This is a genomic window from Streptomyces sp. NPDC111802 (assembly GCF_055634335.1).
In genome coordinates, this window is sequence record NZ_JBVKCZ010000004.1 from 57,672 (window position 1) to 170,269 (window position 112,598).

The window sequence follows — 112,598 nt, forward strand, 5'->3', positions numbered from 1 at the left end:
CGTTGATGTTGTACGCGTCCGGCGCGAGCGTCACCTCGCCCGGTGCCGTCAGCTTCAGCTTGCCCTTCATGTCGGACAGCTTCATGTCGGTGTTCTTCGGGATCGGCGGGTTCTCCCGGGGCCCCTGCATGGCGATGTCCGCCGTCTGCGCGCCGGCCGCCTTCAGAGTTCCGGTCGGCTGGACCGTGTTCGCCTCCAGGTCGAGGATGTTCGGGTTCTTGGACGCCGCCTGGACGAACTTCCAGACGATCTCCACCTCGTCGCCGACCTTCGCCTCGGCGGGCGCGGTGATCTCCACCTTCGTGGTGCCCTGGACCGGCGGCAGCCCGGAGATGGCGGGCGGGATGCACTCGGTCGCGTACGACACCTCGGCCGCCTGCGCGGGCGCCGCGGCCACGCCGAGCAGCACGCCCGCGCCGCCGAGCATCAGGGCGGCGCCCGCCGCGGTCGCTCTCCGGGGGCGTACCGGTATGACTCTCCTTGGCTTGCTCACGGGGGTCCCTTCCTCGTGGGGGTCGTAGGACTCGTCGTGCTGTCGTCGTGCGGTGCGGAGAGCCGACCGGCCGTGCCCGGATCGCTGTCCGGGGCGAACCACGGCAGGGTCGAGGAGGGCGAGGCGGCGTGCCTCGCCTCTTCCCGGGGCCTCAACCCCGGAAGACGTAGGGCGGCTTCGGGCAGCCGGAAGCCTCGGCGGCGGGCCGTCCGCCGCGGCCGTACCCGGTCCACCACCGCCATCCCGACGCGGAACACCGCCGCCGGTACGACCAGGCAGACCAGGATCCAGAACAGCGTCACGCCCCAGGGCCGGCCCACGCCCCAGGGCTGTTCGGCCAGCACCTTGCCGCCGTACTTCAGGGAGACGGTGTAGTCGCCGTGCGCCGCGGCGGCGAGCTCCACGGGCAGCTCGATCCGCGCCTTCTTCCCCGGCCGGATCGTGCCGCGCCACTGCTGTTCCTCCCACTGCGGGGCGAACACGCCGTGGGAGGTGCCGACTTGGAAGACGGGGTTACGGACGGCGGAGGTGCCGACGTTGCCGACGGTGAAGACGAGCGTCCGTGCCGGCGGCGCGCCGAACCAGGTGAGCAGGCCGCTGGAGCCGTCCAGCCGTGTATCCGTGAGGACCGACAGACGTCCGCCGGTCGGCTCCGCGGGCAGCGGCTCGACTGCGTGCCCGGCGACCTGGAAGATCGCGTCGGCCTCGGCCTTCGCACCGGTCACCGTCGCCACATGCACCACGCACGGGCACGGCACGGGCGGCTCGGCCACCGGCAGTTTCCGGCTGAAGCGGCCCTCGGCGTCCGTCGTCACGGCCCTGCCGTCCGCGTTGGCACAGGAGTTGGTGCCTCCCGTCACACCGGTCGAGGGCACGGACTGGCCGCAGACCAGGATCATCAGCAGGGCGCGCGGCCGCCAGCCACCGCCGGTCACGGTGATCGAACCGCCCGTACCCGCCTGGGACTTGGACAGCTTCACGGTGGGCGGCCCGTCCGCCGCCGAAGCGCTCCCGGCCGCCGTCGGCGACAGCAGCGCCAGCACGGCCAGCAACGCCGCGATCCGCACCCTGGCGCTCACGTCCCCGCTCCCGTCAACTCGGCCTCGCGCAACGGCCGTTCGGCTTCGACCGGCCCGCCGCCGTACGGCTTACGGCGCCTTCGACGGCGTACGGCGAACAAGGCGCCCGCGGCCGCCAGTGCCCCCGCGACACCCGCCGCCCCACTCCACGGCACAAACCTCACCGAGGTCTCCGCCGTGTCGCTCGCGCCGCCCGCCGCCGTCACCGTCAGCCGCACGTCGACCGCGTCGAGTGCGGGCCGGTCGGGCCATGGCTCGGTGAGCTCGGTGCGGCTGCCCGGAGACAGGTCGACGGGGAGGGTGCGCGGGGCGCGGTCCAGGAGGCGGCCGAGGACGCCGTCGGCGCGTACCGCGAGAGTCGGGGCGAGGGGGGTCGTACCGCGGTTGACCAGCTCGTATGTGATGCCCTCGGCGCGCACCGCGACATGCTCGACGGTCAGCGCGGACAGTTCGGGACCGGTGACACGCAGGCGGAGCGGGACGGTCTTGGTGCGGCCGTCGGTGTCACGGGCGACGATCTGGGCGGAGCGGTCACCGGGGGCCGTGCCCGTCGGGACGGTCACCGTGAACGGGACCTCGGCGCGGGTGCGGGCCGGGATCCGCACCCGGCTCTCGGCGAGGGCGATCGGGACGCCGGTGCCGTGCAGGCGTACGGTGACCGGCTCGTCGCCCGGGTTCGTGACGGACACCGTGTCCCGCTGGACCGTCCCGGGCTCGCCCTCGGTGTAGAAGGACGGCCGCCCGCCGCCGGAGGGCGCGACGGACCAGGCCTCGGCGGCGGTCGCCGTGGGGACGATCGCCGACAGCAACAGCAGGGACAGGCACAGGACACGGGCGGCTGACGACATCGGCGGCTCCAGCGGATCGGTGCGTAACGGTCAGCGGCGTACCGTCTGCCCTCGGCGCGTCAGCCACAGCGCGCCCGCCGCGCCCGCGAGCAGGACCGTGCCGCCGAGGGTGCCGAGGGCGACGGCCGAGTCCTCGGGGCCGGTCTGCGGAAGCTCGGCGCCGGAGTCGGAGCCGCTCTGGCCGGTGCCGCCGGCGCCGGACGCCGCCGTCACATCGAGGGTCAGCGACGGTCCGGGGCTGTTGGTGGGCGTGCAGGTGGTGGTCGTGCCCAGGGCCTTGATGGTGAGGACGCCCGCGGTGAAGGTGACCTTGCCGGTCTTCTTCGGGGTGTACGTACCCGTCAAGTCATTGATCTTGATGGGGGTGTTGGCGGGGATCGCCTCCTGGTTGGCCGGGCCGGTCACGCTCAGGGTGCCGCTGTCGGCGCCGCCCAGCTTGATGGTGGCGCTCGGTTTCATCGCGCCCTTGCCCAGTTCGACCGGGCTGGACGAGACGCCCTTCTGCCACGACATGGTGATCTTGTAGTTGCCGCCGCTCTCGACGCCCTTGATGTCGATGGGCGAGACGGCACTCTTGTCGCCGATCGGCGTCTTGCAGGCGTAGTTGACGTCGACGACCTCGGCCCGGGCCGCTGGGGCGGCCACCAGCACCGCCGATCCGGCCAGGGCCGCGACGGTCGCGAGCGCGGCGGTTCGCTTCTGCTTCGACACGGTCCCCTCATTCCTGACGGCACATCAGATCGGCCGTCAAGGTACGCCCGGGGCCTTGAGGAGGGAAGACACAGCGCACGCCGGAGTTGTGACGATCCGGCGTGCGCATGGAGGGATTCGAGTGGAGAGCAGAGCCCTCAGGGTGACCCTGGGTAACACCGGGTCAGACCGGGCGCAGCACCTCGGGAAGCCCCCACCGCCGCAGCACCTCCGGCACGGCGACCGTCCCGTCCGCCCGCTGGTGCTGCTCCAGGATCGCGGGCAGCAGCCGGCTGGTGGCGAGACCCGAGGCGTTGAGGGTGTGGACGTAGGCCGCTCTGCCGCCGGCGGCCGGGCGGTACCGGATGCCGCCGCGCCGCGCCTGGTAGGCGCGGGCGTTCGACACCGAGCTGACCTCGGCGTACCCGCCCAGGCTGGGCAGCCAGACCTCCACGTCGTAGGTCCTGGCCTGCGCCGGGCTGGTGTCCCCGGCGGCGAGCTTGGTGACGCGATAGTGGAGGCCGAGCCCGGCGACCAACTCCTCCGCGCGGGCGAGCAGTTCGAGGTGCGCGGCGTCCGAGTCCTCCGGCCGGGCGAACTGGAACAGCTCCACCTTGTTGAACTGGTGCCCGCGCAGCGTCCCGCGCTCCGCCGTGCGGTGGCTGCCGCTCTCCCTGCGGTAACAGGGCGTGTAGGCGACGTACCGGCGCGGCAGCTCCCGCTCGTCGAGCGTCTCGCCGCGATGGAGGTTGACCAGGGCGGTCTCGGCGGTCGGCAGCAGGAAGTGTTCGTCCACCCGGAAGACCTCGTCGGCGAACTTGGGGAACTGCCCCGCCGTGTACCCGGCCTCGTACGTCAGCAGGTGCGGCGGCAGCACGAACTCGTAGCCCGCGCGCCGGTGTGCGTCCAGGAAGTGGTTGAGCAGCGCCCACTCCAGGGCGGCGCCCTCGCCGCGGTAGATCCAGTAGCCGTTGCCGGCGAGGGCGGTGCCTCGCTCGTAGTCGATCAGTCCCAGGTCCCGGGCGAGCCCGACATGGTCGCGGGCCGGGAAGGCGAAGGCGGGCGGGTCCCCGACGGCCCGTACGACCTCGTTGTTCTCCTTGCCGCCGGCCACCACGTCGTCGTCCGGGAGGTTGGGCAGCGCGTCGAGGAACTCCTGATGCCGGGCGGCGAGCCGGGCCAGGTCCTCCTCCGCCTCGGTGAGCCGGTCGGTCAGGTCCCTGGCCTCGGCCCGCAGCTCGTCCGCGGGGGCGTCCGTACGACGTCGTACGGCGATCTCGGCCGAAATCCGCCGCCGCTCGCCGCGCAGCCGCTCCACGGCCGTGCGAGCCTCGCGGAAGGCGGCGTCCAGCGCGAGGAAGCCCGGGATGTCGGGGTCGACGGCGCGCTTGCGCAGAGCGTCGCGGACCTGGTCGGGATGGTTTCGGATGAGGGTGACGTCGAGCATGATGCGCGTGCTCCGTCCGGTCGGCCGAAGCGGCGGGCGCCGCCCCGGGGTGATCCCTCGGGGCGTGGGCGAGAGGGTGCTCGCGGTGCCACCACGCCTTCATCGGCGTACGACGGCTGTGCGGCCGTACGACGATCTCGTTCTGGCCCGATGACGGGGGCCGGCCGGCGGGGCATTGCCTCCCCGCACTCGGGAGGGGATTCACGTCGGGGCGCGAGGCCGCCTTCACAGCGGGTGGCGGCTCTCTCGGCTCGCGGGGCCCGGGCTACTCGTCTCCGTCAGCGCGTTGCGACGAGCGTAGAGCGCGTCTTCGACCGGCGGAAACGATTTACGCCGGGGCGCCCAGCTCCGCCCACACCGTCTTGCCCGCGAGCCCCGGCTGCCGCACGACCCCCCAGTCCAGGCAGAGCCGCTGCACGATGAACATGCCGTGGCCACCGGGGCGCCCCGCGCGGTGCGGGGTGCGGGGGGCCGGCTGGCCGTTGCCCTTGTCGGAGACCTCGATACGGATCACCTTGTTGTCGCAGGCGATCCACATCTCGTCCGGTCCCTCGGCGTGCAGACAGGCATTGGTGACCAGCTCGGAGACGACCAGCAGCACATCCTCGGCGGCGGCCCGCTGGTCGGCGGTGGCGGCGGGCAGCCAGCCCCACGCGTACAGCGCCTGACGGGCGAAGTCACGGGCGAGCGGGACGACCCCGCTCTGGCCCTCGAAGTCCAGGCGGCGGACCTGGCGCGCCGCCGCCGCGGCGGCGGTCGCCGCCGCGGTGGGCTGCTCGGGCCTGAGGGACGGCACGGCGCCCCCGGCGGACGTTCCCGCCGCCGACGCGCCCCGTCCGGCGGCCCCCGCCCCTGGCACGCCCCCCTCGGACGCCCCGGAAGCGCCGCTGGGCTCAGGGCCGCGGTCGCCCGGCGAGTAAGGCCGGGTGGTGCTCATCAGCGCTTCACCTCACCGATTCACCAGTTCAACATTCACACGATTCACAAGTCAGTACGCAGAGTCAGTACGCCTGTACACGTCCTTGCCTGATAGGTCGGTCACAGTCCCCCACCCCCGGTGGCCGACATCACAGCCGACAGTTCCAGGATGTCTCCTGCCCGACCGGGCCGAGGGAACACCCCCGTATTCGGGCCGAATGATGTGACGTCCGATGCAGGACCGGACGCGAGGGGTCAGCCGGAGCCGTCGGGCTCGTCGGCGAGGGCTGCTTCGAGGGAGTCATGGACCGTGAAGACGGCCTCGGCCCCCGTGATCTCGAACACCCGCGCGACGACGGGCAGCATGCCCGCGAGATGCACCCCGCCACCGGCCGCCTCCGCCTTCAACCGCGCCCCGAGCAGCACATTCAGCCCCGTGGAGTCACAGAACTCGAGCCGCGAGCAGTCGACGACCAGTCGACTGAAGCCTTTGCCGAGGCAGTCCTCCAGTGGCTCACGCAACAAATCGGCGGTGTGGTGATCCAACTCACCCGCCGGGGTCACGACGGCACTGGAGCCCTCTTCCCGCACCTCGACCAGAAGTCGGCCAGACTGTGCGCTGCCGACCGTCCCGCGGTCCATGCCGTCTCTCACTCCCGACGTCGTGGCTGCTGACTGACGTTCTCGAACATTACGCCTTCCCTACGCCCTCCAACACCCGAACATCTACACAGAATCGGACATTTCGGACCGGAGCGCACTTGCGGTGGGCTCAGGAAAGCAGGTAGGGCTAGTAGAGACACGTAACCGACTCGGCTGGCTTGGAGGCGCCGCACACCGCAGTGCACGACAGGCTTCGGCAGCCATATGCCGAGAACGATGGAGGACATCATGTCACCCCGGCTCGACGCATCGCATACCCAGAAAGCGACGTCGGCATCCCACCCGGAACATCTGGATCCCATCGAGCGCAGCAGCGACGTAGGTCCCGAACACGCCTTCGAGCATGGCTTGGGACAGGACGACGCACTCGCCGGGCTTCCGGACATCCCGCCGTACGACGAGGTGGGGCCGGTGGACGCACGGGCCCTGTCCAAGACCCTCTTCGAGCGGCTGGAGTCGCTGGAGGAAGGGACCCACGAGTACTCGTACGTCCGCAACACGCTCGTCGAACTCAACCTCGCGCTGGTCAAGTTCGCCGCCTCCCGCTTCCGCTCGCGCAGCGAGCCGATGGAGGACATCATCCAGGTCGGCACCATCGGCCTGATCAAGGCGATCGACCGCTTCGAGCTCAGCCGTGGCGTGGAGTTCCCCACCTTCGCGATGCCCACCATCATCGGTGAGATCAAGCGCTTCTTCCGCGACACCTCGTGGTCGGTGCGGGTACCGCGCCGGCTTCAGGAACTCCGGCTCGACCTGGCCAAGGCCGGTGACGAGCTGGCCCAGAGGCTCGACCGCGCCCCGACGGTGGCGGAACTGGCCGAGCGCCTGGGCCTGACCAAGGACGAGGTCGTCGAGGGCATGGCGGCGTCGAACGCCTACACCGCCTCCTCGCTGGACGCCCAGCCCGAGGAGGACGACGCCGAGGGCGCGCTGGCCGACCGGATCGGCTACGAGGACCACGGCATCGAGGGCATCGAGTACGTCGAGTCCCTGAAGCCGCTCATCGCCGAACTCCCGCCCCGGGACCGGAAGATCCTCTCCCTGAGGTTCGTCGCGGGCCTGACGCAGTCGGAGATCGGCGAGGAACTCGGCATCTCCCAGATGCATGTCTCGCGACTGCTGTCGCGAACCTTGATCAAGCTCAGAAAGGGGCTGACGATCGAGGAATGACCGGCCGAGGAGCCCCGTCTCCTCCGTGCCGACCTGCACTGTGCCCGGTGCCCCGCCGAATTGGTCGGCCGGGCACCGGGCACAGTGCTTTCGGATCTTTCACCGGTCGCCCATGGGTTACCCACAGAAACCCTTTCCCCATGGCTCCCCTTCCTCCACTATGAGCCGTCATACCCGCCGGTAGGTCAGGACTACGAGCGGGTCGCACGGCTGCAAGGAGGCAGGCGGATGGCTCGGGCCTACGACGGTGGGGCGGGCGGCGGGGAACGCGACCTCGGGATCCACGCGGGCGCGTCCGACGCACGGCTCACCGAACTGCTGCGCGCCGACACGGCCACCGCCTATCCGGCACTCCAGGAACTGCGCGCCCGCCACCACCCGCACGTCCTCGCCTACGCCCGGCTGTGCACCCCGAACGACTCCATGGCACGGCAGTTGGCGGCCCAGGCCTTCACCCTGGCGGCCCGTCAGACGGCGCGCGGTATCGACCCCGGCGTCCCCTGGCGGCACCAACTCCTGCTGCTGACCGCCCGGCTGGCCGGCACCTGGGCGATGGACGAGCGGGCGGCGGGCCTCGACCCGGCACTGCTGCTCGTGCTGAACACGGCCGGCCCCTCCGACCCGGTCCCGCCCATGCTCACGGCGTTCCAGTCCCTGCCGCCGCGCACCCAGGGCCTGATCTGGTACGGGGTCGTGGAGCGGGAGCCGGGGGAACGCACGGCCGCCTTCCTCGGCCTCACCCGCGAGGACGTCACCTACGGCACGGACCCGGCGCTCCAGCAGCTGGCCCGGTCCTGTCTGCGCGCCCGTCTCGCCGCCTCCGACGACCCCGACTGCCTCGACTTCGGCCGCCTCATCGAGGAGTCCGTACGGCCGGACAGCCCCCGCGACAGCGCCGATCTGCACGCCCACATGGCGCGCTGCCCGCACTGCACCACCGCGCACGAGGAGCTGTCCGCGCTGCGCGACACACCGCGCGCCGCGCTGGCGGAGGGGCTGCTCCCGTGGGGCGGTACGGCGTATGCGGCGCGCGGTGCGGAAGAGCGGGAGGCCGGCGGCCGTACCGCGGTGGGCAGTTGGACGCGGGGGCGCGGGCCGCGGGATGGCCGACGGTTGGTGCTGGTGTCGGCGGCGCTCGCAGTGGCGTTGCTGCCGCTGGTGGCGTTCCTGGTGGCGCAGGGCGGCTCGCCGGCGCAGGATCCGGTGGGGGCGGCGAGCACACCGGTGAGCGTGCCGCCGGTGGCGGTGACCGTGACGGCCGCGGTGCCGGCGACGCCGTCGTCGTCCCCCTCGCCATCACCGTCGCCGTCGCCGTCGCGGAGCTCCAAGTCCCCCTCCCCCACGAGGAGTCCGACGCCGACGAGGACGGCAAGGCCGAAGCCGCCGCCCTCCCCCACTCACCCGCCGACCGGCACGTTCGCCCAGGTCGTGAACGTCGACTCGGGCCTGTGCCTGGACGTGGGCGGCGCCTTCTTCAAGGGGACGGATGTCGTCACCGCCCCCTGCGGCTCGTCCAGCACCCAGCGCTGGCGGGTCGACACGGCACGTGGCGTGCTCCAGTCGGCCGCCGATCCCGACTTCTGCCTGGACAGCCGGGGTTCGACGGACCGGGGCGTCGGGATCTGGACCTGCGACTCGGTGGAGGGCCGCAACGGACAGAACCTGAAGTTCGTGGTGGACGGCGACGGGGCGATCCGCCCCGCCATCGATGTCGGGACGGCGGTGACTCCGGACGGTGGGGCCGGGGACGGCTTGTCGCTCCAGCCGTTGGGCGGGGGCTCCGGGCAGCGGTGGCGGGCGGGGGCCTCGTGACCGAGGTGCCCCGCCGTCGCGCCGGGCTCAGACCTCGCGTACGCCGCGCCGCCAGACCTGGCTGACCAGCGGCACACCCGGCCGGTACGCCAGGTGCACATGGCTCGGCGCGTCGAGCACGAGCAGGTCCGCGCGGGCACCCGCAGTGAGACGGCCGATGTCGTCACGGCGCAGTGCCGCCGCGCCGCCGGCCGTGGCCGACCAGAGCGCCTCGTCCGGGGTCATCCCCATGTCCCGTACCGCCAGGGCGATGCAGAACGGGACGGAGGAGGTGAAGGACGAGCCCGGGTTGCAGTCGGTGGACAGCGCCACGGTGGCGCCCGCGTCGAGGAGGCGGCGGGCGTCCGGCCACTCGGCGCGGGTGGAGAACTCGGCGCCGGGGAGGAGGGTGGCGACCGTACGGCTGCCGGCCAGGGCGTCGACGTCCGCGTCCGTGAGGTGGGTGCAGTGGTCGGCGCTGGCCGCGTCGAGTTCGACGGCGAGCTGGACGCCGGGGCCGTAGGAGAGCTGGTTGGCGTGGATGCGGGGGTGCAGCCCCTTCGCCTTGCCCGCCGTCAGGATCGCGCGGGCCTGGTCGCCGTCGAAGGCGCCCTTCTCGCAGAAGACGTCGATCCAACGGGCGTACGGGGCACAGGCGTCGAGCATCTCGCCGGTGACCAGGGCGACGTACGCCGCCGGGTCGTCGGCGTGGTCCGGGGAGACGATGTGGGCGCCGAGGTAGGTGACCTCGTCGGTGTGGGCGGCCGCGATGCGCAGGGCGCGGGATTCGTCGTGGGTGGTCAGTCCGTAGCCGGACTTGGTCTCGAAGGTCGTCGTGCCCTGGCGGAGGGCCTCGGTGAGGTAACGGGTGAGGTTGGCCTCGAGTTCCTCGTCGCTCGCCGCCCGGGTGGCCGCGACGGTCGTACGGATGCCGCCCGCGCTGTACTGGCGCCCCGACATCCGGGCGTTGAACTCCTGCGTCCGGTCGCCCGCGAAGACGAGGTGGGAGTGGGAGTCGACGAAGCCGGGGATGACGGCCCGGCCGCCGGCGTCGACCCGATTGTCAGTGGCGGGTGCTTTGCTTTGATCACCGGTCCACACGACGCGGTCGCCCTCGATGACGACGGCCGCGTCCTGGACCAGTCCGATGGGGGAATTGTCACCGAGGGAGGGGTCGTTGGTGACCAGGGCGGCGATGTTGGTGATGAGCGTGCTTGCGGTGCTCGCGGAGTGGGCGGGGCTGACGGTCGTCGCGTTGCTCATGGCGTCCTCGGTTGCCTGGTCGGCGGTGGGGTCGGGTTCGGGGGCGGAGCCGGGCCGCGCGGGTGGGCGGCCCGGGGTCATCCGCGCAGGGCTTCGACGGCGTCCGCGAGGGCTTTCGGCACATCCGGTACGAGGGTGTGGGCCCCGTCCCGTACGACGTGCCGACCTCCCACGACCGTATGCGACACGTCTGCTGCCGACGCGGCGAATACGGCCGTCTCGGCCCCGAGCCGCGGAAGCGGCCCTGCCGTCCTGACCGAGTCGAGCGCGATCGTCGTGAAGTCGGCGAGCGCACCGGCCTCCAGGGTGCCCGCGCCGTCCCAGCCGAGGGCCGCGTGGCCGTCGGCCGAGGCCGCCCGCAGGAGGGCCGCCGCCGTCCAGTGACCGCGCGTACGGGTGCGCAGGCGCTCGTTGAGCTCCATCGCGCGCGCCTCTTCGAGCAGGTCGATCACGGCGTGGCTGTCGGAGCCGAGGGAGAGCGGGGAGCCCTCGTTCTGCAGGGCGACGGCCGGCCCGATGCCGTCCGCGAGGTCCCGCTCGGTGGTCGGGCACATGCAGGTGCCGGTGCCGCTGCCGCCGATCAGGGAGACGTCCTCGGCGGTGAGGTGGGTGTTGTGGACACCGGTGGTGCGCGGCCCCAGCACTCCGTGCAGGGCGAGGAGCTGCGTCGGGGTGCACCCGTGGATCTCGCGGCAGGCCTCGTTCTCGGCGGTCTGCTCGGACAGGTGCACATGGAGCGGGGCCCGCCGCTCCTCGGCCCATCGCGCCACGGTCTCCAACTGGTCGGCGGGCACCGCTCGTACGGAGTGGATCGCCGCCCCGATCCGCGCGTGATCCTGTTCCTTGAGAACTGAACAGCGTTCGGCCCAGGCCTCCGCGTCCCCGTCGGAGAAGCGGAGCTGATGGGTGTCGGGCGCCTGTCCGAAGCCGGAGGAGAGATAGGCGGTGTCGAGGAGGGTGATCCGGATCCCGGCTTCGGCGGCGGCCGCGATCAGCGCCTCCCCCATCGCGTTCGGGTCGGCGTAGGGGGTGCCGCCCGGCGCGTGGTGGACGTAGTGGAACTCGCCGACCGAGGTGATGCCCGCCAGCGCCATCTCGGCGTACACGGCGCGGGCGAGGGCGTGATAGGTCTCCGGGGTGAGCCGGTCGGCCGTGCTGTACATGACCTCACGCCAGGTCCAGAAGGTGCCCGAGCCGACCTGGACGGTGCCGCGCAGGGCACGGTGGAAGGCGTGGCTGTGCGCGTTGGCCAGGCCGGGGAGCGTCAGTCCGCGGAGGATCTCGGCGCCGGGAGGCGGGGCGGGGACCTCGGTGCGGACGGCGGCGATACGGCCGTCGCGGACGTCCAGGGCGACGCCCGGCTCGACGTGGGTGTCGAGCCAGGCGTGCTCCAGCCAGTACGTACGGGTCCGCTGGGTCGGCGTCACGTGCAGGCCAGTCCTTCCAGTACGTCGGCGAGGGCGATCACTCCGGCCACACAGTCGTCCTCGGCGGCGGACTCGGCCGGGGAGTGCGAGACGCCCGTGGGGTTGCGTACGAACAGCATGGCGGTCGGGATGCTCCCGGACAGGATTCCGGCGTCGTGTCCGGCACCGGTACCCAGGACGGGGACGGTGATGTCGGTGTCCTTGCCGAGGATGCGGCCCAGTTCGTCGCGCAGGGCGTGGTCGAACTCGACGACGGGGGTGAAGGACTCACGGACGACGTCGAGGTCGATGCCGTGCTCCTGCGCGTACTGCCGGGCCGCCTTCTCGATGCCGCCGACGACGGCATCGAGGCTCGCCTGGTCCTCGGCGCGGGAGTCCAGCCAGCCCCGCACCAGGGACGGGATCGCGTTGACGCCGTTGGGCTCGACGGCGATCTTGCCGAAGGTGGCGACGGCACCGGCGAGTTCGGCCTCCCGGCGGGCGGCGAGCACGGTCTCGGCGTACGACAGCATGGGGTCGCGGCGGTCCACGAGCCGGGTGGTGCCGGCGTGGTTGGCCTCGCCCCGGAAGTCGAACCGCCAGCGGCCGTGCGGCCAGATGGCGCTGGCGATGCCGACCCGGTCGCCGGACAGGTCCAGCGCCCGGCCCTGCTCGACATGCAACTCCACGAAGGCACCGATGCGGGCCAGCCGCTCGGGGTCGGCACCGATGGTGTCGGGGTCGTACCCGGCGGCCTCCATGGCCCGGGGCAGGCTGACCCCGTCGCCGTCGGTCAGCCGGTGGGCGTTCTCGACGGTGAGCTGCCCGGCGGTGAGCCGCGACCCGACACAGGCGAGCCCGAACCGGGCGCCCTCCTCGTCGCCGAAGTTGACGATGGCGAGGGGCTTGGCGAAGTCCACGCCCCGGCCGCGCAGTTCGTCGAGCGCGGCGAAGGACGACACGACGCCCAGGGGCCCGTCGAAGGCGCCCCCGTCGGGAACGGAGTCGAGATGGGACCCGGTGACGACGGCGTTCCCGGCGGCGGGGTCCCCGAGCCAGGCCCACTGGTTGCCGTTCCGGTCGACCTCGTAGGCCAGCCCACGAGAGACCGCCTGCTCCTTGAACCAGGCCCGGCAGTCGGAGTCGGCACCGGTCCAGGCGAAGCGGCGATAACCGCGGGACTCGGGGTGCCGGCCGATGGGGAGCAGGTCGCGCCACATCTGGTGGAAGGAGCCACCAGGCTGTGGGCGGTCGTTCCGCGGGGCGGAACCGGTGGGCGCGGCCGAACCAGCACCCGGCGACGAGACCTCGGTCCCCGCCGGAGAGTTGCCGCTGCGCCCACTGCCGTTCTGCGTCACGCGTCGTCACCTTCACGCATCGGAACGCGCACGCCCCGCTCGTCGGCGACCGACTCCGCGATGTCGTAGCCCGCGTCCACGTGCCGGATGACACCCATCCCGGGGTCGTTCGTCAGCACCCGGCGGATCTTCTCCCCGCCCAGCTTCGTACCGTCGGCCACCGTGACCTGACCGGCGTGGATGGACCGTCCCATGCCGACGCCACCGCCGTGGTGGATGGACACCCAGGAGGCACCGGAAGCGACGTTCACCATGGCGTTCAGCAGCGGCCAGTCGGCGATCGCGTCGGACCCGTCGAGCATGGCCTCGGTCTCGCGGTACGGAGAGGCCACCGAACCGCAGTCGAGGTGGTCACGCCCGATGGCCAGCGGCGCGGCGAGCTCTCCGGAGGCCACCATGTCGTTGAAGCGCTCGCCGGCCTTGTCCCGCTCCCCGTAGCCGAGCCAGCAGATGCGCGCGGGCAGGCCCTGGAAGTGCACCCGCTCGCCGGCCATCTTGATCCAGCGGGCGAGGGACTCGTTCTCCGGGAACAGGTCCAGGATCGCCTTGTCGGTCTTGGCGATGTCGGCCGGGTCGCCGGAGAGGGCCGCCCAGCGGAAGGGGCCCTTGCCCTCGCAGAAGAGCGGCCGGATGTACGCCGGCACGAACCCGGGGAAGGCGAACGCCCGCTCGTATCCGGCGAGTTGGGCCTCGCCGCGGATCGAGTTGCCGTAGTCGAAGACCTCGGCGCCGGCGTCCATGAAGCCGACCATGGCCTCGACGTGCTTGGCCATCGCCTCGCGGGCCCTGGTCGTGAAGCCCGCCGGGTCCTTGGCGGCGGCATCGGCCATGTCCTCGAAGGCGACGCCCAGCGGCAGGTAGGCCAGCGGGTCGTGGGCCGAGGTCTGGTCGGTGACGATGTCGATGGGGGCGCCCATGGCGAGGAGCTGCGGGACCAGCTCGGCGGCGTTGCCGAGGACGCCGATGGACAGCGGACGGCGGGCGTCACGGGCCTCGGTGGCCAGCTGGAGGGCGTGGTCGAGCGAGTCGGCCTTCACGTCCAGGTAGCGGTGCTCGATGCGGCGCTCGATCGCGCGCGGGTCGCAGTCGATACAGATCGCGACGCCGTCGTTCATGGTCACCGCGAGCGGCTGGGCGCCGCCCATGCCGCCGAGGCCGGCGGTGAGGGTGATCGTCCCGGCGAGGGTGCCGTTGAACTTCTTAGCGGCGACGGCGGCGAAGGTCTCGTAGGTGCCCTGGAGGATGCCCTGGGTGCCGATGTAGATCCAGGAGCCGGCGGTCATCTGGCCGTACATGGTGAGGCCGAGGGCCTCCAGGCGGCGGAACTCCTCCCAGTTGGCCCAGTCGCCGACGAGGTTGGAGTTGGCGATGAGGACGCGCGGGGCCCACTCGTGGGTCTGCATGACGCCGACGGGGCGGCCGGACTGGACGAGCATCGTCTCGTCCTGCTTCAGGCCCTTGAGCGTGCGCACCATCGCGTCGAAGGAGCGCCAGTCGCGTGCGGCCTTGCCGGTGCCGCCGTAGACGACGAGCTTGTCGGGGTGCTCGGCGACCTCGGGGTCGAGGTTGTTCTGGAGCATCCGCAGGGCGGCTTCCTGCTGCCATCCCAGGGCACTCAGTTCCGTACCGCGCGGCGCTCGGACGGGGCGGGGTCCTGACATGGTCTGCCTCCCAGCGGACTGTGACTGCGAACTGTTGAGGTGGATATTCACATCCTGGACTTCTGAATAGAACTAGTCAATACATCTGCGCGCCCGCATGGTCGCGTCCGGGGTGTTTGGCTGGATGCATGGGCTCGTACAACGACATGACGGGGGACGTTGTGGACAACGGAAGCGAGATTCCGGCGTGGGACGCCGAGCGGGCCGCCCGGCGGGACGATGCGGTGCGGGCCGCCGTGGAGCAGGGGCTGCTCGGGCCCGCCGCCCCCATCGTCGGGCTGCTCGACGTCACCGGCATCCGGGAGTCGGCGGTGGCGCTGCGGGCGGCGTTCGACGCGGTGGTGGCGCCGGGCACGCCCGTGCTGCACGCCTTCGCGGTGAAGGCGACCCCGCTGGTGCCGGTGCTGCGGCTGCTGCGCGAGGAGGGCATCGGCGCGGAGGTGGCGAGCCCGGGCGAGCTGGCGTTGGCCCGGGCGGCGGGGCTCGGCCCGGAGACGACGGTTCTGGACTCGCCCGCCAAGACGCCGGCCGAGCTGCGCGAGGCGCTGGCACTGGGTATCGCCGTGAACGTCGACAACCCGCAGGAGCTGGACCGCATCGACGCTCTGATGCGGTCCGCCGCCAGCCGCTCACCGCTCGGGATCCGGGTGAATCCGCAGGTCGGCGGGGGTTCCATCGAGGCGACGTCCACGGCCACGGCGACGTCGAAGTTCGGGGTGGCGCTGCTCGACGAGGGGGCCCGGGAGTGGGTCGTCCGGGCCTACCAGGACCGCCCGTGGCTGACCCGGCTGCACGCGCACACCGGTTCGCAGGGCATTCCGCTGTCGCTGATGGCCCGGGGGGTCGCGGAGGCGTACGCGCTCGCCGAGGAGATCAACCGGCGGATCGGGCGGCGGCAGATCGACACGCTCGACATCGGCGGCGGGCTGCCGGTGAACTTCGCCTCGGACGCCACCACGCCGACGTACGCACAGTACGCACGGCTGCTGAGCCAGGCGGTGCCCGGACTGTTCGACGGGCGCTACGGCCTGGTCACGGAGTTCGGCCGCTCGCTCCTCGCCAAGCACGGGACGGTCGTGGCGCGGGTCGAGTACGCCAAGAGCGCGGGCGGCCGGCCGGTGGCGGTCACACACGCGGGCGTGCAGGTGGCCACGCGGACGGTGTACGCGCCGGGCAGCTGGCCGCTGAGGATCGCCGCGTACGACGGCAAGGGGTGCCCCAAGGAGGGCCCGGCCGTGCTGCAGGACGTGGCCGGGCCGGCCTGTTTCTCGGGCGACCTGCTGGCCGAGGGGTGTGCGCTGCCCTTGCTGGAGCAGGGGGACTTCGCGGCGGCGCTGGACACCGGCGCGTACTACTTCGCGCACCACTACGCGTACAACTCCCTGGCCCGGCCCGGCATTTACGGCTTCGCGCCGGACGACGCCGGGGGCATCGCCTTCGCGACCGTGCGCGAGCCGCAGTCGCTCGACGAGATCGTGGCCGAATCCGGAGGGGCGCACGTCACCGCGCTCACCACCCTTCCCGCGCCGAAGCGCCGTTGACGTACACAGATGCGGAGCCGTAAGCCATACGCGATCAAGTCACGCGAAAACGAGGTCAGTTGACCCACCCTAGTCACTCGGCGCATGTTCCACTGGAAAATGCCCGAACGCTCACTCGCCGCACACACGTTGCGTAGTTTGGCCGTCACTCAGCCGAACCCCAGGCGGGAGGGGAGCGACGGTGCCCGGAATCGACGAGTGCTTGCTGGAGACGATGCGACTGCCCGGTGCCCGGGGCGCCGCGCTGGTCGACTGGACCAGCGGGCTGGCCCTGGGCACCGTGGGCGATCCACCAGGTGGCGATCATGAGACGGCGGCGGCCGAGGCGGCCGAGCTGGCCCGGCTGGCCGCCGAGCAGCAGGCGTTCGGGCCGGAGGACGGCACGGACGCTGTGGATCCGCCCGTGGAGGACGTGATCCTCAGCAACCGGGACAGCTACCACGTGCTGCGGTTCGTGCCGACGTCCTTCGACAGCAGTGTGTTTCTGTACCTGTGGCTGTCCCGCGCGGACGGCAATCTCGCGCTGGCCCGCATCCGGCTCGGTGAGATGGCCGAACGGCTGGTGCTGGGATGACCGTGGTCGGAACCACCCCGCCGCCGCGTCTGCCGGTACGGGACCGCGCGGGCACCCTTGAGCGGTCCGGGAGCGGCGTCTCGCCGATGCTGACCCGGCTCGCGGACGAGAAGGCCACCGGCGTCCTGGACCGCGAGCACGGCACGCTCCACCTGGCCGAGGGCCGGGTGGTGCACGCCGAGAGCCCGCTCGCGCCCGGCCTCGGCATGCTCCTCACGGCTCACGGCACCCTGGACGCCGAGACCTGGCGGGACGTCGAGGAAAGCGCCGACGAGGGGCGGCTGGCGCGGTACGGCGTGACACCGGGGGTGCTGGAGCTGGCCCAGGTGAGCGTGCTGTACGACGCCGCGTACTTCGCGCTCGGCCCCAGCAGCACACCCGGCCGGTTCCGCTACGGCGTAGCGCACTGGCTCGCCGCGGTGCATCCGGTGCCGGTGGCCGAGCTGGAGCGGGAGACGCTGCGCCGCCGCGCCCTGCTGCGGCGCATCTGGCCCGATCCGGCGACCGACGGCGCGCCCCTGATCCGGGCCGACCCGGTCGCGGCGCCCTCGGTGCCGTCCCGGCAGGCCGCGGTGCTGGAGCAGGTGGACGGCGTGCGCAGGGCCGTGGACATCGCGCGGGAGCTGGGCCGACCGGCGTTCCACACGCTGGTGCACATACGGCGGCTGGCCGCTGCGGGGCTCGTGTCCCCGCAGCCGCCGCCCGCTCCGGATCCCCCGCCCGACGTTGCCGTCGATCCCTACGTCGCGCTGCTGAAGAGGGTCAGGGATGCGTTGGAGGCCCTTTGACCGCAAACCGTTCGAGGACCGCGAGCCGGCCGGGTTGCCGCGCCCGTCGCAGCGGTCCCGGGCCGAGAGGAGAAACCTGATGGCGGCCGAGGCCCCGCTACTCGACGAGTTCCGTCGGCTCAGAGCCCGAGTGCCCCAGCTGACCGGGGCGCTCGCGGCCGGCGTGGACGGCCTCGTCCTCGCCCACGACACCCCCGGTGTCGAACCGGACGGCCTCGCCGCCCTGACCGCCGCCGCACTGGGCGTCGCGGTGCGGGTGGCGGACGCGACCGGACGGGGCGACTTCCGCGAACTGCTCGTGCGCGGCACGGACGGCTATGTCGCGACGTACGCGGCGGGCCGTACGGCCGTGCTGACGCTGCTCGCCACCGACGGCGTCAACGTCGGCCGGCTGCACCTGGAAGGGCGCCGCGCCGGAGCCCGGATCGGCGAGCTCGTCGACGCGGAGGCGACCGCGCCTCCCCGGAGGAGCCCTGCCAAGAGCTCCGCCAAGGAGCCCGCCAAACCCATGCCCACCCGCACGAAGAACGCGCGTGCCGCACGCACCACCGCCAACGCGCGCACCACTACCGAGAGTTGAGAGGAACACACATCATGGCCAACACCGAGACCACGCTGAAGGAATGCCTCGCCTCGATCGAGGGCGCGACCGGGGCCGCGCTCGTCGACTACACCAGCGGGATGGCGCTGGGCACGCTGGGCGGCGGCAAGAGCTTCGACCTCAATGTCGCCGCCGCCGGCAACACCGACGTCGTCCGCGCCAAGATGCGCACCATGGAGCACCTCGGCCTCAAGGGCGGCATCGAGGACATCCTGATCACCCTCACCGACCAGTACCACCTGATCCGGCTGATCACCGGGCGCGGGGGCAACGGCCTCTTCCTGTACCTGGTCCTCGACGCGAAGCGGGCCAATCTGGCGATGGCCCGGCACCAGTTGAAGAAGATCGAGGAGGATCTGGAAGTCTGACCTAGACCAGCGCCGCGGTGCGGCGGCGGGCCCCACCCGGGGCCGCGTCGCCCGCCGCGATGCCCGTACTGCGGTAGGCCTTCACGGCCTTGCCCGCGGGACGGCCGCCGCGGCTGTCGAGCCAGTCGACCCGCACCCACAGCAGGGCGTTCCCGGCCCGCTCCCGCCGGCCGAGCCACGCCGCCTTGAGCCGGAGCCCCGCCCCGCACCCCGCGAGCAGCATCCCGCCCGCCGCGGGCACGGCGAACGCGCTGCCCAGCGCGGCGGCGAAGGCGAGCACCAGCCACCAGCGGTGACCCTGGCGCCAGTTGCGCACGGCCACCGCACGGTCCTGGAGCACATCGTGCTTGCCTGCGCGGGCCGCCGAGCGGATCAGGCCGGCGTAACGCTTGCGGCGGGCGTACGCGACCACGGCCGTCGCCACGATGAACAGCGCGGCACCGGCCAGGACGCCGATCCTGCGGCCCGTGACACCCGGAACCAGTACGCCGATGCCCGCCGCGAACACCCCGAGCCACCACAACGGCGCCGACCCGGCCCGTACGACGACGGCCACCCGAGCCAGCCCCTGTCCTCCTGCGCGCGCCACGTCCGGCCTCCCGTCCCATGTCTGCCAGCTGCTGTGCGCGCACGCTAGCCAGCCAACGTGAGACGAGTCTTAAGAAGTCACCCGCCCGGCAGAACTCACTCGACGAACAACCCCCGGGACGCCGCCCGCGCGTCGAACTCCTCCAGCCGCGCCTGCGCGTCCGGCAGGTCGTCGCACATCGCCTCCAGCAGGACCCGGCCGAGCAGCATCGGCGCGCAGGCCGTGTCGAAGGCGAGGCCCGTGCCGACGGCCGCCGGCAGCAGCAGGTCGGAGACCTTGGCGACCGGCGCGAACGCGGAGTCGGCCACGGTCACCACCGTCAGCCCGGCCTCCTTGGCGTAGGCCAGGGTGTCCACGACCTCGCGCGGATGCCGGGGCAGCGCGAAGCAGAGCAGGGCGCTCGCGCCGGCCCGTACGGCGGCGTCGATCCGGTCGTGGATCATCGTGCCGCCCTCGTTCAGCAGCCGTACGTCCGGGTGGACCTTGGCGGCGAAGTACGAGAAGCCGTACGCCTGGGAGGCGGCGGCGCGCAGGCCGAGCACGGGCAGCGGGCGCGAGGCCGAGAGCAGGCGCCCCGCCTTCTGCACCGGGCGCGGGTCGGCGAGCACCTCGGCCAGGTGCCGGAGGTTCTCGATCTCGGCCTCCACGGCCTGCTGGTACTCGTTGTACGAGCCGGCGTCCGGGGCCTGTTCCACGGGCGCGACCTCGCGCAGGTGCCGGCGCAGCGCCGGGTAGCCGTCGAAGCCGAGGGCGACGGCGAAGCGGGTCACGGAGGGCTGGCTGACCCCGGCCAGCTCGGCCAGCTCCACGCTGGACAGGAACGGCACGTCGGCGGCCCGCCGCACCATGCTGTGCGCGATGCGCCGCTGGGTCGGGGTGAGCCGGTGCCCCTCGAAGAGCGCCTGAAGTCGCGCGGCGGGGCTGTCCGACCCGTTGGTGTTCCTGTCCGCGCTCATGCCGCGCTCCCCCTCCAGATCTCCGTGAACCGGTCCAGCAGTGCGGCCGCCGCCGTCACATCATCGGTGAGCGGACGATCAACCAGGTCGTCGTCGAGCACCGACTCGGCCAGCGCCATCGCCCGGCCGACCGGAAGCTCAGGGTCGGGCCTCAGACCGCGCTGGCGCAACGCCCGCACGGCGGCGACCAGTTCACAGCCGACGACGAGACGGTACGCGCCGCACGCGCGCAAGGTCTGCCGCGCGGCGAGCGAGGCGAAGCTGGCCTGCTCCTCCACGCCCCGGGAGAGTACAGCGTGGCCGAGCGAGGCGGGAGCGGAGAAGGCGCGCAGGTCGCCCAGGGCGGCCGCGGCGGCGTACTCCAGGATCATCACGCCGGACGAGGCGGGCTCCTGGTCGGCGAGGAAGGGCTTCAGACGGGTGTAGGCGGGCTCGTTCAGGGTGGACAGCCGGGAGGTCGACAGCCGCGCCACCTGGGTCAGCGCAAGCCTGAAGTGGTCGAGGGCGAGGGCGAGTTGGGCCTGATAGAAGCCGCCGTGGTGGTAGGCGGCCATGTCCTCGGGGGAGATGAGGGGGTTCTCGGCGGCGGCGTTGATCTCGACCGCGAGCACCTCCTCCAGGGCGTCGGCGGCGTCGTTCGCGGGGCCGTGGATCTGGGGCAGGCAGCGGAAGCCGTACGGGTCCTGGATCCGGCCCAGCGGCGGGGTGGGCCGGTCCTCGGCGCCGATCAACTCCCGCATCCGGCGGGCGACTTCGGTGCTGCCCCGGTGCGGTCGGGCGGTGTGCACGGGGGCGGCGTACGCCTCGTGGGAGCCGTCGACGGCGAGCAGTGACAGGGCGGCGACGACCTGGGTGGCGGCGACGAGCCCGCGCAGTTCGTGCAGGGCCAGGGCCGCCTGGCCGAGGGTGAGGGCGTTGCTGCTGATGAACGCGAGGGCGTCGTTGTTGTCGAGCGGCTGCGGTTCGGGGGATCCGGAGCCGCGCCAGGGATGCTCGCCGGCCAGCGCGAGGCCGGTCTGGGCCAGCGCGGCGAGGTCTCCGGTGCCGACCGAGCCGAACTCGTTCACGACCGGGTGGGCGCCGCTCTCCAGCGCCTCGCACAGCGCGGTGATGACGGTGGGCCTGAGGCCCGCGCCCCCGGCCAGCAGCTGGTTGGCGCGTACGGCGAGCATGGCCCGCACCTGCCGGGCGGGCAGCTCCTCACCGATCGCGCCGGCGTGGCTGCGCAGCAGGCGCAGGCCGTGCTCGGCGGCGGCCTCGGTGGGTACGTCCTCGTTCCGGTTGGCGCCCACACCGGTGGAGCGGCCGTAGACACGCCCGGTCGCGGCGATGAGGCGGGCCGCGTCCCAGGACTCCTCGGCACGCTTCATCGCGTCGGTCGCGGGCACCGGCCGCGCGGCCCCCTCGGCAAGACGCACGACGTCCTCGACGCCGATCCCGATCCCGTCGAGGACGACCAAGGCGGTATGCCCGGACGACACAGCATCCGGCGTGTCCACGATCCGAGACGACATAAAGCTCAAACACCCCTCAATCCGGACACTCGATCTTGCACTTCAGTCATCCGTTACTTCGGATTTACACCAACCCGTTGACAACTTATTCACCTACCGAGAACTCTGCATGACGTTATACAGCCGGGCAAGGGACATCTCATGATCCAGTTCGACGCGGTCCACAAGCGCTTCCCCAACGGCACGACAGCAGTCCACGATCTCTCCCTGGAGGTGCCGGAGGGCGGCGTGACCGTCCTGGTCGGATCCTCCGGTTGTGGCAAGACGACCACCCTGCGGATGATCAACCGGATGGTCGAGCCGACCTCCGGCACCATCCGGGTCGGTGGCAAGGACGTCACCCGGCAGGACGCCGCCGAGCTGCGCCGCTCCATCGGGTACGTCATCCAGCAGGCGGGCCTCTTCCCGCACCGCACGGTGCTCGACAACGTCGCCACCGTGCCGCTGCTGCTGGGCTGGAGCCGCCGCAAGGCACGCTCCCGCGCGGCCGAGCTCCTGGAGACCGTCGGTCTCGCGGCCGACGCCGGCGGGCGCTACCCGCACCAGCTCTCCGGCGGCCAGCAGCAGCGCGTCGGTGTCGCCCGCGCGCTCGCGGCCGACCCGCCGGTGCTGCTGATGGACGAGCCGTTCGGCGCGGTCGACCCCGTCGTGCGCGCCCAGCTCCAGGACGAACTGCTCAGACTCCAGAAGGAGTTGAGCAAGACCATCGTCTTCGTCACGCACGACGTCGACGAGGCCGTACGCCTCGGCGACCAGATCGCGATCTTCCGCACCGGCGGCCACCTCGTCCAGTGCGCCTCCCCCACCGAACTCCTCGCCCGCCCCGCCGACGACTTCGTGGCCGACTTCCTCGGCGCCGAGCGCGGCCTGAAGCTGCTGTCCCTGAAGACCCTCGCGAAGGTCCCGCAGGGCCCGGCGCCGGAGGGCGGCGACTGGAGCCTGGTGCTCGACGCGGCGAACAAGCCCCTGCACTGGGCGTCGAAGGACGCCGAACTCCCCGTACGACCGCTGAAGGACGACGACTCCCTCCTGTCGGCCCTCGACGAGTCCCTCGCCTCGCCCACCGGCCTGATAGCCCGCGTCGACGCGGACGGCGCCCTCACCGGCGTCTCCTCCCGCGACGACATCCACCAGCACGCGGGCCAGGCGCACTCGGATGCCCGGGTGGCGGCATGACCATCGACTGGTCGTGGATAGGCGACCACACCGACGACCTCACCACCCTGACGATCTCCCACCTCCAGGCCGCGCTGACCGCCGTCTTCCTCGGCGTACTGATCTCGCTGCCCCTCGCGGTGGTCGCGCACCGGATCCGCCCGCTGCGCGGCTTCCTGCTCGGCCTCTCGAACGTCCTGTTCACGATCCCGTCGATCGCGATCTTCGTGCTTCTGCTCCCGGTGTCGGGCCTCACCCGCACCACGACCGTGATCGGCCTGACCGTCTACACCCTGGTCGTCCTGCTGCGGAACACTGTCGAGGGCCTCGACTCGGTCCCCGTGAAGGTGAAGGAGGCCGCGAAGGCGATGGGCACGCGCCCCCTGCGCACGCTCCTGACGGTCGAGTTCCCGCTCGCGCTCCCCGTGATCATGGCCGGCGTCCGGATCGCGACCGTCATGTCCATCTCCCTGGTCTCGGTCGCGACCTATATCGGCGACGGCGGCCTCGGCCAGCTCTTCACCGACGGCTTCCAGCGCAACTTCCCCACCCCGGTGATCGTCGGAGTGGTCCTCACCCTCCTGCTGGCGGTGGTCGCGGACGCGCTGCTGGTCGCTGTCCAGTACGTCCTGACCCCGTGGCGGAGGCGGCGAGCCTGACATGTACGAACTCTTCAAGAACCTCGGCGAATGGCTGGTCAGCGGCGAGCAGTGGTCCGGCCCTGACGGCATCGGACACCGCCTGGCCGAGCACCTCCAGTACTCCCTCCTCGCCACGCTCATCGCGGCCGCGATCGGCCTCCCCGTCGGCCTGCTGATCGGCCACACCGGCAGGGGCGCCTTCCTCGCGATCAACCTCGCGTCCTTCGGCCGCGCCCTGCCGACCGTCGGCCTGGTCGTGCTGGTCTTCCTGGCCGGCGGACTGTCCATGCTGCCGGTCTACGTCGCCCTGGTCGCCCTCGCGGTCCCGGCGATCGTCACCAACACCTACGCGGGGATGACGGCCGTCGACCCGGACGTGAAGGACGCGGCGCGCGGGCAGGGGATGCGCGGCCACCAGGTCCTCTTCCAGGTGGAGCTCCCCCTAGCCCTCCCGCTGATCATGACGGGCCTGCGTCTGGCACTGATCCAGGTCGTGGCCACGGCGACGATCGCCGCCTACGTCTCCTTCGGCGGCCTGGGCCGCTACGTCTTCGACGGCCTCGCCCAGCGCGACCTCGTGCAGGTGCTCGGCGGCGCGGTGCTGGTCGCCGTGGTCGCCGTAGCCCTCGACCTGGCCCTGTCCGGCCTCCAGCGCTTCCTCTTCCGCCACCGCACTGCCTAGGGACCCTTCCGATGAACCGACGTACTCTCCTCGGCGGCCTCTTCGCAGCCGCCTCCGTCCCCGCCCTCGCCGCCTGCTCCAGCGGCATCACCTCCCTGGAAAGCCAGGGCGGCTCCGGCGCCGGCGGCGGCTCCAGCAAGGGCGGCATCACCATCGGCACCGCCAACTTCACCGAGAACCAGGTGCTCGGCTACCTCTACGCCGCCGTACTCGACGCGGCCGGCGTGCAGGTGAGCGTCCGCCCCAACCTCGGCACCCGCGAAATCGTCTTCCCCGCCCTGAAGAGCGGCGACATCGACCTCCTGCCCGAGTACCAGGGCGCGCTCCTGACCTACCTCGACACCAAGGCCACGGCGACGGAGGAGGGCGCGATGCAGAACGACATCACCATCGCCCTGCCCACCGGACTTCAGGTACTGCCGTACGGCGCGGCCGAGGACGCCGACGCCTTCGCCGTCACCAAGGAGACGGCACAGAAGTACGGCCTGACCTCCCTCGCCGACCTGAAGAAGCTGAACGGCAAGCTCGTCATCGGCGCCGCCCCCGAGGTGAAGACGCGTCGGGTCGGCGTCGTCGGCCTCAAGGAGGTGTACGGCGTGGAATTCAAGGAGTTCAAGTCGCTCGACTCCTCCGGACCGCTCGTCAAGGGCGCCCTGAAAAAGGGGGACGTGGACGTGGCGAACCTGTTCACCACCGACACCGACATCCTGGACAACGGCTGGGTGGTCCTGACCGACCCCAAGAACCTCATCCCCGGCCAGCACGTCGTCCCCCTCATCGCCGACCGCAAAGCGGACTCCACGGTCCGCAAGGCCCTCGCGCGCCTCGGCAGCACCCTGACCACCGCCCAGCTCACCGAGCTGAACCGGCAGGTCGACAAGGACAAGAAGGACCCGGAGGACGTGGCGAACGCGTACGCCAAGGAGCACGGGCTGGTGAAGTGACGGCACAGTGCCGTACACCCCCATCCGAACAGGGGGGCTAACCCCAGTGCGGCCCCCTGTCCCGCTGCCTACCGTGGCTGCATGACCGGAATGGATGCGCGGGACACCGAGCTCAAGAAGGAACTCAACGCCACCCTGCAGGCACGCAGGGAACTGGGCGACGACTACGAGTCCGCGCTGGTCGACTCGTTCATGGAGAAGGTCGACCAGCGCATCGACGGAGCTGTCGAGCGCCGGCTGCGGCGGCAGCTGGCCGAGCAGCAGATGGTGGTGGCCCGGGGGGCGCGGTCGCCGAAGACCACGGACACCTTCGGCGAGCGCTTCGGCTTCGGCATCGTCTCGCTGGTACTGGCGATCCCCCTGTCGGCGATCGGCGGCGGCGTGGCCCACCTCCCCGGCCTGCTGGTCGCCTGGGTCGGCATCGTGGGGGTCAACGTCGTCCAGGCGGCCCGCACCAACCCCGGCCTCTTCCGCAGCTGGCGCCGCAAGCCGGCCAAGGACGAGGACCGCTGGGAGGACTGAGCCTCCCCGAGCGTCCCCGCCGGCGTCGTGGCGCTCATGCCTGCCGGGTCGGCATCGCCATGATCTGCCGCAGGTTCACATGCCGGGGCCGGCTCGCCGCGTACGCCACCACGTCGGCGAGCTCCTCGGCCGCCAGCGCGCCCACGACCTCCAGCATGCCGTCGACCTGCCCCGACACCTCGTCGTTGTCGGTGTGCAGCCGCAGCTCGCTCTCCACGAACCCGGGCTCGATGTTGGTGACCCGCACGTCCCGCGGCCCGAACTCGGTGCGCAGGCACTGGGAGAGATGGGTGATCGCGGCCTTGGTCGCCCCGTACACCCCGTAGTTGGGGAAGGCGAGGTGCGCGCCGATGGACGAGATGTTCACCAGGTCGGCCGTGCGGCCGTCCGCGGCCGCCGCCACCAGATCACCGGTGAACTCCCGGACGATACGCAGCACCCCGGTCACATTGGTGTCGATCATCCGCTGCCACTCGTCGAGCCGCCCCGCCTCCACCGGGTTGCCCAGCATGACACCGGCGTTGTTGACGACGAGGTCGACGGCCCCGTACGCCTCGTGGACGCACTCCGCCGCGGCGGCCACGGACGCGTCGTCGGTGACGTCCGCGACGACGGCCAGCGCGGCACCGCCGCCCGCCGTGATCTTCGCGGCGAGCTCGTCCAGCCGCTGCGCGCGCCGGGCCAGCAGGGCGACCCGCGCTCCCCGCTCGGCGAGCAGCACGGCGATGGCCTCGCCGATCCCGCTCGCCGCTCCGGTCACGACGGCGGTACGGCCGGTCAGGTTCTCGTACGACATGGGACTCCTCCAGGTGAGGGAGCCACCGGGGCGTCTCCCCGGCGACTGGCGAACACCCCCCACCCTCGGCCGCCGCGCCCGCCCTACCCAGGGATGTGTTGTTCCTGTGTCTGGCAGTACCAGGCTCAGGGTCCACCGCGCGGCTACGCTCGAACCCATGGACGGGGACCTGGGAGACTTCCTGCGCTCGCGCCGCGGCCGGATCCAGCCGGAGGAGGTGGGGCTGTCCTCGTACGGGCGGCGCCGCGTTCCGGGCCTGCGCCGCGAGGAGGTGGCGCAGCTGGCGGGGGTGAGCGTCGACTACTACGTCCGGCTGGAGCAGGGGCGGGGGCAGCATGTCTCCGACGCCGTCCTGGACGCCGTCGCACGGGTCCTGCGGCTGGACGAGACCGAGCACGCCTACCTGCGTACGGTGGCCCGGCCACGCCGAGGCGCACCTCGCGCGCAGTCGGCTCGCGTCCGCCCCGGCGTCCAGGCGCTGCTGGACAGCATGGACCGCACGCCGGCCTTCGTCATCGGCCCGCGCATGGACGTCCTGGCGTGGAACTCCCTCGCCGACGCGATCAGCGCTTACAGCCGGGCGGCACCCGCCGACCGCAACATCCCCCGGCATGTCTTCCTGGACCCAGCCGCCCACGACCTCTACCCGGACTGGCCCGCGATCGCCGCCCAGGCGGTGGCCCACCTCCGCCTGAACGCGGGCCACCGTCCCGACGACCAGGAGCTGAGCGCCCTCGTGGGCGAACTGTCCGTCAAGAGCGAGGACTTCCGCCGTCTGTGGGTGTACCACCAGGTCAAGGCCTGCATGTCCGGCACGAAACGCCTCCGCCACCCGCTCACGGGCCCGCTGACCCTGCCGTACGAGACCATGACCATCCAGACGGATCCGGACCAGACGCTGGTGGTGTACACGCCGGAGCGGGGCTCGGAGACGGCGGAGAGGCTCGCGCTGCTGGCCAGTTGGACGACGGCCAACGCGTAGGGCCTGTCGAAAGAGCTGTGCGCGGGGACCGCCGCACCCCCGTTTCCGGGGGGCGGGACGACGGCGGTCCCCGCGAGGGACGCGGGCCGGGTCAGGGCCGGGCTTGCGCGTCCTAGGCGTCGGTGGAGGTCCGGGAGCCGCTCCGGAGGTCCGTGACGCCGTTTTGGTGCCGGCGGGGGCGGGGAGCCGCTCCCGCCCTGCCGACACCCACTAATGTGCCGGACCCGTGTTAAGCGGGTGCTGCGCGGACGTGACGCGCTCGTACCAGTTCCGCGACGGTCCGATCGGCCCAGGTCACCGCAAGTTCGCCGCCGACACGGCCCGTTCACCGCAGGTTCGCCGCTACTTCCCGCCCTTGGCCAGGAAGGCCAGCAGGTCCTGCCGGCTGACCACACCGGTCGGCTTGCCCTCGACCAGCACGATCGCCGCGTCCGCCGCGCCCAGCACCGACATCAGGTCCCCGACCGGCTCACCGGAGCCGACCTGCGGCAGCGGCGCCGACATGTGCTTCTCCAGCGGGTCCTCCAGCGAGGCCCGCTTGGTGAACAGCGCGTCCAGCAGCTCCCGTTCGACGACCGACCCGACGACCTCGGCGGCCATGACGTCGGGGTGGCCGGCGCCCGGCTTCACGATCGGCATCTGCGAGACGCCGTACTCGCGCAGCACCTCGATGGCCTGGCCGACCGTCTCGTCCGGGTGCATATGGACGAGGGACGGGATGGCGCCGTGCTCCTTGTCGTTGAGGACGTCGGCGACGCGCGCGCTCGGGCCCTCGTCCTCCAGGAAGCCGTAGTCGGCCATCCACTCGTCGTTGAAGATCTTGGAGAGGTAACCCCGGCCGCTGTCGGGCAGCAGCACGACCACCACGTCGTCCGGGCCCAGCCGCTCGGCGACCCGCAGCGCGCCCACGACAGCCATGCCGCACGACCCGCCCACCAGCAGGCCCTCCTCCTTCGCCAGCCGCCGGGTCATCTGGAAGGAGTCCTTGTCGGACACGGCGACGATCTCGTCGGCGACGGTCCGGTCGTACGCGGTCGGCCAGAAGTCCTCACCGACGCCCTCGACGAGATACGGCCGCCCGGAGCCGCCGGAGTACACCGAGCCCTCGGGGTCGGCGCCGATGACCTTGACCTTGCCGTCGCTGACGTCCTTCAGATACCGCCCGGTCCCCGAGATGGTCCCGCCGGTGCCCACGCCCGCCACGAAGTGGGTGATCTTCCCCTCGGTCTGCTCCCACAGCTCGGGGCCGGTGGAGTGGTAGTGGGAGAGCGGGTTGTTGGGGTTGGAGTACTGGTCGGGCTTCCAGGCGCCGGGCGTCTCGCGCACGAGGCGGTCGGAGACGTTGTAGTACGAGTCCGGGTGCTCGGGATCGACGGCGGTGGGGCAGACGACCACCTCGGCCCCGTACGCCCGCAGCACATTGATCTTGTCCGTGCTCACCTTGTCGGGGCACACGAAGATGCACTTGTACCCCTTCTGCTGGGCCACGATGGCGAGCCCGACACCGGTGTTGCCGCTGGTGGGCTCGACGATGGTGCCGCCGGGCTTGAGCGCGCCGCTCTCCTCCGCCGCCTCGATCATGCGCAGCGCGATGCGGTCCTTCACGGAGCCGCCCGGGTTGAAGTACTCGACCTTGGCCAGGACGGTGGCCTGGATGCCCTTGGTCACGTTGTTGAGCCTCACCAGCGGGGTGTTGCCGACGAGACTGATCATCGAGTCGTGAAAATGCACCGTTGTCTCCGGATGCTGCAAAAGGGGTGGTCGTAGTGGTTCCGCCAGCCTACGGCCCGGTGGCCCGCGGGGCCGGTGAAGGTCGTTCACTCGCCGTTGGGATTGGGCCACGGTCCGTGCGGGGCAAGCAGTTGATGTACGGCTATGAGGAGGTGGCGGCGACGCATGACGAGCATGTCGAGGGCGAGGGTGGCCCGACGGATCGCGGCGGGCGCCGCGTACGGCGGAGGCGGCGTCGGTCTGGCCGGCGCGGCGGCCGTGGGTCTGGTGCTCGCCGAGGTGCGGATGGCCAGGCGCCATGTGGGCAACGGCACCAGCAACCACGTACCGAACGCCGACGGCCGGTACGGCCACCTCTACGACACCCCCGGTGAGCCGCCGCTGCGCCTGACGATGCTGGGTGACTCCACGGCCGCGGGCCAGGGCGTGCACCGGGCGGCCCAGACGCCGGGCGCGCTGCTCGCCTCGGGGCTGGCGGCGGTGGCGGAGCGTCCGGTGGTCCTGCGCAATGCGGCCCTGCCGGGCGCCCGCTCGGACGACCTGGACCGCCAGGTGGCCCTGGTGCTCGCCGATCCCGCCCTGACACCCGACGTCTGCGTGATCATGATCGGCGCCAACGACGTCACGAACCGTATGCCGCCGACCCGCTCGGTCCGCCATCTGTCCTCGGCGGTACGCCGGCTGCGCACGGCCGGTGCGGAGGTGGTCGTCGGCACCTGCCCCGACCTGGGCACGATCGAACCGGTGCAGCAGCCGCTGCGCTGGCTGGCCCGCCGGGCGTCTCGGCAATTGGCGGCGGCCCAGACGATCGGTGTGGTGGAACAGGGCGGCCGTACGGTCTCCCTCGGCGACCTGCTGGGCCCGGAGTTCGAGGCGAACCCACGGGAGCTCTTCGGCCCCGACAACTACCACCCCTCCGCGGAGGGGTACGCCACCGCGGCGATGGCGGTCCTGCCGACGGTCTGCGCGACGCTCGGCCTGTGGCCGGCGGAGGAGGAGCGCCCCGACGTCACCCGCCGCGAGGGCTTCCTCCCGGTCGCCCGAGCCGCGGCCGAGGCCGCGTCGGAGGCCGGCACCGAGGTCACCGCAGCGATGCCGACCGGCCCGAAGGGCCCCTGGGCCCTGCTGAAACGCCGCCGCCGGCGCCGCGTCCCGGAGCCGGACCGTGCGCCGGTGACGCCGTCGTCGTGAATGCGGCGGGCGCGAGGAAAGCAAGCGCTTAGAAAATTGCGGTCAGGGTCACACCGCCACACCCGTGACCCTGTGCGTACGTACGGGTAACTTCCCTCACAGCCCTGCCCGACCCCCTGGTATGCCACTGGAGCCGTGATGCCCGAAGCCGTCATCGTCTCGACCGCCCGCTCCCCGATCGGCCGCGCCGTCAAGGGCTCCCTCAAGGACCTGCGCCCGGACGACCTCACCGCCACCATCATCCAGGCCGCCCTGTCCAAGGTCCCCGAGCTGGACCCGAGGGACATCGACGACCTGATGCTCGGCTGCGGTCTCCCCGGCGGCGAGCAGGGCTACAACCTGGGCCGCATCGTCGCCGTGCAGATGGGCATGGACCACCTCCCCGGCTGCACGATCACCCGCTACTGCTCCTCCTCCCTCCAGACCAGCCGGATGGCCCTGCACGCCATCAAGGCCGGCGAGGGCGACGTCTTCATCTCGGCGGGCGTCGAGACGGTCTCCCGCTACGCCAAGGGCAGCTCCGACGGCCTGCCGGACACCACCAACCCGCTCTTCGACGAGGCGCAGGCCCGCACCGCCGCCACCGCCGCGTCCGAGGGCTCCACCTGGCACGACCCGCGCGAGGACGGCCTGCTCCCCGACCCCTACATCGCGATGGGGCAGACCGCGGAGAACCTGGCCCGCGCCAAGGGCATCACCCGCCAGGACATGGACGAGTTCGGCGTCCGCTCGCAGAACCTCGCCGAGGAAGCCATCAAGAACGGCTTCTGGGAGCGCGAGATCACCCCGGTGGCCCTCCCCGACGGCACCGTCATCAGCAAGGACGACGGCCCCCGCGCCGGCGTCACGCTGGAGGGCGTCGCGGGCCTGAAGCCGGTCTTCCGCCCCGACGGCCTCGTCACCGCCGCCAACTGCTGCCCCCTCAACGACGGCGCCGCCGCGGTCGTCATCATGTCCGACACCAAGGCCCGCGAGCTCGGCCTCACCCCGCTCGCCCGCATCGTCTCCACCGGCGTCTCGGGCCTGTCCCCCGAGATCATGGGCCTCGGCCCGGTGGAGGCCAGCAAGCAGGCCCTCCAGCGCGCCGGCCTCACCATCGACGACATCGACCTGGTCGAGATCAACGAGGCGTTCGCCGCCCAGGTGATCCCGTCCTACCGCGAGCTGGGCATCGACATCGACAGGCTGAACGTCAACGGCGGCGCCATCGCCGTCGGCCACCCCTTCGGCATGACCGGCGCCCGCATCACCACCACGCTCATCAACTCCCTCCAGTTCCACGACAAGCAGTTCGGCCTGGAGACGATGTGCGTCGGCGGCGGCCAGGGCATGGCGATGGTCATCGAGCGCCTCAGCTGAAGTCCCTAGGTAGTCAACTCACGACCCAGCGTGAGGCTTCGGCCCAGAACCCGGGAAACTCCACGGTTCTGGGCCGTTTTGTGATCCAATCTCCCCCAGGATGTGACCTATCTCCCTTCGCGGAGGGATTTACGCAGGTCAGAGCTGTTTCACCACCAAACCCCAGGCCCAAAACCCTGTCCGTTTCGTGACGTTACGCACTGACAGCTGGATAGTCCGCCCTTCAAGCTGATGTAGGAAGTCGGGGGTCGACTTTGAACCGGGAGTACGTCAGTGAGCGCCATGCCGATCGCCTTGCTGCTCACCACGGCCGCCACCGGCGCCGTGGGCGTCGCCGTCCTGCGCACCCTCAGGGTGCTGCGCCGACAGGTCGCGGCCCTGCACACCGAGCTGGCACAGAGCAACGCCAACGCGGCCCGCGGTCTCGTCCCGCCGGCCCGCCTCTCCGCCGACGCCGATGAGATACGCGCGGCCGTCGCCGAGGCGCTCGCCGAGGAACGCGAGCGGGAGCTGGCCGAGGCGCGCGCCTTCTGGGCCGCCCAGGAGTCCCGTGACGCCTCCGACGGGCCGACGCTGCTGGGTCTGTCCGACAGTGAGCTGTTCCTGCCCCGGCAGTCCGATTTCGCGGGCCTGGAGCACCTGGAGCCGGTGACGGAGCCGGCCGCGGACGCCGATGAATTCCCCGGCGGCGCCCCCACCGGGGGAGACTCGCCGGAGCTGGCCGCGGCCCGCCGCCGCCACCCCTCCCACCCGGACTTCGTCCCCGTCCAGTCACCGGTGGTCAACGACCACGAACGCACGGTGTCCACCCTTGAGGAACTGGCCGCATCCGCCGTCGAACTGACCGACGTCCGCCCCGGCCCGCTGGGCACCCTGGACGTCTACGTCTTCGCCGACGGCACCACGCTGTGCATGACCCCGGGCCACCGGGAGACGGCGGAACGCCTTGCGGCGGCCCTGCGCGCCGGCGAGACGCCGGTACTGCTGGGCGGTTCGGGTGTCTCTGGCGCGTACACGCTGACCTTCGCGTGCGGCGAGGAGAGCGTCTACATCCTGGCCGACCGGGTCATAGCGTCCCTCTAGGGCCTGTCGTTTGGATCATGCCGGCGTCGCGGGGTGTGGCACGCACTCCCCCAGAGGGGGGACCCCCAGCCGCGTTGTCGTCAGTCGCCGACGCTCCGCGTCGACTCCCTCCTCCGCCTTGCAGCTGCACGCACCACACCCCGCTCGGGTTGGTTGAAAGGCGCAGTCTCTCTCAGCCGACCTGATCCAAACGACAGACCCTAGCGTTCACACCCCGGCGCGCTTCTGCGCCTCCTCCACCAGCATCACCGCCTCCTCGACCTCCCCCTCGTTCGTGAGTACGAGGGCCAAGTCATGGACGGCGACGGTGACTTGGTCGGCCGCCGCGAACATCCCGGCGTCGGGCATCTCCCTGGGCTCCGCCCCGGGCGCCTCCAGAAGCTGGGCCCGACGGGACAATTCCCTGGCCAGCGCCAGTGCCTCCGCGGCGGCGCTGCGCTGCAGCCGGCTCTGCGGCGCCGCCCGCAAGCGGTCGGCGAAGTGATCTACGGCTCGGGTCAAACGCGTCGTATCAACCACGCCGTGAGCGTACGCGACTGTTGCCAACGGGCGAACGCTCAGGCACGGTGACCTGAAGGACCGGCTTACATCCCCTTTGCGTCCGGAGGCGCCGATGTCCCACGTCCTCTCCGAGGAGACCCACCGCAACATGCTCGCCCGCATCCCCCACTGCACCGGTCGTGAAGTCTCCGACTGGTTGCGCGCCGTAGAAGAAGGCCCGGCTCTCTTCAACTTCGAGGAGAAGGTCAGCTGGCTCCGCCATGAGCACAACCTCGCGTACGGCCACGCGAAGGCGATCGTCCACGAGTACGACCTGAGGAGGGCCGCGCGCAAACTGCTCTAGGCGCGCACAGGGACAGGACATGCCGAAGGGCCCCGGGTGACGACCCGGGGCCCTTCGCTCACGACCGTCTCAGATCAGTCGCTGCTGCTGAGGATCGAGATGAGCCTCAGGAACTCCATGTAGATCCACACCAGCGTCATCGTGAGACCGAAGGCCGCCAGCCAGGCCTCCTCGCGCGGAGCGCCGTAGGCGATGCCGTCCTCGACCTGCTTGAAGTCCAGGGCGAGGAAGCAGGCGCCGAGCAGGATGCCGATGACACCGAACAGGATGCCGAGCGGGCCGCTGCGGAAGCCGAGGCCGTCACCGCCGCCGAAGACCGCGAACAGCAGGTTGATCGCCATCAGGACGATGAAGCCGAGCGCGGCCGCCATCACGAAGCCGACGAAGCGGCGGTTGACGCGGATCCAGCCCGCCTTGTACGCCACCAGCACCGCGGCGAAGACCGCGAGTGTGCCGAGCACCGCCTGCATGGCCGCACCGCTGGCGATGCGGTTGTCGACGACGCTGGAGACCACGCCGAGGAACACGCCCTCGAACGCGGCGTACGTCAGGATCAGCGCGGGCGAGGCCTTGCGCTTGAAGGACTGGACGAGCGCCAGCACCATGCCGATCAGGCCGGCGCCGATCGCGATGCCGTAGGACCGGCTGATGTTCGCGTCGTCGACCGGCAGCGTCGCCCAGGCGAGCGCGGCCGTGACGATCAGGACGCCGAGCGTGGTGCCGGTGCGCATGAGGACGTCGTCCATCGTCATGCGGCCGGTGGTGACCGGCGCCTGCGGCGGCGCGCCGTACTGCAGGTCCTGCTGGGCGTAAGGGTTCTGCGCGTACGGGTTGCCGGCCTGCGGCTGGGCATACGGGTTGCCCTGCGTGCCGACAGCGGCGCCCCCGGCCTGCGGCGCGGTGTTGAAGCCCGCGTAGCCGTTGTCGCGGCTGAACCCCCGTCGCGAGAAGACCGGGTTGCTGCTCCTCATTTCACTCCTCCATGATCGCCGTGCGCGACCTTGGCTCAAGAGTAATAGGTGGGCAAAGGATTGACCCTACTGCTTGGGGAGGATCTTTCCCTCGTCGTGCGGGCCAACACGCTACGCGGCCGGGTGATTCCCGGCCACGGAGGGGCTCATTCATGACCAACCTGCGACGTGGCCGGAACCTGTCGGAGATCACCCGCCCGGCCCGGGCCGCCGGGTCACCCGAACGGAAACCCCGTGTACGCCTCGGCGAGATCCGTCTCGGCCGCCCTCGATCCCGCGATCCGCTCCAGCCGCGCGAGCTGGAGCCGGTCCTCGAACGGCGTGGCCTCGGGGGCGCGGTGCAGCAGCGTCGTCATGTCGTAGGAGAACCGCTCGGCCTGCCAGACGCGGCGCAGACAGGTCTCGGAGTAGGCGTCGAGGAGTTCCGCCGAACCCGTCCCCTTCTCGTACGCCAGCGCCCGCGCGAAGGTGACGACGTCACCAACGGCCAGATTCAGTCCCTTCGCGCCCGTCGGAGGCACGATGTGCGCCGCGTCACCGGCCAGGAAGAGACGGCCGTGGCGCATCGGCTCGTGGACGTAGGACCGCATGGGGGTGACCGACTTCTGGGTGATGGGGCCGCGCTCGAGGCGCCAGTCGTCGGCCGTCTCGAAGCGGCGCTCCAGCTCCGCCCAGATCTCGTCGTCGCTCCACGCCTCGGCGTCCGTGCCCTCGGGCACCTGGAGGTAGAGGCGGGAGACGGACGGGGAGCGCATGGAGAGCAGGGCGAAGCCGCGGTCGTGGCGGGCGTAGACGAGTTCGTCGTGCGAGGGGGCCACGTCGGCGAGGATGCCGAGCCAGCCGAAGGGGTACGTCCGCTCGAAGACCCGGACCAACTCCTCGGGGATCGCCTTGCGGGAGACGCCCCAGAAGCCGTCGCAGCCGACGACGTAGTCGCATTCGAGGACGCCCTCGACGCCCTCGTGCCGGAAGCGCACGCGCGGGCGGTCGGTGTCCGCGCCCTCCACCGCCAGCGCCTCCGCCTCGAACAGCAGCGGGCCGCCCTCCTTGAGCTGGAGGGCGATGAGGTCCTTGCAGACCTCGGTCTGGGCGTAGACCATCACCGAGCGGCCGCCGGTGCGGGCGGGGAAGTCGACGCGGTGGCGTTTACGGTCGTAGCGCAGCTCGATGCCGTCGTGTCGCAGGCCCTCGCGGTCCATCCGCTCCGCGGCGCCGGCCGCGCGCAGCACGTCCACCGTGCCCTGCTCCAGGATTCCGGCGCGCTGGCGGTGCTCGACGTAGGCGCGGTCGCGGCTCTCCAGGACGACCGAGTCGATGCCGGCGCCGTGCAGCAGCCGCGCGAGGAGGAGGCCGGCGGGGCCCGCTCCGATGATGCCGACGGTGGTGCGCATCGGGCGCTTCCCTTCTCGCTGTTCGCGTGGTGAAGTTTTATTCACCAACTCTGGATGCGAGTGTCCGGCCGCACGCGCCCGCTGTCAACGGTTGCGGTGAACTCTTGAAGGAAGGGAGTGCATCGGAAGTGCCCAGAGCCGGACTTGAACCGGCACGCCCGCGAAGGGGCAGCGAGGTTTAAGCTCGCCGTGTCTGCATTCCACCATCTGGGCAGGCCATGGGCTCCGCATCGAGATCCCGAGCCTATCGGGATACATCCCCCGAACAGCGGACGGGCGGACCGATGTTGTCTTATTTTATTGACGTCTGAGGGTGCATCAGCCCACGGAACACGCCATCCGCACTTGCCAATAGCCTTACGTGCGGCGGTCGGCGGCGCATACGGAATGACGGAATTTCACCGTCCAAACGAGGACGCTCCACCTGTTCCGAAGCGAACAACTGTCAGGGGCCCCCGTCATCCTCAGGTATGACACAGCCGCCCCCGGTCCATCCGGAGTCTGCCTTCGGAACCGGAACAGGGACGGACTACACGGCGATCCCCGGCCGGGACGATGGATACGTCCTTCGAACACACCGCCGTCCCTTCAGGAGCGTTCTTCTCGTGACCACCGCACCCATCGCCGACCGGGCCACCACCGTGGCCGCACGGGCCACGGATCTGTCGAAGATCTACGGACAGGGCGAGACCCAGGTGGTCGCCCTGGACCGGGTCTCCGTCGAATTCCGGCAGGCCGAGTTCACCGCGATCATGGGCCCCTCCGGCTCCGGGAAGTCCACGCTGATGCACTGCGTGGCCGGCCTGGACACGTTCTCCTCCGGTTCGGTGCGCATCGGCGACACCGAGCTCGGCTCCCTGAAGGACAAGCAGCTCACCAAGTTGCGCCGGGACAAGATCGGCTTCATCTTCCAGGCGTTCAACCTGCTGCCCACGCTGACCGCCCTGGAGAACATCACCCTCCCGATGGACATCGCGGGCCGCAAGGCGGACAAGCAGTGGCTGGACTCGGTGATCGGGATGGTCGGCCTCGCCGACCGGCTCAGCCACCGCCCCGCCCAGCTCTCCGGCGGCCAGCAGCAGCGCGTCGCCGTCGCCCGCGCACTCGCCTCCAAGCCCGAGATCATCTTCGGCGACGAGCCGACCGGAAACCTCGACTCGCGCTCCGGCGCCGAGGTGCTGGGCTTTCTGCGCAACTCCGTACGGGAGTTGGGGCAGACGGTGGTGATGGTGACCCACGATCCGGTGGCCGCCGCGTACGCGGACCGCGTGGTGTTCCTCGCGGACGGACGGATCGTCGACGAGATGTACCGGCCGACCGCGGACAACGTGCTCGACTTCATGAAGCAGTTCGACGCGAAGGGCCGCACCAGCTGATGTTCCGCACTGCCCTGCGCAACGTACTCGCGCACAAGGCCCGGCTGTTGATGACCGTGCTCGCCGTGATGCTCGGCGTCGCGTTCGTCTCCGGCACCCTGGTCTTCGCCGACACCCTCTCCAACGCCTTCCGCAACCAGTCGGCGAAGAGCTACGACGACGTCGCCGTCTCCGTCACCTCGCACGCCGACCCGGACAACCCCGAGGAAGAGCCCGGCCTCTCCCGGAAGACCCTCGACAAGATCTCCGCCGTGGACGGCGTCGCCGGCGCCTACGGCCGCGTCGAGGGCTTCGCCGGGGTCGCCGACCCCGACGGAAAGCTGATCGGCGTCGGCTGGTCCAACAAGGGCTCCAACTTCGCCCCCGGCAAGGACGGCAAGGACACCGCCTACACGTTCACCGACGGCTCGGGCCCGGTGAAGGACGATCAGATCGCCCTGGACAAGGAGTCCGCGACCAAGGGCGAGTACCGGGTCGGCGACCGGGTGCGGGTCGCGACCAACGGGCCGGTGAAGGAGTTCACCCTCAGCGGTGTCTTCACCACCGAGGACGGCGCCGTGAACGCCGGCGGCAGCCTCGTCCTCTTCGACACCGCGGTCGCCCAGAAGCAGTACCTCAAGCCGGGCTACTTCGAGAGCGTCACCGTCACCGCCGCCCCCGGCGCGGACGACGCGAAGATCCTGGACGCGGTCAAGCCGCTGCTGCCGGACACCGCCGAGGCCCAGACCGGCCAGGCGCTCGCGGACGAGCAGGCCAAGCAGATCGAAGAGGGCATGAGCTCGCTCAAGCAGATCCTGCTCGGGTTCGCGGGCATCGCGCTCTTCGTCGGGATCTTCCTGATCTCCAACACCTTCACGATGCTGGTCGCCCAGCGCACGAAGGAGATCGCCCTGATGCGCGCCGTCGGTGCGTCACGCAAGCAGATCACCCGCTCGGTGCTCGCCGAGGCCGCGGTGGTGGGCCTGGTCGCGTCGGTGATCGGCTTCGTCCTCGGCATTGGCCTCGCGGTCGGTCTGCGGTCCGGAATGGCCGCGTTCGAGATGAAGATCCCGGACGGCCCGCTGGTCCTGTCCGCCACGCCGGTGATCGCCGCGATCGCGGTCGGTGTGCTGATCACGATGTTCGCCGCCTGGCTGCCCGGCCGCCGGGCCGCGAAGATCCCGCCGGTGGCGGCCATGAACAGCGTCCACGCGGTGGCCACCACCAAGTCGCTGGTGCTGCGCAACTCCATCGGTACCGCCGTCACCGCCCTCGGCGCGGCCGGCATCGTGCTGGGTGCCTCGACCGGCGGCAGCGACGGCCGGATGTACATCGGTGCGGGCGCGTTCTTCGCGCTGATCGGTGTGATCATCCTGATCCCGCTGCTGTCCCGGCCCGTGATCGCGCTCGTCCGTCCGCTGCTCGTCGGCCCCTTCGGGGTGGCCGGCAAGCTGGCCGGCCAGAACGCCGTCCGCAATCCGCGCCGTACCGGCGCCACCGCCTCGGCGCTGGCGATCGGGCTGACGCTGGTGACCGGCCTGTCGGTGCTCGGCATCACGGTCGGCACGGCCATCGACAAGATGACCACGGACAACATCAAGGCCGACTACATGGTCTCGATGGCGAACGGCGGTGACCTCGACCAGTCCGCACTGACGGCGCTGGAGAAGGCCAAGGGCGTCTCCGCGGTCTCGCCGCAGCAGGACGCCTACTTCCTGGTCGGTGCCGACGACTACGTGTCCGCTTCCGCGGTCACTCCGGGCGACATCGAAAAGGTCCTGAACGTCGATGTCGTCAGCGGCAGCGTCGACTCGCTCGCCAAGGGCCGGATCGCGGTCGCCGAGAAGACGGCCAAGAGCAAGGGCTGGAAGACCGGCGACACCGTCCCCGTCACCTTCGGCGACGAGAAGAAGGACACGCTGACGGTCGGCGCCGTCTTCAAGGACAGCGAGTTCCTCTCCTCCGTCCTCATCGACACCAAGGTCGTGAACCAGCACGAGACGAAGCCGTACATCCGGCAGATCTTCGTGAAGGTGGACGGCGGCCAGTCCTCGGCGAACGAGAAGGTCCTCATCGACGCGCTGGGCGACAACCCCGCGATCACGGTCATGGACCGGCAGGACATCCGCAACGAGTTCGGCGGCGCCATCAACACCCTGCTGAACATCATGTACGGCCTGCTGGCGATGGCCCTGATCATCGCGGTGCTGGGCGTCGTCAACACCCTGGCGATGTCGGTCTTCGAACGGCAGCAGGAGATCGGCATGCTGCGCGCGATCGGTCTCGACCGGCGCCGGGTGAAGCGGATGGTCCGGCTGGAGGCCGTGGTCATCTCGGTGTTCGGCGCGGTCGTCGGCATCGGTCTCGGCTCGTTCCTCGGCTGGGCGATCGGCGAGACCATCGCGGAGCAGATCCCGGGCTACGCGCTGGTCCTGCCGTGGGACCGGATCGGGATCTTCCTGGTGCTGGCCGGTCTGGTGGGCGTCCTGGCCGCGCTGTGGCCGGCCCGCAACGCCGCCAGGCTGAACATGCTGAACGCCATCAAGGCCGAGTGACCAAGCTCCGCCACACCGAAGGGCCGGGCTTCCCCATGACGGGGGAGCCCGGCCCTTGCGCTTGTGTCCGGATCAACGGCGTTCGCGCTCACTCCACTTGCGGGCCCGCAGCGGCATCCCGGAAACCCCCTCTTCCGGCGTCTTCACCGCCAGCACCTGGTTGACGCCGATGCGGTTGCGCTCGAAGGACACCGCGGAGGCGGCCATGTACAGCCGCCAGACGCGGGCGCGCCCGATGCTGGTGAGCCTGACCGCGCGGGCCCAGTCGGCCTCCAGATTGGCGACCCAGCGCCGCAGGGTCAGGGCGTAGTGCTCCCGGATCGACTCCACGTCGCGCACCTCGAAGCCGGCGCGTTCGAGCTGGGTGACGGTGGCCCCGATGGGCTGGAGCTCGCCGTCGGGGAACACATAGGCGTCGATGAACTCGTCGACCTCGTACGTCGATTCGTCGCGCTGCGGCCGGCGCCCGATCTGGTGGTTGAGCAGCCGCCCGCCCGGCTTCAGCAGCCGGTGCAGCACATCGGCGTACTCCAGGTACCGCTCCCCGCCGACGTGTTCGGCCATGCCGATGGAGGAGATGGCGTCGTAGGGCGCGTCGTCGACGTCCCGGTAGTCCTGGACGCGGATCTCCACCTTGTCGGTGAGCCCCTGGTCGGCGACGCGCTTGCGGGCGTACGCCGCCTGCTCCTGGGAGAGGGTGATGCCGACGACGCTCACGCCGTAGTCGCGGGCCGCGTGGATGGCCATGGAGCCCCAGCCGCAGCCGACGTCGAGCAGCCGCTGACCGGGGCTCAGGTCGAGCTTGCGGCAGATGAGGTCCAGCTTGTCGCGCTGGGCGGCTTCGAGGGTGCCGTCCGGCGGCGGGGCCGGCCAGTAGGCGCAGGAGTACACCATGGACGGCCCGAGGACGATCTCGTAGAAGTCGTTGCCGACGTCGTAGTGGTGGCTGATGGCGCGTCTGTCGGTGCGCTTGGTGTGCAGATGGCCGGGCCGGCGCACCTCCTCGGGCGGCGGCGCGGGCGGCAGCGGCACCCCGCTGATCTTGACGAGGCCGCGCACGGCGGCGCGCACCTCGGGGTCCCGGAGCGCCTGAGCCAGGCTCCGGGCGTCCTCGCCCCGCTCCCACACGAGCCCCGCGAGCAGATCGAGGGCGGTGTAGAGATCCCCCTCGATGTCGATGTCCCCGGCGACCCAGGCGCGGGCCAGCCCCAGCTCACCGGGCTTCCACAACAGCCGCCGTACGGCACGGCGGTTGCGTACGACAAGGGTCGGGGCGCCGGGCGGACCCGCCTGCGAACCGTCCCAGGCGCGGATGCGCACCGGGAGCGGGACCCCCAGCAACTGTTCGACGAGGCTTTTCAGCCGCAGAGCGGCGTCGGCCATGGCGCACACCTCCGTGACAACGATCCCGGAATGTCCAACACCACGTAAACACCTGCGGACCCCCGACGCAGTCCCCCACGCGCGTTACGGCCAGGCAAAATACCTGCGGCGGGCACACAGTTGGTCCGTCCAGCGGCTCGGGAAAACGCCGAAGGACCTCCCGCACCACGGATGGCGGGAGGTCCTTCGGTTCGTTCAGCGACCGGAGCCGGTCAGGAGGCCTTCGCCTCGGTCTTCTCCGCCTTGGGCGCCGCGGGCATCGGCTTGGCGGCCTCGTAGAACTCCTCGCGCGGGTGCTCCATCGCGCCGAGGGAGACGACCTCGCGCTTGAGGAACATGCCGAGGGTCCAGTCGGCGAAGACGCGGACCTTGCGGTTCCAGGTCGGCATCGCCATGCCGTGGTAGCCACGGTGCATGTACCAGGCGAGACGGCCCTTGAGCTTGATCTTCATCTTGCCCATGACGATCATCGCCACGCCCTTGTGGAGGCCGAGGCCCGCCACCGCGCCCTTGTTGGCGTGCGAGTAGTCCTTCTGCGGGAAGCCCCGCATACCGGAGATCACGTTGTCGCCGAGGACGCGCGCCTGCCGCAGCGCGTGCTGCGCGTTCGGCGGGCACCAGGCGTTCTCGTTGCCCGCCTTGCGGCCGACGAGGTCCGGGACCTGGGCGTTGTCACCGGCGGCCCAGATGTAGTCGGTGCCCTTGACCTGGAGCGTGGGCTCGCAGTCGACGTGACCGCGGGGGCCGAGCGGCAGGCCGTAGCGGGCCAGGGCCGGGTTCGGCTTGACGCCGGCCGTCCACACGATGGTGTTGGAGTCGACCTCGAGGCCGTTCTTCAGCACGACGTGGCCGTCGACGCAGGAGTCCATGGAGGTGGAGAGGTAGACCTCGACCCCGCGGGCCTCCAGGTGCTCCTTGCCGTACTGGCCGAGCTTGGGGCCGACCTCGGGCAGGATCTTGTCGGCGGCGTCGACGAGGATGAACCGCATGTCCTCGCGGGAGACGTTGGTGTAGTACTTGGCCGCGTCGCGGGCCATGTCCTCGACCTCACCGATGGTCTCGGCACCGGCGAAGCCGCCGCCGATGAAGACGAAGGTGAGCGCCTTGCGGCGGATCTCGTCGTCGGTGGTGGAGTCGGCCTTGTCGAGCTGCTCAAGGACGTGGTTGCGCAGGCCGATGGCCTCCTCGATGCCCTTCATGCCGATGCCCTGCTCGGCGAGGCCGGGGATCGGGAAGGTGCGGGAGACCGCGCCGAGCGCGATCACCAGGTAGTCGAAGGGCAGCTCGTACGCCTCGCCGACCAGCGGGGCGATCGTGGCGACCTTGCGGTCCTGGTCGATGGTGGTGACCCGGCCGGTGAGGACCTCCGCCTTGGGCAGCACGCGTCGCAGCGGGACGACGACGTGGCGCGGGGAGATGCTGCCGGCGGCGGTTTCGGGAAGGAAGGGCTGGTAGGTCATGTACGACCGGGGGTCGACGACCGTGACGGTCGCCTCGCCGTAGCGCATCTTCTTGAGAATGCGCCGAGCTGCGTACAGGCCTACGTACCCACCGCCTACTACGAGGATCCTGGGACGCTCCGTGGTGCTCATGCCATCGAGTATCCACCCGCCTCAGGGGGGTCGCTCGTGCGCCCCTTCACAAGCTCTTGCAGGCACTGTGCTACCATCCCCGGCCCGCGTTACGCACCTCATGGTCACGTCGGGGAACCGGTGGGCGGTACGACCCGTTGTCAATGCCGCGTGAGCTGCCTCTCCGGGCTCCAGGGCCCCCTGTGAGCGGGCCGGGACACCCTCCGTCGCGAGGCTCTCGAAGCTCCCTTACATCGACCATCTGAACATGTTCAAGACCCTGTTCACCCCTCGGAAGGGTCAACCGACAGCGATCTGTGCTCCGACAGGGCCGAATTCCTTGTGAAGAACTTCACGAACTTTCTTGAGCGCGTCACTTCGAGTGGGCTCCGAGGGGCCCGAAAGGCCCCCCGAGGAGTGCTCATACGCTAACCGCACCGCTCAGCCGATGGCTACCGATCGGTAGCAAACGAGACACGAACCACCCCTCCGAGGCGATCTGAGTCACCGTCACCCGGTCGGTCACATTCCGCGCGAAAATGATCGAGAGGCCACATAGCGTGCAGCCATGATCACCTCACGGAAGGCCCCCAAGCGGGCCGGCAAGCGAATAGTCTCGGTCGGCGTTGCCCTGGGCATCGCCCTGGCGGCGGGGGCGGCCACGGCCGCGTCCGCCGCGGCCACATCCGACCACGAGCCCTCCAAGGCCACGGTCGCCCAGACGAGTCCGAGCCACGACGATGACGACGACGGGTGCAACGGCCTCATCGTCCTCATCTGCAACTGACCCACCGCCCGCACGGGCTCGCACGACGGCCCCGGTCCCTCCCCACGAGGCACCGGGGCCGTTCCGCGTCGCCGCGCGTGTCAGTGACCGCGCTTGGCGGCCTCCGCGTCCTCCGCCACCTTGAAGGCGATGCCGTCGAGGATGTCGTGCTCGCTGACGACGACCTCCTCGGCACCGATCCGCTCCATGATCGCCAGCAGCACCAGCGCGCCGGCCGCGATGACGTCGACCCGCCCCGGGTGCATGGAGGGCACGGCGGCGCGCTCGGCGTGGGTGGAGCGCAGCAGCCAGTGGGTGATCTCGCGCACCCGGTCGGCGGTGATCCGGGAGTGGTGGATGCGGGTCGAGTCGTACTCGGGCAGATCCAGGGCGATGGCCGACACCGTGGTGACCGAACCGGCCAGCCCCACCAGCGTCCTGGCCTCGCGCAGCGGCACGGTCTCCTCGGCGAGGTCGAGAGCCGCCTCGATGTCGGCCCGTATCGCCGCGACCTGCTCCTCGGACGGGGGGTCGGAGACCACGCCGTCCCGCACCAGATGCCGCTCGGTCATCCGCACACAGCCGACGTCGACGGAGCGCGCCGCGCGCACATGCTCCTCGCCGACGACGAACTCGGTCGACCCACCGCCGATGTCCACGACGAGGTAGGGCCGGTGCAGGTCCGCACGCCCGGTCAGCTCCTTCGTCGCGCCCGTGAAGGAGAACTCGGCCTCCTGGTCCCCGGTGATGACCTCGGGCTCGACGCCCAGGATGTCCATCACCCCGCGCACGAACTCGTCCCGGTTCTCGGCGTCCCGGGAGGCGGACGTGGCCACGAAGCGAAGCCGCTCGGCGCCGTGCTCCTTGATGATCGCCGCGTAGTCACGGCAGGCGGCGAAGGTCCGCTCCAGCGCCTCCGGGGCGAGCCGCCCCGTACGGTCGACGCCCTGGCCGAGCCGCACGATGGTCATACGGCGGTCCAGGTCGACGAGTTCACCAGCGCCTGGGTCGACATCTGCGACGAGGAGCCGGATGGAGTTCGTACCGCAGTCGATGGCTGCGACGCGGGTCATGGGGTGCCTTCCGATGTACGGGACAGTACGGGACATTTCAGCGCCGTGGGCGCAGCCCACGGGATGGGACGGGTAGGGGCGGCGGGGCGAGGATCACTCGGCCGGAACCACACACGGCCCCTTCATCCACCACTCGGGCAGCATCGCGATGGCCTCGTCCCCGAGCGGATTGACCCCGGGCCCGGCCGCCAGCGAGTGCGCGACCAGCACATGCAGACACTTCACCCGATCCGGCATGCCACCCGCGCTCGGAAACCCGGTCAGCTCCTCGATCTCGTCCCGCCGCCGGATGTAGTCCTCATGCGCGGCCCGATACGCCGCCGCCAGCTCCGGATCGCTCTCCAGCCGGGCCGTCATCTCCTTCATCACGCCCTCGGCCTCCAGCGTCCCGATCGCCGACGCCGCCTTCGGGCACGTCAGGTAGTACAGCGTCGGGAAGGGCGTGCCGTCGGGCAGCCGAGGGGCCGTCTCGACGACGTCCGGCTGCCCGCACGGGCACCGGTGCGCGATCGCGCGCAGCCCGCGCGGGGGCCGCCCGAGCTGCTGCTTGAAGGCCTCGACGTCCGCGTCGGTGGGCTCGGTGCGCGGAGTGGGCGGCGGGGGCGTTTCCATGCCTGTCTTTCTATCGGTTCTCGCCGGCGATCTCAGGATCGGTCCGGGCGATCGGTTCTCACTGGGCGGCGGCGTCGGCCTTGTCGACCCCGTCCCAGAGTTTCGCGTACCAGGGGCTGTCGGCCGCGCTCCGGTCGGTCCGGGACGCCTTGCCCGCGTCCGGGTCGACCACGATGTAACCGGTCTCCCCGGGCATCACATAGTGCAGCCGCTGCCGGATCTGCTGCTCGGCGTACGCGTCGTCCTGCCAGCGTGCCTTGAGGTCGCGCAGCTGCTCGACGCGCTGGGCGGCCTCCTCCTGCTGCCGCTGCGTGTCGGCGATCTCGGCGCGCTGGGAGACGTACTGCCTTATCGGGTAGGCCAGTGCCACGACGAGGGAGCAGAGCACCAGCGCGAGCAGCGCGGCGCGCCCGGTGAGCCTGGAGCGCCGGGCCTGCCGCTTGGTCTGGGAGCGGTAGACGCGGGCCGCCGTCTGCTCGCCGAGCAACCGGATCCTGGTCGCGGTGGAGAAACGGTCCCGGTCCTTCACGGCCATCGGCTCTCCGCCTCCCCTTTCACGTGCGTACGTCCCCGCACACGGTACGGGACCGAGTACGGGGACGTACGTACGACTGGCTAAGGCTTACCCGGCCGGGCGTCAGCCCTTGAAGCGCGGGAAGGCCGAGCGACCCGCGTACACCGCCGCGTCGTCGAGGATCTCCTCGATGCGCAGCAGCTGGTTGTACTTGGCGACGCGCTCGGAGCGGGCCGGGGCGCCGGTCTTGATCTGGCCGCAGTTGGTGGCGACGGCCAGGTCGGCGATGGTGACGTCCTCGGTCTCGCCGGAGCGGTGGGACATCATGCACTTGAAGCCGCTGCGCTGGGCCAGCTCGACGGCGTCCAGGGTCTCGGTCAGCGAGCCGATCTGGTTGACCTTGACCAGCAGGGCGTTGGCGGCGCCGTCGTCGATGCCGCGGGCCAGGCGCTCCGGGTTGGTGACGAACAGGTCGTCGCCGACGATCTGGACCTTGTCGCCGAGCTTGTCGGTGAGGACCTTCCAGCCGGCCCAGTCGTCCTCGAACAGCGGGTCCTCGATGGAGACGAGCGGGTAGGCCGCCACGAGCTCCTCGTAGTACTCCGTCATCTCGGCGGCGGAGCGCTCCTTGCCCTCGAAGAGGTACTTGCCGTCCTTGTAGAACTCGGAGGCGGCGACGTCGAGCGCGAGGGCGATCTGCTCGCCGGGGGCGTAGCCGGCTTCCTTGATGGCCTCGAGGATGAGGTCGAGGGCCTCGCGGTTGGAGCCGAGGTTCGGGGCGAAGCCGCCCTCGTCGCCGAGGCCGGTGGACAGGCCGCGGCCCTTCAGGACCTTCTTGAGGGTGTGGTAGACCTCGGTGCCCCAGCGCAGGGCCTCGGAGAAGGACTCCGCGCCGATCGGGGCGATCATGAACTCCTGGATGTCCACGTTGGAGTCGGCGTGCGAGCCGCCGTTCAGGATGTTCATCATCGGCACCGGCAGCAGGTGCGCGTTCGGGCCGCCCAGGTAGCGGAAGAGCGGGAGGTCGGACGCCTCGGAGGCGGCGTGCGCGACGGCGAGCGAGACGCCGAGGATGGCGTTGGCGCCGAGCGAGCCCTTGTTGTCGGTGGCGTCCAGGTCGAACATCGCCTGGTCGATCAGGCGCTGCTCGGTGGCGTCGTAGCCGACGAGCTCCGGGCCGATCTGCTCGATGACGGCGAGGACGGCCTTCTCGACACCCTTGCCCTGGTAGCGGTTGGGGTCACCGTCACGGAGCTCGATGGCCTCGAAGGCACCGGTCGAGGCGCCGGACGGGACGGCGGCACGACCCGTGCTGCCGTCGTCGAGGCCGACCTCGACCTCGACCGTGGGGTTGCCTCGGGAGTCCAGGATTTCCCGGGCTACGACGACGTCGATGGACGGCACGAGCATCTCCTTCTTCGGATGTGACGCGGGTACGCAGACCGCGGTGGGTACTGCGAGACGAGCCTAACCGGCTCCGGGCGTTCGGCCAGCGGTCGACCGCCCCGTGGACAGAACCGAGAGTAAATTGTTTCCGAACGGAACAAAAATGGTCCGCGTGCGGGCCCGCAGAAGAACCCGCGTGCAAGCCCGCACAAGAAAGAGCCCCGCCCCGGTGCGTACGGGGGAAAACGCACCGAGGCGGGGAGTTCGTGGGGACGGGGGTGGCCCTCACGACGCCTTCACTATGAGGTCCACGGATGTGAAGGCGCTGTGGTTCAACTGTCGGCCGCGTGATGCCGCGGGCCGCCGGTTCGCGGCCCGCCGCGCCGGCTTACTTCAGGTGCAGCTGCTGACCCGGGTAGATCAGGTTCGCGTCCTCGACGATGCCCTTGTTCAGCTGGAAGAGCTTCTCCCAGCCGCCCTTGACGTCGTGGTCCGCGGCGATCGAGCTGAGGGTGTCACCCTTGACGACCTTGTACTCGCCGTCGCCCTTCTTGACCTTCTTGCCGGTCGGGGTGGTGACGGTCTTGGTGCTCTTCTTGGCGGCCGGGCGGTCGGTGGAGCGGGAGGCCGACTGCTGCTCGCTGGAGCGAGTGGTGGTCTCGCCGCTCTGCGAGGAGCCGGCGGAGGAGCCGTTGTAGGCGGCGCTCGACAGGCCGGTGCCGCAGTTCGGCCAGGCGCCCTTGCCCTGGGCCGCGAGGACCTTCTCGGCTATCTCGATCTGCTGGGCCTTGCTGGCCTGGTCGGCGGTGGAGGCGTACGCCGTGCCGCCGTACGCGGCCCAGGTGGAGGCGGAGAACTGCAGACCGCCGTAGTAGCCGTTGCCGGTGTTGATCGACCAGTTGCCGCCGGACTCGCACTGGGCGACGGTGTCCCACTCGGAGGCGGTGGCGGCCGAGGCACTGCCGGCCGCCATCAGCGGGGCGGCGACGGCGGCGGCGCCGGTGACGCCGACGACGGCGATGGCGCGAGCGGCCTTGGACGGACGGCGGTGCTTGCCCTTGCTGGAAAACAGCATGGAAGGATCCCCTCACCGACGCCTACGAGGTGAGCTGTCGGGTTCGGGCCGGTTGAGTTGCCCGGCCGCGCACCGCTGACGCTGGTGCGCGACTTAACCCCAAGCCGAACTCCGGCCGTGCGGCCCCGAAGGGCCTCAACTGCCGGACCCGGCGCTTACCTTGGGTCCCCCGCTCCTGCCTACGGCGCTTGACGCGACGACTGTTCCCGTACGGCCGCCGGCAGGATTCGGCGTGACGGCTGTCGGGGCTCGCTCTGGTGGCGAGCGGTCATGACCGTAGACACGCGATTCGCGGAATTACAAAGACGATCAGGGCATCTGAGATCTATCTCTCACTACCTTTAAAGCGGACATTCCAGGGCGAAACATGACGCGAACTCCCGCTGTTTTTCGCCCTGTTCGACCGTTATTCGACAGGGACGTCCAGGGTCTGACCGGCGAAGATGTGGTTCGCGTCGGCGCCGATGGCCTTCTTGTTCGCGTTGTACAGCGCGCGCCACCCGCCCTGAAGCTCAAGGGAGTCGGCGATGGAGGCGAGAGTGTCGCCGGGGCGGACGCTGTACGAGGCGTGGCGACCGGAGGACTTGACGGCACTGTCGACGGCATCGTCCTCGTCGGCACTGGGACCGCGATGACGCCCGGAGCCGGCCGTCGCGTCGTCGATCGACCCGGTGTCGACGAGACTCCAGGAGCCCGCATCCTGCTCCGAGTTGTCCTGATTGTCACCCTTGGGGGTCTCTATGGGAGAGCTGTCCGGCGACTGTGGAGTCCTTGAGTCGGGTGACGTATCGGACTTCGCGGACTTGTCGACTGAAGAGGACGACGAGGGCGAGGATGATGAATTATCGGGTGATTCGGACGAAGCGCCGGAGGAGCCGCTCAGCAGGTTCGAGGCATCGTCGGACGGGGTCGACGCACCGGAGGAGTCGGATTCGCTCGATGAGTCAGACGAACTCGATGAGCCGGACGAGCCGGACGACTTGGGTGAATCGAGCAAACCGGAGGATCCGGACACCTCGGAGGGTGAGTCCTCCTCCACCCCGGTGTCGAGGTCGACCGAGCCGGACGCCTTGGTGAGTCCGTTGAGCACCGCGCAGGTGCCCCAGGGACTGGTTCCCCGGGCCGCCAGGACGTCCTGCGCCACGGCGATCTGCTGGGAGCGGCTGGCCAGATCGGGAGTGGAGGCGTAGTCGAGACCGCCGTACTTCTCCCAGTCGGCCTGGGTCAACTGGAGTCCGCCATAACGCCCGTTGCCGGTGTCGGCGCTCCAGGAGCCGCCACTCTCACAGTCGGCCACCTTGTCCCACACATTGCCGTCGGCCGCGCTCGCGCCGGTGGCGCCGAGGAGCGGGATGGCGATGGCGGAGCCGGTCACCCCGGCCGCGACAAGGAGAGCCGGAGCCTGACGGGGGCGACGGTGACGACCGTTCCCGGAGAGCATGCGGGTGCCTTTCACGAGACAGCAGTGACTGTGGCGCGTGAAACCTGGGCGCCTCGTTGATCCGTGAACGTATAGGCAGACGATCACTTGTCACAAGTTAATGCCGCGTAGATCACGTGAAGATCACAGACTTGAGCGCGTATCACGTTTGCCGGGGCGGACAGAATCACCCAACTGGGCTGAACTCCACCGGAAGGGTGCGCAGTCCGCGCATGATCAGTCCACCGCGCCATCTCAACTCCCCCGGATCCACCGCGAGTCGGAGGTCCGGGAGTCGGGTGAGGAGCGTGGCCAGGGCGGTCTGGCCCTCCAGGCGGGCGAGCGGGGCGCCGAGGCAGTAGTGGATGCCGTGGCCGTAACCGAGGTGCTGGTTGTCACGGCGGCCGAGGTCCAGGACGTCCGGGTCGCCGAACCGCTCCGGGTCGCGGTCGGCGGCGGCCAGGACGACGAGGACGGGGTCGCCGGGGGCGATGTGCTGTCCGCCGATGGTGAGCGGCTCGGTGGCGAAGCGCCAGGTGGCGAGCTCGACGGGGCCGTCGTAGCGCAGGAGTTCCTCGACGCCGGTTTCGAGCAGGGCGGTGTCGCGGTCGGCCAGGGAGGACTGGAGGCGGGCGCGCTGCTCGGGGTGGGTGAGCAGGGCGTAGGTGCCGTTGCCGATGAGGTTGACGGTTGTCTCGAAACCGGCGAACAGCAGGATGAAGGCCATGGCCGCGGCCTCGTTCTCGGTGAGGTGCTCACCGTGGTCGGAGGCGCGGATGAGGCCCGAGATGAGGTCCTCGCCGGGGTCGGGGGTGGCGGGAAGCGCCTCGCGCTTGCGGTGGATGAGGTCGGCGAGATAGCCGCGCATCTTCTTCACCGACCGCGCGACCCCGCCCCTCGGGCCGCCCTGGTGCCGGATCATCATGCCCGCCCAGTCCCGGAAGTCGTCCTGGTCCTCGCGGGGGACGCCCAGCAGATCGCAGATGGCGTAGATGGGGAGCGGGAAGGCGAACTCGTGGATCAGGTCGGCACTCCCCTTCCGCGCGAACTGGTCGATGAGGTGGTCCGTGAGCTCCTGCACCCTGGGGGTGAACTCGGCGACCCTGCGGGGCGTGAAGGCCTTGGAGACGAGCCGGCGGAGCCTGGTGTGGTCCGGCGGGTCGATGTTGAGCAGATGCGTCATCAGCTCGGCCTTGCGCTCCCCGGGGATACCGGTCTTGCCCTTGGCGTGCGCGGGCTCGTCGTGGTGGGCCGGGTTCTTGGAGAGCCGGGGGTCGGCGAGGGTCTGCTTGGCGTCGGCGTACCGGGTGACCAGCCATGCCTCCACCCCGCTGGGCAGCCGCGTCCTGTGCACCGGGGCGTGCTCACGGAGCCAGGCGTAGGCGGGGTAGGGGTCGGTGGCGAACTCCCAGGTGAAGAGGTCGGGGGCCGCGGGAGTGGGAGTCGGGGGGTGGGGCTGGTTGGTCACTCCTTGACGGTAGCTGGCGGGTCGGGGGGTTCGCCCACGGCCCGGGAAGCTCGGGAAGCTACTGGGCGCCGAGCCCTTCGGCGGCTCGCACCGCGTCCCGGTAGGCCCGTGCCGCCACCCGCAGGGCCGCCTCCGGGTCCACCCCGGCCGCCTCCGCTCTGACCGCCATCGCCAGCAGCTCGTACCCAAGGCCCTCCCCGGCCGGCAGCGGCACCTCCAGGCCCGCCGTCCGCACCCGGGACGCCAGCTTCGCCGCGAGGGCGAGGCCCGGCTGGCCGAGGGGGATGCCCTCCGTCACCGACTCGCGCTGCTTCTCCACCGCCTTGGTGCGCAGCCAGTGCTCCTTGACCTCCTCGGGGGTCGTCGCCGTCTCGTCGCCGAAGACATGGGGGTGGCGGTGGATGAGCTTGGTGACGATGCCGCCGGCCACGTCGTCGATGGAGAAGGGGGAGTCCGGGTCCTCCTCCGCTATACGGGCGTGGAAGACGACCTGGAGGAGGACATCGCCCAGTTCCTCGCGGAGTTCGTCGCGGTCGCCGTCCTCGATCGCCTCGACGAGTTCGTATGCCTCCTCGATGCCGTACTTCGCCAGGCCCTTGTGGGTCTGCTGGGAGGACCAGGGGCACTCGGCGCGGATGCGGTCCATGACCTGGACGAGGTCGAGGAGACGGGCGCCGGGCAGGTCGTAGGAGGCGGGGAGCAGTTCCAGATCGGGCATCTGGACGCGGCCGGTGCCGGCGAGGCGGGCGAGGCCGTCGGTGAGCGCGGGCTCGCCCTCGCCGGTCGCCACGACGACGGCCGTGCGACCGCCGGCGCACGCCTCGATCAGGTCCTGGGCGGTCGGGGCGGCCTCGTCGACGGTGATCCCGGCCTCGCGCAGATACGGCAGCTGCGGATGCGCGCCGTCCGCGCACAGCACACGGTCGGCGGAGTGCAGCGCCTGCCAGGCGGGCCAGGACAACAGGCCGGGGGCGACGCGGTGGCTGGTGGTGAGCAGGACGATGCGGCCGGGGGCGGCGGCTTCGGGACTGGTTGCGTTCACGATCCGAACGTAACCCAAGCGACCGACGACGCCTTGAGTTATCCACAGGCGGGGCGGGGTCTCTGTGGTTGTCCACAGGCTGGGCGAGGTTCCTGTGGTTGTCCACAGGGGGCGGAGCCGGGTCGGTCCGCCGTCACATCGTCTGCTGCGTCCCCGCCGCCGTGACCTCGCGCACCCACGGCGTCTTCGCGTCGGCGCGGCTGCTCTTCTGGACGTCCCAGGTGCCGTAGCGCGGGTTGAGGTCGATGTCGAGCTTCTTGGACGCCCCGGCCAGGGCGTTCCAGAAGGCGGGCTTGCCGGTGTCGGTGCCGAGGCTGGTGGCGAGTTTCTGGGCCTCGAGCTGGAGGCGGAGGTTCTCGTCGAGGCGCTGCGGCGGGATGCCGTACTGCTGGAGCCAGGCGGCTTCCAGGGCCTTGGGGCCGCCGACCTGGTCCTCCAGTTCGCCGCGCATCCCCTGGATCTCCTTGCGGGTGACGGTCACGCCCGCGTCCTGAGCGGCCTTGTGCAGCACCTCGTCGAGGACCATGTTGTGCAGGACGTCGCGCGGAAGGCTGCCGGACTTCGCGATGACCTGCGCATACGCGGCCTCGTCCGGCACGGCCGCGCGCTGTGCCGCGCGGACCTCGCTCACCCTGTTCTCCAGCTGCGAGACGGTGATCCGCTGGCCGCCGACGACGGCGGCCGCACCGGGGTGCGCGTCGGATCCGCAGGCGGTGAGCAGGGGCGCCGCGACGATCGCGGCGGAGAGCAGGAGCGCGGTACGACGACGGCGGTGCAAGGAGACCTCCTGAGGAGTTTGTGCGGCGGTGCACAAAGTCTTGCGGTGATCGATGGTAGGCAGTGGGCAAGCTCTGGCCAACCCATTCGACCAACGATTCGCCAGGACTTCGGGCACCGAAGCACCCCCGCCCGGCCCACTCGCCGCTCTCGGCCGCTCAGCCGGTGATCGCCACCGGTCCGCCCCAGGCGTCGCGGTCCACGGTGATCGTGCAGCCGTCCCGTGTCTGCTTGCCGTTGACCAGAAAAGCTAGCCGCGCACCTGCCCCAGCCACTGCAGGGTCCGCCGCACCTCCGCCGCGACCGGGTGGCCGGGGCCGTGCCGGCGCTCCACGTCGATCAGGAGGCGGGCCAGAGTGTCGTGGGCGGCGGGCCGGTCGCCCACGGCGAGCAGGAGGTGGCCGATGCGGCGGCGGACGTCGTGGGCGAGTTCGGGGTCGCCGGAGACGTACTGGTTCTCGTAGTACGGCAGCAGCGCGCGGTACTGGGCGAGCGCGGCGGCCGGATCGCCGAGCTGTTCCAGGCACTGGGCCACGTCGAAGCGGAAGCGCAGGGCCTGCGGGTCGGCCTGGCCGGCCTCGGCGGCGCGTTCGTCGGCGAGGCGGCGCAGTTCGGGTAGCGCGCGCCGGTACTGGCCGTCGTCCATGAGGGTGGCCGCGTACTGCTTGCGCAGAGTGCGCACGACCGGGGAGTGCTCGCCGTGCTGTTCGGCGGCGGTGGGCAGGATCGCGCCGAGGATGTCGACGGCCTGGGTGATCCGGCCCTCGCCGAGGAGGCGCTTGACCTCGTCCACGGCACGCACGACGTCGGTCTTCTCGATGTCGGGCGTGACGGGGGCGGCGGGGGCGGGCTGGGGCGCGGGGGTGCGGGCGCGGTCCGGCCAGGGGGCGTGCGGGCGCAGGAAGGGGCGGGTGGGGTCGCGAGGCTCTCCGGTGGGCGTGCCGCGCGCGGGCAGCAGCGGCGCCAGGTCCTCGTACACCTCCTGCGCGGAAGCCGGGCGGTGCTGCGCGTCCTTCGCCAGCAGGCGGAGCACCAGGGCTTCGAGCGCCTCCGGGACCTCGGGGCGGACACGGCGCACTGGCAGCGGCGGCTCGTACAGGTGCCGGTGCAGCACACCGAGGGCCGTGGAACCCGAGAACGGCACGTCCCCGCTGAGGAGTTCGTGCAGCAGTACGCCGAGTGCGTACAGGTCGGTGTACGGGCCGACCGCGCCGCCCATCGCCTGCTCGGGGGCCATGTAGGCGGGCGAGCCGATGGGAGTGCCGGTGTGGGTGAGGCGGGTGGTGTCGGCGTCCATGACGGAGGCGACGCCGAGGTCGAGGACGGTGACCGTGCCGTCCTGCTTCACCATCAGGTTGCGTGGCTTGAGGTCGCGGTGGACGATCGGCACGGCGTGCACGGCGCTCAGCACGGCGCACAGTTGCGCGGCGACCGCGACCGCCCACTGCCAGGGGTACGGGTCGTGCTCGGTGAGATGAGCGGAGAGGTCGACGCCGTCGACGTACTGCATGACGAGGAACAGCTCCTCGCCCTCGCTGCCCGCGTCGTGCACCGTGACGAGCCCGGGGTGGTCGACCTGCGCGGTCACCCGGCACTCGCGCTCGAACCGGCGGCGCAGCTCGCCCGCCTCCTGCCCGGCCACCTTGTCGGGGCGCAGCAGCTTCACCGCCACGCGCCGGTCGAGCCGCCGGTCGTAGGCCGTCCAGACCTGTCCCATGCCGCCCTGTCCGATGAGCGTGGACAGTTCATAGCGGCCGGCGACGACGCGTCCTGTCGCCACGGTCACCTTCCGCCCTCGTGGTTGCCGTCCTGCCGGCCGTCGTGCTTGCGCAGGTAGTCACTGAGCTCGTCGAGCTCGGCACGCACCTGGTCGATGCGCGCGGGGGCGGGGCGCTGCGGGGGCGGCGGCACCGGCGTGCGGGGCACCGGCGTGTGGGGTACGGGCGTCTGAGGTATCGGTGTCTGGGGTATCGACGGCGACTGTGGCACCGTCGTGGTGGAGTACGGCGACCGGGACTGCGGATAGCCGTAGGACTGGGGCGGGGGCCGTTGCGCGGAGTAGCCGGTGAAGCGGAGCTGGTGGAAGTGGCGTATGTCCGCGGACAGGTAGTACGCGATCGAGGCCACGAGGCCGCCCAGGACCAGGGCGAGGCCCGTCCAGCCGCCCGCGGTGTGGATCTCGTCGCCCGACTCGGAACCCATCAGATACAGACCGAGGAACTCCACCACGATCGACGCCGCGAACAGACACCAGTCGAGCGCCTTGCGGGTCACGATGGCCAGGCGCAGCATCATCGTCCACATCAGCAGACCGAAGCTCAGCACCGAGATCACGACGAAGACCACGCGCAGGAAGACCAGCCAACCGGTCGGCGGCGGCTGGTTCACCGGCTGCGTGTGGCCGTGGCCTTGCATGGCTGCTCCTGATGCCTGAAGTGGACCTGCGGGGCCGACCGACCCTGCCCGGTGCGGGGCAACCTCGGTCGTGCGATTGTCGCTTCGAGCGTATAGGCCGACACCGACATACGGTCACCGGTTGTACCGAACCCTTGTCGTGCTGATCACTTCGTAAGACGGCGCAGGTCGCGCGGAGGCTCGGCTTCCGGGCCGATCGCGCGCGCCCGCTCCGATTCCGCCCGCCCCGGGCGGCTCAGAGCGGGTGCCGCATCCACACATTGGGCTCGACGTACACGGCATGGTCCCGCTCCGGCTCGCACCGCACCGGCACCAGCGCGCCGGGCACCTCGATCTCACCCGGGGTGTCGAAGGGCAGGCCGGTCCAGCCGCGCCACTGCTCCAGGGAACCGGCGACGGTCATGGAGGCCGGGGCGATGGAGTCGATGGTGGCCCCGGCCCGGGCGTGGACGCGCAGCCACGGGTCGTGGGGCAGACCGTCGGGGCGTACACGACGGGCGTACTCCTCGATGGGGGTGTGCGGTTCGAGGTGCTTGGCGTTGGGGCGGACCGGCGCGACGACCTCGTGGAAGCCGTGCGCGCGGGCGTTGTCGCGCATCGCGGAGAGCATCCGGGCGGACAGGCCGCCGCCCAGTGCGTGCGGGGCGATGACCACGGAGATGGCGCTGACCGTGTCGGGGCGGACGCCGGCGCGCAGGTCGGCGAAGGCCCACACCAGCACCTCGTCCCAGCCCCGGGCGGGCAGCCGGCCGCGGCCCTCCGAGTGCAGGGCGAACGGAACGCTGAAGGCATGGGCCACGACCTCGCCCCGCTCGTCCTCCGCGAACAGCGCGTACTCCGGGAACTCGCGCGGGATCCGGCCGTAGTGGGCGTTGCCCACGGGGTCGTGAAGGACGAACTCCGGCCAGGTGTCCGGCATTTCCAGGACCGGCCCGAGCATCTCCGGGCGTTCGGCGAGGCTCGCCACCTTCAGTTCCATGCCGGCAACCGTAGGCTCGGGCCGACCTCGCCGGAAAGCCTTTTTCGGCCCACGGCTCGGCTCCCGCCCGCGGGGCGGGTCACCTCGCGCACTGGCGCAGCATCATCTCCTTGTCGGCGGTGGTCACGGGCAGTTCGTACTTCAGCGACACCTGGGCGAAGCGCACCGCGTACGAGCAGCGGATCCGCTTGTTCGGGGGCAGCCAGGACGCGGGGCCGGAGTCGCCCTTGGAGCCGTTGGTCGGGCCGTCGACCGGGATGAGGTTGAGGGGATCGTTGGCGATGTCCTGGCGCTTGCCCTTCGGCCAGCGGGAGGCGCCCATCTGCCAGTCGTACGACAGCGGCATGACGTGGTCGATCTGTACCGTCGTGGCGCGGGACTTGGCCCACTCGATCGTCCGGGCGGTGTACGGGTCGTCCAGGGTCATGGACGTCACGACGCAGTCGGAGCCGGAGCGGAAGCGGACGTCCTCGCCGTCGCGCTTGAGTAGGTCGTTGCGGGTGTCGCAGCCGTTGCGGGCGAACGGGATGCCGCCCGGGGCCGAGTCCATCCACGCGTAGCCGAACTCGTCCCGGTCGTAACCCGTCCTGGGGCCACGGCCCTTCGTCTTCACCTTCTCGATGAGCGCCCGTGCCTCTGCCCGGTCGGCGTCCGAGGTGAGGGGCGCGAGCCCCGGTTTCGTGCCGTCGGGGTTGTCCAGTGGGCTCACGGCGCGACCGGATCCGCCGGCCGGGACCGAGCCCGAGGGTTCGTCGTCCACCGGCAGATCGACGTTCTCGCAGCCCGCCAGTACCAGCACCATGCCGAGCATCGCCGCGGCGCTCGCCGCCCCGCCCCTCAGACGCATCACGATGCGTCCCTCCCCTTGCTGCCCGTTCCGCCCCGACATCGGCGGTCTTCCCTGGTACACCGTCGCGCACACGGTAGCGACCCGGCGCACGGCGGCATTCGGGAGGTCCGGGGTGGAGGTCCGGGCAAGGAAGTCCGGGCAAGGAGGTCCAGACAACAACGGGATCAATCGCGCATACTTCGTAACCCGGGCGTATCGTCGGTGGTGAATCACCTCCGGAAGGAGCTCTTGGATGGGCATCTTCGACAGGTTCAAGAACCGCCACGCGCAGGAAAAGGCGCGGGACATGTCCGACACCGCGGAGCGGAAGGTCAACGAGCGGACTGGCAACAAGCACGAGAGCCAGGTCGACGAAGCGCAGCGGCGGATGGAGCGCGAAGCAGGCATGGACCGGGACAGGCCCGAGCAGCCGTAAGGCCGCGGCCCACGCAGGACCACTAGACCACGAGACCCGTCGGGCACGGCGCCGACGCCGGGGTGCGCTTCAACCACCTGAAGAACAGGGGCCGTCCGCGGAGCTGCACCTCCTGCGGGCGGCTTCGCGCTGGCCGGACCGCAGCACGGACCCTCAGAACTTGCTGGCCACAACGCGAAGTTCAATGCACGCCGTCCCCGTGCGCCCGCTCCTCAGACCTTCCCGATCCCCAACGTCGTCTCCGAAGGCAGCAGACCGGAGGACAGCACCGCGACCCAGAACTCGCCGAGCAGTTCCACCAGCCGGTCGGCCTCCTCCACCGTGAGGGACTGCCAGGGCCCGGCGGCGAGTTGGTCGGTGTGGTCCTCGACGCTGCGGCGCAGTTCGCGGCCCGCCTCCGTGGCCGTGCCGTCGGCGTCGACCAGGCCTCGGGCGGCCAGACGGTCGCGCGCGGACGCCCACTCCTCGGGGCTCCAGCCACGGCTTTCGAAGCGCTCGGCGGATGCGGCGCCTATCGCGGCGAACGACACGAGCGACTCGACGGGGTCGAGGCCGGCCACCAGCAGGGCGGCTATGTGACCGTCGCCTCGGTGTTCCCGCAGCAGGGTCGCCGCGTGCCAGAGCTGGAGATGCGGGGCCTGCGGCCAGTCCAGGGTGGCGTTGGCCGCGGCGAGCGGGCGACCCGCGGTGTTCGCCGCCTCGGCCGCGCGGCGTGCGAGGGCCGCCGCCTCCGCCAGCTCGGGACTGTCGATCCGGTCGCCGAATATCACGCGGTAGGCCCGGTCGACCCCGTGCATCCGCGCCTCCAACAGGGCCTCGGGAGTCGCGATTTTCCAAGCGGGGTGGATGTGTTCGGCGACCATTCGTGGGCTGAAGCTGTAGAAGGCGGACGCGACCTGTTCCGCACTCAGCGCCCCCAATGGCGCCGCCCGGTAAGGGAAGTAGCTCGGCCAGCGCTCCTCGGTGGCGTAACCGAGCGCGGCCGCCTCCTCGAAGACCTCCGGCGCGTAATACAGCACCGCATGCAGTGGCTCCAGCAGGTGCCAGAGCTGACGTACCCGACTCGACTCCAGACCGCCGTCTTGCTTCACCATGCCGCTCCCCCTGATTCGAGGTGTCGGAATCTCCCACACCCCCACGCCCACAACTTGACACTGACAAGATTGCCCCACCCCCAAGAACTTGTCAACGCCTAGATGTCAGAAACTTGTCGCCGCCAAGATGGGGCGTACGCTGCTGCCCATGACAGCCGCACAACCGCCGTCCACCCGCCGCCCCTACCACCACGGCGACCTGCGCAGAGCCATCCTCACCGCGGCGCTGGACGTCATCGCCGCCGACGGCCCGTCAGCGCTGAGCCTGCGCGACCTCGCCCGCCGCGCCGGTGTCTCGCACGCGGCGCCGGCCCATCACTTCAAGGACCGCACCGGACTGCTGACGGCGATCGCCGCCGAGGGTTTCGGGCTGCTGGCGACCGCGCTCATCGAGGCCGCGGACCTGAAGGACGCGGGCGTGCGCTACGTCCGCTTCGCACGCGAGCACCCCGCGCACTTCCAGGTGATGTTCACGCCCGAACTGCTGCGCGCCGGCGACCTGGAACTGACCACGGCTCGCGCCCTCGCCGCCGACACCCTGCGCGGGGCCGTCGCCGCCGTACGGCCCGAGGAACTCGGCATCGACAGCCGCCTGGCCGGCGTGGCCGCCTGGTCTCTGGCCCACGGCTTCGCCACGCTGCTCCTCGGCCACAACCTTGACGGCCCGGTCGGCGACGAGGACCCCGAGGAGGTGTTCCGGACACTGGCGGCGATGCTGTTCCGAAGCGAGCCGCCGAGCACGCCGTCGATCTAGGCTCACGCTTGACCTCAAGCCAACTTGAGGTCCCAGAGTGACCCGCATGACCACCGAACCAGCAACAGCCGACGCAGGCGCCGACCTCAAGGCCATCACCGAGCTCGTCGCCACCGTCGAACGCACCCAGCGCGCCAAGGACCCCGACGGCTTCCTCGCCCTCTTCCACCCCGACGCCCTGTGGACCACGGCGCACGGCAAGGTCCTCATCGGTCTCGACGCCATCGCCGAGTTCACCCGTGCCGTGCTGCCGACCGCGACCTGGGACGGCGAGGTCACCTACGAGGTGGCGCACACGAGGTTCCTGCGGCCCGATGTCGCGGCCGTGAAGGTCCGGCAGGTCTACCACTCACCGCAGGGCGACACGGAGGGCGCCCCGCTCTACGTCATGACCAAGCAGGACGACGGAAGGTGGCTCCTGCACGCCTGCCAGAACACCGAGGTGCAGGCCGGCTGACGCCCCCAGGGTGCGCCCAAGGAGCCCAAAAACCCCAAGGCACCCGGGGAACCCAGGAACCCACGAACCCCACGAACTCCAAGGCACCCCGGGACGGAACGCCCAGCTCACGACCCCAGAATCGACGCCAGGAACTCCCCGACCCACCCGAGCAACTCCCGCCCGACCAGCGGCTTTCCGCCCACCTTCGCGGTCTTCGGGCGGGGCACCAGCACCTGGTGCGCCGCGGGCTTGATGACGCTGCCCGGGTACAGGCGCTTGACCCTCAGCTCCTGCGACTCGCGCAACTCCACCGGCGCGAACCGGATGTTGTTGCCCTGCAGGACGATCTCGCCGACGCCGCACGCGCGGGCCAGCATGCGCAGGCCCGCCACCAGGAGGAGGTTCTCCACCGGCTCGGGCAACTTGCCGTAGCGGTCGACGAGTTCCTCGCGTACGGACTTGACGTCCTCCTCCGTGTTGGCGGAGGCGATGGCGCGGTAGGCCTGCAACCTGAGCCGCTCGCCGGGCGCGTAGTCGTGCGGGACGTGGGCGTCGACCGGGAGCTCGATCTTGACCTCCAGCGGCGGCTCCTCCTCGACACCGCCCTCCAGCGAGGCGCGGTAGTCCGCGACCGCCTCGCCGACCATGCGGACGTACAGGTCGAAGCCGACGCCCGCGATATGGCCGGACTGCTCGCCGCCCAGCAGATTGCCGGCGCCTCGGATCTCCAGGTCCTTCATGGCCACGTACATGCCCGCGCCCATCTCCGTGTGCTGGGCGATGGTGGCGAGGCGCTCGTGGGCGGTCTCGGTGAGCGGCTTCTCCGGGGGGTACAGGAAGTAGGCGTAGCCGCGCTCCCTTCCCCGGCCCACCCGGCCGCGCAACTGGTGGAGCTGGGACAGGCCGAAGTTGTCGCCGCGCTCCACGATCAGGGTGTTGGCGTTGGAGATGTCGATGCCGGACTCGACGATCGTGGTCGACACCAGGACGTCGAACTTCTTCTCCCAGAAGTCGACGACGACCTGCTCCAGCGCCCCCTCCGACATCTGGCCGTGCGCCGTCGCGATACGCGCCTCGGGGACGATCTCGCGCAGGCGCGCGGCCGCGCGGTCGATCGACTCCACCCGGTTGTGGATGTAGAAGACCTGGCCCTCACGCAGCAGTTCGCGGCGGATCGCGGCGCCGATCTGCTTCTCCTCGTACGGGCCGACGAAGGTCAGGACCGGGTGGCGCTCCTCGGGCGGGGTCGTGATCGTCGACATCTCCCGGATGCCCGTGACCGCCATCTCCAGGGTCCTCGGGATCGGGGTCGCGGACATCGTCAGGACGTCGACGTTCGCGCGCAGCTTCTTCAGCTGTTCCTTGTGCTCGACGCCGAAGCGCTGTTCCTCGTCGACGATGACCAGGCCCAGGTCCTTGAACTTGGTCTCCGACGAGAACAGCCGGTGCGTGCCGATCACGATGTCCACCGAGCCCTCGCGCAGGCCCTCCAGGACCGCCTTCGCCTCGGTGTCGGTCTGGAAGCGGGACAGGGCCCGGGTGTTCACCGGGAACTGCGAGTAGCGCTCGGAGAACGTCCCGAAGTGCTGCTGCACCAGCAGGGTCGTGGGGACGAGTACGGCCACCTGCTTGCCGTCCTGCACCGCCTTGAACGCGGCTCGCACCGCGATCTCCGTCTTGCCGTAGCCGACGTCGCCGCAGATCAGCCGGTCCATCGGGATCGACTTCTCCATGTCCTCCTTGACCTCGGCGATGGTCGTCAGCTGGTCGGGCGTCTCGGCGTACGGGAAGGCGTCCTCCAGCTCGCGCTGCCAGGGGGTGTCCGCGCCGAAGGCGTGGCCGGGGGCCGCCATACGCGCGCTGTACAGCTTGATCAGGTCGGCCGCGATCTCCTTGACCGCCTTCTTGGCCCGTGCCTTCGTCTTCGTCCAGTCGGCGCCGCCCAGGCGATGCAGCGTGGGCGCCTCGCCACCGACGTACTTGGTGATCTGCTCCAGCTGGTCGGTGGGGATGTACAGCCGGTCGCCGGGCTGGCCGCGCTTGGCGGGGGCGTACTCGACGACGAGGTACTCGCGGGTGGCGCCCTGGACGGTGCGCTGCACCATCTCGATGTAGCGGCCGACGCCGTGCTGCTCGTGGACGATGTAGTCGCCCGTCTCCAGGGTGAGCGGGTCGATGGTCTTGCGGCGGCGGGCCGGCATCCGGGCGCCGTCCTTGCCGGCCGCCTTCTGCCCGGACAGGTCGGTCTCGGTCAGGACGGCCAGCTTGAGCGCCGGGTCGACGAAGCCGTAGTCGATCGAGCCGCAGGCGACATGGACGACGGACGGGGAGATCTCCCCCAGGTCGGCCTCCAGGCGCGCCGCGACGCCCTCGCTGCCGAGCACCTCGACCGTGCGGGCCGCCGGGCCGTGGGCCTCGGTCACGAAGACCGTGCGCCAGCCGTCGGCGAGCCAGCCCTTGGTGTCGGCCAGGGCCTTCGCGGTGTCGCCGCGGTACGACTCGGGCGCGTGCATGCCGAGCTTGAGGGTGTCGGCGTCGAGTTCGTCGTCGGCCGCGAAGGGCGAGACCGACCACCACATCATGTCCAGCTCGCGCGCGCGGTCGCGGACGTCGGCGATGGACCACAGGGAGGCCGCGCCGACGTCGATGGGCGCGTCGCCGCCGCCGGCCGTGGCGGCCCAGGACGCCTGGAGGAACTCCTGCGAGGTCGCCACGAGGTCGGCGGCACGCGTGCGGACCCGTTCCGGATCGCATACGACCGTCATGGCGCCCTTGGGCAGGACGTCGAGCAGCAGCTCCATGTCGTCGACGAGGACCGGCGCCAGGGACTCCATGCCCTCGACCGCGATGCCCTCGGCGATCTTGCCGAGCAGTTCGCCGAGCTCGGGGTGCTCCTCGGCGAGGGCACGCGCGCGTGCCCGTACGTCGTCGGTGAGCAGCAGCTCTCGGCACGGAGCGGCCCACAGGCCGTGCTCGGCGACTTCCAGGGAGCGCTGGTCGGCGACCTTGAAGTAGCGGATCTCCTCGACGTCGTCGCCCCAGAACTCGATGCGCAGAGGGTGTTCCTCGGTGGGCGGGAAGACGTCCAGGATGCCGCCTCGTACGGCGAACTCGCCGCGCTTCTCGACGAGCTCCACGCGCGCGTACGCGGCGGCCGCGAGGGCCTCCACGATCGCGTTCAGGTCGGCGGTCTGGCCGGTCCTCAGTGCCACCGGTTCCAGGTCGCCGAGGCCCTTGACCTGCGGCTGGAGCACGGAGCGCACCGGTGCCACCACCACGGAGACGGGGCCCGTCTCGGGGTCGTCGCCGCTGGGGTGGGCGAGGCGGCGGAGCACGGCGAGGCGGCGGCCCACGGTGTCGCTGCGGGGGCTGAGGCGCTCGTGCGGGAGGGTCTCCCAGGACGGGTACTCCACGACGCCCTGCGAGGGGAGGAGGGAGCGCAGGGCCGCCGCCAGGTCCTCGGCCTCGCGGCCCGTCGCCGTCACCGCGAGGAGCGGGCGGTCGGCCTCGCGGGCGAGGGCGGCGATGGCGAACGGGCGGGCCGCCGGGGGGCCGACCAGGTCGACGTGCATGCGGTTGCCGTCCGCGGCCGCCGTGATCGCTTCCGCGAGGGCGGTGTCCTTGACTACGGCGTCGAGCAGACCGTGCAGACTCATGGAGGGCGCTTTCCGTCCAGGGGTGGGCAACACGAACGGCCCGACACGTGTGACGAACCGGGTGTTCCAGCGTACGTCGCCGGGCGGGCGGGCGCCGGGGGCTGTGGATAACGTGCGTTCTCCGGTACCGGGCGCAGCACAACGCCGGCGAGTGAAGGCCAGGGGTGTACACCGCGTAAGGTCCCCTCATGTCCACCCCCGCCGCGTCCACCCCCACGGACACTTCCCCGGACCCCCACATACCGGCGCCCACACCGAGCGACCCGGATCGCACCCACCCCGACCCGGCCCCGCGAGACCCCTGGCTCCTCGCTGTCGCACTCTTCGTGGGCTATGCCATCGTCTCCGTGGGCCGTTACCGGCATCTGGGCCAGCGTTCGTGGGATCTCGGCATCTTCGAGCAGGTCATCCGGTCGTACGCGCATCTGCAGGCGCCGATCGCGGACCTGAAGGGGCCCGGGTTCAACATCCTCGGCGATCACTTCAGTCCGGTGACCGCCCTCCTCGCGCCGCTCTACCGGGTCTTCCCCTCGCCGGTCACCCTGCTCGTCGCGCAGGCCGCGCTCTTCGCGCTCTCCGCGGTCCCCGTCGCACGCGCCGCGGCCCGGCTGCTCGGGCGGCAGCGGGGGCTGGCGATCGGCGTCGCGTACGGGCTGTCGTGGGGGCTCCAGCAGGCCGTCGACTTCGACTTCCACGAGATCTGCTTCGCCGTGCCGCTGATCGCCTTCTCCCTTGAGGCGCTTCTCGCGCGGCGGTGGCGGGCCGCGCTGCTGTGGGCCGTGCCGCTCGTCCTCGTCAAGGAGGACCTGGGGTTCACCCTCACCGGCGTCGCGCTGGTCGTCGCCTGGCGGGCCCGCCAGGACTCGCCGCGCGCGTCCCGGTACGCGATCGCCGTCGCCGTCCTCGGTGTGGTGGCCCTGGCGGTGACGCTCCTGGTGGTCATACCGGGCTTCAACTCCGCGGGCACCTACGACTACTGGAACAAGGTGAACGAGTCGGGCGGCGGCGGGCCCCTCGACGGCCTCGACACCAAGCTCCGTACGCTCGCCTGGCTTCTGATACCCACCACCGGACTGCTCGCCCTGCGGTCCCCGATCCTGCTCGTCGCCCTGCCCACCATCGGCTGGCGTTTCGTCTCCTCCTATCCGCAGTACTGGGGGACGGACTGGCACTACAACGCCGTCCTGATGCCGGTCGTCACCCTCGCGCTCGTCGACGCCCTCGCGATCAGCCGGCACAGCACGCGCGCGTGGCTGCGGTCGTACGTCCATCACCTGCCCGCCGCCGTCGCGGCCGCCTCGCTCGCGCTGACCACCTCGCTGCCGCTGTCCGCGCTGGCCGAGAGCGAGATCTACCGCAAGCCCGCGCGCGTGAGCGCGATAGAGCGCCTCCTCGCCGAGGTTCCCGACGGTGCCTCCGTCGAGGCGAACATCGCCCCGATCAGCCGGCTGACCGCACGCTGCCGGGTCTTCTGGGTCAGCAACACCCGTGGCGTCGACCCGGACTTCATCGCCCTCGACAACTCCCGCAAGCGCTACCGCGACGTCGAGGCCTATGCCCGGACCCTGCACCCCGACGCCCGGTACGGCGTCAAGGGCACCGCCTACGGAGTCGTACTGCTGGAACGCCGTACGGGATAGCGACGGCCGCCGCCGAAAAGACAGCGGGCCCGGTCCGGAAGGCGGCACCTTCCGGACCGGGCCCGTCCCCCGCAACCCCCGTCTGCGGTGGTCATTGGGTCGGCCGACCGCTCGGCTACTCGGTCGCGATCGCGTTCAGTACGTTCATCCGGCCCGCCCGGAACGCCGGGATCAGTGCCGCGAACAGCCCCACGAACGCCGAGCCGATGAAGACCCCGATGATCGTCGGCCACGGGATCTCCAGGACGTTCAGGCCCTCCAGAGCAAGCAGCTTCTGGGCCGTCGCGCCCCAGCCCATGCCGAGCCCCAGGCCGAGCAGGGCACCGAACAGGGCGATCACCACCGACTCCATGCGGATCATGCGGCGCAGCTGACGGCGGGAGAGACCGATCGCGCGCAGCAGGCCGATCTCCCTCGTCCGCTCGACCACCGACAGCGCCAGGGTGTTCACCACGCCCAGGACCGCCACGATGATCGCCAGGGCCAGCAGGCCGTAGACCATGTTCAGGAGCTGGCCGACCTGGTCCTTCAGCTCCTCCTTGTAGTCGGTCTGGTCGCGGACCTGGTACTGCGGATAGTCGTCGAGCGACTTCTTCAGGGCCGCGTACGCCGCCTCCTCCTGGCCGTCCTTGGCCTTGCCGAACATGATCACGTTCTGCGGGATCCGGTCGGCGGGAAGGTACTTCTGCAGGGTCTCGATGCTCGTGTAGCGGGCGCCCTGGTCGATGGAGGTGTCGTCGTCCATGATGGCGGCGACCTTCAGCTTCGCCGTCTCGCCGCCCTTGAAGGCGACGGAGATGGTGTCGCCGACGCGCACCCCGTGCTTCTTGGCGTAGTCCGAGCCGACCGACATGGCGTCCTTGCCGTAGGCGGCGGACAGGGTGCCCTGCGTGGTCGTACGGCGCAGGTCCTCGGCGTACGTCGGGTCGGCGGCCGTGATCCCGCTGTCGTCGGTCTTGCCGTCCGGCGAGGTCAGGGTGGCGTCGACGTCCTTGTAGCGGGTGACGTGGGCCAGCCCCGGCGTCCGCTGCATGGCCTTCTCGGCCTGCGGCACGATCTCCTGCTGCTGGCTCATGACGATGAAGTCCGCGCCCACCGACTTGTCCAGCTCGCTCGTCGCCGAGGCGACCATTGAGGAGCCGACCACCGACAGACAGGCCACCAGCGCGAGGCCGATCATCAGGGCGGCGCCCGTGGCGCCGGTACGGCGCGGGTTGCGCAGGGCGTTGCGCTCGGCCATGCGGCCCACGGGTCCGAAGGCCCGCAGCAGCACCGCGCTGATCACCCGGACCACCCCGCCCGCGAGGAGCGGGCCGATGATCACGAAGCCGATCAGGGACAGCACCACGCCGCCGCCCAGCATCACCGCCCCGTCGCTCGCCTTGTCGGCGGTGGCGGCCGCGTACAGGGCGTAGACGCCACCGCCGGTCAGCAGCAGCCCGATCAGGCCGCGTACCCAGCCCGCCTTGCCGTCGGCCGGGGTGCCGGCGTCGCGCAGGGCGGCCATCGGGGAGACCTTGCCGGCCCGGCGGGCCGGGAGGTAGGCGGCCAGCACCGTCACCACCACGCCGAGGATCAGGCCGACGACCGGGGTCGTCACCTTCACCGTCAGGTCGTCGGTGGAGAGGTTCATGCCGGCCATCGACATGAGCTTCATCAGGCCGATCGCGATACCGACACCGGCACCCACGCCCAGCACGGATCCGACGAAGCCGAGCAGCAGCGCCTCCACCAGCACCGACCGGTTGACCTGCCGGCGCGAGGAGCCGATCGCCCGCATCAGGCCGATCTCGCGGGTGCGCTGGGCGACCAGCATCGAGAAGGTGTTGATGATCAGGAAGATGCCGACCAGGAACGCGATCCCGGCGAAGCCGAGCATGGCGTACTTGATGACGTTCATGAACGCGCCGACGTCCTTGCGGTTCTCGTCGGTGCTCTCCTTGGCCGTCTGGATCTTGTACGTGCCGTCCAGTGCCTGTGTGATGTCCTGCTTGAGCGTCGCGTCCGTGACGCCGGCCGCCGCCGTGACGGAGACCTGCGTGAAGCGGCCGGTGGCGCCGAGCAGGGCGCGCTGCGCGGTCTCGGTGTCGAAGTAGACGGCGGCCGCGCCCGGGTTGGTCACCTTCCAGGAGGCGATGCCGACGATGCGCGCGCGGATGTCGCCGGTGGCGGCGATGGTGCGAAGTTCGTCGCCGAGCTTCAGGTCGTGCTTGTCGGCGGTGTCCGCGTCGACCATGACCTCGGTGGGCCCGCGCGGGGCGTGCCCGGAGGTGATCTCCATGGACTTCTTGTCGCTCTCGGTCCAGTTGCCGGCGAAGGTGGGCGCGCCGGTGGAGGAACCCATGTTCTTGTTCTCGGAGTTGACGACGGTCACGCTCGTCGAGGCGACCGCGCCCTCCGCCTTCTCGACGCCGTCCACGGCCGCGACCTGCTCGACGGTCGAGGCGGGCAGCGAGGCCGGCCGGCCCGTACCGCCGCCGTCGTCCTCGTCCTTGGCGTCCTTGGGGCTGACGGTGACGTCGGACGAGGTGACGGCGAAGAGCTTGTCGAAGGTGGTGTTCATCGTGTCGGTGAAGACAAGAGTCCCTGAGACAAAGGCCACCGACAGCAGGACGGCCACGGCCGACAGGGCCATACGCCCCTTGTGCGCGAAGAAGTTGCGCATGGAGGTCTTCAGGACGGTCATGACGTACGTCCCCGGGCGTCGAAGTCCTTCATGCGGTCCAGGACGGCGTCGGCGGTCGGCTTGTACATCTCGTCGACGATGCGGCCGTCGGCGAGGTACAGCACCCGGTCCGCGTACGAGGCGGCGACCGGGTCGTGCGTGACCATCACGATGGTCTGCCCGAGTTCGTCCACCGACCGCCGCAGAAAGCCGAGGACCTCGGCGCCCGCGCGCGAGTCGAGGTTTCCGGTCGGCTCGTCACCGAAGATGATCTCCGGCCGCGCGGCCAGGGCGCGGGCCACGGCGACGCGCTGCTGCTGGCCGCCGGAGAGCTGGGTGGGCCGGTGCTTGAGCCGGTCGGAAAGTCCAACTGTGTCGACCACGCGCCCGAGCCACTGCCTGTCCGGCTTACGGCCGGCTATGTCCATGGGCAGCGTGATGTTCTCGATCGCGTTGAGCGTCGGCAGCAGGTTGAACGCCTGGAAGATGAAGCCGATCCGGTCCCGGCGCAACTGCGTGAGCTTCTTGTCCTTCAGCCCGGTGATCTCGGTGTCGTCGAGGAAGATCTGGCCGCTGGTGACGGTGTCGAGTCCGGCGAGGCAGTGCATCAGGGTGGACTTGCCGGACCCCGAGGGACCCATGATCGCGGTGAACTGCCCCCGCGCGATGTCCACATCCACCTGGTCCAGGGCCACGACCCGGGTCTCCCCCGACCCGTACGCCTTGACGACCTGCCGCGCCCGCGCGGCAACGGCCGTACGCCCTCCAGTACCCCCGTGCCTGGGAATGGTCACAGCCGATGTCACGGTATGTCTCCTAAGTCGGTCAGCAGGTCGGTGTCGAAAACCGCTACGACGGTCAGTCTCGTGGTGGGAGAGGGTCCGGCGCGCTGGTGCCGGGCCCCGTCTTGTGCGGGGGAAAACCCCACCCCCGCAGGTTCGGAAAGCCACCCCCCAGCGGCGTAAAGCCAGGTTAAGGACGGCTCCCCCACCGTCTCGTCCTCCGGTGGTACCAACCCTCCCCGAGACCTGGTACGGAGATCCCCCTAGGGGCTGTCCACCCTTTGGTGGAGCGCGCGTCGGGGTTGTCTCCGCCCTTGGACGCATCGAGCCTCCACCCTCCCGTGGCGTCAGGTTCAAGTGGGAAGCTGTTCGGCGGCAGATAGGTGCAAGGGGAAAGCAACAGGAGAGGACCCCGGTGGGCAGTACGAGACCCGCGATGGGCGACACCGCACAGCGCACCGGAACCGACCGGCGGGGAGCCGTGGTCGCGGCCCTGATGCTCGCGATGGCGCTGGCCGCGCTCGACGCCACCATCGTCTCCACGGCCGTACCGCAGATCGTGGGCGACCTCGGCGGCTTCTCCGTCTTCTCCTGGCTCTTCTCCGGCTATCTGCTCGCCGTGACGGTGACCCTCCCGGTCTACGGCAAGCTCTCCGACACCTTCGGCCGCAAGCCGGTGCTGATCGCGGGCGCGGCGGTGTTCCTGCTGGGGTCGCTGCTGTGCGCGGTGGCCTGGAACATGGGGGCGCTGATCGCGTTCCGGATCGTGCAGGGGCTGGGCGGCGGCGCCCTTCAGGGCACGGTCCAGACGCTTGCCGCCGACCTGTACCCGCTCAAGGAGCGCCCGAAGATCCAGTCGAAGCTGTCGACGGTGTGGGCGGTGTCGGCGGTGGCCGGACCGGGGCTGGGCGGCGTTCTGGCGGCGTACGCGGACTGGCGCTGGATCTTCCTCATCAACCTGCCCATAGGGGCGGTGGCGTTGTGGCTGATCGCGCGTCATCTGCACGAGCCCGGGCGCGGGACGACGGGTACGCGCGCGCGTGTCGACTGGGCGGGCGCGCTGGCGGTGTTCGCGTGCGGCGGCGTGCTCCTGACGGCGCTGGTGCAGGGCGGGGTGGCCTGGCCCTGGCTGTCGGGACCGTCGATCGCCTTGTTCGGTACGGGACTCGCCCTGGTGGCGGTCGTGGTGATGGTGGAGCGCCGGGCGGCCGAGCCGATCATCCCCGGGTGGGTGTGGCGGCGCCGGACGATCGCGGCGGTGAACCTGGCGCTCGGTGCGCTGGGCCTGCTGATGGTGGCACCGACGGTGTTCCTCCCCACGTACGCCCAGGCGGTCCTCGGTCTGGCCCCGGTGGCGGCCGGATTCGTGCTGTCCGTCTGGACGTTGAGCTGGCCGGTGTCGGCGGCCTTCAGCCAGCATGTGTACCGAAGGATCGGCTTCCGCAACACGGCGATGCTGGGGATCGGAACGGCCTCCCTGATCCTGCTGGCCTTCCTGTTCCTGCCGTATCCCGGCCAGGCCTGGCAGCCGGCCCTGCTGATGCTGCTGCTGGGGGCGGCGCTGGGCCTGTTCCAACTGCCGCTGATCGTCGGTGTGCAGTCGACGGTGGGCTGGTCGGAGCGGGGCACCACGACGGCCTCGGTGCTGTTCTGCCGGCAGACGGGCCAGACGGTGGGCGCGGCGCTCTTCGGCGCGGTGGCGAACGGCGTACTGGCGTCACGGCTCGGCGGGGCGGGCGACCTGGACTCGGTGACCCGGGCACTGGCCTTCGGCGGTACGGCCCCGGAGGCCACCAGGAGGGCCATCGCCGACGCGGTGCACGCCGTGTATCTGGGCGCGTCCTGCGCGGCGGCGCTGGCCTTCCTGGTGCTGTTGCTGCTGGCGCCGAGGAGGTTCCCGGTGCTCAAGGAGGTCGGCGATCAGGTCCCCGGTGAGGCCGTCGACGGGGGCGTCACCGGGGCGGTCACTGAGACCGTCAAGGAAGACGGACGCTGACCTCGGGATTGTCCGGTGACGGGCCGTCGAGAAGGGGCTGCGGGACGCCCTTCAGGTGCAGGTCGAGGAAGGCGGCGACGTACGCGCGCGTGAGGGCGAGCGAACGCTCGTAGGGCATCGGCGCGGTGTCCGGAATGCCGGCCAGGTCCGCGAGGAGGGGTACGTCGGTGAAGGAGCCGTGGTCGGCACCGATGACGGTCAGCCAGCGCCTCCAGCCGTCCAGGTCGGCCCAGGCCGAGTTCCAGGTCGCGTCCTCGGTCCGGTCCCTGGCCCCGAACATCAGCAGGGGCCGGCCGTCGAGACCACCGCCCGGCACGGGGGAGAAGAAGGTGCCGTCCATGTTCACGCCGGCCCGCACGCGCGCGTCGGCGGCCATCGTCGCGGCGGCCGCGTTGCCGCCGATGGAGTGCCCGGCCATACCGATCCGTTCGGCGTCGATCACGCGCGCGTGGCGCCACGCGGGATGCCGCCCGGTCAGCCGGTCGAGCACGAAGGAGACGTCCCGGGCCCGGCTCTCGGCGACGGCCCTCATCCCGCCCTCGGGAGGCTCGTCGCAGATGGCACAGGGCAGGGTCCGTCCGTCGGGCAGGGTTGTGCCGGCGTTCTCGTACGGATGGTCGACCAGCGCGACGACATACCCACGGCTGGCCAGATCCTCGGCGAGACCGGTCAGGGTGGCGCGCGGGAACGTGAACCCCGGCGAGAGCACGACGAGCGGGAACCTGCCGTGCGCCGGGCGCGCGCCGGTGTGCGCCCAGGTCCGGATGCCGCTGATCGCCTCCGGCGGGAGCGTGACGTCGGGCGCCCTCAACTCCAGTAGGTGACGGGCCTCTTCGACGGTCATGTAAGGAGCCGTCGGTCCGCTCGCACCGTGGCGCGCGGGGTAGTACATGGACACCATCAGCTGACGCGGCCCGGCGGACGGGACCCACGGATCGGGACGATCGGCGTCGACGAGGTGGAGGGTGTCGCGGCCGACGGTGTGGGCGCCGGTGGGGCGGGGCAGTTGGGCCGCCGCGGTGGTGGGCGCGCCGGCGACGACGGGAGCCGGGTCCGCGGCGGCGGCCGGCAGGGTCAGAGCCGGCCCGAGGACGAGCACGGCGGACGCTGCCGCTGCTGCCGCTGTTGCTGCTAAGAAACGTGATCTGGTCATGCCGAGGACGCTAGGCCGCGGCCCCCTGGACTGGCGTCACCATCAAGTCGTAAGCCAGGAGTGCCGAGCGGCGGTACCGGGCTCCTCCCCCGGTCGGACACGTCCCCGGCACCCTCACCTACCCTTTCCTCATGCTGACCCTGGAGCGCCTGCGCGCCGACCACGCGGACGTCGTGCTGGCCTTCGAGCGCGAGAACCGGGAGTACTTCGCCCGTACGGTGCCGGACCGCGGGGACATGTACTTCACCCCCGCGGGTTTCGCGGCCCGGCACGAGGCGCTGCTGGCCGAACAGGACGCCGGGGTCTGCCACTTCCATGTCGTACTGGACGAGGAGGGACGTCTCGTCGGGCGGGTCAACCTGGTCGACGTCGAGGACGGTTCAGCCGAACTCGGCTACCGGATCGGCGAGTTCGCGGCGGGCAAGGGTGTCGCCACGGCGGCGGTGGCGGAGATGTGCCGGGTGGCCGGCACGGCGTACGGGCTGACGTCGCTGGTCGCGGTGACCACGCTCGGCAACATGGCGTCCCGGGCCGTGCTGGAGAAGAACGCGTTCATCGCCGCAGGAGACGTGACGATCTCCGGCAAGCCGGGGGTCCGCTACCGACGCACGCTTCTCGGGCACTGACACCTCTGCGCCGTACAGCAAGCGCATACCGACCACTCAGTTTGCAGAAACCCTCGCGCATGTGCGTACTCCGAAGTAACGTGCGTGGCTCGCCTGCCCCCCACCTCCCTGTGGTCCGCCGGACCCGAGCCACGCAAGGAGCACCGGGATGTCCTCCCCGCACGACCGGTACGACCCGCACGACCCGCACAACCCGCGCGACCCGCACAACCCGCGAGACCAGTACGACCCGTTCGATCGGTACGACTCGTACGACCGGTTCCAGTCCCCCCGCCCCCCGTCTCCCTCGCCGCCCCCGTCGTACGCCACCTACCCCTGGCAGCCGGCCGCCCCACCACAACCACCCGAACCCCCACGGCACCGAACCCCCGACCACCCGCCCCTCGGACACCACAGCGACCTGCGGATCCTGCGCAGCGCCTACCGCTGGCAGCGGCGCGTGGCGACGCTGACCGCGCTCGGGTACTTCACGCTGTTTCTGATCCTGTCCGCCTTCGCGCCCGGGTTCATGACGAGCACCGTCGCCGACGGGCTACCGGCCGGACTGCTGCTCGCCCTGCTGCAACTGCCCGTCACCTGGCTGGCGATAGGCCTGTACGAGCACACCGCCCGCCGCTACCTCGACCCGATCGCGGACCGGATCCGCAAGGAGGCGGCGGTGGAGGCCAAGCGCGAGGCGGGCAAGAGGGGAGCGGGCCGATGACGAACTTCAGCGGAGACGCGCAGGCGATGTCACTGGTCGCCTTCTGCGTCGTGGTCACCATCACGCTGCTGCTGTGCGTGATGACCGGTCCGGACCGGGACGACCTCGACGAGTTCTACACGGGCTACAGCTCCCTGTCCCCCATGCGCAACGGCCTGGCGATCGGCGGCGACTACATCAGCGCGGCCACCGTGCTCGGGACCACCGGCGTGGTCGCGCTGTGCGGTTACGACGGGATCGTGCTGGCGCTGAGCACGGCCCTGTCGCTGATGCTGCTGATGTTCCTGCTGGCCGAACCGCTGCGCAACGCGGGCCGGTTCACGATGGGCGACGCGCTGGCGCGCCGTATGCCGGGCCGGGGCGTGCGGATCGCGGCATGCGGGGTGACGCTGGCCGCGCTGGTGCCGCTGATGCTGGTGCAACTGGCGGGGACCGGGCAGTTGCTGGCCTTCATCCTGGGGTTCTCCAACGACTCCCTGAAGACGGGGTGCGTCATCGGGCTGGGTGTGCTGATGATCAGCTACGCGGCCATCGGCGGGATGAAGGGCACGGCCCTCATCCAGATCCTGAAGATGGTGATGCTGCTCGGCTCGGGCGCCGTGGTCGCCGTACTGGTGCTGCGGCGGTTCGACTGGGATCCGGGCGCGCTGTTCAACACGGCGGCCGAGCACAGCGGGGTCGGGTCGGCGTTCCTGGAGTCGGGGCTTCAGTTCGCGGGCAGCCCGTATCCGCGCCTCGACATGATCAGCTCCCAGCTCGCGGTCGTCCTCGGCGGCGCGGTTCTGCCGCACATCACCATGCGGATGTACACGGCCACCGGCGCGCGCCAGGTGCGCAGGTCCATGTCCTGGGCGGTGTCCAGCGTGGCGCTGTTCGTGCTGGTGATCACGGTGGTCGGCTTCGGGGCGACGGCGCTGATCGGGCGCGAGGTGATCGCCGGGGCGGATCCCCAGGGCAACACGGCGTATCTGCTGGGCTCCAGGGCCGTGTTCGGCGCCGAGGTCTCGACCGCGGAGAGCCTGCTCTTCACGGCGGTCACCACGGCCATCTTCCTGACCGTGCTGGCCTCGGTGGCGGGCATGATCCTCGCCTGCGCGAACTCCCTCGCGCATGACCTGTTCGCCACGCGGATGCGGGAGCTGTCCGGACACCGCGAGATGGCCCTGGCGCGGCTGGCGGCGCTGGCGGTGGGCGTCCCGGCGATCGTGCTGGCGACGATGGTCCAGCACCGCAGTCTCCAGCCCCTGGTGACCCTGTCCTTCACACTGGGCGCCTCGGCCATCGCGCCGGCCCTCGTCTACAGCCTCTTCTGGCGCCGGTACACCCGGGCCGGGCTGCTGTGGACCCTGATCGGCGGTTCGGCGGTGGTGCTGGCGCTGATGCCGTGGACCAATCTGGTCTCCGGATCGCCGGTGGCGGCCTTCCCCGAGGCCGACTTCAACTGGTTCCCGTTCACGACGCCCGGGTTGGTGTCGGTCCCGGCCGGGTTCCTGCTCGGCTGGCTGGGGACGGTCGCGTCGGGGCGGCGGCAGTCGGAGGATCAGCGGCGGCAGTACGAGGCCGTGGAGGGGTGGATTCTGGCGGGGGCGGTGCGTCGGGGGAACTGAGCGGCGCCGGGGTGGCCGGTGGCGGCCGGGGCGGTGCCGCGGGTGGCTCCGTGGTCGGTGGCGCCGTCCGTCACTCCAGCGCGTTCTGGCCCGTGAGTGCCGTGAGGCTGTTGCGCATCTGGCCGATGTGCGTCCGTACGTCGTCCCACATCTCCCCGTGCTCGCGCAGCACCTGTTCCGTCTCCCGGGCGATCTCGTCCGACCGCTCCCGGGCCTGTGTGACCAGTTCGGTCGCGCGGGCCTGCGCCTCCTCCTGCACCCGCCGGGCCGAGGCCTCCGCGTCCGCGTAGACCTGCTTCGCCTCGGCCAACGACTCCTCGGCCCGAACCTGCCGCTCCACCTCCGCCGCCTCCTGCGCGGCCAGCCGCTCCTCGGTCTCCCGCTGGAAGTCGGCCCACCGCTGGCCGTGGTCCCTGGCCTGCTCGGTGAGCATCCGGGTGGTCCGCTGCCGCAGCTCGCGCAGCGCGAGGAGTTCCAGGCCGCGCTCCTCGCGCACCGCGCGCCGGGCCGCGACCCGGATCTCGTCCGCCTCGGCGCGTGCCGCGACCAGCCGCTCATCGGCGTACTCGTCGGCCTCCGCGCCCAGGGCGTCGGCGTGCGCCTGTGCCGCGTCCCGCAGGCCGTTCACCCACGTGTGCACCTCGTCCATCAGGCGCTGAGCCTCCTTCGTGGCCCCCTCCCGCACCGCCTCGGCCTCCTCCTGCACCAACTCGAAGAGCCGGCGCGCACCCTCCCCCAGCGACTCGTACGTCTGCGGCCCGAGCTCCGCCACCGCCTCCCGCAGCCGCTCCGCCTCGGCCTCCATCTCCTTGGCCAGCACGGTGAGCCGCGCGGCCCGTTCCCAGGCGGCGTCCCGGTCGCGGAAGAGGGCGTCGACATAGGCGTCGACCTGTTCGGGACGGTAGCCACGCCCTCGTACGACCACGAAGTCGTGGAGCGAGTCCGGTGCACTGCTCATCCTGAGAACCCCTTCCGCCGAACGGATGTGAAAATGATGATTTAGCGCACATCTTGATCTATCGGCTGTAGGGGTTCATAACGCGACACTCCGGGCGCGGGGCGGGGCGCGGAGGGTGCAAGAGGGCATACGAAAGGGCCGGCTCCCGGTCGTACCACCGGGAGCCGGCCCCTTTCACGCCCCGCCCGCCGCCGTCAGCGGCAGCCGGGCGGCGTCACAACAATCCGTCCCACATCTGCTCCAGCAGCACCGACCACCAGCTCTCCGGCGAGCCGAGCGCCGCCGGGTCGAAGGCGGCGAGCTGAGCCTGGAAGTCGACGGTCCAGCGGCCCGCCTGCTCCTGGTTGAGGCCGAAGCGAAGCCGCCACATCCGGCCGAGCAGCGCCAGGCAGCGCTGGAACTCGGGCAGGCCCGTGTTCACGAACTGCGGCGGAACGGGCGCACCGCCCGGCCCCGCCTCCACCGGCACGGCGACGATGTTCGCCGTCCCGTACTGCACACAGATCGCCTTGCCGAAGTCGCTGCCCATGACGAGGTACGACCCCGCGTCCGGCGCCGGCTGCACCCCGCGCTCCTGCGCCAGCTCCGCCAGCGTCGGAACGGGCCGCCCCGGCTGGGCCTGCGCCCAGAAGAACGGGCCCATGTCCATCGGCAGCCCACCGACGACCAGGCAGTGCGCCACGAGCGGCGGCACGCCCTGCCGGGACACGGCGGCCTGCTCGAACCGGAAGACGCCCGGCCCGAACGCCCCCGCGAGCTCCTGCGCCACGCCCTCCGGCGGAATCGGCGGCGCCGCCTGCACCTGCGACAGCGGGGCGCGCACCGGGGCCGGACGGGCGGGGCCGTCGGCGACCTCGTGCAACTCGCCCTGGTGGGCGAGCAGTTGCTGCATGCCCTGCTGCCGGCTCGCGTGATCCGTGCCGTACGGCGCGATCGACGTGATGCGCGCCTGCGGCCACTGCTCCCGGATCATCCGCGCGCAGTACGCGCCCGGCAGTTCGCACGACTCCAACTCCGTGTGCAGCTCCAGGACCTGATCCGGCGGCACGTTCATGCCCCGCAGCTCATGGAAGATCTGCCACTCCGGATGCGGCGTACCCGGCGCCGAACGCCGGATCAGCTGCTGCTCCGACCCGTCCTGCGCGCGGTAGCGGAGAACGGCCTGGTAGCCGGGTCCGACGGTCGGCTGACCGGTGGGCTGCGGCGGGTAACCGTACGACGGCTGGCCCGGGGCGGGCTGGCCCGGGTGGCTCGGCGTGGGCTGGCCCGGGTGGCCCGGGGCGGGCTGGCCGGCCCCGGCGTGCCCTGGGGGCGGCGGAACGGCGCCCGGAGGCATGGGGGGCTGAGGCGCGCCGGGCATGCCGGGGGCACCCGGGCCGCCGGGCGTGCCCAGAGCACCGGGAGCACCGGGAGCACCGGGAGCACCGGGAGCACCGGGAGCACCGGGAGCACCGGGAGGCGGCATGCCCGGTCCTGCCGGCGGCATACCGGGGGCACCTGGCGGCATACCGGGAGCGCCCGGAGGCTGCGGCGCACCGGGAGCCTGCGGCGGCGGAGGCACACCGGGGCCGCCCACCGGCGGTGCGGACAGCACGGTCTCGGCGTGGTGTACGGCACCGCCGGGACCGCCCGAGGAGCCGGGAGCGCCCGAGGCGCCTGGAGACTGGGGCGCGCCAGGCATGCCCGGGGCGCCCGGGGTACCAGGTGGGTTGGGGATGCCGGGCGGGTTGGGCGCGCCGGGCGCACCAGGCGCACCCGGAGGCTGCGGCGCACCCCCCATCCGGTTCGGGTCGGCAAAGACGGTGGCGGCATGGTGCACCCCGCCCGGGGGCGTACCGCCGGGCGGGTTGGGGGCGCCCGGAGGCTGCGGCGCGCCGGGCATGCCGGGCGCACCCGGGGCGCCGGGCGGCTGCGGAAGACCAGGAGTGTTCGGGGCACCGGGACCCTGCGGAACTCCGGGCCCGGCAGCGCCCTCCGGCCCCTCGGGCCCGAGCGCCGACACGAGCTGCGTGGGCACGTACCCGCCACCCGGGGCATCCGGAGCACCCAGTGCCGACGGCGGGGCAGAAGGCCTACTCCCGGCCGGCGCACCCGGGACACCCGGCGCACCCGGCGGCGGAGGCGGCGTCGCCCCACCGCGACCCCGAGGAGGCGCCGCCTTGCTCGTAGCGGCGTCGGCGATGTCCCCGGCGTTCGGCGCGGGCGGCCGCCCCGGACCACCCGGAGCCTGCGGGTAGCCGTAGGAAGGCGCGGGCGGAGGCATCGCACCCGGCGCGGGGGCACCTGGCGGAGGCGGCGTACCAGGACCACCCGACCCCTGCGGATACCCATACGACGGCGCCCCCGGCGAAGGCGGAGGCGTCGCACCCGACACCGCAGCCCCCGACGCAGGAACCCCCGGCGCAGGCGGCGCACCCGCCCCGCCCGACCCCTGCGGATACCCATACGTCGGCGCCCCCTCCGGAGGCGGAGCCCCGGCCGCGTTCGCATCGTCGAGCGCCGGTGACACCGCCGTCGACGGCAGTCGGCTGCCACCCGACATCAGCGCCGTCTCGGCATCCCGCGGCACACTGTCGTCACCGCTCAACGGCGGCGCGAACACCGTCTCCGGCAACGGCACGGAACGGTCCTCGCCGGCATCGGCGTTGGTGTCCGTCCCGGCCCAGGGAGTGGCCCCGTCCGGCACACCCGGCGCCGCCGGCGGCGGAGTCGCCCAAGACCCGGCCGCCGCCCCGGACGCACCGGCAGGCCCATCAGCACCCCGGCCCGCACTCCGTCCCGCACCTCTGCCCTCACCCGAGTCCGCCGCCGAGCCGACCCCCGCCGGGGGCCCGCCCAACGTCTCAGGAAGCGCCCCGGCGCCGGCCGCAGCACCGTCCGGCCCCGAACTCCCGTCCCCGTCCCGCCCCTCAGGTGCCCCCAACCGGTCCGCAGCCTCCTGCAACCACTCCGGCGGAGTCAGCAGGAACGACGTCTGGTTCAGATCCACCCGGGCCGGAGCAGCCGGCGCCCGTTCCGGCGCCGCGGCGACACGGCCGTACTCCTCCTCGTACCGGCGAATCACCTCACCCACCGGCAGCGCAGGCCACAGCGTGGCCTCCCCGCTGTCCCGGGCGATCACCAGCCGCTGCGTGCCACCGTCCGAACGCGGTCCGTCCGCGCGGTCCTCGGCCCACACCACGAACCCGCGCTCGAACTCCCGCACCCGCACCTCACGATGCTGGTACGACGGCACATCCCCGTTGATCCACTCCTCGGCGCGCTCCTGCGCCTGTGCGAACGTCACCATCGCGAAGCTCACTCCCCCACAGCCGCGGCCGCGACGGGCACCGCACGCGCGAACCCACCGTCCACCATCAGATTCGCCACCGTCTCCAACTCCGGCGGAGAGCCCGCCAGCCGGGACAGAAACGCGTCGAAGTCCTCACCGCACGGCACCAGCAGCCGCTCCACCCGGTCGGCCGGCGCCCACGACGGATCCGCGTCCCGCGCGTCGTCGTACGCACAGAACCACACCGAACCGATCCGCTCGCCCTTCACCTTCACGGCCAGCAGCCCGCCCTGGACGAACCCAACGCCCAGGTAGTCCTTGGTCAGATGGTCACGCAGGCACTTGTTGACGTACACCAGATCATTGACGGCCGCCTCGTCCCGCACCGTGAAGAACGGCTGGTCGATCAACAACCCCAGCTCGGCGTCGAGCGCCGTCCCCACCGGCGCACACCCGCCCGCAGCCTTCAGAAACGACCGATACGCGCCCGGCAGCCGGTACCCGAGATCCTCCTCGACACCCAGCGCCTGCGCCTCCGTCACCGCCACACCCGACTTCGGCAGCCGGAAATGCGCGGGCCGCGTCTCCTGCAACGGCCGCGTCCCACGCTTGTGATGGTCCACCGCCGACGTCGCGATCCCACCGTGATGCCGCAGCAACGCCTTCACCTCGACCGGAACCAGCTCCAGCCGCCGCGAACCCATCACGTGATGCCAGGTCCAGCCATGCGGCGTCGCCACCGCCGGGATCGTGTCCCACAGTTCGTGCCCCGACGCCGCCAGCGCCGCGTTCGCCGACACATAGTCCGTCAGCCGCAACTCGTCGACCCCGAAACCCTCCGGCGGCTCCGCGATCTCCACCGCCGCGCGCGCGTACGGCGAGAAATCGGGGTAACCACGCTCGTCGACCCGTACTCCTCTCGGGTGACGGGACGCCCGTACCGGATCCGGGAAATGCACGACCTGCCCGGCGTAGGCCGCGTTCGGCGGCGCGGCTTGCTGCCCGAGCCGACCTGTCGTCATGGCGGTTGCCCCCTGCGGCGTTCTGATACGCGCCACCATGACCACTCTCGGTCACAACGCCACGTATCGACTGTCTCGTCTGCGTCCACGCGTCACCGCATGGAAAGCGGTGCCGACAGCCTATGCGGTACGACGACACCGGTCACCGGCGCCGGTCACGCCCCCCTCCGCTTCCGTGACCAGCCGTCACCCCGCCGTGACAGCCTGCCCAAACCCGGGCGTGTCGCGTCGCCCCAGCTTCCGCACCCGCCACGGCATTTGGCACTCTGTGACGTCCGAGAGCATGCCCGGGGGATGCTCAGGAGGGGATGATGATCATGAACGCGACGCAAACAGGGCCACACGCGGCGAGGTCCGGCGACCCCCGCATCGGCTGGAGCGCCACCGAAAACCCCCACGCACCCGCCCTCCGCCACCGCCGCGACGGCATACTCCCCACCGTCGCCGCCGCTCTCTCCGTCCGCGGCGCCACCCTCACCGGCACCGCCGCCCGCGGCGACCAACCCCCCGAACTGCACCACCTCGTCCAGGACTTCCTCGACACCCTCACCAGCGGCGAACGCGACCGGTTCACCGGCCGCTGCGCCGAGACCATCCTCATCTCACGCCACATCGCCACCGCGGACGCCGCCCGCAGCAAACGCGCCGCCCGCAAACCCATGACCAACGGCGAAGCCCGCAAAGCCCTCAAACAGGCCAAGCTCACCGCCCGCCGCATCCGCGAGGACGGCGACCCCCTGCACGGCAGTTTCGCCGCTCCCTGCCGCGCCTGCACCGCCCTCAGCGACCACTTCGGCGTCCGCATCGTCGACCCGGCCACGGCAGGCGGCTGACCACCCACACCCACCACCCACCACCCACCGCTCACCGCCCACCAACCCCCCGCACGTCCCGTCAGCGCCGACGAACAAAAGGCAGATGCACACCGACCGCACCTCCACCACCCGTTTCCCCGTCCCCGTCGACGCCGCCCTGCGCGCCGCCGGCTGGCAGCCCGGACGCTGGGACATCAAACAAGCAGAGGTCTGGGCCGACACCCTGCGCGACCACACATCACCCGCCGGCCACCGCCACGCCGTCTTCCCCGCCGCCGTGGAAGCCTGGGCCGAATTCGGCGGCCTGCACATCACACCCACCGGCCCCGGCCGCCAGGTCGCCCCGGCAAGCCTCCACTTCGACCCCCTGCACGGCCTGCACATGGCCCGCACCCTCGGCGACCTCGGCCGCGCCCTCGACACCGAGGTCTGCCCCCTCGGCGCCGAGACCGACACCCAGGCCCTCCTCGCCATCGACGCCGAAGGCCGCGTCTACACCCTCGACCACACCGGCGACTGGTACCTCGGCCCCGACATCGACCAGGCCCTCTCCGGCCTCGTCACCGGCATAGAACCGGTACGCCTCACCGCGGGCTGACCCACCAGGCACCACGGCGACTACGCCGCCGGAATCACCGCCGACACCCGGAAACCCCCCGCGTCCGTCGGCCCCGACACAAACACCCCGCCCAACGCCGACACCCGCTCCTTCATCCCCACCAGGCCGTTACCCCCCGACGGCAACCGCGCCGACGACGCCGACGACAACTCCGGCGGCGGCTCGTTCTCCACCTGCATCGCGATCTCGGACACCCGATGCGCCAGCCGCACATGCGTCTTCGCACCCGCCGCATGCTTGTGGACGTTCGTCAGCGCCTCCTGCACCACCCGATACGCCGTCTGCTCGACCTCCGGCGCATACGACCGCGTCTCGCCCTCCACGGACAGATCCACGACCATGCCGGCGGCAGCCGACTGCCCGATCAACTCGTCCAGCTCGGACAGACACGGCCCCTCAGCGGCCGACTCGTCCCCACCGACCCGCTCCCGATCGGCCGCGGCGGCGGCCGCGACCCCCACGGCGACCAGCGGCACGACGGCCCGCTGGACCATCTCCGCACCCCCGCCCCCACTGCGCAGAACCCCGAGCATCTCCCGCAACTCGGTCAGCGCCTGCCGCCCCATGTCCCCCACGAGCGCGGCGTTCCGCACGGCCTTCTCGGGATCCTTACGAGCGACCGCCTGCAACGCGGCGGCATGCACCACCATCAGACTCACCCGATGCGCGACGACATCGTGCATCTCCCGCGCGATCCGCGTCCGCTCCTCATTACGCGCCCACTCGGCCCGCTCCTCCGCCCGCTCCGCGAGCAACTGAAGCTCCCGCTCAAGACTGTCCGCGCGCTCCCGCAAGCTCTCCATCAGCCGCCGCCGGGCCCCCACATACAACCCGAGCAGCAGCGGAGGCGCGGTCACTCCGAGAGCCGTGGTGACCGAGGCGAACGGAACCACCCAGTCACCGAAACTCAGATCCCCCCGATCCACGCCCTGCCGCACCCACACGAACGTCACGATCAACGTCCCGACGAACGACATCCCGGCCAGCGAGGCGATGATCCGCCTCGGCAGCTCCGAAGCGGCGAGCGTGTACAGCCCGACGATGCCCAGCAGGAACCCCATCTGGGCGGGCAACACGGCGATCGACACCAGAACGACGGTGATCGGCCACCGGCGCCGCAGCACCAGCACCGCCCCCGCCAGCAGCCCGAACACCACCCCGACGGCCACCGGAATCCCGGCATCCCCCGCGAACCGAACCCCCTCGACCCCACACTCCAGCGCCGACACGACACCCAGACTCACGTCCAGCACCGCACTGCGCACCCGACCCCACCACAACGGCCCCGCCCCCGGCGGCGGGACCTCGGCGCGCTCTTCCCCCGTCGTGGTCATGCCTCCAGCCTACGGGCCGCCGTACGTCCATTTCCGGGGAGTTTTGACGACTGGCCTACACCAACACTGCGTGACCGAACGTAAGCGAAACCAACCGATGCCGAGGGCTGCCTGTACCGTCGCATGGAAGGCGCCTGGTACGGCATAGTAGGAGGCGCCGCTCGGCGACCTGGCTAAATGTCCGGTTCAGTCGAGTTCATTCCCCCGTGGTGTAATTGGCAGCACTGTGGCTTTTGGTGCCATCTGTCCGGGTTCGAGTCCTGGCGGGGGAGCACACGCATGGTTCGGGCCCTGACTGCTGACAGCTCAGTCAGGGCCCGCTCTCATCTCCCCCGCAAAACACCCCGGTATCCTGCGGATGTCACCCCACCCCCGCCACATCCGAAGGGCAAACCGTGAGCGCCATTCGCCCGGCAGCCGTCGTCGTTCTCGCAGCGGGTGAGGGCACCCGTATGAAGTCGGCCACACCTAAGGTCCTGCACGAGATCTGCGGACGCAGCCTCGTGGGGCATGTGCTCGCCGCCGCGCGTGAGTTGGACCCCGAGAATCTCGTCGTCGTGGTCGGCCACGCGCGTGAGCAGGTCATCGCGCACCTCGGTGAGATCGACCCCGGCGTACGCACCGCCGTGCAGGCCGAGCAGAACGGCACCGGGCACGCCGTACGGATGGCCCTGGAGGAGCTCGGTGGTGCCGTCGACGGGACCGTCGTGGTCGTGTGCGGCGACACCCCTCTCCTCACCGGCGAGACCCTGACGCATCTCGCCGCCACGCACTCCACCGACGGCAACGCCGTGACCGTGCTGACGGCCGAGGTGCCGGACGCGACCGGCTATGGGCGGATCGTGCGCGACGGTGCCTCCGGTGCCGTGACGGCGATCGTCGAGCACAAGGATGCCACCGAGTCGCAGCGGGCGATCCGGGAGATCAACTCGGGTGTGTTCGCCTTCGACGGGCAGCTGCTCGCGGACGCGCTCGGCAAGGTCCGTACCGACAACAGCCAGGGCGAGGAGTACCTGACCGACGTCCTCGGCATTCTGCGCGAGGCCGGTCACCGCGTCGGTGCCTCGGTCGCCGCCGATCACCGTGAGATCGCCGGGATCAACAACCGTGTGCAGCTCGCCGAGGCCCGCCGGATCCTCAACGACCGGCTGCTGACCGGTGCCATGCTCGCGGGTGTGACGGTCATCGACCCGGCGACGACCTGGGTGGATGTGACCGTCACCTTCGAGCAGGACGTCGTCGTCCAGCCGGGCACCCAGTTGCAGGGCGCCACCCATCTCGGCGCGGGCGCGGAGGTCGGCCCGAACAGCCGGCTGAAGGACACCAGGGTCGGCGCGGGGGCGCGGGTCGACAACACGGTGTCCGACGGCGCTGTCGTGGGCGCGCAGGCGAGTGTGGGGCCGTATGCGTATCTGCGGCCGGGGACGCGGCTGGGTGCGAAGGGCAAGATCGGTACGTATGTGGAGACGAAGAACGCCTCGATCGGTGAGGGCACGAAGGTGCCGCATCTGTCCTATGTCGGTGACGCGACCATCGGCGAGTACAGCAACATCGGTGCGGCGAGTGTCTTCGTGAACTACGACGGACAGGACAAACACCACACCACCGTGGGTTCACACTGCCGTACCGGTTCGGACAACATGTTTGTGGCTCCTGTCACGGTCGGGGACGGTGCGTACACCGCCGCCGGGTCCGTGATCACGAAGGACGTACCGCCCGGTTCGCTGGCTGTGGCCCGTGGTCAGCAGCGGAATATCGAGGGTTGGGTGGCTCGTAAGCGTCCGGGCAGCGCTGCCGCGAAGGCGGCGGAGGCGGCTTCGCGGCAGGTGGAGAGCGAAGACTGACCGGAACGGGACGCGTCAAACACGGCGTACCGTGATAAGTGCACATCCAGCTGAGATACCTCTGAGGAGACAGTGCTGTGACCGGGATCAAGACGACCGGCGAGAAGAAGTTGATGTTCTTCTCCGGCCGCGCACACCCCGAGCTTGCCGAGGAGGTCGCCCAGCAGTTGGGGGTCGGGGTCGTTCCGACGAAGGCCTTCGACTTCGCCAACGGTGAGATCTACGTCCGTTACCAGGAGTCGGCGCGAGGCGCGGACTGCTTTGTGATCCAGAGCCACACGGCTCCGATCAACCAGTGGATCATGGAGCAGTTGATCATGATCGACGCGTTGAAGCGGGCGTCGGCGCGGTCCATCACGGTCATTGTGCCGTTCTACGGTTACGCCCGTCAGGACAAGAAGCACCGTGGACGTGAACCGATCTCGGCGCGTCTGATCGCGGATCTGATGAAGACCGCGGGTGCGGACCGCCTTCTCACGGTCGATCTGCACACCGACCAGATCCAGGGCTTCTTCGACGGTCCCGTCGATCATCTCTTCGCCCTTCCGCTGCTCGCGGACTACGTGGGCACCAAGGTGGACCGGGAGAAGCTGACGGTCGTCTCTCCGGACGCCGGCCGGGTGCGGGTGGCCGACCGCTGGTGCGACCGGCTGGGCGCGCCGCTGGCGATCGTGCACAAGCGGCGTGACAAGGACGTGGCGAACCAGGTGACCGTCCACGAGGTCGTGGGTGAGGTCAAGGGCCGGGTGTGTGTTCTGGTCGACGACATGATCGACACCGGTGGCACGATCTGCGCGGCTGCGGACGCGTTGTTCGCGCATGGTGCGGAGGACGTCATCGTGACGGCGACGCACGGTGTGCTGTCCGGTCCGGCGGCGGACCGGTTGAAGAACTCCCGGGTGAGCGAGTTCGTGTTCACGAACACGCTGCCGACGCCGGGTGAGCTGAGCCGTGATCTGGACAAGCTGACGGTGCTGTCGATCGCGCCGACGATCGCGAGCGCGGTGCGTGAGGTGTTCGAGGACGGTTCGGTGACGAGCCTGTTCGACGAGCAGTAGAGATCGTGCGGTAGAGATCCTTTTGGGTACGGCCTCCCTGTCCGAGTAGACTGCTTCAGTTGCTCGGCGAGGGAGGCCGTTCCCGTTGTGGGGTTCGGTGGTCCGTTATCGACGCGCTCTTCGTAGCAGGCCGTTCGTGGCCGGGTGACCACGTCCGTCTCTAGTTCTACGAGGAGTGAACATGTCCGAGGTCAAGATCTCCGCCGAGACCCGTACCGAGTTCGGCAAGGGTGCCGCCCGGCGTATCCGTCGTGACAGCAAGGTCCCCGGTGTGCTGTACGGCCACGGTTCGGACCCGCTGCACCTCACGCTTCCGGGCCACGACCTGCTGCTGGCGCTGCGTACGCCGAACGTCCTGATCGCGCTGGACATCGACGGCAAGACCAACGAGCTGGCGATCCCGAAGGCTGTGCAGCGTGACCCGCTGAAGGGCTTCCTGGAGCACGTCGACCTGCAGCTGGTCAAGCGTGGCGAGAAGGTCACGGTCGAGATCCCGGTCCACACCGAGGGCGAGCTGGCCGCCGGCGGCAACCTGCTGGAGCACGTCCTGAACGCGCTTCCGGTCGAGACCGAGGCCACGCACATCCCCGAGGCCGTCACGGTGTCCGTGGAGGGCCTGGAGGCCGGCGCCTCCATCCTGGCGAAGGACATCACGCTGCCGAAGGGCACCACGCTGGCCATCGAGGAGGACGCGGTCGTCATCCAGGTCCTGGCCGCGCAGGCCGAGGAGGCCGCGGAGGGCGAGGAGTCCGAGGGCGAGGAAGTCGCCGAGGCCTGATCCTCGGTTCTGGCAGAGGCGTGATCCTCGGCTCTGTCATCGGTTTGTCAGCCGCTGTTCCCGATGGGGGCAGCGGCTGGCGCGTATCAAGGAGACATGGACGTGACGACCGATCCGAGTGCGCCGTGGCTGATCGCCGGCCTCGGTAATCCGGGACCCGAGTACGCCATGAACCGGCACAACGTGGGGTTCATGGTGGCGGATCTGCTGGCCGGGCGGATCGGGGGGAAGTTCAAGCGGGCCGGGAAGGCTCAGGCGCAGGTCGTCGAGGGGCGGATCGGGCCGCCGGGGCCGATGAACCGGCGGGTGATCCTGGCGAAGCCGATGTCGTACATGAATCTCTCGGGCGGGCCGTTGAACGCGCTGCGGGATTTCTACAAGGTGCCGTTGGGCAATATCGTTGCGGTTCATGACGAGTTGGACATCGACTACGGCATGCTGCGGTTGAAGCTCGGTGGTGGGGACAACGGGCACAACGGGTTGAAGTCGATGACGAAGGTGATGGGTGCGGACTATCACCGGGTGCGGTTCGGGATCGGGCGTCCGCCGGGTCGTATGCAGGTCGCGGACTTCGTGTTGAAGGACTTCTCGTCGGCGGAGCGCAAGGAGTTGGACTACTTCGTGGATCGCGCGGCGGATGCGGTGGAGTGTTTGGTGATCGAGGGGTTGGAGCGGGCGCAAAGCACGTACAACTCGTGACTTGTCCGTGCACCCGACCGGGCCGGGTTTGACCGAGCGCATGGGCATGGCCAAGGATCGCGGCCATGCCTTCTGCCGTTGTTTCCAGTCAGGGAGCTTTCGCCGCGCTGCGGTTCGGGCGGTTCGCGGCGATGGGTACGGTCGCGGTGCTGATCCTGATCGCGGGTGTGTGGGCGTCGTGGGGCAGTGCTCAGCATGTGATGCTCACGAAGGGCCGGGAGAGCGGCACGATCGAGGTGACGCGGTGTGGCGCGGACTCGTGCAGTGGGCCGTACACGCCGATCTCGGCGGGGTCGCAGCCGCGCGGGTCGGTCGTCATCGAGAAGAACGTGGCCGTGCGCAAGGGGCAGACGTACACGGTGGTGATCAAGCCGGGCGGTGACGCTGTCGTACGGTCCGGGCCGGCGGGGATTCTGTACTCGTGGGTTCCGCTGGGCGGTGCGCTGTTGCTGGCCTCGGTCGTCGTCGCGGGCGGGCTGCGGCGGACGCGGATGGCGTGGGTGCTGGCGGGGTCGGGGATCGCGTTGCTGACGGCGGCGTTCGTGACGATCTGAGGCTTCGGGCGTTCTCCATGTCTGTGGGGGGTCCGAGTGTTGTCGGTTCGTGATTGACCTGGAGTCAGTCCAGGTTGGATGCTGAGCCGCCCCCTCCACATCTTCCCGTTCCTTTCACGAAGATGGACTACTGCCTCATGCGAACCCTCACCCGCGTCGGCGCGCTGTCCGCCGTCGCCGCGGCCGCTGTTTTCTCCGCACCGGCCGCCGCCCACGCCACCGCTCCTGGTGACAACGGCACCGTCAAGATCCACGACGCCGCTACCGGCGAGGAGCTGCGCAAGAACGAGCCGCACGTGTGCGAGTTCTACCTGGACGCGTTCGGCTTCGACAGCGTCCAGAAGGTCGACTGGCACATCGAGGCGTGGGCGCCGACCGCCGACGTCAAGGGCGAGACGGTGAAGTCCGGTGCGCTGACCCTGGACGGCGAGGGCCATGGCCGTACGGACGACATGACGCTGCCCGACGGGCACTACAAGCTGTTCTGGAACTTCGAGGGCGAGCACGGCTCCGCCAAGCACAAGGTGTTCTGGACGGACTGTGAGGAGGAGGGCGGCGGCACCACGGCCTCGCCGTCCGCCTCGGAGCCCGGGTCCCAGACGCCGGGCGAGGACGCGAGCGAGCCGGCCGCGAGCCCCTCCACGTCCGCCGAGGCCGCCCCGTCGGCGTCCCCGTCGGCGCAGGGCGGCGCCGAGGGCGATCTCGCCGAGACCGGCAACGGTGCCCCGGTGGGCCTGCTGTCCGCGGCCGCCGCCGCGCTGCTTGGCGCGGGCGGGTACCTGGTGTCCCGGCGTCGCAGGGCCTGACGCGCAGCGACAGAACAACGGTGCCCCCGTGCTCGTACGAAGCACGGGGGCACCGCCATGTGCGGGGTGGTCAGCCGGTGTTGCGCAGGCCTGCCGCCACGCCGTTGACCGTGAGGAGCAGGGCGCGGGCGAGCAGCGGGTCGGGCTCGGCGTCGCTCGCGGCCGCGTCGCGCTGGCGCTTGAGCAGGGCGACCTGGAGGTAGGAGATCGGGTCCAGGTAGGCGTCGCGGATGGTGAAGGTCTGCTTCAGGACGGGCTGGGCGTCGAGGAGTTCCCGCTCGCCGGTGATCTTCAGGACCTCGGCGACGGTGAGTTCGTGCTCGGCGCGGATGGTGTCGAAGACGTGCTTCAGCTCGTCCGGCACCAGGGTGTCGACGTAGTGCGAGGCGATCCGCAGGTCGGTCTTGGCGAGCGTCATCTCGACGTTGGAGATGAAGTTGCGGAAGAAGTGCCACTGCTCGTGCATCTCGTCGAGCACGGTGTCCAGGCCCGCCTCGCGCAGCGCCTTCAGGCCGGAGCCGACACCGAACCAGCCCGGCACGATCTGCCGGGACTGGGTCCAGCCGAAGACCCACGGGATGGCGCGCAGTCCGTCGAGCGAGACGCCCGAGCCGGGGCGGCGGGAGGGCCGCGAGCCGAGGTGCAGGTCGGCGAGCTGGTCCACCGGGGTCGACGCGAGGAAGTAGGACGGCAGGTCCGGGTCCTCGACGAGCTTGCGGTAGGCGGCGTGGGCCGCGTCGCTCGCCACGTCCATGGCGGCGTCCCAGCGGGCGAGAGCCTCGTCGGACTGGCGCGGCGCGGTGTGCAGGGCGGAGGCCTGCAGGGTGGCCGCGACGGTCAGTTCCAGGTTCTCCCTGGCGAGCGACGGCACGAGGTACTTGTCGGAGATGACCTCGCCCTGCTCGGTGACCTTGATCTCGCCCTCCAGGGTGCCCCAGGGCTGGGCGAGGATCGCGTCGTGGGAGGGGCCGCCACCGCGGCCGACGGTGCCGCCGCGGCCGTGGAAGAGGCGCAGCCGGACGCCGTAGCGGTGCGCGACGTCGCGCAGCCGGCGCTGGGCGCGGTGGATCTCCCACTGGCTGGTGGTGATGCCGCCGAACTTGGAGGAGTCGGAGTAGCCGAGCATGACCTCCTGGACGTCGCCGCGCAGGGCCACGAGCCTGCGGTACGACGGGTCGGAGAGCATGTCCTCCAGGATGGTGTCGGCGGCCTTGAGCTCGTCGGTGGTCTCCAGGAGCGGCACGATGCCGATCTTGGCCCAGCCGGCGTGCAGGTCGATCAGGCCGGCCTCGCGGGCGAGGACGCTCGCCGCGAACACGTCGTCGGCGCCCTGGCACATGGAGATGATGTACGACTCGATGACCTCGGGTCCGAAGACCTCCAGGGCCCGCTTGACGGTCTGGAACACGCCGAGGGTCTTCTCGCCGGCCGCGTCCACGGGTGCCGGGGTGGGGGCGAGGGGCCGCCGCGACCTCAGCTCCTTGGCGAGCAGCTTGGCGCGGTACTCGCGGGGCATGTCGGCGTAGCGCCAGGACTCCTCGCCGAGACGGTCGAAGAGCTGGCCGAGGGCGTGGTGGTGGGCGTCCGCGTGTTCGCGTACGTCCATGGTGGCGAGCTGGAGGCCGAACGCGGCCAGGGTGCGGATGGTGCGGTTCATGCGGCCCTCGGCGAACAGGCCGCCGCGGTGTTCCCTGAGCGAGGTCTGGATCAGCTTCAGGTCGTGAAGCAGCTCGCTGGTGCCGAGGTAGTCGCGCCCGGTCTCGTGCGGGATGCCCTTGGCGAGGCGCTGCTTGGTGTTCTCCAGCTTCTGCCGGATGCAGGTGGCCTTGAGCCGGTAGGGCTCCTCGGCGTTGAGGCGCTTGTAGCGGGGGCTGATCTCGGGGAGGGCGTCGAGGTCGGCCTTGAGGGACTGAAGGAGTTCCTCGGTGGCGCCGGTGTAGCGGATGGAGTTCGACAGGAAGCCGCGCAGCTCGTCGATCATCTCCAGGGCGTCGTTGATGCCGTGCTCGTGCTGGAGGATCAGGACGTCCCAGGTCACCTGGGGGGTGACGTTCGGGTTGCCGTCGCGGTCGCCGCCGATCCAGGTGCCGAAGGTGAGCGGGCGGGTGGCGTCGGGGAGCTTGTGGCCGACGCGCTCCAGTTCCGCGGTGAGGTCCTCCAGGACGTCGCCGACGGCACCGGCGTGCAGCTCGTCGAGGTAGTAGATGGCGTTGCGGGCCTCGTCGGCCGGCTCGGGGCGTACGACGCGCAGCTCGTCGGTCTGCCAGACGAGGTCGATGTTCTCGGCCAGTCGGGTGTCATGGCGGCGACGGTCGCCTTCGAGGACCGGGGCCTCGAGGAGCGCGGCGATACGCCGGAGCTTGTTGAGGACCGAGCGGCGGGCGGCCTCGGTGGGGTGTGCGGTGAAGACGGGGCGGACGTTGAGGTGCTGGACCGTCTGGCGCAGGTGCTCGGGGTCGGCGTCCTTGAGCCGGTCGGCCGTACGGGCGAGAAGTCCGCCCTCGGCGGCGCGCCGGGCGCGCAGCTCACGGCCGCGGTGGACCTGCTCGGTGACGTTGGCCAGATGGAAGTAGGTGGAGAAGGCGCGGACCAGCTTGGCCGCGGTGTCCAGCTCGGTGCCCCGCAGCAGCTCGGCGGCGGCCTCGCCGTCCTCGCGGGTGAGTCGGCGGACCTTCTCGACGAGTTCGAGCAGCTCCGGGCCCTCCTGGCGGACCAGGGTCTCCCCGAGGAGGTCACCCAGCCGGCGGATGTCGGCACGCAGCTCGCTGCTGGTCGTCGTCGTCTGGTCGTCGGCACTGCTCACAGGTGCGGCTCCTTGCAGTGTTGAAGCTCGTCCGGAGGGAACCCGGCGCAGGTGGTACCGCGCGGCGGGTGCCGCTTACGGCTCCTGACATCCGGGAAGAAATCAGAGCGGACCGCGCTGTCCGACCGACACAAGGATAGGTGTCCATGCGGACGCGCAGTCTCTCGGGCTCTTGCCGCCGGGCGACGCACTGCCATACTTACGACGCCGTAGGTTACGGAACCGTAGGGGCCGTTGTAACGAAACCCGGGAACAGTTCCCGCAACCCCGGCACCTGCCAAAACCCTCGACCCCACAGGGGACGCCCATGACCACGAGCTCCGATGTGATCTCAGACGCCCCGAAGGCGAACGACGACACCCAGACGCCCTCAGCCACGCTCGGCGGGGAGAAGAAGGGGTCGCTGGAGCAGTTCGCGCTTCTTCTCTTCATCGTCGTCCCGTTCCTGGCGCTCGCCGCCGCGGTGCCGCTGGCCTGGGGCTGGGGCGTGAGCTGGCTGGACCTCGGTCTGCTGGTCTTCTTCTACTACCTCGCCTGCCATGGCGTCACGATCGGCTACCACCGCTACTTCACCCACGGTTCCTTCAAGGCGAAGCGTCCGCTGCGCATCGCGCTCGCCATCGCGGGCTCGATGGCGGTGGAGGGCCCGCTGGTCCGCTGGGTCGCCGACCACCGCAAGCACCACAAGTTCTCCGACGCGGAGGGTGACCCGCACTCCCCGTGGCGTTACGGGGAGACCCTTCCGGCGCTGATGAAGGGCCTGTGGTGGGCGCACATCGGCTGGATGTTCGACGAGGAGCGGACGCCGCAGGAGAAGTACGCGCCGGATCTGATCAAGGACAACGCGATCCGCACGATCTCCCGCCAGTTCATCTACTGGACGATCCTGTCGCTGGCGCTGCCCGCCCTGATCGGCGGTCTGGTGACGATGTCCTGGTGGGGCGCCTTCACGGGCTTCTTCTGGGGCTCCCTCGTCCGGGTGGCCCTGCTGCACCATGTGACGTGGTCGATCAACTCGATCTGCCACGCGGTGGGCAAGCGCCCGTTCAAGTCGCGTGACCGCTCGGGCAACGTGTGGTGGCTGGCGGTCCTGTCGTGCGGCGAGTCCTGGCACAACCTGCACCACGCCGACCCGACGTCCGCGCGGCACGGTGTGGAGCGCGGGCAGATCGACTCCTCGGCGCGGATCATCCGCTGGTGCGAGATGTTCGGCTGGGCCTACGACGTGCGCTGGCCGTCACGCTCGCGTATCGATTCACGCCGGAACAGCGAGGAAGGCGGCTTCCGGCGCCGGAAGGAGCCTGCCAAGGCGGCATGATTGACGCCGTGGCGACCGATTCCAGCAGCAATACCGGCAACGACAAGCAGCGGCGGACGCGCCGTACCCGGATGACCGGTGCGGAGCGTCGCCAGCAGCTGCTGGAGATCGGTCGCACCCTCTTCGCCGCGAAGGGCTTCGAGGGCACGTCGGTGGAGGAGATCGCGGCGAAGGCCGGGGTGTCCAAGCCGGTGGTGTACGAGCACTTCGGCGGTAAGGAGGGGCTGTACGCGGTGGTGGTGGACCGCGAGATGCGCCGGCTGCTGGACATGGTCACGAGCAGCCTGACGGCCGGCCACCCCCGTGAGCTGTGCGAGCAGGCGGCTTTCGCTCTCCTGGACTACATCGAGGAGAACACGGACGGCTTCCGCATCCTGGTCCGTGACTCGCCCATCCCGCAGTCGACGGGGTCGTTCGCCTCGCTGATCTCGGACATCGCCACCCAGGTGGAGGACATCCTGGGCCGGGAGTTCAAGAGCCGCGGCTTCGACCCCAAGCTCGCCCCCCTCTACGCCCAGGCCCTGGTCGGGATGGTCGCGCTGACCGGCCAGTGGTGGCTGGACGTCCGCCGCCCGAAGAAGGCGGAGGTGGCGGCCCATCTGGTGAACCTGGCCTGGCACGGGCTGGACGGGCTGGAGGCGAAGCCGCATCTGATAGGGCGCCGCAAGAGCTGACGCGCGACGCGCGGGGCACCATTGCGGTACCCCGCGCGTGACGCCTGTGCAGGCGCGCTCAGTGCTTGAAGGTGTCCTTGCCCTTCTCCTTCGCCTGGCGCGCGTCGCCCTTCGCCTGGTCGGCCTTGCCTTCGGCGGTCATCCGCTCGTTGCCGACGATGCGGCCCATCGCTTCCTTGGCCTTGCCCTTGACCTGTTCCTTCTTGGCCCGGGTCTTCTCTTCCTTCGCCACGTTCCTCACTCCCGCAAGGTTCGACGTCGGTGTCCCTGAACCGGGTGACCCTGAGCCGGGCCGCTCAAACGGCGGTCAGGGGTTCCAGGAACTCCAGCCGGTTCCCGACGGGGTCGTAGGAGTGGAACCGCCGGTGCCCGGGGAGGTTCTCGCCCCACTCCACCCGTGCCCCGTGGGCCGCCAGCCGGGCGCCGTAGCGCTCGATGCCGGCGACCCGCAGGCCTGGGTGCGCCTTGTTCGCGGGGCGGAAATCCGCGTCGATCCCGAGGTGCAGCTGTACGCCGCCCGCCTGGAACCAGCAGCCCCCGCGCGCGGCGAGCGCGGGCGGCTTGGGGATCTCGGTCATGCCGAGGGCGTCCACGTAGTACATCCGCAGCAGTTCCTCCGAGCCGGGTGGGGCCGCGAGCTGGACGTGGTCGACGGCGATGATCATCACGCCTCCTTGCGGGCCACGGCGAAGATGCGGCGGAAGGGGAACGGGGTGCCGTGCGCGCCCGGCGGATAGGCCTCGCGCAGGGCGGCCCGGTACTCGTCGAGAAAGGCGTCCCGTGCCTCGGGTTCGTCGGCGAGCGCGGTGAGGACGGGCCGCAGTCCCGTCCCCTTGACCCAGTCCAGCACCGGATCCTCACCGGTCAGGAGATGGACGTACGTCGTCTCCCAGACGTCGGCCGCGCAGCCCAGGTCGGCCAGCCTGCCCAGATAGGCCCCAGGGGCGAGCACAGCGTCCTCGTGGCGCAGGGTGTCGGCGAGGCCGTACCGGGGGGCGATCTCGCGCATCAGGCGGTGGCTCGGGGCGTCGAAGTTGCCGGGGACCTGGAAGGCGAAGGCGCCACCGGGGCGCAGGCCCGCCACCCAGGCGCCGAAGCGCTCCGTGTGGCCCGGCACCCACTGCAGGGTGGCGTTGCTGACGATCAGGTCGTACGGCTCGGCGGGCGCCCACGTCCGTACGTCGGCGTGGGTGAAGTCGAGGCGGCCGTCGCCCGCTGTGGGGCCCTCGTGCTCGACGTGGGCCCGGTCGAGCATCTCGGCGGAGTTGTCGTAGCCGGTGATGTGCGCGGCGGGCCAGCGCTCGGCGAGCAGGGCGGTGACGTTGCCGGGGCCGCAGCCGAGGTCGGCGATGCGGGGGCGTTCGCCGGGGAGGTCGGGGACGCGGGCGAGGAGGTCGGTGAAGGGGCGGGCGCGGTGGCCGGCGTGGCGCAGGTACTGGGCGGGATCCCAGGTGGGGGCGGTGGCAGCGGACATGGGGGCCTCCTGTCTCGGCTCGCTCTCCAGCCTGCCCCGACAAGTATCTTGACGTCAAGAGACTTCACGTCGACACAACCACTACACTGATCGTCATGGAGGACGAGGTCGATCGGCTGGTCGCAGCGTGGCGCCGGGAGCGCCCGGACCTCGACGTGGAACCGCTCGAGGTGCTCAGCCGGGTGAGCAGACTGGCCCGGCATCTGGACCGCGCACGCCGGCTGGCCTTCTCCGAGCACAGCCTGGAGCCCTGGGAGTTCGACGTGCTGACCGCGCTCAGACGCGCGGGGACGCCGTACCAGCTCTCGCCGGGACAGTTGCTGACGCAGACCCTGGTCACCTCGGGCACGATGACGAACCGCATCGACCGCCTCGCCAAGAAGGGCCTGGTGGAACGCCTCCCCGACCCCAGCGACCGGCGCGGAGTGCTGGTCCGTCTCACCGACGAGGGCCGCGACCGCGCCGACCAGGCCCTCGCCGGACTGCTGGACCAGGAGCGTGCGATCCTCGCGGAGCTGTCGCGTGCCCAGCGGGGTGAGCTGGCAGGTCTGCTGCGCCAGCTGACCGCGCCGTTCGACAACATTCCGGGCTAGCTGCTCCGCTGTCGCCATTCGGCTGCGGCGCCGTTGTGGCTGGTCGCGCCCACGCGGCGGAGCCGCATATCGATACAGCCCCGCGCCCCTCAGGGGCGTTGCTGCTCACCGGCATTCATCACGCGCTGCTGCTTTCCTCCGGCATGATCCGGCCGACAGGGCCCAGGTCGACCGGCCCGACCCCGGCCCGGCGGGCGAGCGCGACCGCGGCCAGCGTCGAGTGGACGCCCAGTTTGCCGAGGACGTTCTGCATATGGGTACGGACGGTGTGCGGGGACAGATACAGGCGCTCGGCGACGGCCTTGCGCCCCAGTCCCGCCACCATGCACCGCAGCACTTCCCGCTCGCGCGGCGTCAGCGACTCCACCAGCCGTTCGCTCTCGGTGCGGTGCTTGCGGGCGGCGGTCAGCTCGCGCAGCACCCCGGTGAGCAGGGCCGGCGGCAGATGCGTCTCGTCGCGCAGTACGCCGCGGATGACGGTGAGCAGCCGGGACAGCGAGCAGTCCTTGGCCACCCAACCGGACGCCCCGGCCTGCAGGGCGAGCGCGGCCCGGCGCGGATCGTCCTTCTCGGCGAGGACGACGATCCGTACGGCGGGCTGCGCCGAGCGGACGCCGACGACCAGCGAGATGCCGTCCACGAGCCCGTCCTCGCCCACCTCCTGAACGGGCACGGCGGGCCGGACCCCCGGCACACTGCCGCCCAGGTCGGCGTCGACGAGCAGGACGTCGAACCGGCGCCCCTCGGCCGCCGCGCGCTCCAGGCTGCGCAGGGCTGCCGGACCGCTGCCCGCGGCGGAGACGTCGACGTCAGGCTCGGCCGCCAGCGCGGCGGCGAGCGACTCGGCGAAGATGCGATGGTCGTCGACGACCAGGACTCGGATGCGAACCACGAAACCCCCTTCCCCAAGCTCCCGAAGAGCAGGGGATACCCCATCGCCATGAGGACGACACCGGGAGACGAACACCGTCGCGGGCACGACGCCCGAAGCGCGGATGGCCGCACGGCCGCCGCCGTGCAAGAACTGCTACCCCCACTTCGGGCGTCGTACCCGACCCGTCTCGCCCCCTGATCAGCACCGGCCCCCACCGGTGCTGTTCATCAGGGTACGGCCGGGGGCCAGGAGCGGAAGGTAATTTGCAGAACTGGTTGGCTGACGCGTTTATGGTGAGCCGCATGTTTCGTCTGGAGACAGAAGTCGACAAATCACGGCAGGATCTGCTCCGCCGTCGGCTGCGGGACACCAACACCGCGGCCTCCCCGATCCTGCGCGCCCTGCGCGGAACCCCAGGTGAACGTGAACTTCCGCTCCATGTCTGGGTGTTGGACGACACCGGCGCCGTGGCCGGCGGCCTGGTCGGTCACACCTGGACCACCTGGCTCCATGTCACATACCTCTGGGTCGACGAACGCCATCGCGGCGGCGGTCTCGGTTCGCACTTGCTCGCACACGCCGAGGGCATGGCCCGCACCGAACGGGGCTGCACCGCCGCCCGCGTGGAGACATGGGACTTCCAGGCGCCGGAGTTCTACAAGAGGCAGGGATATGAAGTCGTATGCGTGATTCCGGACTATCCGCCGGGGATCACGGAGTACACACTGATCAAACATCTCTGAGCAAGCTGAGCAAGCTGAACTCGAAGCCCGGGGCCATCTCTGGAGACGGTTACGTGACCCTGTCGTCCTCGGGTCAGCTCAGCCGCCGCGCGCCCGCCGCGGGCACCGCCTCGAACACGCGCGGCGCGGTGAACCCGGCGGCGTCGAAGGCCTCCTCGACGGCCTTGGTGATGGTCTCGACGTCGGCCGCCTCGGCCAGCACGATCGCCGATCCGCCGAAGCCGCCGCCCGTCATACGGGCGCCCAGGGCGCCGCTCGCGAGGGCGCTGTCCACGACCAGGTCCAGCTCCGGGCAGGAGATGCGGAAGTCGTCCCGCAGCGAGGCGTGCCCCTGCGTCAGGACCGGCCCGATCGCCCGGGTCTCGCCCGACTCCAGCAGTGCGACGACCCGCTCGACGCGCTGGTCCTCGGTGACGACATGGCGCACCAGACGGCGCACCTCCTCGTCGTCGCCAAGCCGTTCGAGGGCCGCGTCGAGTTCGTCGTAGGCGACATCCCTGAGCGCGTCGACGCCCAGCAGCGCGGCGCCCTTCTCGCAGCCCGCGCGCCGCTTGCCGTACTCGCCCTCGCTGTGCGAGTGCTTGACCTGGGTGTCGACGACCAGCAGCCGCATGCCCTCGGCGGCCAGGTCGAACGGGATCTGCCGCTGCGAGAGGTCCCTGGTGTCGAGGAACAGCGCGTGGCCGGCCTCGCAGCAGGCGGACGCCGTCTGGTCCATGATCCCGACCGGGGCGCCGACGTAGATGTTCTCCGCGCGCTGGCACAGACGGGCCAGCTGCCAGCCCTTCTGACCGAGCTCGTAGAGGTCGTTCAGCGCGAGCGCCACGACGACCTCCAGGGCCGCCGACGACGAAAGGCCCGCACCCGCCGGGACCGTCGAGGCCAGGTGGATGTCGGCGCCGGTCACCTGGTGGCCTGCCTGGCGCAGGGCCCAGACCACGCCCGACGGGTACGCCGTCCAGTTCCGGTCCGACTCGGGCGCGAGGTCGTCGACGCGCAGTTCCACGACACCGCCCGCGTCGCCCTCGATGTCCGCCGAGTGCAGCCGCAGGACGCCGTCGTCGCGCCGCGAGACCGCGGCGACCGCCGTGTGCGGCAGTGCGAACGGCATGACGAAGCCGTCGTTGTAGTCGGTGTGCTCGCCGATCAGGTTGACCCGGCCCGGCGCGGCCCACACCCCCTCCGGCTCGGCCCCGTACAGCTCCCTGAACCGCTCGGCGACCGCGGCTGCCGTCTCGACGCTCATCCCCTGACCCTGACCTTCCATGCTGAACCGGCCCGAGCGGCCGGTGAGTTGACCGGCCGCACAGCCGTAGAACCTACGGCCGTCGCGTACCGGTCGTAGAACTTAACCTGCGCGCCGCTGCGCGAACTGCCACGCGTCCGCGACGATCCCCGCGAGGTCCGCGCGGGACGGGTTCCAGCCCAGCCGCTCCCGGGCGGTGTCGGCGGAGGCGACCAGGACCGCGGGGTCGCCGCCCCGGCGCGGGGCCACGACCTCGGGGATCGGGTGCCCGGTGACCTGCCGGACCGTCTCGATGACCTGGCGGACGGAGAAACCCTCGCCGTTGCCGAGGTTGCAGATGAGGTGCTCACCCGGCCGGGCGGCCTTCAGCGCCAGCAGGTGGGCGTCGGCCAGGTCGGCGACGTGGATGTAGTCGCGTACGCAGGTGCCGTCCGGCGTCGGGTAGTCGTCGCCGAAGACGGAGATCGCGTCGCGCCTGCCCTGGGCGACCTGGAGGACGAGCGGGATGAGGTGCGACTCGGGGTCGTGGCGCTCGCCGACCATGACATCAGAAGACGTGCCGTAGGCGCCCGCGACGTTGAAGTAGCGCAGGGACACGGCAGCGAGACCGTGGGCCGCCGCCTCGCCGGTGATCATGTGGTCGACGGCGAGCTTCGAGGCGCCGTACGGGTTCGTGGGCCGCGTCGGCGCCGACTCGACGATCGGCACCTCCTCCGGCTCGCCGTAGGTGGCGGCCGTGGAGGAGAAGACCAGCTTGCGCACGCCCGCCTCGCGCATGGCGCCGAGCAGCGCCATGGTGCCGCCGACGTTGTTGTCCCAGTACTTCTCGGGCTTCACGACCGACTCGCCGACCTGCGAGAACGCGGCGAAGTGCAGCACCGCGTCGAAGGAGGAGTCCAGCCACTTGGCGGCGTCACGGATGTCGCCCTCGACGAACGACGCCCCGGACGGCACACCCTCACGGAAGCCGGTGGAGAGGTTGTCGAGTACGACGACCTCGTCCCCGGCCTCGATCAGGTGCTGCGCGACCACGCTGCCCACGTAGCCCGCCCCACCGGTGACCAGAAACTTCCCACTCATGTACTCGCTACCTCTCGCAGTCGCTCGGCCGCGCGCTCCGGCGGCACGTCGTTGATGAACACGCTCATGCCGGATTCGGAACCCGCGAGAAACTTCAGCTTGCCGGAAGTGCGGCGGATGGTGAAAAGCTCGAGGTGAAGAGCGAAGTCGTCCCTGTTCACACCGTCGAACTCGGCCAGCGTGCCGAACGGCGCCTGGTGCCAGGCGGCGATGTACGGCGTCGGCGGCTCACCCACGGAGTTCTCCCCTCCATCCCGCCCATCGAAGATCCGGTCGAAGCGCCTCAAGAGTTCCAGATAAACCTTGGGAAACTCTGAGCGGGCGTCCTCGTCCAGCGCCAGCAGATCGGGCACGCGGCGCTTCGGGTACAGGTGGACCTCGTACGGCCAGTGTGCGGCGTACGGCACGAAGGCCGCCCAGTGTTCACCCTCGAGGACGACCCGCCCGTCGGCGAGTTCACGCTCCAGGACGGAGTCGAACAGGTTCTCCCCGCCGGTGGCCTCCTTGTGGGCGGCGAGGGAGCGCAGCATCAGGGCGGTGCGGGGGGTGGTGAAGGGGTAGGCGTAGATCTGCCCGTGCGGGTGCTGGAGCGTCACACCGATCTCGGCGCCGCGGTTCTCGAAGCAGAACACCTGCTCGACGGAAGGCAGCGACGACAGCTCGGACGTCCGGTCGGTCCACGCCTCGAGCACGAGTCGCGCCTGCTCCTCGGTCAGATCGGCGAAGGAGGCGCTGTGGTCGGAGGTGAAGCAGACGACCTCGCAGCGCCCGGAGTCACCGGCGAGGGAGGGGAAGCGGTTCTCGAACACCACGACGTCGTACGACGAGTCGGGGACCTCGCTCAGCCGCTCACCCTCCGAGGGGCACAGCGGGCACTGGTCGGCCGGCGGGTGATACGTCCGCCCCTGCCGGTGCGAGGCGATGGCGACCGCATCCCCGAGCAGCACGTCATGACGGACCTCGGACGATGTGACGGTCCGGTCCAGGGGACGGCGGTCGACCGCGTCCCGCACGGTGTCATCGCGCAGGTCGTAGTAGATGAGCTCACGACCGTCGGCCAGTCGGGTCGAGGTCTTCTTCACGCCAGACTCCCATCGAACAGAACTAAACATAGAGAAACACAACTCACCACCCAGGGTCAACATCACAATCAAACAAAGAGCGTCACCGGACGTGTTCAATTACTGAACACAGGGGCGTAGGTTCCGCTCTGTATCGGTTCGCGCAACGAAGCGGGTACATATGCAAACCCCCACAATTTCGCCCATCGCATCCCCCATTGCATCCCCCACCCACCTCGCAGCGGAGCTACGGCTCCCCACGAACTGGCTCGACTACACGCTCCTCGGTATCTACTTCGTCGTCGTGCTGGGTATCGGCTTCGCCGCCCGCCGCTCGGTGAAGACCAGCCTCGACTTCTTCCTGTCCGGCCGCTCCCTGCCCGCCTGGGTCACCGGCCTGGCCTTCATCTCCGCCAACCTGGCCGCCACCGAGATCCTGGGCATGGCGGCCAACAGCGCGCAGTACGGTGCCTACACGGTCCACTGGTACTGGATCGGCGCCATCCCGGCCATGGTCTTCCTGGGCCTGGTGATGATGCCCTTCTACTACGGCAGCAAGGTCCGCTCGGTCCCCGAGTTCCTCCTGCTCCGCTTCGACAAGTGGGCCCATCTGCTCAGCTCGGTCCTGTTCGCCTTCGCCGCGATCCTGATCGCCGGGGTGAACCTGTACGCCCTGGCCATCGTGGTCGAGGCGCTGCTGGGCTGGCCGCAATGGGTGGCGATCGTCGTCGCCGGCTTCTTCGTCCTCGCCTACATCACCCTCGGCGGCCTGTCGTCGGCGATCTACAACGAGGTCCTGCAGTTCTTCGTGATCCTGGCCGCGCTGATCCCGATCACCGTGCTGTCCCTGAAGAAGGTCGGCGGCTGGGACGGCCTGTCGGACACGCTGACCAAGTCCCACGGCGACGACTTCGTCACCGCGTGGGGCGGCACGGGCATCGGCGACGCGAACCCGCTGGGCGCCAACTGGCTGACCATCGTTCTCGGCCTCGGCTTCGTGCTGTCCTTCGGCTACTGGACGACGAACTTCGCGGAGGTCCAGCGGGCGCTGTCCGCGAAGAACCTCTCGGCGGCCCAGCGCACCCCGCTGATCGCGGCGTTCCCGAAGATCTTCATCGTGTTCCTGGTGATGATCCCGGGCCTGGCGGCCGCGGCCCTGGTCCCCGGCTTCGGCACGGAGGAGTCGGGCTACCAGTACAACGACGCCATCCCTTATCTGATGGAGGGCCTGCTGCCCAACGGCGTGCTCGGCATCGCGGTGACCGGTCTGCTGGCCGCCTTCATGGCGGGCATGGCGGCGAACGTCTCGTCCTTCAACACCGTGTTCACCACGGACATCTGGGCGAAGTACGTGGTGAAGGACCGCGAGGACTCCTACTACGTCCGCTTCGGCCGTCTGATCACGGCGATCGGCGTGCTGGCGTCGATCGGCACGGCGTTCCTGGCGTCGTCCTTCTCGAACATCATGAGCTACCTCCAGACCCTGTTCTCCTTCTTCAACGTGCCGATGTTCGTGGTCTTCATCGTCGGCATGTTCTGGAAGCGGGCGTCGATGAAGTCGGGATTCTGGGGCCTGCTGACCGGCACCACGGCAGCGATGATCAACTACTTCGTCCTCTACAAGCAGGACATCATCTCGATCCCCTCCGACCAGGGCGCGAACTTCGTCTCCGCGATCGCGGGCTTCGTGGCCGGTGGGGTGGTCATGGTGGCCGTCTCCCTCTTCACGGCGCCCAAGCCGGCGGAGGAACTCCAGGGCCTGGTCTACGGCACCCGCTCCCCCGGCATGGCCGAGCCGCCCGCCGAGGGGGACGACGCGTGGTACCGCAAGCCGGCGTTGCTGGGGTGGGGCGCGGTGGTGCTGGCGGCCGCCTGCTACATCCCGTTCTCGTTCTGACGACGGAGGACTGACAGACCATGACCGACCACCACTCCGAACACCCCGAACACTCCGGGTACTCCGAACACTCCGGGTACTCCGACAAGGACGTCCAGCGCGAGGTCGCCGCACTCCAGGAGCAGTCCGCGACGGCGGCCCGGCTCTTCGACATCCGGCGCATCATCGGCGGACTGTTCGTGCTCTACGGCGTCATCGTCACGATCGTCGGGCTCACGGACGACGACGCCGCGATCGACAAGGCCGAGGGGGTCAACATCAACCTGTGGACCGGGTTGGGGATGCTGCTTCTGGGGCTGTTCTTCCTGGCCTGGCTGAAGTTGAGGCCCATCGCTCCGCCGCCGCCGGTCGTGGAGCCGGGGGACGGGCTGGGGGAGGAGCCGAGGGGCTGACCCCGGGGTGGGGGCGGGCCGGGTTCGTCTCGCCCCCGCCGCCCCTACCCGTCCCGTCCCCGGCGGCTGACATCAGCCGAATCGGCGCCGGGAGGTGCCGGCATCACGGCTCCTCCCCCGGCTCCACCTGCGGGCCGAAGTGCGGCACCGACCCCGCCCGGTCCAGCAGCCCGGTACGGGCCGCCAGCGCCGCCGCCTCCAGCCTTGAACCGACGCCCAGTTTCATCAGTACGCGTTGGACATGGGTGCGTGCCGTGGACGGGGCGATGCCCATGCCGGCCGCGATCAGGCGGGTGTCCTCGCCGTCGGCCACCCGGACCAGGACCTCGACCTCGCGGGGTGTGAGCAGCTGGAGCAGGCGTTGGCCCTCGTCGTCCGGTTGGGCCGCGGGGTTGAGCAACTCGCTGAACGCGCCCTGGAGCAGCTGCGGTGCCACCGCGGCCTCGCCCGCCCGCGCCTTCATGATCGCCCGTTCCACGCCCTCTATGCGCTCGTCGTGCCGGACATAGCCGGAGGCCCCGGCCGCGAACGCCGCCGCTATGCCGCGCGGGCTCGGCACCGGGCCGAGCACCAGCACCGCCACCTGCGGGCGTTCCCGCTTGATCTTCACCACCGGGTCGAACATCCCCGGCTCCGCGGGCGTCGCCGTCCCCAGCAGGCACACCTCGGGCGCCCGCGTGATCACCAGCTCCGCCGCCCCCGCGGCGGGCGCCGCCGCGGCCAGTACCCGGTGTCCCCTCAGTTTCAGTGCCGAGGCCAGCGCCTCGGCGAGCAATCGGTGGTCGTCGACCACCATGAGCCGCACTCCCATCGAGCAACCCCCCAGTCCCCCCAATGGATCCCCATCAATACCCAGGACCGACTGCTCCAGTCCGGATGCCCCACTATGGATGCCCACTGGTCCGCGCGGACAGAAGCCCCCCCCCGGCTCCCCCGCCCTTCATGCCCCCGGAAGCTACACGCTTGTTCGACGTTGCGCTCCCCCTACCCGCGAGAAGTGCCCCGGAACGGCGGATTTTCTGGCTTTCCCCGCATTCGACGCCGATGAGGCGGTACGCGAACGGCCCCGTCCCGAGCAGGGACGGGGCCGTGACGCACGACCGATCATGCTCGACTTCGTCAGCCGGTCGCACCGAACGCGATCACATGCGACTTCCTCGTGTCCGAACTGCCCAGCTCGCTCGCGAACTTGGCGGACATGTACAGATGACCCTGTGAGTAGAGGATCTCGGAGTACTCCGGCGACATCCGCATCTCCACGTCCCGCACCGCCCTCGCGGCCGGGTTCTCCAGCAGCTTCGTCTCCTTGAAGCTCCCGCCGTCGATGCTGACGATCTGCCCGCCCTTGTCGTACGGCGGACGCTTGTACGCGATCACATTGCCGCCGTCCATGCGCAGCGGCGTGATCGTGTACCGGTCGCCCGCGTCCGCGCGCTGGCCGGTCTGCTTGCCGGTGGCCAGGTCGAACGCGACGATCTCGTTGGTCCGGCCGTACTCGCCGCCGCCGTCGTGCTGCTCGGTCTCCACATAGAGCCGGTCATTGCCCACCACGACGCCCGTGCACGACTCGATCGTGGTGACGCCGGAGCAGCGGGCCGCGTACTGGTCGCCCGGCACGGAGATACGGATGCGCAGCTTGCCGGTCCTGTTGTCGATCGAGAAGGCATCCGTGATGCCGATGGCGTCCTCGGACTGGCCGGCCTCGGCGGCCACCACGAGCGGCTCGGTGGAGATCACGCTGGCGTACTCGACGCCCTCGGCCATCTTGTACTCGGAGATCACCTTCCCGGACTTCGGGTCGATGGTCTGGATGTTCAGCTGGGGCTGGTCGTAGCTGCCGCACTTGCGGACCGCGACCATCTTCGGACCGCCCGCGTAACCGAGGTCGTAGCAGCTGTCGTTGGCCTTCGGGACCCACAGCGGCTTGCCGGACGCGAGGTCCCAGGCGGCGCCGCCGCTGGTGCCGCCGGCGGCGACCGTGCCCCCGCTGACGGTGATGTTGTCGAACCGGATCGTCCCGTTCCCGTTCCGCGCGGACTTCGTCCACAGCTTCTTGCCGGCGTCGAGGTCGATCGCCGCGACCTGGGTGCAGCCGTGCGAGGGCTTCTCCTTGGTCGGCATGGCGGGCTCGAAGGCGACCGCCGTCACACCGTCCTCGGTGATGTGCCTGGCGGCCTGGCAGACCGGGCCGGGCAGCTTGACCGACCACGACTTGGTGCCCTTGTCGGGGTCGTAGCCGACGATCTCCGCGACGCCGCTCTTGACGTACGCCTTGTCGGTCAGCCATGAGCCGGACACGACGATGCTGGTGTCGTCGTCGACATCGGGCGACGGGACCTGGAAGAGGACCTGGGAGGAGGGGTTGCCGGGCGCCTTCTCCGTGCCGTCGGGCGCGTCGAAGCCGCCGTCCCCCTGGTCGTCGCCCCCGCCGCCGGTGCCGCCGCTGGAGCTGGCGGTGTCGTCCTTGCCGCCCTCGTCACCGGACCGCGCGTACCACACGCCGCCGCCGATGATCAGGGCGATCACCACCACCGCGGCCGCCACGATGACGGCCAGCTGCGCGCTGGACCTGCCCCCGCCACCGGCGGCCTGTCCGGGCTGGGGGTGCAACGGCACGGTCTGCTGCGGGTAGCCGTAGCCGGGCGGCTGGGTGTACGGGTTCTGGGGCTGGCCGTAGGGGTTCTGCGGCTGTCCGTACGGAGCGGGCTGCTGGGTGGGATAGCCGTATCCGGGCGGTGTGGCCTGGGGTGCTCCCTGGGGCGCCTGGGGGTAGCCGTACCCGGGCTGCCCCGCCGGCGCGGGCGGGCCCTGGGGCGGCTGCGGAGGCTGCGCGGGCGGCTGCTGCGGTGCGCCGAAGCCGCCGCTTCCGTGCTGCTGGGGCGGCTGGTCCTGCGGCGGGCCGAACCCTCCCTGCGGGGGCTGGTTGGGCGGCGGAGGCGGCGGCTGGGTCATGGCGTGGGTACCTCAGGGGAGGGGGACGGCGGGCGCGGCGGACAGGTCGGGGACGACGGGGAGGGGCGTGGCCGGTGCTCGCCTCACTTGCCGAAGGCGAGCATCAGCTTCTCCTTGGCGTCGTCGTTGCCGCTCAGCCGGGTGCTGGAGAGGTAGAAGCGCCCGTCGGCCCAGTCGTACGCCTTGGAGAAGAACCCGTTCTCGATGTCCGCGACGCTCGCCGGGTTCTGGAGCAGCTTGGCCGGCTCGTGGTCGCTCCCGCTGATCGGGATCGCCACGATCTGGCCGCCCGCGTCGTACGACGGCTGGACGTACGCGACGAGCTTGCCGTCCTCGACCTTGATCGGCAGCATCGACTCGTCCGCCGGGGACTTCACGCGCCACTTCTCCTTGCCGTTGGCGAGGTCGATGGCGACGATCTCGTTGGCGGCGGCGGTCGCCTTGGTCGGCATGTAGAGCGTGTCGGCGTCGGCCACCACACCGCTGCAGCCCTGGAGGTCACGCTGGAGGATGGCCCAGCCGCACTCGGCGCCGATGTCGATGTTGAAGCCGACCTGCGAGCGGGTCTTGCCGCCGGCCGTGAACGCGGAGATGTTGCCCGCCTTCTTGTCCTCGTTGGTGCTGTAGATGACCAGCGGGTCGAGGGAGAAGACGCGCGCGACGCGCCAGCCCTTGTCGAAGTCGAGGGTCCACTTCACCTTGCCGGTCGCCGGGTCCAGCTCCTGCACGGCGTCGTGCTCGTTGCTGCCGGTGGCGTCGCAGGAGGCGACGGCGATCAGCTTCTCACCGCCCGCGAAGGCGTCGGGGAAGCACTTGTCGCCGAACCGCTTCTTGTCCCACAGCTTCTCGCCGCTGTCGATGTCGTACGCGGTGCCGGACTGCGAGCGGCCCACCGTCAGCGTCTTGCCGGTGATGGACAGTTCGACGTCGAGCGTGCTGTCGAACAGCTCGCCGTTGGCGACCGAGCCCTGCCAGCCCTTCTCGCCGGTGTTGAGGTCGACCTGCTGGAGCTGGTTGCACTTGGCGCGGTCGCTGCCGCCGCTCATGTACGCGACGACGATCTTGTCGCTGTCCGACTTCTGCGGGGTGACCGCGCAGATCTTCTCCGGGAAGGTGATCGGGTCCCAAGTGGCCTTGCCGTCACCGACGTTGTAGGCGAAGAGCTGCTTGTACGCCGCCTTGACCGCGGTCTTGTCGGTGATCCACATGCCGGGGGCGTCGGCGCCGGACTTGGGCGCGTCGGGCGCCGACTGGTACCAGAGCACCTTCGACTCGCCCGCCTGGCGGCCCGCGTTGAGGTTCTCCGGGTCGTCGCCGCCCTCGCTGCCGCCGGAACCGGACGGGGACTCGGAGCCCTTCGGGTCGTCGCTCTGCTGCGCGACCGGGTTGTCGTCCTTGTCGTCGCCGCTGGTCACCGCGTACACGGTGCCGCCGATGACGAGCAGCGCCGCGACCGCGGCACCGATGGCGAGGGCGGGCTTGCCCTTGAAGGGGTTGCGCGAACCGCCGGGCGGGGTGCCGGGGGCGCCCGGGTACTGCGGCTGGGGCGGATAGCCGTAACCCGGGGCGGGCTGCTGGCCGTAGGGGCCGGGCTGCTGCGGATAGCCGTACGGCCCCGGCTGCTGCTGGGGCTGGGCATACGGCCCGGAGGCGTACGGGCCCGGCTGGGCCGGCTGCTGCTGCGGGTAGCCGTACCCGGGCTGCGGGGCGCCGGGCGGCGGGCCCTGCGGGGGCGGCGGCTGCTGCGGCGGGCCCTGCGGCGGCGGGGGTGCCTGGGGGGCGCCCTGCGGCGGGGGCGGGGGCTGCGGCGGCTGGCCCTGTTGCGGGGGCTGCGGCGCGCCGAAGCCGCTCTGCCGTGGGTCCTGCGGTGCGCCAAAACCACCCTGCGGCGGCTGGTTGGGCGGCTGGCTCATGAGCGGTTCCCCCTTGAGACCGGTGTGGTGCCACGTTCTACGCCGTCGCGTTTTTGCCACACCGGCTTTTCTCAGACTGTTCTCAGGCGGACCTTTCTATCACCCGCCACCGACAGCGCACCGGGCCGTATCCACCCCTGTTCCCAAGGGAGGACCGGCCCGTGATACCGCCGTTATGCGCCTTCACGCCCCCTTCACACAGCGCGTGCTCCGCCCGCGCGAGCGGCTCCGCGCGCCCTGTGCCGGCCGGTCACCGAGCTATGCGTCCTCGGCGAGTTCCAGCCAGCGCAGCTCCAGTTCGTCGCGCTGACCTGCCAAGTCCCGCAGTTCCGCGTCGAGTTCGGCGACCTTCGCGAAGTCGGTGGCGTGCTCGGCGATCTGCGCGTGCAGCTTGGTCTCCCGCTCGGAGAGCTTGTCGAGCTGCCGCTCGATCTTCTGCAACTCCTTCTTGGCGGCACGCGTATCGGCCGCGCTCTTCTCCGGTACGGCCTTCTCGGCGGCCGGAGCGGAGGCCGCGGCGGCGACCTGCGCCTCCATACGGTGGCGGCGCTCCAGGTACTCGTCGATGCCGCGCGGCAGCATCCGCAGGGTGGCGTCGCCGAGCAGGGCGAACACACGGTCCGTGGTGCGCTCGACGAAGAACCGGTCGTGGGAGATGACGATCATCGAGCCCGGCCAGCCGTCGAGGACGTCCTCCAGCTGGGTGAGGGTCTCGATGTCGAGGTCGTTGGTGGGCTCGTCGAGGAAGAGGACGTTGGGCTCGTCCATGAGCAGCCGCAGCAGTTGCAGTCGGCGGCGCTCACCACCCGACAGGTCCCCGACCGGCGTCCACTGCTTCTCCTTGCCGAAGCCGAACGTCTCGCACAGCTGACCGGCGGTCATCTCGCGCCCCTTGCCCAGGTCCACGCGTTCCCGCACCTGCTGAACGGCTTCCAGCACCCGGCAGTTGGGATCGAGTTCGGCGACTTCCTGGGACAGATAGGCCAGCTTGACGGTCTTTCCGACCGCGATCCGCCCGCCGGCCGGCTGTACCTCGCCCTCGGTCCGCGCGGCCTCGGCCATCGCCCGCAGGAGGGAGGTCTTGCCCGCGCCGTTGACACCGACGAGACCGATCCGGTCGCCGGGCCCGAGCTGCCAGGTCACATGCTTGAGCAGCACCTTGGGGCCGGCCTGGACGGTGACGTCCTCCAGGTCGAAGACCGTCTTCCCGAGCCGGGACGAGGCGAACTTCATCAGCTCGCTGCTGTCCCGGGGCGGCGGCACGTCCGCGATCAGCTCGTTGGCGGCCTCGACCCGGAAGCGCGGCTTGGAGGTGCGCGCGGGCGCGCCGCGGCGCAGCCAGGCCAGTTCCTTGCGGACGAGGTTCTGCCGCTTGACCTCCTCGGTCGCGGCGATGCGCTCGCGCTCGGCGCGTGCGAAGACGTAGTCGGAGTAGCCGCCCTCGTACTCGAAGACGTCGCCGCGCTGCACGTCCCACATGCGGGTGCAGACCTGGTCCAGGAACCAGCGGTCGTGGGTGACGCACACGAGCGCCGAGCGACGCTCCCGCAGGTGCCGGGCGAGCCAGGAGATGCCCTCGACGTCGAGGTGGTTGGTGGGCTCGTCGAGGACGATCAGGTCCTGCTCCTCGATGAGCAGCTTGGCGAGCGCGATCCGGCGCCGCTCACCGCCGGAGAGGGGGCCGATGACGGTGTCGAGTCCCTGCGGGAAGCCGGGCAGGTCGAGACCGCCGAAGAGGCCGGTCAGTACGTCCCTGATCTTGGCGTTCCCGGCCCACTCGTGGTCGGCCAGGTCCCGGATGACCTCGTGCCGGACGGTCGCCTCGGGGTCGAGGGAGTCGTGCTGGGTGAGCACGCCGAGGCGCAGTCCGCCGGAGTGCGTGACCCGGCCGGTGTCCGGCTCCTCCAGCTTGGCCAGCATTCGGATCATGGTCGTCTTGCCGTCGCCGTTGCGGCCCACGACGCCGATGCGGTCCCCCTCGGAGACGCCGAGTGAGATGCCGTCGAGCAGGGCACGGGTGCCGTACACCTTGCTGACGTTCTCGACATTGACCAGATTGACGGCCATTTCTCTCCTGCCCAGGGGGACGTTCGACCCTCCAGGGTAGTCGCGCCCGCCGACGGCCCCGCACCCGTGCGCCGAAGGTCCGGGACGGCTACGGTCCGGGACACGCGTGCGCCCCGGGGATCCCCTGCCGTCCCCAGGGCGCGTCCACGTGGTCGGCGTCAGCGGCCGGCGGCCGCCGCGCGGACCTCGCCCAGGAGGTCGTACATGATCTGGCCGGGGCACTCGGTGTCGAAGTAGTCGCGGTGCCCGCCGACGGTGTTCGTGTCCTTCTTCGTGCCGTTGACGGGGTTGGTGTACGTCACCCGCGCCTCCGGGTCGAGGCCCTTGAACCGGGATATCACCTTGATCAGCTGGATCAGGGAGGCCTTGGCCGCGTCCGTCGGGGCCTGGTGGTCGAGGTTGCCGATCAGGGCGATGCCGAGGGCGCCGGAGTTGTAGCCCACGGAGTGGAAGCCGGTGACCAGGTCGCCGTCCGGGTCGAAGGCGGGGATGCCGTCGTCGCCGGAGTAGCGGCCCTCGTAGACGTTGCCCGCCTCGTCTATGAGGAAGTGGTAGCCGATGTCGCCCCAGTCGTTGGTGATCGCGTGGTACTCGTAGATCGCGCGCACCGTCGCGGCCGGGTCGGGGTCGTCGTTCGGCGTCGCGGTGTGGTGGACCGTGATGATCTGCAGCGGGTAGTACGCCTCCGGCGAGTTGACCTTGCCGTCCTTGTACCGCTTGGACTCGTCGGCGCCCCAGGCCGGGCGCGAGAGGTAGCGGACGCCCCGCACGCGCGTGGGCTCGCTCGGCACCTGGAAGGTGCGGCCCGGGCCGTCGGTGGTGTCGATCGCCAGCGACCGTACGCCGTCGATGCCGCCCGGGGCCTTCACCTCGTACGCGGTGGCGTCACCGGCGGCGACCAGGGCGGTGCCGCCGCCCTCGACGGTGGCGCAACCGCTCGTCAGGTTCTGCCAGTCGCCGTCCGCGAGCCGGATGGCGGCGCCCTCCTCGGCGCCGGACCAGCGCACACCGACATAGGAAGCGGCGAAGGCGGTGGTGGCCTCGCCGGTGCCGGTGGCGGCCTCGGTGCGGGTGGCGGGGAACTTCTCCGGCGTCGTACCGGAATCGCCGGAGCCGGCGGCGGAGTTGTCGGTCTCGGCGGAGTCGGTGGACGCGAACACCATCGGCGTGAGCGCGGCTCCGGTGGCCACCGCCCCGCCCGCGGCGATCATGCCGCGACGGGACAGGGAGCGCTTTCTACGATGGGACGACTGGGCGGGAGTGGGGGATTCGGACACGGGAGTGTCCCCTTCCAGAGGATCACTTGACGGTGCGTCGGGCAGCGCTGTGGCACGAGCCATGGCCCGACGCTTGAAACGTCAACCGACCCTAACCGCCCCCGCTGTGCGGTGTGTAGCGCGCCAGCAGTACATCCCTGTGGAGATCGAGCGAAGAACGCGTACTTGTGAGTACGGCGTCACGCTCCGGTGATCCGCATGACCGTCGCGCCCGGAACGGGCCCGGCCGCCGTGCGCACCGCGCGGCAACTGCCGGACGCCCGCAGGGACTCGGCCACCTTCTCGGCCGACTCGGGGTCGCGGGCGAGGAACGCCGTGGTCGGGCCCGAGCCGGAGACCAGCGCGGTGAGGGCGCCCGCGGCGAGGCCGGCGGTGAGGGTGCCGGCGAGCTCGGGGAAGAGGGAGAGGGCGGCGGGCTGCAGGTCGTTGGAGACGGTCGCGGCGAGCGCGTCGGCGTCGCCCTTCGCGAGCGCGTCGAGCAGCGGCTGGGAGGCGACGGGCTCGGGGATGTCGGTGTCCTCGCCGAGCCGGTCGAACTCCCGGAAGACGGCGGGCGTCGACAGCCCCCGGTCGGCCAGCGCGAACACCCAGTGGAAGGTGCCGCCGACGTCGAGCACACGGAGCTTCTCGCCCCGCCCGGTGCCCAGGGCCGCGCCGCCGACCAGGCTGAACGGCACGTCGCTGCCCAACTCGGCGCAGATGTCGAGGAGTTCCTCACGGGAGGCCCGGGTGCCCCACAACGCGTCGCACGCGAGCAGCGCACCCGCTCCGTCCGCGCTGCCGCCCGCCATACCGCCGGCCACCGGGATGTCCTTGGCGATGTGCAGGTGCACGTCGGGAGTACGGCCGTACCGCGCGGCGAGCGCCTCGGCCGCGCGGGCGGCGAGGTTCGTACGGTCCAGCGGGACCTGGTCGGCGTCGGTGCCGTCACAGGTGACGCGCAGTCCGTCGGGCGAGGGGGTCACGGTGACCTCGTCGTGGAGGCCGACGGCGAGGAAGACGTTGGCCAGGTCGTGGAAACCGTCGGGGCGGGCGGCACCGACCGCGAGCTGGACGTTGACCTTGGCGGGGACCCGTACGGTGACGCTCGCGCTCACTTACTCGGACTCCTTGTGCGGGGCGGCGGACGGCGTCGGCCGGGCTCCGGCTTCCTTGTGTTCCGCGATGGCCGTGAACTCCTCGACGGTCAGGGCCTCTCCGCGGGCCTGCGGTGAGACGCCGGCCGCCACGAGTGCCGCCTCGGCCGCCGCCGCCGAACCGGCCCAGCCGGCGAGCGCGGCGCGCAGCGTCTTGCGGCGCTGGGCGAAGGCCGCGTCGACGACGGCGAAGACCTCGCGCCGGGAGGCGGTGGTCTTGATCGGCTCGGCCCGCCGGGTCAGCGACACCAGGCCGCTGTCGACGTTCGGCGCGGGCCAGAAGACATTGCGTCCGATGGCGCCGGCCCGCTTGACCTCGGCGTACCAGTTGGCCTTCACGGACGGCACGCCGTACACCTTGGAGCCGGGTGCGGCGGCCAGCCGGTCGGCGACCTCCGACTGCACCATGACGAGGGTGCGTTGGATGCTCGGGAAGGTGGCGAGCATGTGCAGGAGGACCGGCACGGCCACGTTGTAGGGGAGGTTGGCGACCAGCGCGGTGGGCGGCGGGCCCGGCAGCTCGGTGACGTGCATCGCGTCGGAGTGCACCAGCGCGAAA

Annotated in this window: 100 protein-coding genes, 2 tRNA genes and 1 riboswitch (2 of these 103 cut by a window edge); of the genes, 43 read left to right on the forward strand and 59 right to left on the reverse strand. The window is 70.8% G+C overall.

From position 1 onward, the window contains the following. From ACZ7NC_RS05090 to ACZ7NC_RS05120, 7 genes are all read right to left on the reverse strand, one after another. Positions 1-427 carry the 5' portion of a hypothetical protein gene (locus ACZ7NC_RS05090; RefSeq protein WP_471485372.1) on the reverse strand. Its footprint begins 890 nt before the window's first position, so only the first 427 of its 1,317 coding nucleotides appear in the window; its start codon is at positions 425-427; its stop codon lies beyond the left edge, outside the window. Between the two features lie 62 nt (positions 428-489). Further along, complete coding sequence (locus tag ACZ7NC_RS05095; RefSeq protein WP_471485000.1) at positions 490-1,572, reverse strand: hypothetical protein; 1,083 nt, start codon at positions 1,570-1,572, stop codon at positions 490-492. Further along, a complete protein-coding gene (locus tag ACZ7NC_RS05100; protein ID WP_471485001.1) occupies positions 1,569-2,420 on the reverse strand; it encodes a COG1470 family protein in 852 nt (283 codons plus the stop codon). The genes ACZ7NC_RS05095 and ACZ7NC_RS05100 overlap by 4 nt, the downstream gene beginning before the upstream one ends. A 30-nt stretch (positions 2,421-2,450) precedes the next feature. After that, on the reverse strand, positions 2,451-3,131 hold the full coding sequence (locus ACZ7NC_RS05105) for an LPXTG cell wall anchor domain-containing protein (RefSeq protein WP_471485003.1): 681 nt from the start codon (positions 3,129-3,131) through the stop codon (positions 2,451-2,453). A 163-nt stretch (positions 3,132-3,294) separates the two neighbouring features. After that, the gene (gene serS, locus ACZ7NC_RS05110) at positions 3,295-4,557 is read right to left on the reverse strand and encodes a serine--tRNA ligase (RefSeq protein ID WP_471485005.1); all 1,263 of its coding nucleotides are present in this window, start codon (positions 4,555-4,557) and stop codon (positions 3,295-3,297) included. A 328-nt stretch (positions 4,558-4,885) separates the two neighbouring features. Then, complete coding sequence (locus ACZ7NC_RS05115; protein ID WP_471485007.1) at positions 4,886-5,494, reverse strand: ATP-binding protein; 609 nt, start codon at positions 5,492-5,494, stop codon at positions 4,886-4,888. Positions 5,495-5,730: 236 nt separating this feature from the next. Beyond that, the gene (locus ACZ7NC_RS05120; protein ID WP_471485008.1) at positions 5,731-6,117 is read right to left on the reverse strand and encodes an STAS domain-containing protein; all 387 of its coding nucleotides are present in this window, start codon (positions 6,115-6,117) and stop codon (positions 5,731-5,733) included. 237 nt (positions 6,118-6,354) lie between these two features. On the opposite strand from ACZ7NC_RS05120, the gene ACZ7NC_RS05125 reads away from it, so the two are divergent. Together ACZ7NC_RS05125 and ACZ7NC_RS05130 are read left to right on the forward strand one after the other, a co-directional pair. Continuing rightward, positions 6,355-7,308 carry an RNA polymerase sigma factor SigF gene (locus ACZ7NC_RS05125; protein ID WP_471485010.1) on the forward strand — a complete coding sequence of 318 codons (954 nt, stop codon included), beginning with the start codon at positions 6,355-6,357 and terminating at the stop codon, positions 7,306-7,308. 228 nt (positions 7,309-7,536) lie between these two features. Further along, positions 7,537-9,120, forward strand: a complete 1,584-nt coding sequence (locus ACZ7NC_RS05130) for a ricin-type beta-trefoil lectin domain protein (RefSeq protein ID WP_471485011.1) — start codon at positions 7,537-7,539, stop codon at positions 9,118-9,120. Positions 9,121-9,147: 27 nt separating this feature from the next. On the opposite strand, the gene hutI is transcribed toward ACZ7NC_RS05130, so the two are convergent. From hutI to hutU, 4 genes are all read right to left on the reverse strand, one after another. After that, positions 9,148-10,443 carry an imidazolonepropionase gene (hutI, locus tag ACZ7NC_RS05135; RefSeq protein WP_471485013.1) on the reverse strand — a complete coding sequence of 432 codons (1,296 nt, stop codon included), beginning with the start codon at positions 10,441-10,443 and terminating at the stop codon, positions 9,148-9,150. Then, entirely contained in the window at positions 10,440-11,789 is a 1,350-nt protein-coding gene (locus ACZ7NC_RS05140) for a formimidoylglutamate deiminase (protein ID WP_471485015.1), read from the reverse strand. The genes hutI and ACZ7NC_RS05140 overlap by 4 nt, the downstream gene beginning before the upstream one ends. Beyond that, positions 11,786-12,988: an allantoate amidohydrolase gene (locus ACZ7NC_RS05145; protein WP_471485373.1), complete on the reverse strand. Its 1,203-nt coding sequence runs from the start codon at positions 12,986-12,988 to the stop codon at positions 11,786-11,788. The genes ACZ7NC_RS05140 and ACZ7NC_RS05145 overlap by 4 nt, the downstream gene beginning before the upstream one ends. A gap of 134 nt (positions 12,989-13,122) precedes the next feature. Further along, entirely contained in the window at positions 13,123-14,787 is a 1,665-nt protein-coding gene (hutU, locus tag ACZ7NC_RS05150) for a urocanate hydratase (RefSeq protein ID WP_471485017.1), read from the reverse strand. Positions 14,788-14,933: 146 nt separating this feature from the next. Between hutU and ACZ7NC_RS05155 the strand changes: the two genes are divergently transcribed. The 5 genes from ACZ7NC_RS05155 (at position 14,934) to ACZ7NC_RS05175 (ending at position 18,659) form a co-directional block, all read left to right on the forward strand. Further along, positions 14,934-16,328, forward strand: a complete 1,395-nt coding sequence (locus tag ACZ7NC_RS05155; RefSeq protein WP_471485375.1) for a type III PLP-dependent enzyme domain-containing protein — start codon at positions 14,934-14,936, stop codon at positions 16,326-16,328. Positions 16,329-16,509: 181 nt separating this feature from the next. Next, the gene (locus ACZ7NC_RS05160) at positions 16,510-16,902 is read left to right on the forward strand and encodes a hypothetical protein (protein ID WP_471485019.1); all 393 of its coding nucleotides are present in this window, start codon (positions 16,510-16,512) and stop codon (positions 16,900-16,902) included. Next, positions 16,899-17,690 carry a transcriptional regulator gene (locus tag ACZ7NC_RS05165; RefSeq protein WP_471485020.1) on the forward strand — a complete coding sequence of 264 codons (792 nt, stop codon included), beginning with the start codon at positions 16,899-16,901 and terminating at the stop codon, positions 17,688-17,690. Before ACZ7NC_RS05160 ends, ACZ7NC_RS05165 begins: the two co-directional genes overlap by 4 nt. A 79-nt stretch (positions 17,691-17,769) precedes the next feature. Next, positions 17,770-18,270, forward strand: coding sequence for a roadblock/LC7 domain-containing protein (locus tag ACZ7NC_RS05170; protein WP_471485021.1), 501 nt, complete (start codon positions 17,770-17,772; stop codon positions 18,268-18,270). A 14-nt stretch (positions 18,271-18,284) separates the two neighbouring features. Next, positions 18,285-18,659: a roadblock/LC7 domain-containing protein gene (locus ACZ7NC_RS05175; RefSeq protein WP_471485023.1), complete on the forward strand. Its 375-nt coding sequence runs from the start codon at positions 18,285-18,287 to the stop codon at positions 18,657-18,659. 1 nt (position 18,660) lies between these two features. On the opposite strand, the gene ACZ7NC_RS05180 is transcribed toward ACZ7NC_RS05175, so the two are convergent. The 3 genes from ACZ7NC_RS05180 to ACZ7NC_RS05190 all read right to left on the reverse strand — a co-directional run bounded on the left by ACZ7NC_RS05180 (position 18,661) and on the right by ACZ7NC_RS05190 (position 21,718). Continuing rightward, positions 18,661-19,248: a hypothetical protein gene (locus tag ACZ7NC_RS05180; RefSeq protein ID WP_471485024.1), complete on the reverse strand. Its 588-nt coding sequence runs from the start codon at positions 19,246-19,248 to the stop codon at positions 18,661-18,663. 95 nt (positions 19,249-19,343) lie between these two features. Beyond that, complete coding sequence (locus tag ACZ7NC_RS05185; RefSeq protein WP_471485026.1) at positions 19,344-20,204, reverse strand: MurR/RpiR family transcriptional regulator; 861 nt, start codon at positions 20,202-20,204, stop codon at positions 19,344-19,346. Beyond that, a complete protein-coding gene (locus ACZ7NC_RS05190) occupies positions 20,201-21,718 on the reverse strand; it encodes an aromatic amino acid ammonia-lyase (protein ID WP_471485027.1) in 1,518 nt (505 codons plus the stop codon). The genes ACZ7NC_RS05185 and ACZ7NC_RS05190 overlap by 4 nt, the downstream gene beginning before the upstream one ends. A 141-nt stretch (positions 21,719-21,859) precedes the next feature. On the opposite strand from ACZ7NC_RS05190, the gene ACZ7NC_RS05195 reads away from it, so the two are divergent. The 5 genes from ACZ7NC_RS05195 (at position 21,860) to ACZ7NC_RS05215 (ending at position 25,662) form a co-directional block, all read left to right on the forward strand. After that, positions 21,860-22,894: an ABC transporter ATP-binding protein gene (locus tag ACZ7NC_RS05195; protein WP_471485029.1), complete on the forward strand. Its 1,035-nt coding sequence runs from the start codon at positions 21,860-21,862 to the stop codon at positions 22,892-22,894. After that, positions 22,891-23,532, forward strand: a complete 642-nt coding sequence (locus ACZ7NC_RS05200) for an ABC transporter permease (RefSeq protein WP_471485030.1) — start codon at positions 22,891-22,893, stop codon at positions 23,530-23,532. The genes ACZ7NC_RS05195 and ACZ7NC_RS05200 overlap by 4 nt, the downstream gene beginning before the upstream one ends. Position 23,533: 1 nt before the next feature. After that, on the forward strand, positions 23,534-24,196 hold the full coding sequence (locus tag ACZ7NC_RS05205; protein WP_471485032.1) for an ABC transporter permease: 663 nt from the start codon (positions 23,534-23,536) through the stop codon (positions 24,194-24,196). 11 nt (positions 24,197-24,207) lie between these two features. Next, complete coding sequence (locus ACZ7NC_RS05210; RefSeq protein WP_471485034.1) at positions 24,208-25,140, forward strand: ABC transporter substrate-binding protein; 933 nt, start codon at positions 24,208-24,210, stop codon at positions 25,138-25,140. A gap of 81 nt (positions 25,141-25,221) precedes the next feature. After that, on the forward strand, positions 25,222-25,662 hold the full coding sequence (locus ACZ7NC_RS05215; RefSeq protein ID WP_471485036.1) for a hypothetical protein: 441 nt from the start codon (positions 25,222-25,224) through the stop codon (positions 25,660-25,662). A 34-nt stretch (positions 25,663-25,696) separates the two neighbouring features. Here ACZ7NC_RS05215 and ACZ7NC_RS05220 read toward each other — a convergent pair whose 3' ends face one another. Then, complete coding sequence (locus tag ACZ7NC_RS05220) at positions 25,697-26,458, reverse strand: SDR family oxidoreductase (protein WP_471485037.1); 762 nt, start codon at positions 26,456-26,458, stop codon at positions 25,697-25,699. 157 nt (positions 26,459-26,615) lie between these two features. Between ACZ7NC_RS05220 and ACZ7NC_RS05225 the strand changes: the two genes are divergently transcribed. Then, complete coding sequence (locus ACZ7NC_RS05225; protein WP_471485039.1) at positions 26,616-27,440, forward strand: helix-turn-helix transcriptional regulator; 825 nt, start codon at positions 26,616-26,618, stop codon at positions 27,438-27,440. A gap of 342 nt (positions 27,441-27,782) precedes the next feature. Here the strand turns inward: ACZ7NC_RS05225 and ACZ7NC_RS05230 are convergent, their stop codons facing one another. Then, a complete protein-coding gene (locus ACZ7NC_RS05230; RefSeq protein WP_471485041.1) occupies positions 27,783-29,171 on the reverse strand; it encodes a cystathionine beta-synthase in 1,389 nt (462 codons plus the stop codon). 165 nt (positions 29,172-29,336) lie between these two features. Between ACZ7NC_RS05230 and ACZ7NC_RS05235 the strand changes: the two genes are divergently transcribed. From ACZ7NC_RS05235 to ACZ7NC_RS05245, 3 genes are all read left to right on the forward strand, one after another. Continuing rightward, positions 29,337-30,362, forward strand: a complete 1,026-nt coding sequence (locus ACZ7NC_RS05235; RefSeq protein ID WP_471485043.1) for an SGNH/GDSL hydrolase family protein — start codon at positions 29,337-29,339, stop codon at positions 30,360-30,362. Positions 30,363-30,500: 138 nt separating this feature from the next. Then, complete coding sequence (locus tag ACZ7NC_RS05240; protein WP_471485045.1) at positions 30,501-31,721, forward strand: acetyl-CoA C-acetyltransferase; 1,221 nt, start codon at positions 30,501-30,503, stop codon at positions 31,719-31,721. 282 nt (positions 31,722-32,003) lie between these two features. Next, the gene (locus tag ACZ7NC_RS05245) at positions 32,004-32,804 is read left to right on the forward strand and encodes a hypothetical protein (protein ID WP_471485377.1); all 801 of its coding nucleotides are present in this window, start codon (positions 32,004-32,006) and stop codon (positions 32,802-32,804) included. Between the two features lie 207 nt (positions 32,805-33,011). Here the strand turns inward: ACZ7NC_RS05245 and ACZ7NC_RS05250 are convergent, their stop codons facing one another. Then, a complete protein-coding gene (locus tag ACZ7NC_RS05250) occupies positions 33,012-33,323 on the reverse strand; it encodes a hypothetical protein (protein ID WP_471485047.1) in 312 nt (103 codons plus the stop codon). Positions 33,324-33,417: 94 nt separating this feature from the next. Between ACZ7NC_RS05250 and ACZ7NC_RS05255 the strand changes: the two genes are divergently transcribed. Beyond that, a complete protein-coding gene (locus tag ACZ7NC_RS05255; protein WP_471485049.1) occupies positions 33,418-33,648 on the forward strand; it encodes a DUF4287 domain-containing protein in 231 nt (76 codons plus the stop codon). A gap of 74 nt (positions 33,649-33,722) precedes the next feature. Here ACZ7NC_RS05255 and ACZ7NC_RS05260 read toward each other — a convergent pair whose 3' ends face one another. From ACZ7NC_RS05260 to ACZ7NC_RS05270, 3 genes are all read right to left on the reverse strand, one after another. Continuing rightward, the gene (locus ACZ7NC_RS05260; protein WP_471485050.1) at positions 33,723-34,619 is read right to left on the reverse strand and encodes a Bax inhibitor-1/YccA family protein; all 897 of its coding nucleotides are present in this window, start codon (positions 34,617-34,619) and stop codon (positions 33,723-33,725) included. A gap of 215 nt (positions 34,620-34,834) precedes the next feature. Continuing rightward, positions 34,835-36,010 carry a 4-hydroxybenzoate 3-monooxygenase gene (locus tag ACZ7NC_RS05265; protein ID WP_471485052.1) on the reverse strand — a complete coding sequence of 392 codons (1,176 nt, stop codon included), beginning with the start codon at positions 36,008-36,010 and terminating at the stop codon, positions 34,835-34,837. Positions 36,011-36,139: 129 nt separating this feature from the next. After that, positions 36,140-36,223 (reverse strand) — tRNA-Leu (locus ACZ7NC_RS05270). Positions 36,224-36,615: 392 nt separating this feature from the next. Here ACZ7NC_RS05270 and ACZ7NC_RS05275 point away from each other — a divergent pair. Together ACZ7NC_RS05275 and ACZ7NC_RS05280 are read left to right on the forward strand one after the other, a co-directional pair. Beyond that, a complete protein-coding gene (locus tag ACZ7NC_RS05275; protein WP_471485054.1) occupies positions 36,616-37,386 on the forward strand; it encodes an ABC transporter ATP-binding protein in 771 nt (256 codons plus the stop codon). Further along, the gene (locus ACZ7NC_RS05280) at positions 37,386-39,920 is read left to right on the forward strand and encodes an ABC transporter permease (protein ID WP_471485056.1); all 2,535 of its coding nucleotides are present in this window, start codon (positions 37,386-37,388) and stop codon (positions 39,918-39,920) included. Before ACZ7NC_RS05275 ends, ACZ7NC_RS05280 begins: the two co-directional genes overlap by 1 nt. Before the next feature lie 72 nt (positions 39,921-39,992). On the opposite strand, the gene ACZ7NC_RS05285 is transcribed toward ACZ7NC_RS05280, so the two are convergent. Together ACZ7NC_RS05285 and ACZ7NC_RS05290 are read right to left on the reverse strand one after the other, a co-directional pair. Next, a complete protein-coding gene (locus tag ACZ7NC_RS05285) occupies positions 39,993-41,303 on the reverse strand; it encodes a class I SAM-dependent methyltransferase (protein WP_471485058.1) in 1,311 nt (436 codons plus the stop codon). 212 nt (positions 41,304-41,515) lie between these two features. Further along, entirely contained in the window at positions 41,516-42,895 is a 1,380-nt protein-coding gene (locus ACZ7NC_RS05290; RefSeq protein ID WP_471485060.1) for an NAD(P)/FAD-dependent oxidoreductase, read from the reverse strand. Between the two features lie 547 nt (positions 42,896-43,442). Here ACZ7NC_RS05290 and ACZ7NC_RS05295 point away from each other — a divergent pair. After that, positions 43,443-43,661, forward strand: a complete 219-nt coding sequence (locus tag ACZ7NC_RS05295; protein ID WP_471485062.1) for a hypothetical protein — start codon at positions 43,443-43,445, stop codon at positions 43,659-43,661. A gap of 80 nt (positions 43,662-43,741) precedes the next feature. Here ACZ7NC_RS05295 and ACZ7NC_RS05300 read toward each other — a convergent pair whose 3' ends face one another. From ACZ7NC_RS05300 to ACZ7NC_RS05360, 13 genes are all read right to left on the reverse strand, one after another. Continuing rightward, entirely contained in the window at positions 43,742-44,713 is a 972-nt protein-coding gene (locus ACZ7NC_RS05300) for a Ppx/GppA phosphatase family protein (RefSeq protein ID WP_471485064.1), read from the reverse strand. A gap of 93 nt (positions 44,714-44,806) precedes the next feature. Then, on the reverse strand, positions 44,807-45,325 hold the full coding sequence (locus ACZ7NC_RS05305) for a DUF501 domain-containing protein (protein WP_471485066.1): 519 nt from the start codon (positions 45,323-45,325) through the stop codon (positions 44,807-44,809). Between the two features lie 58 nt (positions 45,326-45,383). Next, entirely contained in the window at positions 45,384-45,860 is a 477-nt protein-coding gene (locus ACZ7NC_RS05310) for an FtsB family cell division protein (protein WP_471485068.1), read from the reverse strand. Between the two features lie 102 nt (positions 45,861-45,962). Continuing rightward, positions 45,963-47,249: a phosphopyruvate hydratase gene (eno, locus tag ACZ7NC_RS05315; RefSeq protein WP_147999705.1), complete on the reverse strand. Its 1,287-nt coding sequence runs from the start codon at positions 47,247-47,249 to the stop codon at positions 45,963-45,965. A 364-nt stretch (positions 47,250-47,613) separates the two neighbouring features. Continuing rightward, positions 47,614-48,300: a transglycosylase family protein gene (locus ACZ7NC_RS05320; protein WP_471485069.1), complete on the reverse strand. Its 687-nt coding sequence runs from the start codon at positions 48,298-48,300 to the stop codon at positions 47,614-47,616. A gap of 4 nt (positions 48,301-48,304) precedes the next feature. After that, a riboswitch (cyclic di-AMP (ydaO/yuaA leader) is annotated at positions 48,305-48,497 on the reverse strand. A gap of 209 nt (positions 48,498-48,706) precedes the next feature. Continuing rightward, on the reverse strand, positions 48,707-49,741 hold the full coding sequence (locus ACZ7NC_RS05325; protein ID WP_471485070.1) for a transglycosylase family protein: 1,035 nt from the start codon (positions 49,739-49,741) through the stop codon (positions 48,707-48,709). A 166-nt stretch (positions 49,742-49,907) separates the two neighbouring features. After that, complete coding sequence (locus tag ACZ7NC_RS05330; protein WP_471485072.1) at positions 49,908-51,188, reverse strand: cytochrome P450 family protein; 1,281 nt, start codon at positions 51,186-51,188, stop codon at positions 49,908-49,910. A gap of 58 nt (positions 51,189-51,246) precedes the next feature. Further along, complete coding sequence (locus ACZ7NC_RS05335) at positions 51,247-52,230, reverse strand: nucleoside triphosphate pyrophosphohydrolase (RefSeq protein WP_471485074.1); 984 nt, start codon at positions 52,228-52,230, stop codon at positions 51,247-51,249. A 133-nt stretch (positions 52,231-52,363) separates the two neighbouring features. After that, complete coding sequence (locus ACZ7NC_RS05340) at positions 52,364-53,008, reverse strand: SurA N-terminal domain-containing protein (RefSeq protein ID WP_471485076.1); 645 nt, start codon at positions 53,006-53,008, stop codon at positions 52,364-52,366. 249 nt (positions 53,009-53,257) lie between these two features. Continuing rightward, entirely contained in the window at positions 53,258-54,751 is a 1,494-nt protein-coding gene (locus ACZ7NC_RS05345; protein WP_471485378.1) for a protein kinase domain-containing protein, read from the reverse strand. A gap of 38 nt (positions 54,752-54,789) precedes the next feature. Further along, positions 54,790-55,422 carry a hypothetical protein gene (locus ACZ7NC_RS05350; protein ID WP_471485078.1) on the reverse strand — a complete coding sequence of 211 codons (633 nt, stop codon included), beginning with the start codon at positions 55,420-55,422 and terminating at the stop codon, positions 54,790-54,792. A gap of 235 nt (positions 55,423-55,657) precedes the next feature. Beyond that, positions 55,658-56,401, reverse strand: a complete 744-nt coding sequence (locus tag ACZ7NC_RS05355; RefSeq protein ID WP_471485080.1) for an N-acetyltransferase — start codon at positions 56,399-56,401, stop codon at positions 55,658-55,660. A gap of 79 nt (positions 56,402-56,480) precedes the next feature. After that, a complete protein-coding gene (locus ACZ7NC_RS05360) occupies positions 56,481-57,248 on the reverse strand; it encodes an HNH endonuclease family protein (RefSeq protein ID WP_471485380.1) in 768 nt (255 codons plus the stop codon). 235 nt (positions 57,249-57,483) lie between these two features. On the opposite strand from ACZ7NC_RS05360, the gene ACZ7NC_RS05365 reads away from it, so the two are divergent. Further along, entirely contained in the window at positions 57,484-57,666 is a 183-nt protein-coding gene (locus ACZ7NC_RS05365) for an Rv0909 family putative TA system antitoxin (protein ID WP_471485081.1), read from the forward strand. Positions 57,667-57,878: 212 nt separating this feature from the next. On the opposite strand, the gene ACZ7NC_RS05370 is transcribed toward ACZ7NC_RS05365, so the two are convergent. After that, a complete protein-coding gene (locus ACZ7NC_RS05370) occupies positions 57,879-58,760 on the reverse strand; it encodes an SCO6745 family protein (RefSeq protein WP_471485083.1) in 882 nt (293 codons plus the stop codon). A gap of 148 nt (positions 58,761-58,908) precedes the next feature. Between ACZ7NC_RS05370 and ACZ7NC_RS05375 the strand changes: the two genes are divergently transcribed. Together ACZ7NC_RS05375 and ACZ7NC_RS05380 are read left to right on the forward strand one after the other, a co-directional pair. Continuing rightward, the gene (locus ACZ7NC_RS05375) at positions 58,909-59,514 is read left to right on the forward strand and encodes a TetR/AcrR family transcriptional regulator (protein ID WP_471485085.1); all 606 of its coding nucleotides are present in this window, start codon (positions 58,909-58,911) and stop codon (positions 59,512-59,514) included. 46 nt (positions 59,515-59,560) lie between these two features. After that, positions 59,561-59,971, forward strand: a complete 411-nt coding sequence (locus ACZ7NC_RS05380) for an SgcJ/EcaC family oxidoreductase (RefSeq protein ID WP_471485086.1) — start codon at positions 59,561-59,563, stop codon at positions 59,969-59,971. Between the two features lie 107 nt (positions 59,972-60,078). Here the strand turns inward: ACZ7NC_RS05380 and mfd are convergent, their stop codons facing one another. Beyond that, the gene (gene mfd, locus ACZ7NC_RS05385) at positions 60,079-63,609 is read right to left on the reverse strand and encodes a transcription-repair coupling factor (RefSeq protein WP_471485087.1); all 3,531 of its coding nucleotides are present in this window, start codon (positions 63,607-63,609) and stop codon (positions 60,079-60,081) included. Positions 63,610-63,797: 188 nt separating this feature from the next. Between mfd and ACZ7NC_RS05390 the strand changes: the two genes are divergently transcribed. Beyond that, on the forward strand, positions 63,798-65,249 hold the full coding sequence (locus tag ACZ7NC_RS05390) for a DUF2079 domain-containing protein (protein ID WP_471485089.1): 1,452 nt from the start codon (positions 63,798-63,800) through the stop codon (positions 65,247-65,249). Positions 65,250-65,364: 115 nt separating this feature from the next. On the opposite strand, the gene ACZ7NC_RS05395 is transcribed toward ACZ7NC_RS05390, so the two are convergent. Next, on the reverse strand, positions 65,365-67,935 hold the full coding sequence (locus ACZ7NC_RS05395) for an ABC transporter permease (RefSeq protein ID WP_471485090.1): 2,571 nt from the start codon (positions 67,933-67,935) through the stop codon (positions 65,365-65,367). Beyond that, a complete protein-coding gene (locus tag ACZ7NC_RS05400; protein ID WP_471485091.1) occupies positions 67,932-68,720 on the reverse strand; it encodes an ABC transporter ATP-binding protein in 789 nt (262 codons plus the stop codon). Before ACZ7NC_RS05400 ends, ACZ7NC_RS05395 begins: the two co-directional genes overlap by 4 nt. Positions 68,721-69,111: 391 nt before the next feature. On the opposite strand from ACZ7NC_RS05400, the gene ACZ7NC_RS05405 reads away from it, so the two are divergent. Continuing rightward, entirely contained in the window at positions 69,112-70,692 is a 1,581-nt protein-coding gene (locus ACZ7NC_RS05405) for an MFS transporter (protein ID WP_471485093.1), read from the forward strand. Here ACZ7NC_RS05405 and ACZ7NC_RS05410 read toward each other — a convergent pair. Beyond that, positions 70,673-71,845, reverse strand: a complete 1,173-nt coding sequence (locus ACZ7NC_RS05410; RefSeq protein WP_471485095.1) for an alpha/beta hydrolase family protein — start codon at positions 71,843-71,845, stop codon at positions 70,673-70,675. The genes ACZ7NC_RS05405 and ACZ7NC_RS05410 overlap by 20 nt on opposite strands. 131 nt (positions 71,846-71,976) lie before the next feature. On the opposite strand from ACZ7NC_RS05410, the gene ACZ7NC_RS05415 reads away from it, so the two are divergent. The 3 genes from ACZ7NC_RS05415 to ACZ7NC_RS05425 all read left to right on the forward strand — a co-directional run bounded on the left by ACZ7NC_RS05415 (position 71,977) and on the right by ACZ7NC_RS05425 (position 74,781). Further along, complete coding sequence (locus ACZ7NC_RS05415; RefSeq protein ID WP_471485097.1) at positions 71,977-72,471, forward strand: GNAT family N-acetyltransferase; 495 nt, start codon at positions 71,977-71,979, stop codon at positions 72,469-72,471. 148 nt (positions 72,472-72,619) lie between these two features. Next, positions 72,620-73,174, forward strand: a complete 555-nt coding sequence (locus ACZ7NC_RS05420) for a DUF485 domain-containing protein (protein ID WP_471485098.1) — start codon at positions 72,620-72,622, stop codon at positions 73,172-73,174. Further along, complete coding sequence (locus ACZ7NC_RS05425) at positions 73,171-74,781, forward strand: sodium/solute symporter (protein ID WP_471485100.1); 1,611 nt, start codon at positions 73,171-73,173, stop codon at positions 74,779-74,781. The genes ACZ7NC_RS05420 and ACZ7NC_RS05425 overlap by 4 nt, the downstream gene beginning before the upstream one ends. A gap of 70 nt (positions 74,782-74,851) precedes the next feature. Here ACZ7NC_RS05425 and ACZ7NC_RS05430 read toward each other — a convergent pair whose 3' ends face one another. The 3 genes from ACZ7NC_RS05430 to ACZ7NC_RS05440 form a co-directional block, all read right to left on the reverse strand. After that, positions 74,852-75,739, reverse strand: a complete 888-nt coding sequence (locus ACZ7NC_RS05430) for a cellulose-binding protein (protein WP_471485101.1) — start codon at positions 75,737-75,739, stop codon at positions 74,852-74,854. Positions 75,740-75,953: 214 nt separating this feature from the next. Then, positions 75,954-79,028, reverse strand: coding sequence for an SUKH-4 family immunity protein (locus tag ACZ7NC_RS05435; protein WP_471485103.1), 3,075 nt, complete (start codon positions 79,026-79,028; stop codon positions 75,954-75,956). 8 nt (positions 79,029-79,036) lie between these two features. Next, the gene (locus ACZ7NC_RS05440) at positions 79,037-80,032 is read right to left on the reverse strand and encodes an HNH endonuclease (protein ID WP_471485105.1); all 996 of its coding nucleotides are present in this window, start codon (positions 80,030-80,032) and stop codon (positions 79,037-79,039) included. 308 nt (positions 80,033-80,340) lie between these two features. Here ACZ7NC_RS05440 and ACZ7NC_RS05445 point away from each other — a divergent pair, with 308 nt between their 5' ends. Continuing rightward, entirely contained in the window at positions 80,341-80,865 is a 525-nt protein-coding gene (locus ACZ7NC_RS05445; protein WP_471485106.1) for a YwqJ-related putative deaminase, read from the forward strand. An 85-nt stretch (positions 80,866-80,950) separates the two neighbouring features. After that, positions 80,951-81,445 (forward strand): SUKH-3 domain-containing protein, encoded by a 495-nt coding sequence (locus ACZ7NC_RS05450; RefSeq protein WP_471485108.1) that lies wholly within the window; start codon positions 80,951-80,953, stop codon positions 81,443-81,445. Positions 81,446-81,465: 20 nt separating this feature from the next. On the opposite strand, the gene ACZ7NC_RS05455 is transcribed toward ACZ7NC_RS05450, so the two are convergent. Beyond that, on the reverse strand, positions 81,466-82,800 hold the full coding sequence (locus tag ACZ7NC_RS05455) for a sensor histidine kinase (protein ID WP_471485109.1): 1,335 nt from the start codon (positions 82,798-82,800) through the stop codon (positions 81,466-81,468). A 200-nt stretch (positions 82,801-83,000) separates the two neighbouring features. Between ACZ7NC_RS05455 and ACZ7NC_RS05460 the strand changes: the two genes are divergently transcribed. From ACZ7NC_RS05460 to ACZ7NC_RS05490, 7 genes are all read left to right on the forward strand, one after another. Continuing rightward, a tRNA-Gln gene (locus ACZ7NC_RS05460) sits at positions 83,001-83,072 on the forward strand. A gap of 123 nt (positions 83,073-83,195) precedes the next feature. After that, positions 83,196-84,644: a bifunctional UDP-N-acetylglucosamine diphosphorylase/glucosamine-1-phosphate N-acetyltransferase GlmU gene (glmU, locus tag ACZ7NC_RS05465; RefSeq protein WP_471485110.1), complete on the forward strand. Its 1,449-nt coding sequence runs from the start codon at positions 83,196-83,198 to the stop codon at positions 84,642-84,644. 77 nt (positions 84,645-84,721) lie between these two features. Continuing rightward, complete coding sequence (locus ACZ7NC_RS05470; protein ID WP_471485112.1) at positions 84,722-85,702, forward strand: ribose-phosphate diphosphokinase; 981 nt, start codon at positions 84,722-84,724, stop codon at positions 85,700-85,702. 181 nt (positions 85,703-85,883) lie between these two features. Further along, positions 85,884-86,480 carry a 50S ribosomal protein L25/general stress protein Ctc gene (locus ACZ7NC_RS05475; RefSeq protein ID WP_471485114.1) on the forward strand — a complete coding sequence of 199 codons (597 nt, stop codon included), beginning with the start codon at positions 85,884-85,886 and terminating at the stop codon, positions 86,478-86,480. A 96-nt stretch (positions 86,481-86,576) separates the two neighbouring features. After that, a complete protein-coding gene (gene pth / locus ACZ7NC_RS05480; RefSeq protein ID WP_471485115.1) occupies positions 86,577-87,179 on the forward strand; it encodes an aminoacyl-tRNA hydrolase in 603 nt (200 codons plus the stop codon). A 65-nt stretch (positions 87,180-87,244) separates the two neighbouring features. Further along, positions 87,245-87,733, forward strand: a complete 489-nt coding sequence (locus tag ACZ7NC_RS05485; protein ID WP_471485117.1) for a hypothetical protein — start codon at positions 87,245-87,247, stop codon at positions 87,731-87,733. Positions 87,734-87,870: 137 nt separating this feature from the next. Then, positions 87,871-88,539: an LPXTG cell wall anchor domain-containing protein gene (locus ACZ7NC_RS05490; protein WP_471485118.1), complete on the forward strand. Its 669-nt coding sequence runs from the start codon at positions 87,871-87,873 to the stop codon at positions 88,537-88,539. 70 nt (positions 88,540-88,609) lie between these two features. Here the strand turns inward: ACZ7NC_RS05490 and ppc are convergent, their stop codons facing one another. Further along, positions 88,610-91,342: a phosphoenolpyruvate carboxylase gene (gene ppc, locus ACZ7NC_RS05495; protein WP_471485120.1), complete on the reverse strand. Its 2,733-nt coding sequence runs from the start codon at positions 91,340-91,342 to the stop codon at positions 88,610-88,612. Positions 91,343-91,649: 307 nt separating this feature from the next. On the opposite strand from ppc, the gene ACZ7NC_RS05500 reads away from it, so the two are divergent. Continuing rightward, on the forward strand, positions 91,650-92,660 hold the full coding sequence (locus ACZ7NC_RS05500; protein ID WP_471485121.1) for an acyl-CoA desaturase: 1,011 nt from the start codon (positions 91,650-91,652) through the stop codon (positions 92,658-92,660). After that, positions 92,657-93,334 (forward strand): TetR family transcriptional regulator, encoded by a 678-nt coding sequence (locus ACZ7NC_RS05505; protein ID WP_471485123.1) that lies wholly within the window; start codon positions 92,657-92,659, stop codon positions 93,332-93,334. The genes ACZ7NC_RS05500 and ACZ7NC_RS05505 overlap by 4 nt, the downstream gene beginning before the upstream one ends. A 58-nt stretch (positions 93,335-93,392) precedes the next feature. Here ACZ7NC_RS05505 and ACZ7NC_RS05510 read toward each other — a convergent pair whose 3' ends face one another. From ACZ7NC_RS05510 to ACZ7NC_RS05520, 3 genes are all read right to left on the reverse strand, one after another. Then, entirely contained in the window at positions 93,393-93,566 is a 174-nt protein-coding gene (locus ACZ7NC_RS05510; protein ID WP_471485124.1) for a CsbD family protein, read from the reverse strand. Between the two features lie 64 nt (positions 93,567-93,630). Continuing rightward, positions 93,631-93,999, reverse strand: a complete 369-nt coding sequence (locus ACZ7NC_RS05515; protein ID WP_471485126.1) for a VOC family protein — start codon at positions 93,997-93,999, stop codon at positions 93,631-93,633. Beyond that, entirely contained in the window at positions 93,999-94,808 is an 810-nt protein-coding gene (locus ACZ7NC_RS05520) for a trans-aconitate 2-methyltransferase (RefSeq protein WP_471485128.1), read from the reverse strand. Before ACZ7NC_RS05520 ends, ACZ7NC_RS05515 begins: the two co-directional genes overlap by 1 nt. Before the next feature lie 95 nt (positions 94,809-94,903). Here ACZ7NC_RS05520 and tamR point away from each other — a divergent pair, with 95 nt between their 5' ends. After that, positions 94,904-95,401 carry a MarR family transcriptional regulator TamR gene (tamR, locus tag ACZ7NC_RS05525; protein WP_059196100.1) on the forward strand — a complete coding sequence of 166 codons (498 nt, stop codon included), beginning with the start codon at positions 94,904-94,906 and terminating at the stop codon, positions 95,399-95,401. A 118-nt stretch (positions 95,402-95,519) separates the two neighbouring features. On the opposite strand, the gene ACZ7NC_RS05530 is transcribed toward tamR, so the two are convergent. Continuing rightward, positions 95,520-96,293 (reverse strand): LuxR C-terminal-related transcriptional regulator, encoded by a 774-nt coding sequence (locus ACZ7NC_RS05530; RefSeq protein ID WP_471485130.1) that lies wholly within the window; start codon positions 96,291-96,293, stop codon positions 95,520-95,522. A gap of 272 nt (positions 96,294-96,565) precedes the next feature. Between ACZ7NC_RS05530 and ACZ7NC_RS05535 the strand changes: the two genes are divergently transcribed. Beyond that, the gene (locus ACZ7NC_RS05535; RefSeq protein WP_471485382.1) at positions 96,566-97,018 is read left to right on the forward strand and encodes a GNAT family N-acetyltransferase; all 453 of its coding nucleotides are present in this window, start codon (positions 96,566-96,568) and stop codon (positions 97,016-97,018) included. Between the two features lie 73 nt (positions 97,019-97,091). On the opposite strand, the gene galK is transcribed toward ACZ7NC_RS05535, so the two are convergent. The 3 genes from galK to galT all read right to left on the reverse strand — a co-directional run bounded on the left by galK (position 97,092) and on the right by galT (position 100,426). Beyond that, positions 97,092-98,264: a galactokinase gene (galK, locus tag ACZ7NC_RS05540; RefSeq protein WP_471485131.1), complete on the reverse strand. Its 1,173-nt coding sequence runs from the start codon at positions 98,262-98,264 to the stop codon at positions 97,092-97,094. A gap of 102 nt (positions 98,265-98,366) precedes the next feature. Further along, the gene (galE, locus tag ACZ7NC_RS05545) at positions 98,367-99,344 is read right to left on the reverse strand and encodes a UDP-glucose 4-epimerase GalE (RefSeq protein WP_471485133.1); all 978 of its coding nucleotides are present in this window, start codon (positions 99,342-99,344) and stop codon (positions 98,367-98,369) included. Further along, complete coding sequence (gene galT / locus ACZ7NC_RS05550) at positions 99,341-100,426, reverse strand: galactose-1-phosphate uridylyltransferase (RefSeq protein WP_471485134.1); 1,086 nt, start codon at positions 100,424-100,426, stop codon at positions 99,341-99,343. The genes galE and galT overlap by 4 nt, the downstream gene beginning before the upstream one ends. Positions 100,427-100,586: 160 nt before the next feature. Here galT and ACZ7NC_RS05555 point away from each other — a divergent pair, with 160 nt between their 5' ends. Both ACZ7NC_RS05555 and ACZ7NC_RS05560 read left to right on the forward strand, forming a co-directional pair. Beyond that, a complete protein-coding gene (locus tag ACZ7NC_RS05555; protein ID WP_471485135.1) occupies positions 100,587-102,302 on the forward strand; it encodes a sodium:solute symporter family protein in 1,716 nt (571 codons plus the stop codon). Between the two features lie 20 nt (positions 102,303-102,322). Further along, the gene (locus tag ACZ7NC_RS05560) at positions 102,323-102,694 is read left to right on the forward strand and encodes a hypothetical protein (RefSeq protein WP_471485137.1); all 372 of its coding nucleotides are present in this window, start codon (positions 102,323-102,325) and stop codon (positions 102,692-102,694) included. Positions 102,695-102,797: 103 nt separating this feature from the next. On the opposite strand, the gene ACZ7NC_RS05565 is transcribed toward ACZ7NC_RS05560, so the two are convergent. The 7 genes from ACZ7NC_RS05565 to rsmA form a co-directional block, all read right to left on the reverse strand. Beyond that, on the reverse strand, positions 102,798-103,505 hold the full coding sequence (locus ACZ7NC_RS05565) for a helix-turn-helix transcriptional regulator (RefSeq protein ID WP_471485139.1): 708 nt from the start codon (positions 103,503-103,505) through the stop codon (positions 102,798-102,800). A 308-nt stretch (positions 103,506-103,813) separates the two neighbouring features. Beyond that, positions 103,814-105,646: an outer membrane protein assembly factor BamB family protein gene (locus ACZ7NC_RS05570; RefSeq protein ID WP_471485141.1), complete on the reverse strand. Its 1,833-nt coding sequence runs from the start codon at positions 105,644-105,646 to the stop codon at positions 103,814-103,816. Positions 105,647-105,729: 83 nt separating this feature from the next. Next, on the reverse strand, positions 105,730-107,559 hold the full coding sequence (locus ACZ7NC_RS05575; RefSeq protein WP_471485143.1) for an outer membrane protein assembly factor BamB family protein: 1,830 nt from the start codon (positions 107,557-107,559) through the stop codon (positions 105,730-105,732). Between the two features lie 258 nt (positions 107,560-107,817). Beyond that, positions 107,818-109,626, reverse strand: coding sequence for an ABC-F family ATP-binding cassette domain-containing protein (locus tag ACZ7NC_RS05580; RefSeq protein WP_471485144.1), 1,809 nt, complete (start codon positions 109,624-109,626; stop codon positions 107,818-107,820). Between the two features lie 158 nt (positions 109,627-109,784). Continuing rightward, positions 109,785-110,903, reverse strand: coding sequence for a peptidoglycan recognition protein family protein (locus ACZ7NC_RS05585; protein ID WP_471485146.1), 1,119 nt, complete (start codon positions 110,901-110,903; stop codon positions 109,785-109,787). A gap of 179 nt (positions 110,904-111,082) precedes the next feature. Next, complete coding sequence (locus tag ACZ7NC_RS05590) at positions 111,083-112,000, reverse strand: 4-(cytidine 5'-diphospho)-2-C-methyl-D-erythritol kinase (protein ID WP_471485148.1); 918 nt, start codon at positions 111,998-112,000, stop codon at positions 111,083-111,085. Further along, positions 112,001-112,598 carry the 3' portion of a 16S rRNA (adenine(1518)-N(6)/adenine(1519)-N(6))-dimethyltransferase RsmA gene (rsmA, locus tag ACZ7NC_RS05595; RefSeq protein WP_471485149.1) on the reverse strand. The gene runs 311 nt beyond the window's last position, so 598 of the gene's 909 nt are visible here — the last part of the coding sequence; the start codon falls outside the window, past its right edge — the gene reads right to left on this strand; the stop codon is at positions 112,001-112,003.

What these genes read in the sequence shown, in the direction of transcription:
- ACZ7NC_RS05100 (WP_471485001.1), bottom strand. Translation starts at nt 2,420, where the DNA reads ATGTCGTCAGCCGCCCGTGTCCTGTGCCTGTCCCTGCTGTTGCTGTCG.
- serS (WP_471485005.1), bottom strand. Translation starts at nt 4,557, where the DNA reads ATGCTCGACGTCACCCTCATCCGAAACCATCCCGACCAGGTCCGCGAC.
- ACZ7NC_RS05115 (WP_471485007.1), bottom strand. Translation starts at nt 5,494, where the DNA reads ATGAGCACCACCCGGCCTTACTCGCCGGGCGACCGCGGCCCTGAGCCC.
- ACZ7NC_RS05120 (WP_471485008.1), bottom strand. Translation starts at nt 6,117, where the DNA reads ATGGACCGCGGGACGGTCGGCAGCGCACAGTCTGGCCGACTTCTGGTC.
- ACZ7NC_RS05125 (WP_471485010.1), top strand. Translation starts at nt 6,355, where the DNA reads ATGGAGGACATCATGTCACCCCGGCTCGACGCATCGCATACCCAGAAA.
- ACZ7NC_RS05130 (WP_471485011.1), top strand. Translation starts at nt 7,537, where the DNA reads ATGGCTCGGGCCTACGACGGTGGGGCGGGCGGCGGGGAACGCGACCTC.
- hutI (WP_471485013.1), bottom strand. Translation starts at nt 10,443, where the DNA reads ATGACCCCGGGCCGCCCACCCGCGCGGCCCGGCTCCGCCCCCGAACCC.
- ACZ7NC_RS05145 (WP_471485373.1), bottom strand. Translation starts at nt 12,988, where the DNA reads ATGTGGCGCGACCTGCTCCCCATCGGCCGGCACCCCGAGTCCCGCGGT.
- hutU (WP_471485017.1), bottom strand. Translation starts at nt 14,787, where the DNA reads ATGTCAGGACCCCGCCCCGTCCGAGCGCCGCGCGGTACGGAACTGAGT.
- ACZ7NC_RS05155 (WP_471485375.1), top strand. Translation starts at nt 14,934, where the DNA reads ATGACGGGGGACGTTGTGGACAACGGAAGCGAGATTCCGGCGTGGGAC.
- ACZ7NC_RS05165 (WP_471485020.1), top strand. Translation starts at nt 16,899, where the DNA reads ATGACCGTGGTCGGAACCACCCCGCCGCCGCGTCTGCCGGTACGGGAC.
- ACZ7NC_RS05170 (WP_471485021.1), top strand. Translation starts at nt 17,770, where the DNA reads ATGGCGGCCGAGGCCCCGCTACTCGACGAGTTCCGTCGGCTCAGAGCC.
- ACZ7NC_RS05175 (WP_471485023.1), top strand. Translation starts at nt 18,285, where the DNA reads ATGGCCAACACCGAGACCACGCTGAAGGAATGCCTCGCCTCGATCGAG.
- ACZ7NC_RS05185 (WP_471485026.1), bottom strand. Translation starts at nt 20,204, where the DNA reads ATGAGCGCGGACAGGAACACCAACGGGTCGGACAGCCCCGCCGCGCGA.
- ACZ7NC_RS05190 (WP_471485027.1), bottom strand. Translation starts at nt 21,718, where the DNA reads ATGTCGTCTCGGATCGTGGACACGCCGGATGCTGTGTCGTCCGGGCAT.
- ACZ7NC_RS05195 (WP_471485029.1), top strand. Translation starts at nt 21,860, where the DNA reads ATGATCCAGTTCGACGCGGTCCACAAGCGCTTCCCCAACGGCACGACA.
- ACZ7NC_RS05200 (WP_471485030.1), top strand. Translation starts at nt 22,891, where the DNA reads ATGACCATCGACTGGTCGTGGATAGGCGACCACACCGACGACCTCACC.
- ACZ7NC_RS05205 (WP_471485032.1), top strand. Translation starts at nt 23,534, where the DNA reads ATGTACGAACTCTTCAAGAACCTCGGCGAATGGCTGGTCAGCGGCGAG.
- ACZ7NC_RS05210 (WP_471485034.1), top strand. Translation starts at nt 24,208, where the DNA reads ATGAACCGACGTACTCTCCTCGGCGGCCTCTTCGCAGCCGCCTCCGTC.
- ACZ7NC_RS05215 (WP_471485036.1), top strand. Translation starts at nt 25,222, where the DNA reads ATGACCGGAATGGATGCGCGGGACACCGAGCTCAAGAAGGAACTCAAC.
- ACZ7NC_RS05220 (WP_471485037.1), bottom strand. Translation starts at nt 26,458, where the DNA reads ATGTCGTACGAGAACCTGACCGGCCGTACCGCCGTCGTGACCGGAGCG.
- ACZ7NC_RS05225 (WP_471485039.1), top strand. Translation starts at nt 26,616, where the DNA reads ATGGACGGGGACCTGGGAGACTTCCTGCGCTCGCGCCGCGGCCGGATC.
- ACZ7NC_RS05235 (WP_471485043.1), top strand. Translation starts at nt 29,337, where the DNA reads ATGACGAGCATGTCGAGGGCGAGGGTGGCCCGACGGATCGCGGCGGGC.
- ACZ7NC_RS05240 (WP_471485045.1), top strand. Translation starts at nt 30,501, where the DNA reads ATGCCCGAAGCCGTCATCGTCTCGACCGCCCGCTCCCCGATCGGCCGC.
- ACZ7NC_RS05245 (WP_471485377.1), top strand. Translation starts at nt 32,004, where the DNA reads ATGCCGATCGCCTTGCTGCTCACCACGGCCGCCACCGGCGCCGTGGGC.
- ACZ7NC_RS05255 (WP_471485049.1), top strand. Translation starts at nt 33,418, where the DNA reads ATGTCCCACGTCCTCTCCGAGGAGACCCACCGCAACATGCTCGCCCGC.
- ACZ7NC_RS05260 (WP_471485050.1), bottom strand. Translation starts at nt 34,619, where the DNA reads ATGAGGAGCAGCAACCCGGTCTTCTCGCGACGGGGGTTCAGCCGCGAC.
- ACZ7NC_RS05265 (WP_471485052.1), bottom strand. Translation starts at nt 36,010, where the DNA reads ATGCGCACCACCGTCGGCATCATCGGAGCGGGCCCCGCCGGCCTCCTC.
- ACZ7NC_RS05280 (WP_471485056.1), top strand. Translation starts at nt 37,386, where the DNA reads ATGTTCCGCACTGCCCTGCGCAACGTACTCGCGCACAAGGCCCGGCTG.
- ACZ7NC_RS05285 (WP_471485058.1), bottom strand. Translation starts at nt 41,303, where the DNA reads ATGGCCGACGCCGCTCTGCGGCTGAAAAGCCTCGTCGAACAGTTGCTG.
- ACZ7NC_RS05290 (WP_471485060.1), bottom strand. Translation starts at nt 42,895, where the DNA reads ATGAGCACCACGGAGCGTCCCAGGATCCTCGTAGTAGGCGGTGGGTAC.
- ACZ7NC_RS05295 (WP_471485062.1), top strand. Translation starts at nt 43,443, where the DNA reads ATGATCACCTCACGGAAGGCCCCCAAGCGGGCCGGCAAGCGAATAGTC.
- ACZ7NC_RS05300 (WP_471485064.1), bottom strand. Translation starts at nt 44,713, where the DNA reads ATGACCCGCGTCGCAGCCATCGACTGCGGTACGAACTCCATCCGGCTC.
- ACZ7NC_RS05305 (WP_471485066.1), bottom strand. Translation starts at nt 45,325, where the DNA reads ATGGAAACGCCCCCGCCGCCCACTCCGCGCACCGAGCCCACCGACGCG.
- ACZ7NC_RS05310 (WP_471485068.1), bottom strand. Translation starts at nt 45,860, where the DNA reads ATGGCCGTGAAGGACCGGGACCGTTTCTCCACCGCGACCAGGATCCGG.
- eno (WP_147999705.1), bottom strand. Translation starts at nt 47,249, where the DNA reads ATGCTCGTGCCGTCCATCGACGTCGTCGTAGCCCGGGAAATCCTGGAC.
- ACZ7NC_RS05320 (WP_471485069.1), bottom strand. Translation starts at nt 48,300, where the DNA reads ATGCTGTTTTCCAGCAAGGGCAAGCACCGCCGTCCGTCCAAGGCCGCT.
- ACZ7NC_RS05325 (WP_471485070.1), bottom strand. Translation starts at nt 49,741, where the DNA reads ATGCTCTCCGGGAACGGTCGTCACCGTCGCCCCCGTCAGGCTCCGGCT.
- ACZ7NC_RS05350 (WP_471485078.1), bottom strand. Translation starts at nt 55,422, where the DNA reads ATGCAAGGCCACGGCCACACGCAGCCGGTGAACCAGCCGCCGCCGACC.
- ACZ7NC_RS05355 (WP_471485080.1), bottom strand. Translation starts at nt 56,401, where the DNA reads ATGGAACTGAAGGTGGCGAGCCTCGCCGAACGCCCGGAGATGCTCGGG.
- ACZ7NC_RS05360 (WP_471485380.1), bottom strand. Translation starts at nt 57,248, where the DNA reads ATGCGTCTGAGGGGCGGGGCGGCGAGCGCCGCGGCGATGCTCGGCATG.
- ACZ7NC_RS05365 (WP_471485081.1), top strand. Translation starts at nt 57,484, where the DNA reads ATGGGCATCTTCGACAGGTTCAAGAACCGCCACGCGCAGGAAAAGGCG.
- ACZ7NC_RS05370 (WP_471485083.1), bottom strand. Translation starts at nt 58,760, where the DNA reads ATGGTGAAGCAAGACGGCGGTCTGGAGTCGAGTCGGGTACGTCAGCTC.
- ACZ7NC_RS05375 (WP_471485085.1), top strand. Translation starts at nt 58,909, where the DNA reads ATGACAGCCGCACAACCGCCGTCCACCCGCCGCCCCTACCACCACGGC.
- ACZ7NC_RS05380 (WP_471485086.1), top strand. Translation starts at nt 59,561, where the DNA reads ATGACCACCGAACCAGCAACAGCCGACGCAGGCGCCGACCTCAAGGCC.
- mfd (WP_471485087.1), bottom strand. Translation starts at nt 63,609, where the DNA reads ATGAGTCTGCACGGTCTGCTCGACGCCGTAGTCAAGGACACCGCCCTC.
- ACZ7NC_RS05390 (WP_471485089.1), top strand. Translation starts at nt 63,798, where the DNA reads ATGTCCACCCCCGCCGCGTCCACCCCCACGGACACTTCCCCGGACCCC.
- ACZ7NC_RS05395 (WP_471485090.1), bottom strand. Translation starts at nt 67,935, where the DNA reads ATGACCGTCCTGAAGACCTCCATGCGCAACTTCTTCGCGCACAAGGGG.
- ACZ7NC_RS05410 (WP_471485095.1), bottom strand. Translation starts at nt 71,845, where the DNA reads ATGACCAGATCACGTTTCTTAGCAGCAACAGCGGCAGCAGCGGCAGCG.
- ACZ7NC_RS05415 (WP_471485097.1), top strand. Translation starts at nt 71,977, where the DNA reads ATGCTGACCCTGGAGCGCCTGCGCGCCGACCACGCGGACGTCGTGCTG.
- ACZ7NC_RS05420 (WP_471485098.1), top strand. Translation starts at nt 72,620, where the DNA reads ATGTCCTCCCCGCACGACCGGTACGACCCGCACGACCCGCACAACCCG.
- ACZ7NC_RS05425 (WP_471485100.1), top strand. Translation starts at nt 73,171, where the DNA reads ATGACGAACTTCAGCGGAGACGCGCAGGCGATGTCACTGGTCGCCTTC.
- ACZ7NC_RS05430 (WP_471485101.1), bottom strand. Translation starts at nt 75,739, where the DNA reads ATGAGCAGTGCACCGGACTCGCTCCACGACTTCGTGGTCGTACGAGGG.
- ACZ7NC_RS05435 (WP_471485103.1), bottom strand. Translation starts at nt 79,028, where the DNA reads ATGGTGACGTTCGCACAGGCGCAGGAGCGCGCCGAGGAGTGGATCAAC.
- ACZ7NC_RS05440 (WP_471485105.1), bottom strand. Translation starts at nt 80,032, where the DNA reads ATGACGACAGGTCGGCTCGGGCAGCAAGCCGCGCCGCCGAACGCGGCC.
- ACZ7NC_RS05445 (WP_471485106.1), top strand. Translation starts at nt 80,341, where the DNA reads ATGATGATCATGAACGCGACGCAAACAGGGCCACACGCGGCGAGGTCC.
- ACZ7NC_RS05450 (WP_471485108.1), top strand. Translation starts at nt 80,951, where the DNA reads ATGCACACCGACCGCACCTCCACCACCCGTTTCCCCGTCCCCGTCGAC.
- ACZ7NC_RS05455 (WP_471485109.1), bottom strand. Translation starts at nt 82,800, where the DNA reads ATGACCACGACGGGGGAAGAGCGCGCCGAGGTCCCGCCGCCGGGGGCG.
- ACZ7NC_RS05475 (WP_471485114.1), top strand. Translation starts at nt 85,884, where the DNA reads ATGTCCGAGGTCAAGATCTCCGCCGAGACCCGTACCGAGTTCGGCAAG.
- pth (WP_471485115.1), top strand. Translation starts at nt 86,577, where the DNA reads ATGGACGTGACGACCGATCCGAGTGCGCCGTGGCTGATCGCCGGCCTC.
- ACZ7NC_RS05485 (WP_471485117.1), top strand. Translation starts at nt 87,245, where the DNA reads ATGCCTTCTGCCGTTGTTTCCAGTCAGGGAGCTTTCGCCGCGCTGCGG.
- ACZ7NC_RS05490 (WP_471485118.1), top strand. Translation starts at nt 87,871, where the DNA reads ATGCGAACCCTCACCCGCGTCGGCGCGCTGTCCGCCGTCGCCGCGGCC.
- ACZ7NC_RS05500 (WP_471485121.1), top strand. Translation starts at nt 91,650, where the DNA reads ATGACCACGAGCTCCGATGTGATCTCAGACGCCCCGAAGGCGAACGAC.
- ACZ7NC_RS05505 (WP_471485123.1), top strand. Translation starts at nt 92,657, where the DNA reads ATGATTGACGCCGTGGCGACCGATTCCAGCAGCAATACCGGCAACGAC.
- ACZ7NC_RS05515 (WP_471485126.1), bottom strand. Translation starts at nt 93,999, where the DNA reads ATGATCATCGCCGTCGACCACGTCCAGCTCGCGGCCCCACCCGGCTCG.
- ACZ7NC_RS05520 (WP_471485128.1), bottom strand. Translation starts at nt 94,808, where the DNA reads ATGTCCGCTGCCACCGCCCCCACCTGGGATCCCGCCCAGTACCTGCGC.
- tamR (WP_059196100.1), top strand. Translation starts at nt 94,904, where the DNA reads ATGGAGGACGAGGTCGATCGGCTGGTCGCAGCGTGGCGCCGGGAGCGC.
- ACZ7NC_RS05535 (WP_471485382.1), top strand. Translation starts at nt 96,566, where the DNA reads ATGGTGAGCCGCATGTTTCGTCTGGAGACAGAAGTCGACAAATCACGG.
- galK (WP_471485131.1), bottom strand. Translation starts at nt 98,264, where the DNA reads ATGAGCGTCGAGACGGCAGCCGCGGTCGCCGAGCGGTTCAGGGAGCTG.
- galE (WP_471485133.1), bottom strand. Translation starts at nt 99,344, where the DNA reads ATGAGTGGGAAGTTTCTGGTCACCGGTGGGGCGGGCTACGTGGGCAGC.
- ACZ7NC_RS05555 (WP_471485135.1), top strand. Translation starts at nt 100,587, where the DNA reads ATGCAAACCCCCACAATTTCGCCCATCGCATCCCCCATTGCATCCCCC.
- ACZ7NC_RS05560 (WP_471485137.1), top strand. Translation starts at nt 102,323, where the DNA reads ATGACCGACCACCACTCCGAACACCCCGAACACTCCGGGTACTCCGAA.
- ACZ7NC_RS05565 (WP_471485139.1), bottom strand. Translation starts at nt 103,505, where the DNA reads ATGGGAGTGCGGCTCATGGTGGTCGACGACCACCGATTGCTCGCCGAG.
- ACZ7NC_RS05570 (WP_471485141.1), bottom strand. Translation starts at nt 105,646, where the DNA reads ATGACCCAGCCGCCGCCTCCGCCGCCCAACCAGCCCCCGCAGGGAGGG.
- ACZ7NC_RS05575 (WP_471485143.1), bottom strand. Translation starts at nt 107,559, where the DNA reads ATGAGCCAGCCGCCCAACCAGCCGCCGCAGGGTGGTTTTGGCGCACCG.
- ACZ7NC_RS05580 (WP_471485144.1), bottom strand. Translation starts at nt 109,626, where the DNA reads ATGGCCGTCAATCTGGTCAATGTCGAGAACGTCAGCAAGGTGTACGGC.